The sequence below is a fragment of the Bacillus sp. TL12 genome (assembly GCF_022625245.1).
GTDB lineage: Bacteria > Bacillota > Bacilli > Bacillales > Bacillaceae_G > Bacillus_A.
Window position 1 is genome coordinate 115,343 of the sequence record NZ_JAJJBY010000007.1, and the last position, 85,241, is coordinate 200,583.

At 34.2% G+C, this 85,241-nt stretch carries 87 protein-coding genes, 11 pseudogenes and 3 other annotated features (1 of these 101 cut by a window edge); of the genes and pseudogenes, 30 read left to right on the plus strand and 68 right to left on the minus strand.

Annotated features, from left to right (window positions below; genetic code table 11):
* Positions 1-1,159 carry the 5' portion of a helix-turn-helix domain-containing protein gene (locus LOK41_RS09150; RefSeq protein ID WP_241816190.1) on the minus strand. The gene continues 110 nt to the left of window position 1, outside the view, so 1,159 of the gene's 1,269 nt are visible here — the first part of the coding sequence; it begins with the start codon at positions 1,157-1,159; its stop codon lies off the left edge, out of view.
* A 487-nt stretch (positions 1,160-1,646) separates the two neighbouring features.
* On the opposite strand from LOK41_RS09150, the gene LOK41_RS09155 reads away from it, so the two are divergent.
* The gene (locus tag LOK41_RS09155; RefSeq protein WP_241816191.1) at positions 1,647-1,850 is read left to right on the plus strand and encodes a hypothetical protein; all 204 of its coding nucleotides are present in this window, start codon (positions 1,647-1,649) and stop codon (positions 1,848-1,850) included.
* A 123-nt stretch (positions 1,851-1,973) separates the two neighbouring features.
* Here LOK41_RS09155 and LOK41_RS09160 read toward each other — a convergent pair whose 3' ends face one another.
* A complete protein-coding gene (locus LOK41_RS09160; RefSeq protein WP_241816192.1) occupies positions 1,974-2,834 on the minus strand; it encodes a DegV family protein in 861 nt (286 codons plus the stop codon).
* Between the two features lie 221 nt (positions 2,835-3,055).
* Here LOK41_RS09160 and LOK41_RS09165 point away from each other — a divergent pair.
* A pseudogene (locus LOK41_RS09165) lies at positions 3,056-3,486 on the plus strand (GNAT family N-acetyltransferase).
* A gap of 101 nt (positions 3,487-3,587) precedes the next feature.
* On the opposite strand, the gene LOK41_RS09170 reads toward LOK41_RS09165, so the two are convergent.
* A complete protein-coding gene (locus LOK41_RS09170) occupies positions 3,588-3,986 on the minus strand; it encodes a YxeA family protein (protein WP_241816193.1) in 399 nt (132 codons plus the stop codon).
* 293 nt (positions 3,987-4,279) lie between these two features.
* Between LOK41_RS09170 and LOK41_RS09175 the strand changes: the two genes are divergently transcribed.
* Entirely contained in the window at positions 4,280-4,600 is a 321-nt protein-coding gene (locus LOK41_RS09175; protein WP_001062726.1) for a hypothetical protein, read from the plus strand.
* Between the two features lie 57 nt (positions 4,601-4,657).
* Here the strand turns inward: LOK41_RS09175 and LOK41_RS09180 are convergent.
* The 5 genes and pseudogenes from LOK41_RS09180 to LOK41_RS09200 form a co-directional block, all read right to left on the minus strand.
* Positions 4,658-5,230: pseudogene (locus tag LOK41_RS09180) on the minus strand (MFS transporter); the annotation flags it as partial.
* Between the two features lie 106 nt (positions 5,231-5,336).
* Positions 5,337-6,044 carry a polymer-forming cytoskeletal protein gene (locus LOK41_RS09185; RefSeq protein WP_241816194.1) on the minus strand — a complete coding sequence of 236 codons (708 nt, stop codon included), beginning with the start codon at positions 6,042-6,044 and terminating at the stop codon, positions 5,337-5,339.
* 24 nt (positions 6,045-6,068) lie between these two features.
* A complete protein-coding gene (locus tag LOK41_RS09190; protein ID WP_241816195.1) occupies positions 6,069-6,779 on the minus strand; it encodes a bactofilin family protein in 711 nt (236 codons plus the stop codon).
* A gap of 13 nt (positions 6,780-6,792) precedes the next feature.
* Positions 6,793-7,416 carry a YhbD family protein gene (locus tag LOK41_RS09195; protein WP_241816196.1) on the minus strand — a complete coding sequence of 208 codons (624 nt, stop codon included), beginning with the start codon at positions 7,414-7,416 and terminating at the stop codon, positions 6,793-6,795.
* A gap of 158 nt (positions 7,417-7,574) precedes the next feature.
* Positions 7,575-9,365, minus strand: a complete 1,791-nt coding sequence (locus LOK41_RS09200) for an ABC transporter substrate-binding protein (RefSeq protein WP_241816197.1) — start codon at positions 9,363-9,365, stop codon at positions 7,575-7,577.
* Positions 9,366-9,413: 48 nt separating this feature from the next.
* Here LOK41_RS09200 and LOK41_RS09205 point away from each other — a divergent pair, with 48 nt between their 5' ends.
* Positions 9,414-10,619 carry an MDR family MFS transporter gene (locus LOK41_RS09205; protein WP_241816198.1) on the plus strand — a complete coding sequence of 402 codons (1,206 nt, stop codon included), beginning with the start codon at positions 9,414-9,416 and terminating at the stop codon, positions 10,617-10,619.
* A 25-nt stretch (positions 10,620-10,644) separates the two neighbouring features.
* Here the strand turns inward: LOK41_RS09205 and LOK41_RS09210 are convergent.
* A pseudogene (locus tag LOK41_RS09210) lies at positions 10,645-11,337 on the minus strand (YjgB family protein).
* 385 nt (positions 11,338-11,722) lie between these two features.
* Between LOK41_RS09210 and LOK41_RS09215 the strand changes: the two are divergent.
* Positions 11,723-11,911: pseudogene (locus LOK41_RS09215) on the plus strand (helix-turn-helix domain-containing protein); the annotation flags it as partial.
* Positions 11,912-11,956: 45 nt separating this feature from the next.
* On the opposite strand, the gene LOK41_RS09220 reads toward LOK41_RS09215, so the two are convergent.
* From LOK41_RS09220 to LOK41_RS09265, 10 genes are all read right to left on the minus strand, one after another.
* Positions 11,957-12,352 (minus strand): cytosolic protein, encoded by a 396-nt coding sequence (locus tag LOK41_RS09220; RefSeq protein WP_174100535.1) that lies wholly within the window; start codon positions 12,350-12,352, stop codon positions 11,957-11,959.
* 102 nt (positions 12,353-12,454) lie between these two features.
* The gene (locus LOK41_RS09225; RefSeq protein WP_241816199.1) at positions 12,455-12,703 is read right to left on the minus strand and encodes a GlsB/YeaQ/YmgE family stress response membrane protein; all 249 of its coding nucleotides are present in this window, start codon (positions 12,701-12,703) and stop codon (positions 12,455-12,457) included.
* Positions 12,704-12,898: 195 nt separating this feature from the next.
* Positions 12,899-13,864 (minus strand): nucleoside hydrolase, encoded by a 966-nt coding sequence (locus LOK41_RS09230; protein WP_241816200.1) that lies wholly within the window; start codon positions 13,862-13,864, stop codon positions 12,899-12,901.
* A gap of 131 nt (positions 13,865-13,995) precedes the next feature.
* On the minus strand, positions 13,996-14,721 hold the full coding sequence (locus LOK41_RS09235) for an ABC transporter permease (protein ID WP_241816201.1): 726 nt from the start codon (positions 14,719-14,721) through the stop codon (positions 13,996-13,998).
* Positions 14,718-15,446 (minus strand): ABC transporter ATP-binding protein, encoded by a 729-nt coding sequence (locus LOK41_RS09240; protein ID WP_241816202.1) that lies wholly within the window; start codon positions 15,444-15,446, stop codon positions 14,718-14,720. The genes LOK41_RS09235 and LOK41_RS09240 overlap by 4 nt, the downstream gene beginning before the upstream one ends.
* Positions 15,446-15,916 carry a DUF3021 domain-containing protein gene (locus tag LOK41_RS09245; RefSeq protein ID WP_241816203.1) on the minus strand — a complete coding sequence of 157 codons (471 nt, stop codon included), beginning with the start codon at positions 15,914-15,916 and terminating at the stop codon, positions 15,446-15,448. The genes LOK41_RS09240 and LOK41_RS09245 overlap by 1 nt, the downstream gene beginning before the upstream one ends.
* 12 nt (positions 15,917-15,928) lie before the next feature.
* Positions 15,929-16,369 carry a LytTR family DNA-binding domain-containing protein gene (locus tag LOK41_RS09250; RefSeq protein ID WP_241816204.1) on the minus strand — a complete coding sequence of 147 codons (441 nt, stop codon included), beginning with the start codon at positions 16,367-16,369 and terminating at the stop codon, positions 15,929-15,931.
* A 557-nt stretch (positions 16,370-16,926) separates the two neighbouring features.
* Positions 16,927-17,118 (minus strand): YvzF family protein, encoded by a 192-nt coding sequence (locus LOK41_RS09255; protein WP_241816205.1) that lies wholly within the window; start codon positions 17,116-17,118, stop codon positions 16,927-16,929.
* Between the two features lie 69 nt (positions 17,119-17,187).
* Positions 17,188-17,973, minus strand: coding sequence for a class I SAM-dependent methyltransferase (locus LOK41_RS09260; protein WP_241816206.1), 786 nt, complete (start codon positions 17,971-17,973; stop codon positions 17,188-17,190).
* A 124-nt stretch (positions 17,974-18,097) separates the two neighbouring features.
* Entirely contained in the window at positions 18,098-18,685 is a 588-nt protein-coding gene (locus LOK41_RS09265; protein ID WP_241816207.1) for a hypothetical protein, read from the minus strand.
* 231 nt (positions 18,686-18,916) lie between these two features.
* Here LOK41_RS09265 and LOK41_RS09270 point away from each other — a divergent pair, with 231 nt between their 5' ends.
* Positions 18,917-20,119 carry an MFS transporter gene (locus LOK41_RS09270; RefSeq protein WP_241816208.1) on the plus strand — a complete coding sequence of 401 codons (1,203 nt, stop codon included), beginning with the start codon at positions 18,917-18,919 and terminating at the stop codon, positions 20,117-20,119.
* A 32-nt stretch (positions 20,120-20,151) separates the two neighbouring features.
* Here the strand turns inward: LOK41_RS09270 and pduL are convergent, their stop codons facing one another.
* A complete protein-coding gene (gene pduL, locus LOK41_RS09275; RefSeq protein ID WP_174100542.1) occupies positions 20,152-20,721 on the minus strand; it encodes a phosphate propanoyltransferase in 570 nt (189 codons plus the stop codon).
* Between the two features lie 288 nt (positions 20,722-21,009).
* On the opposite strand from pduL, the gene LOK41_RS09280 reads away from it, so the two are divergent.
* The 4 genes from LOK41_RS09280 (at position 21,010) to LOK41_RS09295 (ending at position 24,064) form a co-directional block, all read left to right on the plus strand.
* Positions 21,010-22,209 (plus strand): LL-diaminopimelate aminotransferase, encoded by a 1,200-nt coding sequence (locus LOK41_RS09280; protein WP_241816209.1) that lies wholly within the window; start codon positions 21,010-21,012, stop codon positions 22,207-22,209.
* 67 nt (positions 22,210-22,276) lie between these two features.
* Positions 22,277-22,675, plus strand: a complete 399-nt coding sequence (locus LOK41_RS09285) for a 3-hydroxyacyl-ACP dehydratase FabZ family protein (RefSeq protein ID WP_241816269.1) — start codon at positions 22,277-22,279, stop codon at positions 22,673-22,675.
* A 56-nt stretch (positions 22,676-22,731) separates the two neighbouring features.
* The gene (gene coaW / locus LOK41_RS09290; protein ID WP_241816210.1) at positions 22,732-23,553 is read left to right on the plus strand and encodes a type II pantothenate kinase; all 822 of its coding nucleotides are present in this window, start codon (positions 22,732-22,734) and stop codon (positions 23,551-23,553) included.
* Positions 23,554-23,578: 25 nt separating this feature from the next.
* Positions 23,579-24,064, plus strand: coding sequence for a DUF6584 family protein (locus tag LOK41_RS09295; RefSeq protein ID WP_241816211.1), 486 nt, complete (start codon positions 23,579-23,581; stop codon positions 24,062-24,064).
* A 373-nt stretch (positions 24,065-24,437) separates the two neighbouring features.
* Here the strand turns inward: LOK41_RS09295 and LOK41_RS09300 are convergent.
* Both LOK41_RS09300 and LOK41_RS09305 read right to left on the minus strand, forming a co-directional pair.
* Positions 24,438-26,108 (minus strand): annotated as a pseudogene (locus LOK41_RS09300) (IS200/IS605 family accessory protein TnpB-related protein).
* Between the two features lie 284 nt (positions 26,109-26,392).
* Positions 26,393-26,794: a hypothetical protein gene (locus LOK41_RS09305; protein ID WP_241816213.1), complete on the minus strand. Its 402-nt coding sequence runs from the start codon at positions 26,792-26,794 to the stop codon at positions 26,393-26,395.
* Between the two features lie 329 nt (positions 26,795-27,123).
* Between LOK41_RS09305 and LOK41_RS09310 the strand changes: the two genes are divergently transcribed.
* A complete protein-coding gene (locus LOK41_RS09310; RefSeq protein WP_241816214.1) occupies positions 27,124-27,615 on the plus strand; it encodes a hypothetical protein in 492 nt (163 codons plus the stop codon).
* Between the two features lie 272 nt (positions 27,616-27,887).
* Here LOK41_RS09310 and helD read toward each other — a convergent pair whose 3' ends face one another.
* The 4 genes from helD to LOK41_RS09335 all read right to left on the minus strand — a co-directional run bounded on the left by helD (position 27,888) and on the right by LOK41_RS09335 (position 32,548).
* Positions 27,888-30,242, minus strand: coding sequence for an RNA polymerase recycling motor HelD (gene helD, locus LOK41_RS09315; RefSeq protein ID WP_241816215.1), 2,355 nt, complete (start codon positions 30,240-30,242; stop codon positions 27,888-27,890).
* Between the two features lie 394 nt (positions 30,243-30,636).
* Positions 30,637-31,296 (minus strand): DUF4052 family protein, encoded by a 660-nt coding sequence (locus tag LOK41_RS09325; protein ID WP_277818561.1) that lies wholly within the window; start codon positions 31,294-31,296, stop codon positions 30,637-30,639.
* Between the two features lie 2 nt (positions 31,297-31,298).
* Complete coding sequence (locus tag LOK41_RS09330; protein WP_241816217.1) at positions 31,299-32,174, minus strand: ABC transporter ATP-binding protein; 876 nt, start codon at positions 32,172-32,174, stop codon at positions 31,299-31,301.
* Entirely contained in the window at positions 32,171-32,548 is a 378-nt protein-coding gene (locus LOK41_RS09335) for a GntR family transcriptional regulator (RefSeq protein WP_241816218.1), read from the minus strand. The genes LOK41_RS09330 and LOK41_RS09335 overlap by 4 nt, the downstream gene beginning before the upstream one ends.
* Before the next feature lie 506 nt (positions 32,549-33,054).
* Between LOK41_RS09335 and LOK41_RS09340 the strand changes: the two genes are divergently transcribed.
* From LOK41_RS09340 to LOK41_RS09360, 5 genes are read left to right on the plus strand one after another with little or no spacing between them, the layout of a single operon-like run.
* Positions 33,055-33,195 carry a YrzI family small protein gene (locus tag LOK41_RS09340; protein ID WP_241816219.1) on the plus strand — a complete coding sequence of 47 codons (141 nt, stop codon included), beginning with the start codon at positions 33,055-33,057 and terminating at the stop codon, positions 33,193-33,195.
* A 27-nt stretch (positions 33,196-33,222) separates the two neighbouring features.
* Positions 33,223-33,366 (plus strand): YrzI family small protein, encoded by a 144-nt coding sequence (locus tag LOK41_RS09345; protein WP_241816220.1) that lies wholly within the window; start codon positions 33,223-33,225, stop codon positions 33,364-33,366.
* Positions 33,367-33,397: 31 nt separating this feature from the next.
* Positions 33,398-33,541, plus strand: coding sequence for a YrzI family small protein (locus LOK41_RS09350; RefSeq protein WP_241816221.1), 144 nt, complete (start codon positions 33,398-33,400; stop codon positions 33,539-33,541).
* 29 nt (positions 33,542-33,570) lie between these two features.
* A complete protein-coding gene (locus tag LOK41_RS09355) occupies positions 33,571-33,711 on the plus strand; it encodes a YrzI family small protein (protein ID WP_174100555.1) in 141 nt (46 codons plus the stop codon).
* Between the two features lie 27 nt (positions 33,712-33,738).
* Positions 33,739-33,879, plus strand: coding sequence for a YrzI family small protein (locus LOK41_RS09360; protein WP_241816222.1), 141 nt, complete (start codon positions 33,739-33,741; stop codon positions 33,877-33,879).
* Between the two features lie 265 nt (positions 33,880-34,144).
* Here LOK41_RS09360 and LOK41_RS09365 read toward each other — a convergent pair whose 3' ends face one another.
* Entirely contained in the window at positions 34,145-35,230 is a 1,086-nt protein-coding gene (locus tag LOK41_RS09365) for an AI-2E family transporter (RefSeq protein ID WP_241816223.1), read from the minus strand.
* Positions 35,231-35,380: 150 nt separating this feature from the next.
* Here LOK41_RS09365 and LOK41_RS09370 point away from each other — a divergent pair, with 150 nt between their 5' ends.
* Both LOK41_RS09370 and LOK41_RS09375 read left to right on the plus strand, forming a co-directional pair.
* Complete coding sequence (locus LOK41_RS09370; RefSeq protein ID WP_241816224.1) at positions 35,381-36,211, plus strand: HNH endonuclease; 831 nt, start codon at positions 35,381-35,383, stop codon at positions 36,209-36,211.
* Between the two features lie 21 nt (positions 36,212-36,232).
* Positions 36,233-36,589, plus strand: a complete 357-nt coding sequence (locus LOK41_RS09375) for a glyoxalase superfamily protein (RefSeq protein WP_241816225.1) — start codon at positions 36,233-36,235, stop codon at positions 36,587-36,589.
* A gap of 239 nt (positions 36,590-36,828) precedes the next feature.
* On the opposite strand, the gene LOK41_RS09380 is transcribed toward LOK41_RS09375, so the two are convergent.
* The 22 genes and pseudogenes from LOK41_RS09380 to LOK41_RS09485 all read right to left on the minus strand — a co-directional run bounded on the left by LOK41_RS09380 (position 36,829) and on the right by LOK41_RS09485 (position 52,597).
* A complete protein-coding gene (locus tag LOK41_RS09380) occupies positions 36,829-36,921 on the minus strand; it encodes a putative holin-like toxin (protein WP_001289320.1) in 93 nt (30 codons plus the stop codon).
* Between the two features lie 182 nt (positions 36,922-37,103).
* Positions 37,104-37,556: pseudogene (locus LOK41_RS09385) on the minus strand (LrgB family protein); the annotation flags it as partial.
* A gap of 23 nt (positions 37,557-37,579) precedes the next feature.
* Positions 37,580-37,936 (minus strand): CidA/LrgA family holin-like protein, encoded by a 357-nt coding sequence (locus tag LOK41_RS09390; RefSeq protein ID WP_241816226.1) that lies wholly within the window; start codon positions 37,934-37,936, stop codon positions 37,580-37,582.
* A gap of 33 nt (positions 37,937-37,969) precedes the next feature.
* A complete protein-coding gene (locus LOK41_RS09395) occupies positions 37,970-39,445 on the minus strand; it encodes an aminotransferase class I/II-fold pyridoxal phosphate-dependent enzyme (RefSeq protein WP_241816227.1) in 1,476 nt (491 codons plus the stop codon).
* 279 nt (positions 39,446-39,724) lie between these two features.
* Positions 39,725-40,774, minus strand: a complete 1,050-nt coding sequence (locus tag LOK41_RS09400) for a hypothetical protein (RefSeq protein WP_241816228.1) — start codon at positions 40,772-40,774, stop codon at positions 39,725-39,727.
* A gap of 14 nt (positions 40,775-40,788) precedes the next feature.
* A pseudogene (locus tag LOK41_RS09405) lies at positions 40,789-41,252 on the minus strand (tetratricopeptide repeat protein).
* A pseudogene (locus LOK41_RS09410) lies at positions 41,236-41,373 on the minus strand (HAD family hydrolase); the annotation flags it as partial. The pseudogenes LOK41_RS09410 and LOK41_RS09405, both read right to left, overlap by 17 nt.
* A gap of 169 nt (positions 41,374-41,542) precedes the next feature.
* Positions 41,543-42,868: an RNA-guided endonuclease InsQ/TnpB family protein gene (locus LOK41_RS09415; protein WP_241816230.1), complete on the minus strand. Its 1,326-nt coding sequence runs from the start codon at positions 42,866-42,868 to the stop codon at positions 41,543-41,545.
* Between the two features lie 91 nt (positions 42,869-42,959).
* On the minus strand, positions 42,960-43,157 hold the full coding sequence (locus LOK41_RS09420; RefSeq protein WP_347269300.1) for an HAD family hydrolase: 198 nt from the start codon (positions 43,155-43,157) through the stop codon (positions 42,960-42,962).
* Positions 43,158-43,191: 34 nt separating this feature from the next.
* Positions 43,192-43,905 (minus strand): phosphopantothenoylcysteine decarboxylase domain-containing protein, encoded by a 714-nt coding sequence (locus LOK41_RS09425; protein WP_241816232.1) that lies wholly within the window; start codon positions 43,903-43,905, stop codon positions 43,192-43,194.
* 3 nt (positions 43,906-43,908) lie between these two features.
* The gene (locus LOK41_RS09430; RefSeq protein ID WP_277818556.1) at positions 43,909-44,715 is read right to left on the minus strand and encodes an AAC(3) family N-acetyltransferase; all 807 of its coding nucleotides are present in this window, start codon (positions 44,713-44,715) and stop codon (positions 43,909-43,911) included.
* Positions 44,716-44,919: 204 nt separating this feature from the next.
* Complete coding sequence (locus tag LOK41_RS09435; protein WP_241816233.1) at positions 44,920-46,134, minus strand: GNAT family N-acetyltransferase; 1,215 nt, start codon at positions 46,132-46,134, stop codon at positions 44,920-44,922.
* 139 nt (positions 46,135-46,273) lie between these two features.
* Positions 46,274-46,690: a GNAT family N-acetyltransferase gene (locus LOK41_RS09440; protein ID WP_241816234.1), complete on the minus strand. Its 417-nt coding sequence runs from the start codon at positions 46,688-46,690 to the stop codon at positions 46,274-46,276.
* Positions 46,691-46,837: 147 nt separating this feature from the next.
* Positions 46,838-47,545: a histidine phosphatase family protein gene (locus tag LOK41_RS09445; protein ID WP_241816271.1), complete on the minus strand. Its 708-nt coding sequence runs from the start codon at positions 47,543-47,545 to the stop codon at positions 46,838-46,840.
* 307 nt (positions 47,546-47,852) lie between these two features.
* Entirely contained in the window at positions 47,853-48,086 is a 234-nt protein-coding gene (locus LOK41_RS09450; RefSeq protein WP_241816235.1) for a hypothetical protein, read from the minus strand.
* A 57-nt stretch (positions 48,087-48,143) separates the two neighbouring features.
* Positions 48,144-49,082, minus strand: a complete 939-nt coding sequence (locus tag LOK41_RS09455; protein ID WP_241816236.1) for a DMT family transporter — start codon at positions 49,080-49,082, stop codon at positions 48,144-48,146.
* A 246-nt stretch (positions 49,083-49,328) separates the two neighbouring features.
* Positions 49,329-49,844, minus strand: coding sequence for a DinB family protein (locus LOK41_RS09460; RefSeq protein ID WP_241816237.1), 516 nt, complete (start codon positions 49,842-49,844; stop codon positions 49,329-49,331).
* Positions 49,841-50,041 carry a hypothetical protein gene (locus LOK41_RS09465; RefSeq protein ID WP_241816238.1) on the minus strand — a complete coding sequence of 67 codons (201 nt, stop codon included), beginning with the start codon at positions 50,039-50,041 and terminating at the stop codon, positions 49,841-49,843. The genes LOK41_RS09460 and LOK41_RS09465 overlap by 4 nt, the downstream gene beginning before the upstream one ends.
* Positions 50,042-50,064: 23 nt before the next feature.
* On the minus strand, positions 50,065-50,565 hold the full coding sequence (locus LOK41_RS09470; RefSeq protein ID WP_241816239.1) for a GNAT family N-acetyltransferase: 501 nt from the start codon (positions 50,563-50,565) through the stop codon (positions 50,065-50,067).
* A 62-nt stretch (positions 50,566-50,627) separates the two neighbouring features.
* Positions 50,628-51,181: pseudogene (locus tag LOK41_RS09475) on the minus strand (GNAT family N-acetyltransferase).
* A 15-nt stretch (positions 51,182-51,196) separates the two neighbouring features.
* Positions 51,197-51,898, minus strand: coding sequence for a nucleotidyltransferase domain-containing protein (locus tag LOK41_RS09480; RefSeq protein ID WP_241816240.1), 702 nt, complete (start codon positions 51,896-51,898; stop codon positions 51,197-51,199).
* Between the two features lie 15 nt (positions 51,899-51,913).
* The gene (locus LOK41_RS09485) at positions 51,914-52,597 is read right to left on the minus strand and encodes a DNA alkylation repair protein (protein WP_241816241.1); all 684 of its coding nucleotides are present in this window, start codon (positions 52,595-52,597) and stop codon (positions 51,914-51,916) included.
* Positions 52,598-52,872: 275 nt separating this feature from the next.
* On the opposite strand from LOK41_RS09485, the gene LOK41_RS09490 reads away from it, so the two are divergent.
* Together LOK41_RS09490 and LOK41_RS09495 are read left to right on the plus strand one after the other, a co-directional pair.
* Positions 52,873-53,550 carry a GNAT family N-acetyltransferase gene (locus LOK41_RS09490; protein ID WP_241816242.1) on the plus strand — a complete coding sequence of 226 codons (678 nt, stop codon included), beginning with the start codon at positions 52,873-52,875 and terminating at the stop codon, positions 53,548-53,550.
* Positions 53,551-53,736: 186 nt separating this feature from the next.
* Positions 53,737-54,564, plus strand: coding sequence for a peptidoglycan-N-acetylglucosamine deacetylase (locus LOK41_RS09495; protein WP_174100576.1), 828 nt, complete (start codon positions 53,737-53,739; stop codon positions 54,562-54,564).
* A 380-nt stretch (positions 54,565-54,944) separates the two neighbouring features.
* Here the strand turns inward: LOK41_RS09495 and LOK41_RS09500 are convergent, their stop codons facing one another.
* Positions 54,945-56,624 (minus strand): DUF6044 family protein, encoded by a 1,680-nt coding sequence (locus LOK41_RS09500; RefSeq protein ID WP_241816243.1) that lies wholly within the window; start codon positions 56,622-56,624, stop codon positions 54,945-54,947.
* On the opposite strand from LOK41_RS09500, the gene LOK41_RS09505 reads away from it, so the two are divergent.
* Together LOK41_RS09505 and LOK41_RS29270 are read left to right on the plus strand one after the other, a co-directional pair.
* Positions 56,615-56,923, plus strand: a complete 309-nt coding sequence (locus LOK41_RS09505; protein WP_241816244.1) for a hypothetical protein — start codon at positions 56,615-56,617, stop codon at positions 56,921-56,923. The two genes, LOK41_RS09500 and LOK41_RS09505, sit on opposite strands and share 10 nt — an antisense overlap.
* Positions 56,899-57,048, plus strand: a complete 150-nt coding sequence (locus LOK41_RS29270) for a hypothetical protein (RefSeq protein ID WP_481748800.1) — start codon at positions 56,899-56,901, stop codon at positions 57,046-57,048. Before LOK41_RS09505 ends, LOK41_RS29270 begins: the two co-directional genes overlap by 25 nt.
* A gap of 95 nt (positions 57,049-57,143) precedes the next feature.
* Here LOK41_RS29270 and LOK41_RS09510 read toward each other — a convergent pair whose 3' ends face one another.
* Both LOK41_RS09510 and LOK41_RS09515 read right to left on the minus strand, forming a co-directional pair.
* A complete protein-coding gene (locus LOK41_RS09510) occupies positions 57,144-58,121 on the minus strand; it encodes a glycosyltransferase family 2 protein (protein ID WP_241816245.1) in 978 nt (325 codons plus the stop codon).
* A gap of 36 nt (positions 58,122-58,157) precedes the next feature.
* Positions 58,158-58,538, minus strand: coding sequence for a GtrA family protein (locus tag LOK41_RS09515; protein ID WP_241816246.1), 381 nt, complete (start codon positions 58,536-58,538; stop codon positions 58,158-58,160).
* Positions 58,539-58,718: 180 nt separating this feature from the next.
* On the opposite strand from LOK41_RS09515, the gene LOK41_RS09520 reads away from it, so the two are divergent.
* Positions 58,719-60,161, plus strand: a complete 1,443-nt coding sequence (locus LOK41_RS09520) for a hypothetical protein (protein WP_241816272.1) — start codon at positions 58,719-58,721, stop codon at positions 60,159-60,161.
* A gap of 68 nt (positions 60,162-60,229) precedes the next feature.
* On the opposite strand, the pseudogene LOK41_RS09525 reads toward LOK41_RS09520, so the two are convergent.
* The 4 genes and pseudogenes from LOK41_RS09525 to LOK41_RS09540 form a co-directional block, all read right to left on the minus strand.
* A pseudogene (locus LOK41_RS09525) lies at positions 60,230-60,409 on the minus strand (transposase domain-containing protein); the annotation flags it as partial.
* 203 nt (positions 60,410-60,612) lie between these two features.
* A complete protein-coding gene (ltaS, locus tag LOK41_RS09530) occupies positions 60,613-62,580 on the minus strand; it encodes a lipoteichoic acid synthase (protein ID WP_241816248.1) in 1,968 nt (655 codons plus the stop codon).
* Between the two features lie 500 nt (positions 62,581-63,080).
* Positions 63,081-64,706: an ABC-F family ATP-binding cassette domain-containing protein gene (locus LOK41_RS09535; protein ID WP_241816249.1), complete on the minus strand. Its 1,626-nt coding sequence runs from the start codon at positions 64,704-64,706 to the stop codon at positions 63,081-63,083.
* Positions 64,707-64,843: 137 nt separating this feature from the next.
* A complete protein-coding gene (locus tag LOK41_RS09540) occupies positions 64,844-66,016 on the minus strand; it encodes a GNAT family N-acetyltransferase (RefSeq protein WP_241816250.1) in 1,173 nt (390 codons plus the stop codon).
* Positions 66,017-66,484: 468 nt separating this feature from the next.
* Between LOK41_RS09540 and LOK41_RS09545 the strand changes: the two genes are divergently transcribed.
* A complete protein-coding gene (locus LOK41_RS09545; protein ID WP_241816251.1) occupies positions 66,485-66,892 on the plus strand; it encodes a hypothetical protein in 408 nt (135 codons plus the stop codon).
* A gap of 153 nt (positions 66,893-67,045) precedes the next feature.
* Here the strand turns inward: LOK41_RS09545 and LOK41_RS09550 are convergent.
* From LOK41_RS09550 to LOK41_RS09580, 7 genes and pseudogenes are all read right to left on the minus strand, one after another.
* Positions 67,046-67,481: pseudogene (locus LOK41_RS09550) on the minus strand (MMPL family transporter); the annotation flags it as partial.
* A 251-nt stretch (positions 67,482-67,732) separates the two neighbouring features.
* On the minus strand, positions 67,733-69,022 hold the full coding sequence (gene aroA, locus LOK41_RS09555; protein ID WP_241816252.1) for a 3-phosphoshikimate 1-carboxyvinyltransferase: 1,290 nt from the start codon (positions 69,020-69,022) through the stop codon (positions 67,733-67,735).
* A gap of 16 nt (positions 69,023-69,038) precedes the next feature.
* Positions 69,039-70,139: a prephenate dehydrogenase gene (gene tyrA / locus LOK41_RS09560; protein WP_241816253.1), complete on the minus strand. Its 1,101-nt coding sequence runs from the start codon at positions 70,137-70,139 to the stop codon at positions 69,039-69,041.
* Positions 70,132-71,232 (minus strand): histidinol-phosphate transaminase, encoded by a 1,101-nt coding sequence (gene hisC / locus LOK41_RS09565; RefSeq protein ID WP_241816254.1) that lies wholly within the window; start codon positions 71,230-71,232, stop codon positions 70,132-70,134. The genes tyrA and hisC overlap by 8 nt, the downstream gene beginning before the upstream one ends.
* A gap of 16 nt (positions 71,233-71,248) precedes the next feature.
* Complete coding sequence (aroC, locus tag LOK41_RS09570) at positions 71,249-72,421, minus strand: chorismate synthase (protein WP_241816255.1); 1,173 nt, start codon at positions 72,419-72,421, stop codon at positions 71,249-71,251.
* 53 nt (positions 72,422-72,474) lie between these two features.
* Positions 72,475-72,709, minus strand: a binding site (T-box leader).
* A gap of 9 nt (positions 72,710-72,718) precedes the next feature.
* Complete coding sequence (locus LOK41_RS09575) at positions 72,719-73,795, minus strand: bifunctional 3-deoxy-7-phosphoheptulonate synthase/chorismate mutase (RefSeq protein ID WP_241816256.1); 1,077 nt, start codon at positions 73,793-73,795, stop codon at positions 72,719-72,721.
* A gap of 139 nt (positions 73,796-73,934) precedes the next feature.
* Positions 73,935-74,169 (minus strand) — a binding site (T-box leader).
* Between the two features lie 56 nt (positions 74,170-74,225).
* Positions 74,226-74,458: a binding site (T-box leader), on the minus strand.
* A 112-nt stretch (positions 74,459-74,570) separates the two neighbouring features.
* Positions 74,571-78,068: a DUF4020 domain-containing protein gene (locus LOK41_RS09580; RefSeq protein ID WP_241816257.1), complete on the minus strand. Its 3,498-nt coding sequence runs from the start codon at positions 78,066-78,068 to the stop codon at positions 74,571-74,573.
* A gap of 178 nt (positions 78,069-78,246) precedes the next feature.
* Here LOK41_RS09580 and LOK41_RS09585 point away from each other — a divergent pair, with 178 nt between their 5' ends.
* Positions 78,247-78,684 (plus strand): YndM family protein, encoded by a 438-nt coding sequence (locus LOK41_RS09585; RefSeq protein WP_241816258.1) that lies wholly within the window; start codon positions 78,247-78,249, stop codon positions 78,682-78,684.
* A gap of 132 nt (positions 78,685-78,816) precedes the next feature.
* Here LOK41_RS09585 and LOK41_RS09590 read toward each other — a convergent pair whose 3' ends face one another.
* A complete protein-coding gene (locus LOK41_RS09590) occupies positions 78,817-79,341 on the minus strand; it encodes a cysteine hydrolase family protein (protein WP_241816259.1) in 525 nt (174 codons plus the stop codon).
* A 20-nt stretch (positions 79,342-79,361) separates the two neighbouring features.
* A complete protein-coding gene (locus tag LOK41_RS09595) occupies positions 79,362-79,898 on the minus strand; it encodes a GNAT family N-acetyltransferase (RefSeq protein WP_241816260.1) in 537 nt (178 codons plus the stop codon).
* A gap of 201 nt (positions 79,899-80,099) precedes the next feature.
* Between LOK41_RS09595 and LOK41_RS09600 the strand changes: the two genes are divergently transcribed.
* Genes LOK41_RS09600 through LOK41_RS09610 form a run of 3 tightly spaced genes read left to right on the plus strand, consistent with a single transcriptional unit; the run spans position 80,100 to position 81,491 of the window.
* Positions 80,100-80,519, plus strand: a complete 420-nt coding sequence (locus LOK41_RS09600) for an SgcJ/EcaC family oxidoreductase (RefSeq protein ID WP_241816261.1) — start codon at positions 80,100-80,102, stop codon at positions 80,517-80,519.
* Between the two features lie 39 nt (positions 80,520-80,558).
* The gene (locus LOK41_RS09605) at positions 80,559-81,038 is read left to right on the plus strand and encodes a GNAT family N-acetyltransferase (protein WP_241816262.1); all 480 of its coding nucleotides are present in this window, start codon (positions 80,559-80,561) and stop codon (positions 81,036-81,038) included.
* Entirely contained in the window at positions 81,039-81,491 is a 453-nt protein-coding gene (locus LOK41_RS09610) for a VOC family protein (RefSeq protein WP_241816263.1), read from the plus strand. It begins immediately after the preceding gene.
* A 317-nt stretch (positions 81,492-81,808) separates the two neighbouring features.
* Here LOK41_RS09610 and LOK41_RS09615 read toward each other — a convergent pair whose 3' ends face one another.
* Both LOK41_RS09615 and LOK41_RS09620 read right to left on the minus strand, forming a co-directional pair.
* On the minus strand, positions 81,809-82,375 hold the full coding sequence (locus tag LOK41_RS09615; protein WP_241816264.1) for a GNAT family N-acetyltransferase: 567 nt from the start codon (positions 82,373-82,375) through the stop codon (positions 81,809-81,811).
* A 39-nt stretch (positions 82,376-82,414) separates the two neighbouring features.
* Positions 82,415-82,906, minus strand: coding sequence for a nitroreductase (locus LOK41_RS09620; RefSeq protein ID WP_241816265.1), 492 nt, complete (start codon positions 82,904-82,906; stop codon positions 82,415-82,417).
* Between the two features lie 306 nt (positions 82,907-83,212).
* On the opposite strand from LOK41_RS09620, the gene LOK41_RS09625 reads away from it, so the two are divergent.
* Together LOK41_RS09625 and LOK41_RS09630 are read left to right on the plus strand one after the other, a co-directional pair.
* Entirely contained in the window at positions 83,213-83,605 is a 393-nt protein-coding gene (locus LOK41_RS09625; protein ID WP_241816273.1) for a VOC family protein, read from the plus strand.
* Between the two features lie 371 nt (positions 83,606-83,976).
* Positions 83,977-84,561, plus strand: a complete 585-nt coding sequence (locus LOK41_RS09630; RefSeq protein ID WP_241816266.1) for an HAD-IA family hydrolase — start codon at positions 83,977-83,979, stop codon at positions 84,559-84,561.
* Positions 84,562-84,708: 147 nt separating this feature from the next.
* Here LOK41_RS09630 and LOK41_RS09635 read toward each other — a convergent pair whose 3' ends face one another.
* Positions 84,709-85,089: a VOC family protein gene (locus LOK41_RS09635; RefSeq protein ID WP_241816274.1), complete on the minus strand. Its 381-nt coding sequence runs from the start codon at positions 85,087-85,089 to the stop codon at positions 84,709-84,711.
* Between the last annotated feature and the right edge of the window lie 152 nt (positions 85,090-85,241).

Consider the following 85,241-nt stretch of genomic DNA (forward strand, 5'->3'; position numbering starts at 1 on the left):
AGTATTGCCTTTTTTCTAGTCCCATTTCAATTGCTTTTCCCATATTTTTTTCAAAACTATCATCATTTCCCCGTAATTTAGATATTTGGGCTTTAAACCCATAGAGTTGAACATGGGCGTCTGGTACATCACAAATAGCTAGAATATCAAAAGCATCATCTATCAGTTTATTAACAGTTTGCCAGTCCTTTCGCTCCATATGAATTTCTATTAAATTCCGTAGTATATACACCTTACCAGCTGTTCGTGTGAGGTGGTCACTCAGTTCTAAACTTTTTCCATAATATGTAATCGCATTCGCATAGTCTTGCAAGCCTTGATAAATTTTCCCGTAATTATACGCAATCAAACATACATCCAAAGGATTGTTATTCGTCTTCGCTTCATTTTCTGCTTGTTTCAAAGATTCCATAGCTTGTTCTGGTAGTTTATCCCTGTTGTATTGCATCGCAAGATTGATTAGCACATGTATTTTTTCTTGTTCTTTATTAAATTTCCCATACAATTTATAGGCTTTTTTGGCATACATGCGACTAATACTTTGATCTTTATAAAGGTGCATACGTATTTGACTTATGTTGTAATATATATGAGCATGTTGCTCCGTTTCTTCAGGACCAAGCATACTTTCAATCTTCTTGTAAATTTCATATGCTGTTATATAATCTCCTTTACTATAAAAGTATCCCCCTCTAGCCATTAGATAATATATATAATCTTCCGTATCTTGTGCTTCTACTTGATTCGGAATCACATGTGAAGCTTGATCGACAAGTGGTGCTGCATATGATATGTTATTGTTTCGAGTATGATAGTATATAAGAACACCGTAAATCTTTAGTAATAAAGGTATTGAATCCGTATCACGTACATACAACTCTAACGAAGATAATTCCGTCTCACTGATACTTTTATCTTGTTTATATTTTTCACATATTTTAAGAATGCTGGATTCTATTCCCTCATTCTTCCCCTCTATTAAAAAATCCCAATCAATATTGAGCTTTTGAGAAACCTTTTTTAAAAAAGGAGTAGACGGTTTAACTTGTCCATTCTCTATTTTACTTAAGTAGGCTATAGAACATATTCCTGATACAAGTTCCCCTTGCGTCAATCCTTTATGTATACGAATTTGACGGACTCTTTCCCCGATTTGCATGTTTTCACCCCTTATTTAAATATTCCAAACAACAAAATAACTACTCAAATACTGATGTACTCTATTTTAATTGTACTGTTGTAATTCTATAATTTCTATCCACTTGTTAAAAAAATTGGTAAAAAAGCAAATTTTTTTACTATTTTTTTCGTGGAATTTTACTACTTGTTATTAACATAAACCAAGGTTTATATTTTAAGTACGATAAACTTGCTAGAAAAAATTAAAAAACAAATAGAAACAATTGTTATTTTTATCATATCCCTAGCAGCTTGCACTTATTTTTTCACACAAATATGATGAATAAATTTCATACAATAAATTGGTATTCAATTTATCACACTATCCTATTGCATATGGACAGTCTATTACCTATTCACAATAAAATTTAAAAAACGTAATAGATAAAATAACAATTGTTTTATCAACTACAGTTTATCGATTATTGAAATCAAAAATATTTATTAAATAAGAAAGAGGGATGAATATGATTTGGAGAACGAATGACAGAAAGGCACGAAAAATAGTAAGATATGCTGCAGGATTTGTTATCCTTTTAATACTAGTATCCTTTATCTATCAGTGGAATAACGGTTTAGTGATTGATACGCCTGAGAGAGTTTCTTTCGGACTAGTTCTCACTACTTTCCTTTGCAGCTTTTTACCTATTAAAAAGCAAATAAATGAATAATAAAGAAGTACTTGGGGATGGATCTCAAGTGCTTTTTTTTTTGCAAGATGACATGTTATACCATTTAAATTATCTATATTCTTACCTGCATAACAAAAAGGATTGATCAAAAAGATCAATCCTTTACCCTACTTTATTTAAGAAGAACAATGTTAGAACGCCTGGTCCTGTATGCGCACCGATTGCTGCTCCAATTGTATTTACAATAAACACGTCACAACCAAATCTTTCCGTGATTAGTGTTTTTAATGCATTCGCAGTTTCTAAATCATCACCATGTGTGATTCCGATTGTTTGCCCCTTCAGTTCTTTACCGCGTTCTTCCATAATATCAACGATTCGGCCTAAAACTTTCTTTCTACCTCTTACTTTTTCAAGCGGTACAAGTTTACCTTCTTCTACATTTAAGATCGGCTTAATATTTAATAAGCCACCGATAAACCCAGCTACTTTACTTAAGCGACCGCCCCTTACAAGATACTGCAAGTCAGCAACTGTAAAAATATGCTCCATATGTTTTGTTAGAAAAGCAATTCGGTTCAAAATTTCTTCTTTTGATGCGCCCTCTTTCGCCATTTTCGCAGCTTCTATTACTACAAGCCCTTGCCCAAGTGAAGCGCATTTTGTATCAATAATTTCTAAATCTAAATCTGCATATGTTTCTTTCACTTCTTCTTTAATAACTACTGAAGATTGATATGTACCTGAAAGTTCAGAGGAAAAAGCTAAATATATACAAGGTGTACCTAGCTTTGCATATGTAACAAATTTTTCTTGGAATGTTTCTAATGATGGCAGCGATGTTTTATACACTTCGCCTTCTCTCATCTTTTGTAACAATTGAGTTGATTCTAATGTTACTCCGTCTAAGTACTCTGTTTCTACTTCATCATATACACGGAGTGGAATTAAATCTATATCGTAAGCTTGCAGCACTTCTTTTGGTAAATCCGCCGCACTATCCGTAATGATTTTAACACTCATTTTTAAACCTCTATTCTATTATAAGTATACTAATATAAGAACAATTACCTTTAAATTATATACGTAAAACAGGAATGAAGAAAGAGAAAGTATTATTAGACTATTCTATGCATGGAATGCCAAGAAATGAACTCCTTTTCAACTTGATTTGTAATGAGATAGCAAGATCATGTTGTTCCCTATATAATGAAAATATCAGAATTTTCCAAGGAGTGTATTGTATGAAAATCAAGTTTGCCTCATTAGAAGATTTAGAATGGATTAATCATCAATATAAAAAAGCTGGATTTGTGCCCAGCGACTTAAAAAAGATAAAGTAGCAATTATAACTTACAACGATGAGAATGCAGGATTAGGACGTTTAGTATATATTGACCAGAATACGATAGAGATGGGCGGTATTTACATACTTCCCAAATACAGAGGTTATAAATTAGCTGGAGACCTCGTTTCTTTTTTAGTACAAGAAGCCAAACAATCAGATGCATCTCATGTATATTGTATCCCTTTTGAAGAACTTGCCGCTTTTTATAAAAAATATGGTTATAAAGAAGTTGATACGGTTCAAGAAACTGTTCATCCTATTATCATAGCTAAATATAAATGGTGTTTACAAGAATATGATAAAAATGTTTTGTTGTTTAAATTATAAGTACTTTTAAATCCAAACTTCATACCATTCTTTGCTTCTTCAAACAAAAAGGCAGCATGTACAATTCATGCTGCCTTTTCATCTATGAACAATCCTATATATTATTTTTTATCCATCTGCTTTAGTGCTTTTTTAGGAATTTCACTTTGTTGGACTTCTTCATATGTTGAAATCCCTTTATATCCCTCGCTATTTGGTTCATCAAATACATACACACGTAAAAAAGCATTTAGCTTTAAGTTTTTATTAGCATCGAACTTAATACTCGTCTTATTTCCATCTTTATCATATGCAATTACGTTATACTCGTAACGCTTCCAAGTCGGATCATCTTTATCTACCTGATACTCTTTTCCGTTCTCCGTAATATGAACATACATTGTATCTTTACCCAATTTTTGCTTCATTTCAGCTAAATCCCAATCAAAACCTACCAAGGCAGTCATTAAAAGACCTAATAATACGAGAAAAGCAATCAAAGTTATTAACAGTTTCTTCATGTTTTAAACCTCTTGTTTTAATAGTATGTAACAACCCGTAAACTATCAGAAAGCTTTTAATTTATTTATCTATTTTCCTTACAAAAGCCTTACACTTTTGTAATAAATTCGAATTGATTTTGAATTAGCAAAGACTTCCTTTCCCTTCACTGAATAGCACTTCTCTTACCCAAACTTTTGGATGGTAATATTATAATTGAGAATGATAACAAGGAAACAATTTCATGTTTCCACCAAAAAGCGTTATAATAAACTGTAGCCTCTACGATTACGTTATAAAGGAGAATGAAACAATGGCTAAAATTAAAGTATACCAAGCAAAAGAAGAACACATGGAAACAGTAAAAGACATTATTGATGTTCAGGAAGAAAACCCGACTGCTGAACATTTACAAACTCTATACACATGTGTATTAGATACTGAAGATATGGCATTGCCTGAATCATATATCGAAGAAGATATTTTAATCGATTCTATTGAAGTAATGGTAAATGTTTCTCAAAATAAAGTAAGAGACCTAGGTACATACGATGTAATTGAAGTTCAAAACAAAGGTAAAAAAACACAAATCTTATTATTAGCGGACGAAGAATACGAAGTAATTGAAGGCTAATTCGTAGAGTTACATACGAAAAACTCCTTTCTAATCTAGAAAGGAGTTTTTCATTCTCTATGCTTTTGATGTCTCTGCTTTTATTTTTTCTTGTTCTTTCTTATATACCATTCTTTCATTCCCCATAAAGAAGATAAATACGAATGCTAGACCGGCTGGAACTAATGCCCATATAAATGTCTGAACAATAGAACTAGAAAGGGCTTCAATAATTTCATCTAATATTTGCGGAGGAATTTGAGATTTTGCACCTTCTGAAAGGATCGCTCTTGAATATCCTAGTACGTTGCTACCCACTCCACTTCCCATGCCTTTAAATGCTTCTTCCAATTTTTCTTGAAAACCTGTTCTTTGAATCATACCAAAGATTGTAATTCCAAGAGTCATTCCTAATGAACGGATAAAGTTACTCGTTGAAGTTGCTGATCCTCGTTGCTTCATACCGAAGTTATGGATTGCAGCCATACTTAATACCGAGAATGAAAAACCTACTCCCAAACCGATAATAATCATATAAATGGTTAACCATACACGGCTTGTTTCTGGTGTTAATGTGCTTAATAAGAACAATCCACCTAACATAATCACAGCTGAAATAATCATGATATTACGGTAGCTTAACTTTGATGATGGTATTATCCATTGATGCCATTAAAGTGCCTAGCAATAAACCGGCAACTACAAAGCCAAGTTTACTATTCTTCGCAACCATGTGTCTTACTCTCCCTCTTAACACTTATATTTGTTTATGTTCTTTTACAACTGATTTTCCTTTTTGATTAAAACTCGTATGATATTCCACAACACTGATTTCACAGCCAGGTCCAATTGTAACATTATTCCCTCTTACTATTTCAGCTATTGTGTGTTCTAAATAAATATCGTCCCCTTCGATAATTGATGTTTGAAGATTGCCAGTATGACTTGTGAAAGAAATAAATCTAGCTTTTTTTCGTACGGTAATCTTTTTACCACCTATTTCTCGCACTTTGCTTCCTTCAAAACAGAGTGTGATTTGAATGTTTTCTGCATTTAATAGACCTTCATTTTCAAGTCCCCCTGTTAGTAATAACTCTTCTACTTCAATGTCCTCCTTAACATGTAAAGCCCCTTTAATATCTACAACATTTCCAGATAATCTGCCTTTGACTTCAAACATACCTCTCACTTTCATCTTCTCAACGTGGCCATTACCTTGTACTTGCGCATTCCCATACACTTTCACATATTCTGCCTGTATATTTCCTTCTACTTCACTTTCTCCATAGACGACATAATTTTTTGCCTTCATATCACCGCAAACATCACTCGTTCCATACGTCTTAAATTCATTACAACTAACATGGTTAGAAATCGTTCCTTCACCACGGATTTTCACTTTATTATAAGCTCCGCCTGCTGAACTACCTGATCCGTTCACAGTGAGACTATGCTGATTTTTCATATCTATTCCTCACTTCCCCCAAAATTAAACTTGCTGAATTTCTTTTACTTTCGCATTTTTATCCACATGAAGAACTCCTGTATATTCAATCAGTCCAATCTCGCAATTTAGTCCTACCGTAACATTGTTACCTCTTACTGTTTTGATTTGTACGTGATCAATATCAATATTGTCACCTTCTAACAATTCAGCTTCTAAATGCGAACCAAACACGGTGTTAAAAAGTCTACTAAATGCTGTTTCTCTATGCCTTACTTTAATTGTTTGACCACCTATTTCTTTTGCTCTACATGTACCGTGAATATCGATGTCAATTTCATCTGCGCTTAGTAAGCCTCCAATTGTAAACTGCCCTTCCGACGAAAAGATATCTACTTCACAATTACCGTCAATAGTCGCTTGCCCCCGGATTTTAAGCTCTTCACCTTTCAAAGTACCACCAATTGTTCCTTTACCAGCAATTTTTAAATTGTTAGCCGTTACATCTTTTGTAATCGTTGCTTTTCCATCAATTCGCATATTTTCAGCGCTTACTGTACCGTCAACTTTACCAGACCCACTAATTTTTACGCTCTTGCTTTTCAAATTACCATTTACACTACCAGAACCGTTACATTCAAAGCTGTCACATTCAACATCACCGTTCACAGTTCCTTTTCCGTTTAATTGTACTTTATGAAATTCCCCACCATTAGAAGAACCGTAACCATTTATAATTAATTTTTCTAATCGCATCATTTTTCCCCCACTACAATAGTTTTGATTTTAACGCTTCTGTATATTGCATGATTGCTAAACGTACGACTATCTTCGTTCCTTTTTCAAAAAGTAAGTCATCTACATTTGAAACTAAGAAACATGTAGAAACACCAAGCTTTCGAACCACAACTAATTCGCTATTCTTTTGTTTCATGATTTCATAATGTTCGTGAAGTACTTGCAGTATCATCTTGCCTTCTTCCAAGCTAATTTCTCCAGATTGAAGCAATTCTTCTAAAATAAATATATAAAGAATATCAGCAAACTGAAATTCTGCCTGTTTATTCGTTTGTTCTATAAAAAATTGCACAACCGGTTCTGAAGCAATTCCCTTTCGGATGACGTCTTCTTTCGTTAAAGAAATCTCAGATACACTTGGTGAAAACATATTTGCTAGTTCATCAAGTGATAAATCTTCTTTCATCGTTTGAATTTTATCAATGCGCTCTAATATCTTTTCTTTCGGAAAAAATGTTTCTTGCCCTGTAAAAGTTGATTTTCTCACAAACCAATCTTCCGGTATTAAATTCTTTCGTTTCCACCTATATAATTGCCCGTATGAAATACCAGTCAGTTCCAATAAATCTTTTTTTGAAATTAAATCTGTACTCAACTGTATAACACTCCTTCCTAATATTAATGTAACATAACACTGTTACATTGTGAGTGGACGTTTATAAAAATATGCGTAACAATGTTCAAAGTCAAACTTTTATTCCATACAAAAAGGCCCTTTCGTACTCCATTAAATACCGAAAGAGCCCTTTTATATCAAGGTTTAAACCATATATTATAAAAATCAATCCAGCCTTGAGAGTTAATTCTTATATTTTGTACTTTTTCATGTGTACTTATGTGTTGTTTATTATGATATAAAGGAATAATATGAATGTTACGTAACAATGTGTCCTCCATATCGCGTAACAATGCCATTCGATTTTCTAAATTAGGTTCAATAAAGTACGCATGTAATTGTTCATAAAAGTCTAGAGAGCTATGCTGATTTATAAAACTATTTTTCGCAAGAAACATTTGTAGAAAACTTAGTTCTATTTGTTCACTAATTGTCGCACTATCATGAATTAAATCCGCTTGTTCCATTGTTTCCACTCGTAATAATTCCAGTGCATCAAGAAAATGTATTTCAATTGTAATTCCGTACTTTGCACATTCTTTTTGAATCCACTTAGAATCTTCCACATGATCTTGTTCTTTAAACGTATACAAGTATAATACTTCGCCACTATATTCGCCCTTTTGTAGAAGAGTGTCCACATCCTCATTTATGCTCCAAGTTGCACGATTTCCTAGTAATAATTCATCTGCTCCCTCACCGCGTTCTCCCTCTAACTCGTCTATTATTTTATTACTATGAATTATTCTATATAATGCTTGCCTAAATGTACTATTTTGCAAAGGTCCTTGTTTTTTAGTATTTAACGTAACATACGTTACGTTAGATTCCATTTTAGAAAGTTCTTTATGAGGGTTCTCTATCTCTTTATGCTCAGCTTTCATTGAAACGTCATACTCATCCGTACTTTTCGGTACATTCCAAAGTTCAATTCGATCAAGAAAGGGGCGTTCACGAAAGTATGAATTATGTGCTTCTAATACAAAGATAGAATCGTTATTTTCACGTAGTTTAAATGGCCCTGTTCCACTTACATTCCCTTCTTCATCTTCCGTTACAATAGAACACTGTTCTGTACCTAAAATATGTAATAACAACTTATTTTCTGTATGTAAGTAAACCTCCACAATATGTTCATTTACGATATGGATTCTTCCAACATGTTGCAACATCCACAAGTACGGATTATCCTCCGTATTCATAAATCTATTGAATGAGTAGGCAACATCATGAGCTGTGAAACGTTTACCGTTATGAAATTGCACACCTTTACGCAAATAAAAAGTCCACATTTTTTGGTCGTCATTATACTCCCAATGAAACGCAAGTCTCGGCTCTATTACATTGGTACTCTCGTTCGCATATACAAGCGTGTCGTAAACATGTTTCACCATATGACATTCTGAACGCATTGTAGCATATATAGGATCCAAAAGAATCTTCGGACGCATTTCAACTTGTAAACGAAGTACATCTTGTCTACCTTGATTCGTCATTTCAATTTGATAACCAAATATTGAATTTATCCAAGTTTGGAATTGTTTTTGCAACATTGGAAAATACTCCATATATTGTTCAACAAATTCTTTTCCGCCCTTTACATCCCCCTGTTTCGTTATTTCTTTCCCCTTTTCTAAAATTAAGGAAGTTGGATCTTTTTGAAACGATACCTTTGATCGATTCCCTCTCCCGCGTCCTGGAGACCAACAAACCCATCCTAGCTCTTCTAATTTTTTTATAATAAATTTACTGTTTCTATCCGTACAAAACAATGTTTCAGATATATTTTGTAATGTTATTTCTATTTTTTCTCCCTCTGGTATCCCTTTTCCATACCGGATCCAAAGCTGAACGTACTGATCTAGAATAACCATATTCATCCCCCTAAAAGGTGAAAAATCCCACTCTTTCATTCTACCCTTTTTCATTCCTTGCTTCTATCTTAAGATTTCCATATAGAAAGGAGGAAATAAAGAATGAATCATCTTATAAAACGTTATAGTAAACCGATTTGGATTCGACTACTAGGTGAATTGTTAACAAGAACAACTGAGGCGATGTTAGCGATAATTTTTATTGTACATGTGAATAAAGCTTTAGAAGGAAATGTCATCTTGACGATGCTTCTCTTTGGCTTGCAACCTCTTTCTGATATTGTGTTCACAATCATTGCTGGAGGTGTAACAGATCGCTATGGCAGAAAGAAAATTATGTTACTTGGATTATTCATCCAAGCAATTGCAATAGGCGGATTTGTTTTTGCTGCATCAGTACCCTTTTTCACTTTGCTATATGTACTAAATGGTATCGGCCGCTCCTTATATATTCCTGCTCAGCGTGCTCAAATTGCAGACTTAACTGCGCCAGAGCAACAAGCAGAAATATTTGCTGTTCTTCAATCAGTGGGAGCAGTCGGAGCTGTAATTGGTCCGTTCATTAGCGCCTTTATTTATGATAGTCACCCTGAATACTTATTTATGATTCAAGCTGTGACTCTCCTGCTATATGCCATTCTCGTATGGACGCAGCTTCCCGAAACAGCACCGAACATTCAAACAGCTCAAAAATCAGCACAAGTCACAACAAGGAAAGAATTTATTTTTAAGCATTATGCTGTATTTGGACTTATGATATCTACTCTTCCGATTAGCTTTTTCTATGCGCAAACTGAAACGAATTATCGTGTATTTGCAGAGAATATATTTCCGAATTTCTTATTCGTGCTCGCATTCATTTCAACTTGTAGAGCAATTATGGAAATCCTGCTACAAGTCGGTCTCGTCAAATGGTCTGAACGATTTTCCATGCCAAAAATAATCGTTATTTCATATATTTTTTATACATTGGCAGCCATCGGTTATGGTTATTCCACAACATTATGGTCACTCTTCTTTACATTACTTTTCCTTACAATTGGGGAAAGCATTGCTTTAAATCATTTACTCCGTTTTGTTTCAGGAATCGCACCAAGTCATATGCGTGGATTGTATTTTTCTATTTACGGGATACACTGGGACATTTCTCGAACATGCGGTCCAGTTATTGGAGCAATGATATTAGGTCATGTAAACGGCAGTACCCTATTTTATATTTGTGCCTGCTTATTAATCATTGGTGGAATCATACAAACTTATTTTGTTTCTTCCGTAGAACGTAACAAAGCAAAAGAGCTGTCTTTATAAAGACAGCTCTTTCTTCTTCCCTTGGCTAACCAGCCATATTATTAATACTATCCCCTGGAGAGAATACAGAAATATGATTGACTTTTCCAGTAGAACTCGGTATAACAAACTTCAGTTCAAATTGGTCATTCACTTTATAAATATATATTTTGTCATTGCCATTTACTTTAACTGACATCGGTTTCCCTAAAACTTTTTCAATGTCCTGTAAAGTAATTGTGTGAAGGTCTGAATGGTTGGAACGAACATCAAAAATTTAAGATCCTTTATTAAACCCAATAACAACCTTTTTACTTGTATAAGTAGAATGCATCCCTTTACCTGCTGGTTCAGTTTTATCAGCTTTCCCCCATACCTTTTCAACGTCTTCAATATCACCTGTATGTGCAGCAAATGCAACATTTGGTACTTTTCCTTGTTTAGCTTGTTCTAATATATTTTTAATTTGATTACTTATTTTAGGATCTATAGATGAATTAGGTGGATTGGGCTTTGGTTTAGAATCTGTTGATGAACTCCCTGAATCCTTGGATGGATTTAAAGAAGGTTTTTCATTTTTCTTTTCAACTGAATCAGCAGAAGAATCCGGTTCCACTTCAGAATTCTTCTCAGGTGTTTGCGTAGTTGATTTCTGTTCATCAGAATCCTTGCAAGCTGTTAGCGCTAGCATACATGTTAATACAAGAAAGCGCATTATCAGTTTCATACAAGCTTTCATACTTGCATCCTCCTAAATTATAATCCATCACACTACATTTCAACGTAAATCCATATCCTTTTACATCTGAAAAATCCTTCAACTTATATCCCACTTCTCTCCTGAATCAATTTAATCCTTCATATAATGAAAAGTTAACTGAGGGAGATGGCTCTATGCACTACTGATTATTAGCTCATCCCCATCATGATTTTATTTATCTTTATATGGTATATGCATTTTTTATTCTTACTTTCTTCCTTAAAACATATCTTTTTATTTGTTATACTGAATATATGATGGGAATTTTTTACTGGGTTAGATAACTATTTTTCTCACTTTAAAGGAGGGGTATAATGAATAAAGCAATTGACATACAATATATATGTCATTTAATATATCAAACCCTTTAAGTGAGTACGTTCAAAGAGAACGGGTAGAAGAAGCTAAAAAATTATTAACTTTGACTACATATCCTTTATCCGAAATCTGTACTTGGCTTAACTTTAATGATCAAAGTTATTTCACAAGAATTTTCAAGAAATTCACTGATACCACACCTAAACAATATCGTCAAAAATATGCTGTATTGTAATAATTAAAAAAGCTGCCCTATTAAAGGGCAGCTCCAAATATGTAGTTATACTTCAATACTTTTTCCATCTTCAACGATATGGTAAAGTAAGTGTGCTAAATGATGAATCGGACCATTTTCTTCCTCTTCTTCATCTGTTTCACCTTGGAATTCAAGGTCATTTAAGTACAGCGCTAAAAATTGATAGAATAATTTCAAATCAAATCCGTAGCAAGCACTTGGCTCTTCATGATCTCCTTCATATTGCAACATTAAGTATTGCTCGTTTCCTTCTGCATCTTCTGCATCAAAGAATACAAAGAAACCGACATTTGTATCTAAATCAAATAGATGACGAGTACCATTCTCTGTTGCTTTATTAAAATCCTCTTCACTTAACTTATGTACTGTTGTTGCTTTTGCATTGTCTTCTTGATGAAAGTTTACTGTAAATGATTTCAATGCTGACACCTCCTACCTCCTGATTGTATATCAGTAGCATAACAGATTAGGACAAATAATACAAAAATGGATCGCTGACAATTTTCAGCGATCCACCTAATTTCACTTTCGCAATGCACGGAGTAATAGGCTAACAATGAAAATTAAAGCAATGGCACCAATTAACGCTGGAATAATTGCATACCCTCCAATAACCGGTCCAAACGTCCCCAATAACGATGTTCCAAGCCAAGAACCGATAATTCCAGCAATAATATTTCCAATTACACCACCAGGTATATCTTTACCAACAATTAAACTTGCTAGCCACCCTAAAATACCTCCGACAATTAAAGACCATATAAACGCCATATCATTACCTCCTTCATTTTACAAAATAGAAAAATAATAACTATAAATTATTGCTTATCATTAGTTATGTTACTTTCTTTGATAGGTTATACTTTAAATTCCACGTAGTTCCTTTTATACGATTGAACTCCTACAGTTTTTACCTATTCAAAATAAATTCCAGATTATTCATCAACGATCTGGTAGCTCTATTTTCTATGAACAATCCGGTTTCAACATTGTTTTCATAAATTCTCTTTTAAACGCTTGATAATTAAAATCAACAGCAATCCTTTGTACAGGTCTATTGTTAAATTTTTTCAGTTTAGCAATTTTTCTAAAATCAGCTACACTTTGTCCTCTAGTTTCATCATTTGTTGTACTTATCCATATAGCAGACTTCTTATATTCAAAGATACTATCATTGATTAATGAGATAAATGGTAATAAATCATGAATCGGACTTCCACCAATTCCAGGGCATTCTTTTTTATAAAAGTTCTCATAATAAAAATCAATCATTGGCTTAATTAGTTTTGCTTGCTCTGTTCCCTTTTGATGAATAATATTTACCATTTGAGGAGTAATAAGTGCTCGCTGCGTTACATTTAACGGATATACACTAACATTCTTGGCATATTTCATGACAATATTAGTCGCAATGGGATCACCATAAAAGTTAGCTTCTGAAACAGGAGTAACATTACCTGGAAATAAAAATGCACCGCCCATTATATAATAAGAACATACTTGGTCCATTACATCTGGATACAAAAGAAATAGTGTCGCAAGTGAAGTTAAACGTCCTGTCGCCACAATAATAATATCTTCTGGACATTGTTCAATAAGCTTAATGACTTCGCAAAAGTTTTCTCTTTCCGGCCCTCTCATTTTCGGTGGAATAATTGATCCCAAACCGTGATCTCCATGGATTTCTGGAAAAAACAAAGGATCTTCCGCCGTCATTGGCCGACTTGCTCCTTTTATTATTTTTACCTTCGTAGCATAGTATTTCTCTAAAAAATAAACGTTTTCAATTACACTTTCTCTTGATACATTACCATAATCTGCTACAACCCCTAGGATATCAATATTACATGTTTTATCAGCATAAATTAAAGCAACCGCATCATCGATACCAAAGTCTCCAAAAAAGATTATTTTTTTATTTACTCCTCTCACCCTCCTCGCCATATTCTACTATTATTATTATGTGGAAAAGACAAGGTGGTGAAACAGTTTAAAAGAAAAAACCACCTATTTATTAGTGGCAATATAGAGAGTATAAAATTGTTTATATTTTATTACTTTATTTAACTTTTCATTTTTCTCTTAAATCCCCACACAGCAATTACGAGAATAATAATCGTATAGCCAATTATCCATACTAAAGGTACGACAAGATTACTGTACTCACCAGTTAAAGCAAATCGCGTAGCATCAACCGCATGAACAAATGGCAATGCATAACCGATTGTTTTAAACGTACCCCCAATCATATCTAGCTTAAACCAAGTGCCACTTAACCATGTTGTAAGATTGACGAAAATTGCAAAAATCCCGCCAACTTGCTTATCTGTAAAATGCGTTCCAAGTAGTAGGCCAAATCCAATATAAAGCATTGCAATGATAATGAGTATAAAAGCGGCAACTAGCACATTCGTATTAAAAGATAAGCCTAAGAAAAATGCTGAAATAAAGCAAATAACTATTTGAAGAATTGCAACCGGTAGCAGTGGAAGAGCGTACCCATTAATATAATCAGACGCAGACATAGGGGAAGCAAAAATCCGCATTAAAAACGAACTGCTCTTATCCTTACCAATCAGCATCCCTGAAAATAACGTTATAAAAGAAAAACTAAAAACGATTACACCTGGCGTTAAGTTTTCTATATTATAAAGGTCAAAAGGCATATTTTTCTGCATGATTGAAAAAAGACACATAATAATAACCGGCAGTACAATCCCAAAAAGAAGTGTAAGAGGATCTCGTAAAATCTCCTTACGATTGCGCGAAGCAAATGCTAAGCATCTCATAGTCCGTCCCCCTCTTCAGTTAATGAAAGGAAAATACCTTCTAAAGATGATTGTCCCGTATTTTCTTTTAATTCATTAATCGTTCCAAGTGCATGCAATTTACCACCATGCATAATGCCGACGCAATCAGCAAGTGCTTCTACTTCTTCTAGATAGTGTGTGGTTAAAATAATCGTGATTTTCCCCTTTAATTCAAGTAGCGTCTTCCATAGATCATATCTAGCACGGATATCCAGACCAAGTGTTGGCTCATCTAAAAAAATGATTTTGGGAGATGAAATAAGTGCCATCGCAATGCTTAACCGGCGCTGCATCCCACCCGATAATGTTTTTGCTTTATTTTTCGCTCGATTTGAAAGTCCAAACTTTGTCATCATTTCCACCGCTTTTTGCTTAGCCTCTTGCTTATTGCTTCCATAGATACTCGCGATAAATTCTAGATTTTCTTTTACAGAAAGATTCGGAGCTACCGCAGTTTCTTGTGGTGAAATGTTTATTTTTTCTTTTACTGCCGTAGGCTTTTTGACGATACTATCTCCTAACATCAAGGCATCACCACTTGTAGGTGTAAGTAAGCAACTAAGCATTTTAATAGTTGTTGTTTTTCCGGCAGCATTTTGTCCTAAAAGTGAAAAAAACTCACCCGTCTTAATCGTCAGTGAAAGATCGTCGACAGCTGTGCGCTCTTTAAATTTTTTCGTTAGATTTTTTATATCAATGGCCATTATTCATCACTTCTTCCTTCAAATTTCCTTGATTGAATCGCAGCATTAATTTGTTTAATATCATTTTTTGAAATCATGTATTGAATAGCCCATGTGATGAGATATGTACCTAAAAAACTAATAAAAAAAATCAGTGTGCCTTTAGTTGTTTTTGGCATCCAAAGTAACGTTACAATCGGCACCCATACTAGTACTGTTATACAAAAATGAACGATGTATTGTTTTAGTAGACTCCACTTCACTATGTCAAAAACTAGCGCACTTGTAGCAAATGTGACCCCAATAATCCCTGTTAACAGTATTTGTACCATAACAGCGTACATCTCACTTGCAAATAAAGAACGAAACTGATCAACAACTGGCATATATTCTCCTTGACCTAATGTGAGCGAAATAAGGAGTTGCACAATTTGTCCAATAATCACACCGATAACAAAACCACCAACAACTCGACTAAGTAAATTTTTCATGACAATTTCACCTCATATTCCAAACAGTTTCTTAATTTTTGAAACATAGCGTCGAGAAGCATACGTTTTGATATTCCCTGTTAATGACACGCCAATTGTTCCTGTCATGCTAATATCCATATTCGTAATCATTTTAATGTTAACAATCTCTGAATTTGAAATACGAACGAAAAATTGACTATTTAGTTTCTCTTCCAGTTCATATAATCTTGAGCGAACGGTATAAATACCAGCAGCAGTTTGGAGAAATACCTTCTGTTTCTCTGTATAGATTCTCATGATATCTTTGCATTCAATAATCTCAACACCTCTTTCTGAAAACACAGCTAACGAATCCATATGAGTCTCCGACAGCCGCTTCATAATATCAGATATCTCATCTGTCATTTTATCCGTTAGAATGATAATTTTCGGTTCTTTATAAGATGGATCAATCGACACTTCAAACTTCACTTCACCACTTCCCTTTCACTCGCTCTAAATATAAAAGCTATTTAAGTTACTGTAAATGGATTTTCGATAATCGGTCATTTTCACACGATAACTGGTCGAAAGACGAATGTAACAATTAGATATTCCAGGAATGCATTCTCTCTTTACCATAAAGTGAAACTTTAATCAGTGGGGGTTTTCTTCATCCCCCATTGATTATTAGCACTCACCAATCGGGCTTTTACGGGCAGTTGATCTCTCACCTAACTTCTTTGCTTTTGCTGAATTTTGAGATGGGAGTCTTACTACCCGTTAATGCGGGATAAATAGGCACACAAAAGCAGACCCTTTGTGTGCTAATTCAACCTATGTATTTCTAAACAAAAATCAATTTATTAAATTATCTTTCTGTATAGATATATAACTTATATCAAGACGGTCTAAATATTCGAAATACGATTTTTACTAAAAAGCTCACCTCTGTTAATCAAAAAACTTTTTACATTTCTATTATACATGAATAGAAAAAACGACACTGTCTCTTGTGTCGTTTTGCCTTCTATAATGAAACAATTTTATTATTTGTGAACAGCAGCTTCCACCTTTTTATACGACAAATATGCTAATACATTCTTACTCGTATCATACTTTGGATTGTTTCCTTTTCTGGGCTCCCTAACATGTGTCTTTTCAAATCCAGGAATTTCAGGCATGTTCTCCAAAAATTCAACAATCTCTTTTTCAGTTCCCTCGATACGTACACGAATCATGATGACTACTCCTTAATTCTCGTTTTCTCTGTAATAAGTATAACGTACTCGGGAAAGACTGCAAGATAATTATCTTTTTAAAGTTGAACTTTTTTGGCAAACAAAGAGTGCCATCTCAGTATAAAACGATTCTACTTTATTTTGTTCAATATGAATTTTGAAAAACTCCTTCATTTCATTTGAAGTTTTCATCATACAGTCTGTTAACTTTGATCGCGTTTGTTGTGGCATATTCATCATATTGCACCACCACTCAAAATTAAATTGTTTCTCAAATGTGAGACATGATTGCATTTGTAAACCTTGCTTTTCTAATAATGAAATCCATTCGTTTTTTTTCAGTGCCCTTTGATGACTCGGATCACGTTTCTTTTCCATAAAATTATAAAATGTATCATATTCTTGATTTTCTGGTGAAACGTTATCAATTAAGATAAAAAGTCCCTTTTCTTCTAACGTGCGATGTACTTCAAAAATAAATTGTGAAGGATTTGAGAAATGATGCGCTGCAATACGACACACAATTGTATCAAACGATTCATTAGAAAATGGTAAATCCTCTGCATTTCCAGCTACAAATGAAACATGATCATGCCCATTAGCATGAATGAATTCTTTTGCTTTCTCCAACATTTGTTCCGTTAAATCAAGAGCGACTACACTTTTGAATAATGGCGCTAGCGTATTCGCTACATGTCCACCACCTGTAGCGATATCAAGAAGACGAGTGTTTTTATGATTTTGCACTTGCTGAACTAAATATTGTAAATCTGATCCTTTTGCATGAATTTGACTTTTAACATACTTTTCAGCATTACTACCAAACTGAGTCTTTATAAGTTCTTCATTACTCATTCTGGATCATCTTCTTTCTACATATATTTACATATTCTTTTCAGCAAGAATATATAAATATCCTCTTTTAACTACATTCTGAAGAAATCTTTCACAAAGAAATTTCCCTTTATTCCTTCGATATTCAATGGACCAAGACTTCCATTCTATTCTCACTTTTTTCTCGTTTTATATATTCACATACATTTGTACGATATACTTGCACGGTACAAGGAAGCGACAATATGAATACTTTGTTTACCATATTTTCTTCATACTCATCCATCCATTCCTTTGCCTCTACACAGTGATTCAAAATCAATGTATAGAAACTCCTAAATTCCATTTCTGTTTTATTCACTCCTATTTCTCTAAGCAATTCTTTACATAATAACGAGCGTCTATTAATAAAATGAGGAAAGTAATATGCATAAATCATTTCACGGCACTTTTCTCTAATCATTTCTTCAAATTTCATATGATATATTTCACTCCCTACATAGAACGCCCCTCTCATTCCCCCACTATACTCCCGTAAAAAATCTTCAATTGTATGATACGTATAATCTTCGTGTGTTTGATTCATATGTACCAAAACACCACTAGAATTCACAATATATTTAGGGGCTGTTATGTAATAATAGACAACCCAAAAACAAAGTTTTTCTATTATTTCCTCTTCTTGTTCCTGTAAAAACTGATCAAGCAATTTCTTGAAAAATTGTTGTATCATCAACTCGCCTCCCCTCATACATTTTAAATTTATCCCCATTTACTTTCCAATGTGTAAAATTTGTTTTTAACCCTACAAAAGCAAATTTTTATCTAAATCAAAAAGATTGAACTTTGATTATCAAACACGTAATATAGACTCTGACTCTAAAAAATAATGATTAACATTTAGGAATGACAAGGAGGATTTATATACGATTTTTCCTAATTTATAAGACGGAGAGGTTTTGTTATGTGGCGTAATAGAAATGTCTGGATTGTTCTTATCGGTGAATTTATTGCCGGACTCGGTTTGTGGCTTGGGATTCTTGGCAATCTAGAATTTATGCAGAAGTATGTACCTTCTGATTTTATGAAATCAGTCATTTTATTTATTGGATTATTAGCAGGTGTTCTAGTTGGACCTATGGCAGGACGAGTAATTGATCAATATGAAAAAAAGAAGGTTCTCCTTTACGCAGGCTTTGGCCGTGTTATCAGTGTGATTTTTATGTTCTTCGCTATTCAATATGAGAGTATCGCCTTTATGATTGCATTTATGATCGCCATTCAAATTTCGGCGGCCTTTTATTTCCCTGCTTTGCAGTCTGTGATCCCACTTATCGTTCGTGAGCATGAATTATTACAGATGAACGGTGTACATATGAATATCGGAACAATTGCTCGTATTGCTGGAACCTCCCTAGGCGGTGTTCTTCTTGTAGTGATGAGCTTACAGTATATGTACGCATTTTCAATGGCTGCCTACGCTTTATTATTCCTTTCGACTTTTTTCCTACAATTTGAGGATCGAAAATCAAATATATCAAGTAACAAAGCAGCGAAAGATAATAGTTTTATGGAAGTATTCAGGATATTAAAAGGGATCCCAGTAGCATTCCGTGCACTTATTTTAAGCATTATCCCCCTTTTATTTATCGCAGGTTTCAATTTAATGGTAATTAATATTAGCGAAATGCAACATGATCCTACAATAAAGGGATTTATTTATACAATTGAAGGGATAGCATTTATGTTAGGAGCCTTCGTTATTAAACGTTTATCCGAGCATTTCCCACCAGAAAAATTACTTTATTTCTTCGCCTTTTGTACTGCTGTTGCGCACCTCTCACTATTCTTTAGTGATGTAAAATGGATGGCACTTACATCGTTTGGTCTGTTTGGATTTAGTGTTGGCTGTTTCTTCCCGATTATGTCGACAATCTTCCAAACAAAAGTTGAAAAAAGTTACCACGGCCGGTTGTTCTCATTCCGTAATATGTTTGAAAGAGTTATGTTCCAAATTGTCTTACTTGGAACAGGTTTTTTCCTAGATACAATCGGGTTACAATATATGGTTCTTATCTTTGGTGTGATTTCGTTACTTATTATTGTTATGTCTCTATCAAAACAAAAACAAGCAAGTAAAAATGCTTCTCAAGTATCGAACATGTAAAATCCATCTCAACATTGAGATGGATTTTTCCTTTATTGTAAGAGTTGACCTAAGTCTCCGGTTGTTACATTCCCGCTATTGGCTTCATCGGTATCAATATGCATATCTAATGCGTACGTATCTTTTACACGAATTAATACTTGATTAAAAACCAATCCTCTGTCTCCTTCTACTTTAACACTTACATATTGTCCATCTTTTACTTGAAATTCCTCAGCATCTTGAGACGTCATATGGATATGACGCTCAGCGATGATTACACCTTTTTCAATTTTTAAAGATCCCTTTGGACCAATGAGAGTAATCCCTGGTGTTCCATCAATATTGCCTGATGCTCGAATCGGAGCATCTACTCCTAACTTACGTGCATCTGTTTTTGAAATTTCAACCTGTGTAAACTTCCGGATAGGACCAAGAATACGGACTTTCGAGATTTCCGCCTTTTCAGTCTGAATCGTTACTGTTTCTTTTGCTGCAAATTCTCCTGGTTGTGAAAGTTCTTTTGCAACCGTTAGCTCATACCCTTCCCCAAAAAGTTTTTCTAAATCTTCGTTTGTCACATGGATATGCCGATTTGATACACCAATTGGAATTTGTTTCATGTTTATCTCTCCTTTTTTCGATTTACAATTCATATTCTTTCCTAGTTTGTAAGTTTAGTTACACATTTTTTTACTAAAGGCAAAATCACGCGATGTACATATGAACATTTGCTATTTTAAAAATTTCTTCAGCACCTCAATTCCTACATAAAAATTAAGTAAGTGAACTTTTAATTTAAGACATGAATTTATATTTTCATGAAAAAGTGGTAAAATGGTAATACGTTTGTTTTTTTCAGAATTATAAAAACAAATATAATACTAGCAGTTTTTTATAGGGGGAGTTTCATGACTTACACATTAGCAACTAGAATGAAAGCATTTCAATCTTCTATATTTAGTGAATTAGCAGCTTATAAAAAAGAAAAAATTGCAGCAGGTCATCAAATGATCGATTTAAGTATTGGCAATCCCGATATGCCTCCTGCTGATATTGTAAAAGACGCTATGGTACATACAGCAAATAGAAAAGAAAGTTATGGTTATACATTAACAGGTATTCAAGAATTTCACGAATCAGTAACTGAATATTACGATAACAATCACGATGTTACATTAGATCCAAACAATGAAGTTTTATTATTGATGGGTTCTCAAGATGGACTTGTTCACTTACCTATGGTTTTTGCAAACCCAGGCGATCTTATTTTAGTACCTGACCCTGGTTATACAGCCTATGAAACTGGCATTCAAATGGCAGGCGCAAAACCTTATTTCATGCCTTTAAAGAAGGAAAATGACTTTTTACCTAATTTACAAGATATTCCTGAGGAAATTGCCACACAAGCAAAAATGATGATATTAAACTTCCCTGGAAATCCAGTTCCAGCAATGGCACATGAAGATTTCTTCAAAGAAGTAATTGCATTCGCAAAACAGCATCATATTATTGTTGTACACGATTTTGCCTATGCTGAATTTTATTACGATGGAAAAAAACCAATCAGTTTCTTATCTGTTCCTGGAGCAAAAGAAGTTGGCGTGGAAATTAATTCCTTATCCAAAAGCTATAGCCTAGCAGGTAGTCGCATTGGTTATATGATTGGAAATGAAGAAATTGTAGGTGCACTAGCGCAATTTAAATCAAATACAGATTACGGCGTATTCTTGCCAATTCAAAAAGCAGCATCAGTTGCTTTGCGTCAAGGCGCTGATTTCTGCGCCAAAAACCGCATCGTTTACCAAGAACGCAGAGATACTTTAGTGGACGGATTTGCTTCTTTCGGATGGCACGTCGATAAACCAGCTGGTAGTATGTTCATATGGGCTGAAATACCAAAGGGTTGGACTTCATTACAATTTGCTTATGCATTAATGGATCGTGCAAATGTCGTTGTAACTCCTGGTCACGCATTCGGGCCACATGGTGAAGGATTCGTTCGTATCGCACTTGTTCAAGATAAAAAAGCATTACAACAAGTTGTTGAAAATATTAAAAATAGCGGTATTTTCTCTCAAGAAAAAACAGAAGCTTTAGTCGAAAATTAATGATAAATCCCCTGCTTCCTGTAAGTTGGGGATTTATCATTTAAAATTGGAGGTCTTTATAAATACGATAAATATTACCGATACACTTCCTCATCGCTACCCATTTTTAATGATTGATAGAATCACAGAAATTGAAGACGGAAAATCAGTGAAAGGATATAAATTAATCACAAGTAATGAATGGTTTATAAATGAGAATCAAAACAATATGCCTCACATGCTAATTGTAGAGGCACTTGCACAGCTTGGAGCATTCGTAGGAACAAGTGAGTCGAACGGATTAGGATTTCTCTCCTCATTAGACGGTGTAACATTTAATGGCACTGCTATACCTGGTGATAAGCTAGATTTACAATATGAAGTTTTGCGGAATAAACGAGGGTTTATTCTCGGAAAAGGAATCGCCTCTGTAAATGGTGAACCAATTGTTATAGTTGAGAAGTTATTAGTTTACATCAGTAAATAAAGAGTCAATGATATATATTTATTTCTTATAATTATACAATGATAAGGGGTACAAAAATGAAGAGCGCCGTTGGTATTGATGCTGGAGGAACATTAACAAAAATCGCTTTTTTTAATGAAGACAATACACTACATTTTGAAAAATTTTACTCCCACGAACAAAATAAGATTAAAAATTGGTTACATAGCAATACATATATTCGTAAATTATCTATAACTGGTGGTAAAGCTGAGCAATTACACACATTATTTTCAGGAGAATATCAGATAGAGTCCCTCCCAGAATTCGAAGCTACGCTTGCAGGTGTTCATTATCTCATTAGCAAACAAAATCATTCTATTCATAACTTTGTTTTAACAAATATCGGCACAGGAACATCCATTAACTATGTCCATAATAAAAGTTATACTCGTGCTGGTGGAACTGGTGTTGGTGGAGGAACGATCATGGGATTAGCAAAACTATTAACAAATGTCGATCGTTTTGAAGAAGTCATCAAGCACGCAAAACTAGGATCACGGCAAAATCTCGATATAACCGTTGGAGATATTTATAGTGGAATTCTATCTCCTATTGATAATACTTTAACAGCTAGCAATTTTGGAAAAGCCGCTATCCATGAATCTGATGGTAACCACTCCGATTTACTCGCTACTCTTCAAGGTCTTGTTGGCGAAGTAGTCACTGCGCTTAGCCTTCAGTTTGCAGAAACAAAAAATCTAGATCATATCGTTTATATTGGATCTACACTATCCAATAATACACACCTACAAGAAATTATAGGTAGCTATACTGTGTACCAAAATAAAAAACCTATTTTCTTACAAGATCATGGTTTTAGCGGGGCGATTGGCGCTTTATTGAGTATAGCAAAATAAATGAATAATAAAGAAAGGAGCCTCTTTGAAAGAAAAAACATTAATCAGAATTGAAAAAGATATCGAAAATCATGACTTAGGAAAAGCTAGAGATCGACTTCATGGCTTAATTCAGGCTTACCCTGAAGACCTTTCACTTCGAAAAAAATTAGGCGATATTTATTTCCGCCTGCAATATCCAACAATGGCCGGACGCTATTGGTATCTTGAAGAAAACAAAACACCTGAAATGCTTCAAGCATGCCAACAATTTGAAAAATCGATGGGCAATAGTCCCAATGAGATTGTAAGAGCTCTGAAATTTAAAGGTGATTCTGCGATAATTAATAACCTTTCCTTACAATATAATAACCCTACTATACAAAGTCGTGTAGTCGAACAAATTGTCCAAGGACCTGAAGAAAATTGGAAGGATAACTTCGTTCACTTTGGATGTATTTCTATAATAGTGGCAATCTTTATTTCTACTTGTATTGGTCTATATACTATTTTCAATTGGTTATTTTCATAATATATGATTCAATACAAACCCCTTACTTTTATCAAAAAGCAAGGGGTTTTGTACTAAGACTTACAAAGGAAAGAAACTTATTGAACTACCCCCGCCTACCTCCACACGAGCTTGAGGTGGGAGATTCTCCTGTCTCTGTCCTCACAAAAACAGTTCCTCTCGTTCAACAAAGAGGATACAACGATATAGAGTTCGGTAGTGTCTATATGTAATGTAAGACGACCCATTCTATCTTCCGACGAAAAGCAAACAAAATAGGTACCGCTACTTTTTCTTATATCGAGGCTAGAACACTTTGTCATGCATCCAGTTCCTAGACTTATTATCTGCTCTGGTAATAAGCGTAAAAATCTGGGACAAAGTGTTCTTTTTATCATGCAAATCGTTTTCCTAGTTTTTTCTTTTCATTTTCAAACAAGTGTAACCGTTCGATTTGTAAGACTTCTTTCGGTTGATCTACATCGTATAGCTGATAAAAATGATGCGTGCGAATATCCAATTGATTGTTTAATTGATACCAATGACTCCAGTGATGTGCGTCTTTCTTTGGAATATAAGGCTAAAGCACCCGAGGTACTTTTTCTTTATACCCTAATCCCCGGCGACCAATCGTAAAAGCTGCGGATTGATGAATAGAGATACCGAATTTCCGCATGTATTTCATCTTTCCGGAGATTGAAGTGTAAGCGGGATTCACTTGAAAGACAGCCACGCCCCTTTTATTTGCACGATTCAGAATTGCACTTGTCATCTTCACATACGCAAACATACTCCTCATTCGATTCGCATGTTTATTTCCATATCGAGTCCCTGTTTTCGATTGGGTTGTATCTAACTTCTCGATGACAATCGGCTTGTTATACCGTTCCGCTAAGTCCACCAAGCAAATCGCTTCCACTTCGATGATTTTTGTGATTTGTCCTGCAGATTTACCCATGATAGAAAAACGAAGGGAACCACTTCCTTTATAATTTCCATCCTTTGTTACATGTGCCCAAGCAAAATGTTCAAGATTACAATCTACACCGATGACACCATCTGATGTACTGTAATTCGTGTGTGGATTTTCCGGTACATCGACTAAACATTTCACAATATAATAGGAACCATAGTCTTCCACAGACCATGCAATCGGTTTGCCATACTTTTTCTTATTCTTACACTGTAATTGGGTTGTGATTACTTCTTCAATCATTTCTTGCCCATACGGGAACGTAACAGCTGGAAACATAAATGTTTTCCCGGAACTTGTCGTCATCCATAATTCTTTTGTCTCGGGCACATACTGAAATACAAAATTGCCATGTTTGGCATCTTTCCGTCCAGATAGGATCAGTTGTTTATTTCGAGCACGGGAAAATAATATTTTCCATTTGTCATGGTTACGTACAAACTCGCGGATGGTAAATTGCGAGCGAAACAGTTTTTTGCTTCCAAATACTGCGCTTGGAATATACGTTTGATCGGATAAAAGTTTTTGCGTTAAACGGGATTGTCTGTGAGTGAGATGACCGATTTTCGCCTGAATTCTTTTGATTTGAACATCTAAGTATTGGTGTTCAAACAGATATTCACTCCGCCAAATTAAGGTGTCTTTTTTACGGGATAAGGAGATGAGGTTGTTGTGCTTCGCGAAGCGGGTGTTTTTCGGAAACGTCAGCGTTCCTTTCACACAACTTTGTTTGATTTTGCGAAGATTTGTTAGTTTTGTCCGTTCTTGTTTCAACTTTTTCTTAAGCTTCTTAAGCTTCTCTTGCGTTTGCTTCTCATACAGTTTTTGTAACGCCATTAAACCTGTAAACAACGCCTTTGCTTCTTGCGCCGCACTGTTTGCATAATAATCATTCAATTGATAGTTCCGCTTGAGAACGAGATGAAGACTGTCCGTATACAACTTACGGTTCCAACGTTTTTCACGAACAATCGTTTGAAACGCAAAGCGTTTTGCCTGATTAAATGTTTCGATTGTCTCTGCCAATGCATCTACCATTTCACGCGGTAAATCTATCTTGTAGATCCGTTTCGAAAAATACGCTTTCTTCACCTGTTCTCACCTCCTTTTATTTGATAAGATCATTATACACCAACACAAACGTACGTTCTACAAAAAAAGAGACGTTTTCTTTAAAAAGAAAAAACCGAGAAGAACCAATTTTTTTGCTCCTTTTGTACGTCTTCTTGAACTAGAGCATCTGTTACTTTAAGCACAATTCTTCACAATGTGTTTTGTTAATTACATCAAAAATAGACGATGCCTTATTTTAAAGCATCGTACCTGTTAGCTAAATATTTGATTGCTGTGTATTATTTGGCATACTTCTACACCAACTAATAGCAAATAAACGATTGAATTTGTCGTAAGCTTATTCCAGAATAAACCCATCTAAATCCAGTCCAAATGTACCCTGAGACAGAGTTTCGACCAACAAATATTGGATAAAACCAAAATTGCTGAAAGCCTCTCAGCCATACATACGTGTATCTGAATAAACATCTTGCAATACCGCCTGGATCAACTGCATATGCTTCTACTTGTTGTGGGGGAACAAATGATGGCGGTGGTGAAGTTGGCGGTCCAGCCACTGAACCTTGACCAGGTGGTACAAACGGAATTTGTCTTTCATCAAGGGTTACATGGTAATAATTCTCCTCTTGGAATGGAGTTGAAGATAAATAAGCTTCCTGACCATATGGATTGTTGTAATACAGAGGTATATGACTAGGATACATAAAATGCACTCCTTTTCTTTTTAATCTCACATCAGCATATTCTTTAGTCATTGACCTATAAACTTGTTCTCTCATAAATGTGTATTTATCTATAAAATAGCTATTTCTTAATAATCACTCCTGTAAACCTTACAAAATTGTTAGCTCTTACCTGGTTTTATGGAACAATTGAGCTCTTACTCTCGCTATATATCACATTTTCCTAACCTCTTATGGGCATCCACACAGTCATATAGGTTTTGACCTACATATTGTACACAAAGTAATTACTTACTGTTTTCGGGAGATTATTGGTACACCGCCTACCTTAAATCAATGGAGGTATAAAAATGATAAATTTTAATTCTTTTCATGGGACCGTCACCATGATTAATGATTTCATTGTAGGGCAAAATGCCGAAGGAGAAGGCTGCTATAAATTAATGTCTGTAGAAAACGGATTAGGGAATATAGTAAATTTCGTCGTTTCACCCACAACTTACTTTGTAGACCATGTAGTGGTATCAGTAGGAGATAAAGTGACTGGATACTATGATGGGAATGCACCTGTTCCTCTTATTTACCCACCACAATACCGAGCACTTGTAATGGTAAAAGATAGCCCTTATCAGAATGTAAAAGTAGATTATTTTGATAGTCAACTGATAAGTAGTGATGGACGATTACGATTAAATATATCTCCATATACCCAAATAGTATTAACAAATGGGCAACCCTACTCAAGAAACCCTACGAACCGAAATCTAATTGTTATCTATGGACCTGCCACAAAAAGTATCCCAGCCCAAACCACACCCTATAGAATCATAGTTTGGTGTTAAAGGTTATTATAGAAAATATCTATTTCGCAAATAGTTGTTCTAACACAAAAAACTCGTCCGTTTTTGGCGAGTTTTTTGTGCTTTGTGCTGGGCTCCAGAAACTTCATCCAAAGTATGTTCGCTATTTTGGCTTTTAAAAGAAAAGATTGAACTACTATTATAAAAGGCTTTTTCAATTAACCTGCCCGATGGCACAATAAGAAAAATGCGTCTCTACTTATTGTAGAAACGCACCCGTTAGCAAAAGAAGAAATTAATTCATCACCCTAGTCTTATTCCGCAGCAGATGAATGTGTTTTAGTTACATGAACTGACTGTAAGAATACATTCATCTCCCCTACAGAATACATATATAACTCATGCATCGAGCGCGTACATGCAGTATAAAATAATTTCCGTTCACTTTCTCTGCCATATTTTTTCTTTGATACATCATAGATGATAACCGCATCAAATTCTACCCCTTTCGATAAATATGATGGGATAATCAAAACACCTGTATCAAACGAACTGGTTTCTTTCTTAATGAGACGAACTTGTAATGATCTTTGTAGTGCAAGATAAGCTTCTTCACTTTCTTCCGCTGTTTTACAAATAACCGCAATTGTCTTGTGACCACTTTGCTTCAACTGTTCGATTTGATCTACAATCTTTTTATGATGCTCCTCTTGATTTTTCACCTCTATTACAATCGGTTGTTTCCCATCACGCTGAAACGGTTCAATTTCATCACCATTCGTAATTAACTGCTTTGCAAATTCAATGATTTGTTTTGTGGAGCGATAACTACGTGTAAGAACAATTCTTTCACTCGACTCTTCTCCGTACAACGTACTTAACTGTGAAAATTCATTCTCTGACGCGTGTTCGTAAATAGTCTGATTAAAATCACCTAGTATCGTCATTTTTGTATGCGGAAATATTCGTTTCAAAAATGCATATTGAAATGCAGAATAATCTTGCGCTTCATCAATAAATATGTGCTGCACAGATGTATTTTTTTGCAATTCTTCCAGTTGATCTTTTAAATATAAATAAGGTGTTGCATCTTCATATGACATGTAAGAATTTTGTATTTTTTCTATTGTTTCCTTACATATTTCGTTCCATCTTTGCGGTAATTTATTTTCTTCTACAAGTTGTTTAGCAAACTGCGGATCTTTAAATAACTGCATATAAAGTGCTGGTGTATGAATAAATTGTAATTTTTTTACACGTCTTTTAAGCGGTTTAAAATGCTCTTTTACAACAATCGCTGCTAGCATCTTCTGTTCCCGCTCAAAATCATCAAATGTACCATTTGAATGTTCTTCTTCTCTTTGCAATTGATGATACACTTTCGCATATGTTTCTTTATCTAATAGCTGTATTTCTTCTTCCACCCACAACTCTTTTCTCGCTATTTTTTCTTGTTTTCTTAACTCTTTTAATAACCACTCAGAAATTAATTTGATTCGATTTGGAATTCGGATTGAAGAATCAAATTCATAAAACTTTTCTTTCATTTGTTCTTTAGAGATTAATACTTCCCCTCTAAATTTTATATCTTTAAATAACATACCTTCTCGTTGTAAATAAGATACATACTGATCTACTACTTCAAGAAAATCAGTGCTTGCTTTATACTTGATTCCTTCTAATCGTGTTTCATAGCTTTTCTCTTCCATTCTTGTCAATACATATTCCATCTGTGTAAATGGATCTTCTAGTTCAAACTTCTTATCAATATGACGTGCTAAATATTCTTGGAATGTCGTTTGCTTCATATTGTCTTCACCAAGTTCTGGTAGTACCGTGGAAACATAACTATTAAACATTGAGTTTGGAGAAAAAAGAACGATTTGATCAGCATGTAAAGAATTCCGATATCGATACAATAAATAGGCGACGCGCTGAAGTGCTGCCGATGTTTTACCGCTTCCCGCAGCTCCTTGCACAACGAGCAACCGACTTTTTTCATCCCGTATAATTTGATTCTGTTCCTTCTGAATTGTTGAAACAATGCTTTTCATTTGTGTATTTGCGTTATTTCCTAATACTTCTTGCAACAATGTATCACCAATCGTTACACCTGTATCAAACATACTTATAATTTGGCCATTCCGAATTACATATTGTCTTTTTAATGTCATTTCACCCGAAATCGTATCATTCAGTGCCACGTATTTTGCTCTTCCTACCGAATAGTCATAATACAAGCTGGATATAGGAGCCCGCCAATCATAAACAAGAAACTGTTCTGTATTTTCGTCATAAAACGAATGGATTCCAAGATAAATGGCGTCCACGCTTTGTTCACCATCTTCTAAAAAGTCTATCCTTCCAAAGTATGGTGATTGCTGTAATCTCTGTAATCCTTTTCGTTGATTATAAGCATGGCGATGACTTTGCTCTCGTTCAGATAATAACTCAGCTTGTTGTTTAATACTTGCTGCCGTCTCTATTGCCTCTTCTGTATTATCAACATTCACAGTTACATCGTCCCAAAAATGTTTTCGAATTTGGACAACATCTTTTGTTACTGCACTTATAGATTGTTCTAACGTATCAATCTGTTTCCCAATCTTTCCAATGACTTTTTCCACACGATGTTGCTCCAGCTTCCACTCTTGACCTGTTTTCTCCATATCGCCACTCCTTATCAACTAATCGTTCTCATGCTCATTGTTTGATACAATAAAAATTTTCAACTAAAAGTTTGACAAACAAGCGAATCATTTGTTATAATTAAATTGGATAATTATATAGTTTTTATATCCAGAATAAACAATGAGCGTTTTTCCATTTTAACACATATATATGAAAAATCAATAAAAAGGAGATACAAATTTGTATCTCCTTTTTATTTTGGAAGTCCCACTTCAAATTCTATTATTAATTCTCCACTTTCTCCAATATGTTCCACACTTACTTTTTCAATTATACATTGCAATACATAAAAAGGCAGTTATCAGTGAAGATGTATCCCCATCTATTTCCCTTCTCCCCTAAAATATCCATTTAATAACAATATATAATGTGTTAAACGGTTTGTTCTAGAGAAATTTTACGAATAAAGATGCCACTAACTAGAAAGTAAAGCATAATTAGCCCAATGGAAATGATGATAAACGAAGGGATATTCATCAAAACTTCAGTTTTTGTAAGCGTCATTTTTAAGCCTGTGTTATAACATACACTTGTTAAGCCTATAAAAAAGATTGAACCAATTGCGCACCCCATCCAGTTAAATCTTTGCTGGAAAATAACAATACCTTGGAAAAGGCTCGCTACCGTAACATAAAGCAAAAACTGTACAAAGAACTGCTCAATTGAACCACCTAACAAACTATTACTTTCTACATGATAAAATAGGCCCGGTAAAAAAAGAATTTGAAGAAACGAAAAAAATGCTGATTGTAAAACAATATAACCAATCGATCCAATAAAAAATTGTAACCTCGTTGCGCCAAAAGAAACAGCTAAGTGAAATAGATCTAACTGGATAAAGAAAGTACTCACTACAACGAAAAATATAACCGCAATAGAGGGATTGTTAATAACATCTTGTAAAAAGCCAATTCGTATATCTCTTATATCTATGAAATTCGGTAAACTTTGAATAATGAATGCCAAAGCCCAAAATACGAAAATAGCTTTGTAATGATAATGGATTTGTAATTTCAACTGTTTCATTAACATCTTCACTTTACATCACCATCCGTTATATAAATAAATAATTTTTGAAGCGAAACCCCTTCAATTTCTAAACCTTCACTTTTGATATAATTATAGTCTTCTTCAGATAACTCTCCCCATATAACGCCAATTCCTTTGTTCCCAAAGCATTCTCGATGAACAACATGTTTATTTATCATAAATTCATCCATTTTATCTTTTCGTCCTAATATGTAATGGGCTTGCTGCAAGAAATCTTCAACCGCCGATTGAACAATTACTTGCCCATCCTTCAAAATCAACACATCTTCGACAATATGCGCTACCTCTTCTACTAAATGCGTCGATAAAATAATTGTTCGCGGGTGATCACCGTAATCTTCTAATAAAACGTTATAAAATAAGTCTCGGTGCGCTGCATCTAAACCAGTCGTCGGTTCATCAAAAATCGTAATAGGTGCCCGGCTCGCTAATCCTTTAATGATTCCGACAACAGTTTGCATACCGTGCGATAATCTATGGTACTTTTGATTCATATCCAATTGAAACTTTACCGCGAGCTCCTCTGCGAACGACCCATCCCAATTTTTATAAAATAGGTTACATAACTTAAAAATCTCTTTCACTTTATAACTCAAATAAACTTCTTCTTTCACCTTTACAAAACAAATATTTTGTAATGCATGACTATTTTCATATACATTTTCACCAAATATAGATACATTGCCTTGGCTTGCGACAATTTGTCCAGTAAGAAGGTGCAATAGCGTCGTTTTCCCTGCCCCATTTCTACCAAGCAAACCATATATTTTATTCTCTTCTAGTGAAAAAGTTAATTCATTTACGGCAATCTTTTTCTTATATTGTTTTGTTAACTTTTCAGTTTTAATTGCAATTGTCATTCTTTTCCCCCCTTTGTTGCCATTTGAATCATTTGAATGAGTTCCTCTTTCGAAATCTCAAGTACTTTTGCTTCTTCCAATACTTTAGGCAAAAATTCATTTTGAAAAGCGCTTTGCCGCTTCTTTAGTACCACTTCCTTTGCTCCCTTTGTAACAAACATTCCAATCCCCCTCTTTTTATATAAAATACCCTCATCAACTAACAAATTTACTCCTTTCGCCGCTGTAGCAGGATTAATTTGTAGCATCTTTGCAAATTGGTTTGTTGACGGAACCTTTTCTTCTTCAAGTAGGATCCCTTTTAAAATATCCGATTCAATCGTTTCTGCAATTTGTATGTATATTAATTTATTTTGTTCAAGAGATTGTTTCATGTTTTCACCTCCTCAGGTTCATAGGTTCATCACTTATGTAATTAACCATACCACAAGAATATATTTCCATTCAATATTTTCCCATGATTTCTATCAAAAAAGAGGCATCATACCCTTAAAGTGTGATACCTCTTTATAAAACTCCCTTTCAAAATATACGCATTTTAATCAAAATTAAAAATTTTCATTTTTTATGTTTACAATTATCCACTAATTGTATATAATTACTAACGTAAGAAAAAAATTCTAAAAGGAGGTCGAATGAAATGATGAAATTAAAATTAAATGTTGCATCTGTTTTACAATTAAATATGAATTCGACCACCCTAATGGAGAATTGAAAATCGTCCGGTATTTTCTTTAATTAACAAATTCGCCACAGGAGGTCGTATACTTTCCTGTGGCTTTTTCACGCCCTGCCGCAGAAGAACTGTATCTTCCTGTGGCTTTTTTGTGCGATTTTTTAATCTCTAACACTATTTCTTTTCGAAAGGAGCAAATATCCAATGACTTTTCACGTACTATTCTTCAGCATTACAATTCAGCGAAAGCAATTATCTGAAGTCGAAACTATGCAAGATCTACACATTGAAAAAACTATGAGTGATATACAGGAGCGTCAAACCCCTTATTGTAGTCACCTGTAATTCCTTTACGAAAGGAGGAATTCATTTATGACTTTTCATATTTTCTTTTTTACGATTACTCTTCAGAAAGAATCTTTATCTGAAACTGAAATCTTATGTAAACAACATTTAAAAGAGATTATAGACGAAGTAAGAGATCGTAAAAGTTCTTATTATAATCGAATGTATTAAAAAAATAATTTTCAAAAGGAGCAATCACCTAATGAAATTTCGAGTATTCTTTTTAACCATTACGATTCATAAAAGTAAATTTTCTGAGTCTGAAATGGTACATGAACAACAAATCCAAACGATTATGAACGAAACAAAAGAGCGTCAAGTTTCTTATTACAACCATATGTACTAAAAATTTATATACAAAGGAGCAATCACCTAATGAAATTTCGAGTATTCTTTTTAACCATTACGATTCATAAAAATAAATTTTCTGAGTTCGAAATGTTACACGATCAACACATTCAAAACGCTATGGATGAAGTGAAAGAACGTCAACTCCCTTATTGTAGTCACCAATAATTCCTTTACGAAAGGAGGAATTTATTTGTGAAATTTCACGCTTTCTTTTTAACGATTACAATTCAAAAGAAGCGATTATCCGAAGCTGAAATTGCGCAAGAACAGCAATATAAAAAGATTATGGATGACATCCGAGATCGTAGAAGCAAATACTATACGCATCTATAATGATCTAACTTAAAATAATGAAAGGAGAAGATTAAAATGTTAATGGTACGCTGCAGGGAAATGATTTGGATTATTGAGAGGGATTCCACATAGTCTAATGTGCATTTAAAAGGCTAATTCTTTCAAAAAAATGAGTAAAAATTACACAATAAAAATGCCTAATTCCCATTTTAAAACTAGGCATTTTTATTGTATTTAAAATCATCATAAAAAAGATACATCACTTAAAAAGCAATGTACCTTTTATGATTCCTATGAATACTTTTTATTTCCGATTATTTCTTTTCATCTTAAATAATCTCACCAAGTTTGAAACAATTGTTTTCGTCACAGCGTAAACTGGTACTGCTAAAATCATTCCAATAATACCAGCGAAATTACCTACACCAAGAATTAACACAATAATTGTTAAAGGATGGATATTCAATTTCGAACTCATTATACGCGGTGAAATGATGTTGCTCTCAAATTGTTGCACGATGGTTACGATAACGATTACCCAAGCTGCTTGCACTGGGGAAACAAACAAAGCAACAATAACAGCTGGCGCCGCCCCAATAAAAGGTCCTAAATTCGGGATAATATTTGTAAATGCCGCTATAATACCTAAAACAAAAGCATAGGGCAAATCAATAATAACATATCCAATAAATGTAAATGCACCGACGAATATACAAACGAGTGCTTGTCCCTGAATATAGGCAGACAATGTTTCTCCTGTTTCTTTTATAATATGAAGTCCTTCTTCACGATACGATTCCGGTAAGAAACTAACAGCCTTCCCTGGAAATGCATGTCCATCTTTAAACATGTAAAACAAAATGAATGGTACTGTAAATACAACTAATGCAACGTTTGTAATAATACCAAATAAAGCCGTTGCACTCGACGTTATCGTGTTTGGTATTTCCTTTAAATACTCAATTGCGTTTTGTTCAATCGTTTCAATCGATACATAATTTTGTGTAGCTAACCATTCAAATAGCCTATGATGAGATAATTCTTGTATGTATACTTTCCCCTCTTTAATATATATTGGCATATTTTTCACTAAATCCATCAGCTGCTGTGAAACCGTCGGAACGACTACACCAATTGCAATTGCTGTCAATGTAATGATAAACATATATAACAACAATATCGCTAAACTTCTAGGAACTTTTTTCGCCTCTAAAAACACTAACACTGGATTAAAGATGAAGTATAAAAACAAGGCGATTAAAATTGGGAAAAATAAAGTTGAAATGAATATGCCAATCGGTTGAAATAAAAATGATATTTTTGTGCAAATAAATATAATTCCTACAACCATTAGCACTTCTAATGTCCAAAAGTGCACTTTCGATTTCAAAAATACGTCCTCCTTTAAACTAGCACTTCTCTATATTGTATCAAAACACCCGGGAATTTTACACGCTATTTTCATCTTCAATGTTCCAAAATACGAATAAATACACTACAATGAGATTACATACAAATTTGCAGGGTAAAGGTGATAAATATGACGCAATGTATCATTTGCAGAAATGAAACGAAAGAACTTAGTGAACAACATGTTATCCCAGAGATTTTATGTGGATATTATATTACAAATTCAATTTGTGACACTTGTTATGAACATCTCACAACAAACGTGGATCGACCATTAATTCGGCATAAACTGATTCAATACAAAATTGAACAAATGAAGCAACAAATTGATTCTCCTCTTTATACGAATGAGTATGGTCAAGAATTAGCTGCAGCAGAAACTGAAGAAGTGGAAACGAATGACGAAATATACTATTCTAATGAGTTAATTATGAAACTATGTAAAAAACATGATATTTCATTACATAATGAAATTTGGAAAGAAGAGCGTGTAACGAAAGTAGCTAGTTCAATTCAACGTGAACTACTTTTAGATAACCGTAAATATAAAATGAGTATCTTAAAAATGGCTTATACATTCGCAGTACAGACAATTGACGGTTATTTTAATGATCCAGATGCAATTGATATTTCTACTATTATATCTTATGTTGACTTTATCGAATTAAAAGAACGAAGCATTGTTCGTGATTTAAGTAAAAGTTCATTGTGGAATACTCTCAATACAACTAGCGATAATCACTATTTTATTTTATTAAGTGATAAAGACGGCTTATTCTGTTTCATCCGTCTATTTGATATTTTTGATGTTGTTGTCCATCTTTCTAGAAAAAAATATCAACTTTCCTCTCCAATTGTTGGGGTGAATGATGTAGAAAAACAGGAATTCTATATTGAGAGTTTAAAACAATACATGGATGAGTTATTTAAACAAAAGAGTACACAAGCTACTCGTGTTTAAAAATAATGAAAGGAAATAACAATGATTATTCCTATTTTACGAAGTTTTAATGAGGAAAAGGCAAAAGAATTTTATATACATTTTCTAGACTTTAAATTAGATTGGGAACACCGTTTTAGTACTGATGCTCCTTTGTATATGCAAGTTTCCTATCTGGATAACATTCTTCACTTATCTGAACATCATGGAGACTGTTGTCCAGGTGCTGCAGTTAGAATTGAAATCTCACAGATCGAACAGTTTCACGAAAAATTATTATCCAAACAATATAACTATTCCTGTCCTGGCCTTGAAGTTACCCCTTGGGACACGAAAGAAATGGAACTATTAGACCCATTTGGTAACAAAGTTATTTTTTACGAATTGAATCATAGTTAAATCACAATTATTCAAAATAAGAACATACGGTCTCCTTTCTTGATGAAAAGACACTATGTTATAATGAATATGAAAAGAACAATACAATCACATAAAACAATTATAAATTGTATATAAATAAAAAAGACTAGTGTGCGGCTACACACCAGTCCATGTAACTTAGCAGATTGGATTGTTCATTTATCCTATTTGTTTCTTACAAACGAGACAACCCACATTCTATTGGCATAGGTGGGTTGTTATTTTTTGAGCTTATCGATTAAAACGACAACAAACGTTAACAGTGCAACGAGAAATAATCCGCCTTGCAATAATAACGCAATTTCACTCATTCATTATCACCTCCCTTCTAACTGGAGAAGTGATAATTGAACAACCAACCATACCATAAGTTACCTCTTAATCTTACCATATTTTTTAATAGTTTACGATGAAAACCAGCAAGCGAGGAGCTTGCTGGTTTAATTTGTTGCCTTACTAGGCTACATAAATAACTCTATTCCGTATGGTACTAACCAGCAATTACTACAAAACTAGCTGTCATAGTAGGAATACCGCCTATTTGGTGAGATAATGAAATCGCGATTGGCATCGTTGTCAATTGTGGTATAGCAGTTAATATAAGCTCCTTATCCATTTGGAATACCTTTCCGAAAAACACATTTAAATTTACTAGAACAATTATGCCGACTACTACCCCTATAAGTATCGAGAAAAAATTTTCAGCTAGTATACTTCGTTCTTTAAACAACGGGATAGCTAAAGCAACGATTGCTGGATTAAGAAATTCAGAAAGCCACTTCCCACCATTTTCCTCATAATAATTATGGGAGATTTCAAAAGTAAGAAGTAAACAAATCATTATTGTTGTAACTGTTAGCACCGGTAAAGTAAAAGGAGATGCAAATCTGTTATATATTTTGGTTGCGAATAAGTATAAAATAACAGTAATAATAACCCAACCCATATTAAAAACTCATCCTGTCGTTTCTATTTTTTTGAACTCACCAAAAATTGACTGATATACCCTGAAATGAGCAATGTTACTAAAGTACTTAAAATTACAATAAAGAACATTATACTTCCCTTACTAACAAAAAAGGAACCATACTCCATTAATCCTGTAGTAGAAGGAATTAAAAATAAAGGCAAAAATGCTATTAATTTTTCTGCACCTAGCTCAAACCACCTAACCTTCACAATACCAGAATAAAGAAGAATAAAAAGCATTAGCATCCCTAGTAAGCTCCCTGGTATCGCCAGACTAAACGTCTTCTGTAGACATTCTCCGGCTAAGCTAAACATGAATAACATTCCTATCTGAAGTGAAAATACTATGAACTTCAACTAAATACCTCCAGACATTGACCTTCTTACCGATTAAGTTAAAATACAATCTTCTTTTATTACGCGCAATGATTTCAACTCAAAATCTTCAGTACCTTGAACTGGAAGACCGGCTTCCTTATTCTTTTTCGTGTATATTAGATTTTCTTCCGTAATAATCTCGCCAGGAATGAAAATAGGAATACCGGGTGGATAAATCATAACAAATTCAGCCATAACTCTCCCTACCGCTTCTTCAAATGGAACCATTTCAGTTTCAGCGTAGAATGCTTCACGTGGTGTTAAAGTAAGTACTGGAATATCTGGCAATAATACAGACGTACTTATATTTACATTTGTCTGATTTTCAAAAGTAACCGACAGTTCTTTCAACGCATGAACAAGCTTTAATAAGTCTTGTTCAATATCACCGGGTGTGATAATACAAAGAATATTATACAAATCTGATAGCTCAACCTCAATATTAAACTTTTCTCGGAGCCATTTTTCTGCATCATAGCCAGTAATACCAAGATCTTTTACCGAAATTAAGAGTTTAGTTGGATCCATAGCAATCGCAGCATTTGTACCCAAAATTTCACGACCAACACAGTACAAGTAGTCAATTTTATTAATTTGCGCACGAGTTTGTTCAGCCAAACGAATCGTAGTTTCTATTAAAGCTTGTCCCTCAGTCGCTAGTCGTCTTCTCGCTACATCCAAAGAGGCTAATAAAATGTAAGAAGTGGATGTAGTTGTTAACATACTTAATACCGCTTGTACACGCTTCGGCGAAATACGACTTCCTTGCAAATTTAAAATAGAACTTTGTGTCAGTGATCCCCCCAATTTATGCACACTTGTCGATGCTATATCCGCACCTACTTGCATCGCTGAAAAAGGAAGTTCATCGTGGAAATGTATATGAGCACCATGTGCTTCATCTACCAAAACTGGAATATCACGTTTATGAGCGATGTCTACAATTTTTTTCAAATCTCTAGAGATTCCAAAATAAGTAGGGTTAATTACAAGGACAGCTTTAACATCTGGATGCTGCTCCAAAGCTTTTTCTACAGACTCAGGTGTAATACCGTGTGAAATACCAAGATTTCTGTCGATCTCAGGATGAATGAAGATAGGCGTTGCACCTGAAAAAATAATACCGCTCATGATAGATTTGTGTACGTTGCGTGGTACTAAAATCTTCTCTCCTGGTCCGCATACACTCATTACCATCGTCATAATTACACTACTTGTTCCTTGAACAGAAAAGAACGTATAATCAGCCCCAAATGCTTCAGCAGCCAGATCCTGCGCCTGTTTAATGATTTTTTTTGGATGATGTAAATCATCCAATGGAGCGATATTAATCAAATCTATGGAAAGAACATTTTCACCAATAAATTCTTTAAATTCAGGATCCATTCCTCTTCCTTTTTTATGACCCGGAATATGGAATTGGATTGGTTGTTTTTGCGCATGTTCTACAAGTGCAGTAAACAATGGCGTTTTAAATTGAGAACACATTTTTAGTATTCACCCCTAAAAAATAGTATTAATATATCTTTCTCTTCTTATAATAAAGAATAGTTCTAAGAAACAAACATCCAATTTAATAATATTTTCACCATCCACTTACTTAAAAAGTTCCATATTTAGTGATACTTTAATCAGACTTCAAGATATAATAATATTTTAAAATAAAAAACCGCGTCTTCGGCCCTTTTTACAAGCTCCTCGAATGCGGTTTCAATTCTTTTTAATAACAAATGTAATTGTATCTCCTTGTTATTCATTTTGTTCACTTTATTCTAATTTTTCAACAATCGCCTCATAAAATTTCCGTTCATCATCCACATTTACATGTACGCGATTCACTTTTTTCGTAAACCCATACAATAACTGTGCTGTTAACGGTTCTTTTAATTTTATTTCGAAAGTAGCTGGTTCCTTTATAAATTCCATTACCGTTGCTTCGAATACCTCTTTTTCTTCTTCCTTCGTTAATGCTTCACCATTATAAAAGGTAATTTCTTCTATTTGAGAAAATGGTACAACAATCTTCCTACCAAATCCGACTTGAATAATCATTTCTGTTTCCGTCATAATATAGGGATTCGTACGAATTGCTTGGATCTCAGCTAAAAAATATAGAATTCCATATATATTTAAAATGAGTAAAATCCAAGCTAAGACCGGATTCCATTGATGAAGTAAATAATGAAATCCAATACTTTCAATTAATGTTGCATGAATAAGCATAATATAAAATGGGATTGCCCCAGTCTTTTTATGATACGAAAAAACATACTCGCTTTCTGGCATCTTTGTACGCCAAGAGAATAAAGCGTAGTAAAATAATTTACATTCCGAAACAATTACATCTACTATAGTATTTCTTTTCAATGTAGTTTCAAACGCTTTATCAATTGCAAAGGAGAATGATGGATATTCATTCTTATATTGTTTATAACATCGTATAATCTTCGGTAATGCTTTAGCAATCTTATATAGAATAAATAACTCTAAAGCTAAAAAAGCAATTTCTCCTGCGACTAAAATATAAGAGACAAATGAAAATAACTGTAAGTAATCGCTCGGAATAACAAATCTAGCCGCGATATAACCTGCTATTACAACTGGAAATATATACGTTAAGGAATAGCGTTTACGTAAAATAAAGAAATACGTAATGACTGGAATGACAATGAGAAAGTCTAATAAAGATCCTAGTACCATTTCTTTTGGCACAGCAGGCACAATTGGAAGTGCATACGCGAGATAATTTGATAGTACAATTAAAGCGATAACAGCAATCCATATACTTTTTCTTGTACGTGAAATAGATTCACTCATACAATCCCACCTTTTTATTTAAAAATCCTATGAAGATGATCCTTATAAAATAGAATAGCTCCTTCGTATTCTTTTACACTTTCTAGTTTTACAACAGTTTCAATCAATAATTTCATTGCTTCTTCATAAGCTTTTACGTTATATTTCGCTATAGAAAGAAAGACTTTCATCACATCATTGTCTGGAAACCGTTTGAGTCCAGCTTCTATCGTCACAATCGCTTTATCATGCAACGATATGTACTTCCAAGTCCAATGTATGCCCCGCATCATGACTCCCCAGCAAGTCCGTTAGCAATTGCTTGTTCATAGTATGAAGCAGCTTCTGTTTCAAGACCCATCGCATCATGTGTCCATGCGCATTGGTAGAGGACTTCTGGATCTTCAGTAAGCTTAGCTAATCCAACTAGTATGTCTCTTGACTCTTCGTATTTCTGTTCATTTCGAAGTTGAATCGCTTGCTCAAGTAACTGTTTCACCTGTATCATTCCTTATCTGTTCTAGAATAGATGCTACACCATCATCTTCATTGCTATCCGTTATATAATATGCTAATTCTTTTAACTCTGAAATTGCATTTCCCATCGTAATTGGATAACCACATTCTGTGAACTACCCACCCACTTAACGACCTTACAGTCTGTTTGAAGTGGGGGCTTCAAAAGCCAAAAGACTTTCTCTTTTATTGCTCATTCATCCACAAGCCTATTAGCTCATGTCCAAAGCCTTATATTCGCGGCGTCCCTACCGCTACTAAAATCGATACAAATTATGCGAGTACACCTTGTTCTTGTAGAACGCGAATGCCATAATATTTTAGATTCCGACACGCATTGTAATCTCTATCGATTTTCGTGCCACAATTGTCACACGTATAGATTCTTTCTGATAACTTCAACGTCTCTTTTTTATGATGACACGCACTACATAATTTACTGGATGCAAAATACTGATCCGCAACGATGTAGTGTTTGCCTTTTTTCTTAGATTTGTATTGTAACATCATGCGAAACATACCAAATCCATTGTCATGTAGTTTTTTTCCTAAACGCAAACATTGCGCTAGATTATTTAAGTTCAAATCTTCTACGACAATAGCGTGGTAATCATTGGTTATCTGATTACTTTTCTTGTGTAGAAAATCTTTTCTTTGGTTTTTTACTTTTGTTGTTACTTTTTGATATTCTCCCACTTGTTTTTCATAATTCTGACTATATAGGATGTGCCCTGTTTCATCTTTTTTCGCATGATTCTTCTTGCGCGCCAAAGATTTGTTCATTCTTCTTTGTCGTTTTTCGATAAGTTTGTTGTATCGGCTATACTGCGCGGTTCGTCCTTCGCTGTCCACATACAATTCACTTTGACTGTAATCTAATCCAATTACTTCTTCAGAAGTAATTGATTCTACCTGTTTTTCATGTGGACAAAATGAATCAACAGAAAGAGAAACAATATAATTTGTGCCTTCTCGCTTAATTGTTGCTTTTTTTATGATCCCTTCCATCGGTAATTCTCGGTGAAGATGAATCGAAATCCCCTCTTGGAACTTCGGAATACATAACACATAAGAACCATTTACTTGCGCGATTTTAATATTTCCATTTGTTTGATTTGTCGTATAGCTGAATTTCCCTTGTTTTTTACTGTGAAACTTGGGCATACCTTTGATGTCTTTTAATACGGGAACATATCCAATTGTTTTCATCTTTTTCCGCACTGCTTTTTTGTATTGTACGGGGCGTTTTGCATACGTCTCATTATATTTTTTAATGGCTGCTTGGAATCTCATTTTCGCGTCATTATACACAAAAGAATCGTTACTTTTATCTAAGTAATCATGTTTGGCGGTAATCGTTGTGTAATTCGGCACCTTATAACGAATAATCCCACCTTCAAAGGAGATTGATTCCAGATATTCATACAAACCAGAAACATATTCGTTATACACTTTGCGTTCACATCCGAACGCTCTTTCTAATCTTGTGGCTTGTTCCGATGTAGGGAAAATCGCGTATCGGAAGGCATAGGTAGACCATCCATCCGGCAGGGACTTTTTTGTTCCTTTTATATGTACACCCTCTTTTGTGGTTGCCATACACACTCTCCTTTCCCTTATATTTCCACATCCATTATATCGTATAGAATCAAAATCGTGTACGAAAAACATGTAAGCGCCTACCGAAAATTCATCCCCCACCTACTCGCTGAGCCACGCCCTTCTCGCTCCTTGAGGAAGGGGACTTCTTTCCAGAAAACATGTTAAATAAACCGATATCATTCCAATCATCACCAAATGCCATTACTTGTTCTGCACTTATCTCATGCTTTTGACACCAATTTAACACAGCATTCTCTTTCGAAACGTTACGCCCCATAATTTGGATGAGCTGATTTTAATCAGTACAAATTACGTTTGCGTTATAAACGACTCAACCTCCCCTCTTCTACACGATTACATAACTGTTCTAACCTGTTTACAACCTCTTTCGCCGTTTCGACTTTCCCTTCACATAAAGCAACATTTCCATCTTCTCCAATCACATGATGAATGGCTGCATGTGAATATAACGAATGCGGAGAATTTGCTATCATAAGATTTGCTTTCGCCTGCCTCATTCTTTCACTTGCACGTTGAATTAGCTCTACCTCATTGACATCGCTTTCAAGTTTGAATCCAACTAAAACCGTTTCCGGATCCCATTGTTTAATTTGTTTTAATATTTTAGGCGCTTTTTGAAAATGAATAATTGGTGCTATATCACTTGAAATCTTCCCATTCATATCAAGTACATTTCCATCTTGATCACAAATTTTATCAACGATCCAATCCGATCCAGCAGCTGCCATAATAACTGCATCGATCTTCTCATGTGTAATAATACTCTTCATTTTATCTTGTAAATCAATAATTCCCTCAAATGGATGTAATTCTAATTGGTTATTTATAGCATTCGGCTTTTCAGCAAAATAACCATGTAAGTATATAACATGCGCTCCTTTTGACATCGCTTCTTCAGCAAGCATTCTCCCAATTGTACCTTTTGCTAAATTTGTATGACCGCGTACTTGGTCCCATTTCTCTAAACAGCCACCACTTGTAATTAAAATCTTTTTCCCTTTCATCATAACCATCCCTTACTTGTTTTTCGAACGAAACCATTGTACACCAAAGTCAACAATTTCTCGTTGTTTCATTAATCTACACGTTGCATTTCCAACTTTACCAATTGTTACAGCGTTTATTTGCTCAAACTCTTTTCCAATCTTAACAAATATATCAGAATCATAGTCCATTTCATCGAACTCTTTCCATACCCTTGTACCATTTTCTATAATTGGCGCTCCAACTTTTACTAATTCACGTGCTCCTGTACGTATTTCAGATAAATGTACGGATGTGTTAGAATCATAGCCTACACCTAACAACATTACATATCCATCTAAATCATATATTTTCTTTAATGGTGAGTGCTCTCCAAGACTAATGGAAAGGGAATGATTAGCTATAATATCCTCTGCATGTTTCCCCCATACTGCAAAACTATTTAATGGGTGATTACTACGCTTTACATTTGGATATGTTCGAAAACATTCCACCACTTTCCCCATTGCACGTGTAGGAGTTACATCTGGGTTAAATGCTGGAACATTGTCTCGAATAATTTGCCACCAATTTTCTGGAACAGGAGGCCTTGCCCAATTTTTTGGATCTGATAAATCTGAGGTTTGCGTTGGCATAACAATTGTACCTTCTTCCGTAATTACGTTCATCAACGCTTCAACTACTGAGACTGCTCCACCAGCTACCCAACCAATTGAACTAAGAGAAGAATGGACGATCACTGGCATTCCTTTTTTTAGTCCTAATGTAAGTAAGTCATTTGATATCGTTTCAACTGTATTTGGTAATTGAGTTCCCGCCACTATGTCATGTATCTTCATGATTACTCCCCCGTCTGCTTTATCTCAACTCTTATAAACTTAAATTTTGAACTCACACCTAATATTTTATCATATTTTTCTTAATTTTTAATCTAAACAAATCTATGTCTAACTCTATTTAAAAGAATATAAACAACAATAAATACAAGAAGAAAAAACCTCTCTAAAGTAAATCATACATTACTTTGGAGAGATTCCTTTGTTTTAAAAGTAATCAAAGAAACAGGGTGGTGAATCTGGAATCGCATCCTCCAGCACTTCTACCATTTCGTAAGGTCCTTTTATTCTTCCGATATCATACAAAAATGCAGGGCTTTTATAGCTTAGCAACATAGTTGCTAATGTTTGAATCGTTAATGACATACCCTTCATATCATTTGTTTCTTTCTCATACGTTATATGTAATTGTTTGTCAGAATCCCACTCTAAAGAAAAAGTACCTTTATTCCACTCCAACATAGGATCATCCAGATGCAAAATTAGTTTTTCATTTTTCAGACGTTTAAATGGATATTGTTCCAGAAAACCAATGACGTCCACAATTCTTCCCATATAGTAAGGCGCAATCGTCTGCTTGATTTCACTATCTTCAAGTAAGAAGGCAACCGGTTCATGAACACATGTTTTTCCTTTCACATAATACACCATCGAAAAATGAGCACTAATAAAATTCCATAACCCTCTTCTCGCCTCTTCATTTAAGTAAATCATTTCTTCTATATAAAATTTTTCTTCAAGGACTCGATAAAATAAATATCCATGGGGAATATCTTCATCCGTGTAAAAAATCGCTAATTGCAAATCAATTGTTTCCTCGCGAAACCGTTCTTCCCATGCGAGTGTATTTCGAACCATCGCCCCATTTGTTTTTCTCGCAAAATCATCATAAATTTTTTCTTTTTCTTTACTTTTTAATCCAACTCTCCTTACACGTCCACTAATGTTTCCACGGTACTTAGGAAGCTGTGTATCTTTGATTTGGTATTCAATGATATCAGAGATAATTTCCCATCCTTTTTTCCGGTAATAAGGGATTGAGTAAGGAAATAAATAAGAAATAAACTGGCCATTTTCTCTCATTGTTTTTAAGCTTTCTTTCATTAATGAGTTCATTAATCCATGCCCAGCATACTCTGGATATGTCCCAACTCCAGTAACTCCCCCCATTTCATAAATCACACCATGAATATTGACTTGGAATGGCAAAACAACAATTTGAGAAATTAATTTATCATGATCAAACCAGCCTAAAGCGGTCCCTGGCTTTAACTGATGACTTTTTTTTTGCACCATTTTCTCTTCATCATTAATCATTTTTTTAGAAACTTGGAACACGTATTTCATCAAATTTGAAAACTGTTCCACTTCACTTTCTTTAATCGGTCTCATAACCAAACCTTTATAGTACTTCTCATTCATTTTCATATGCTCCTTTGTAACATAAACTAAAATATTATATTCTTTTTTTCATTTAGTTAGTATATACAAAAGATAATGAAAACAAGCATGGATATACATAGATACGGCCATAGCTGTTCAGTCTAATTAGCAATATTTATCAGCTATTTTCATTTTGAATGAATAAGTTACAGTGAAACCTTTCTATACCTGGATATTTCTCTCCCAAGCTTGTAACAGTAAAGCCACATTTTTTATAAAATCCTACCGCTTCATCATCTGTTTCTGCTTCCACATAAATTAATCCATGCATATGAATCACTTTCTTTATCATTTCGAAAGCAATTCCTTTATAACGACTATTTGGAGAAACTGCTATATGGCATATTGTCGCTTGTTTTTCAGCATAAAATTCCATGCCAATACAAGCTATCGCTTTATAATGATATAGTACAGTATTTCTATTTTCTTCATAGAACTTCATAGCTTTTTGTAAACTTTTTTCCTGGGGTCCTACTGCATACTTTAATATCGGAACCATTTTATCCTCACTTAGATTCCGCTCAATAGTAACCATACTCTTCCTCCTTTACAATACAAAATTATTCCGCTAGTCATGAACAGTAAAACACTCAGCTCCAAATTCGCTAAAATTAAAGAAAAAGGCACCCTTACCTCTGTAAGAAATTTGCCTTTTTCGCATTCTAACACTCTATAGCACTTTTTATAATTCCACAATTTCGCTTCCTTTTTCAGCATAACTCATATCACCGACAGACTCTATTGTATATTCTCCATCTTTATAGAGAATTTTAGTTACACTTGCATTTTTTACCCCCATTTTTGTTTTACTACTATCAAGCATTTCTACTAATGCAGTGATCATCAATCCATGAGCTACGACTAAAACGTTACCTCCTCCATTTTGGGCCGTGTCTTCACTAATTGTATCGATTTCTTTTTTTATACGAGTTGAAAATACTTCCCAATTTTCCGCTTGTTTCGTAGTATCTGCTTCTGCAATAAAATTCGTAAATTCTTTAATAGAAAGCTCCATTGATTCAGTTATACCTTTAACACCGGCAATATTTTGAATAGCCTGCCTCATATTTTCAACCTTATCGCCTTCAAAAATCCCAAAATTCAATTCACGCAAATCTTTCCGTTGTTCAAGTTTTAATTTTGACTGTCCACTATACTTTAATACTAAGTTAGCAGTTTCAATTGCACGGCCACTATCACTACTATAAGCATCAACAAAAGGTATATCTTGCAATCCATTTCCTAAACCTTTCACTACTTCAATTCCCTTCTCTACTAATGGGGAATCCGCCCAGCCTTGTATACGTTTATTCGTGTTTAATATTGTTTTTCCATGTCTCGTAACATATAACGTAACGATGTTCTCTTTATTTTTATGTGTTTTATTCATATCTTTTTCCATATTTCTCTCCCTTTAGACTACTTCATTTATTTTAATCTTCATTCCTTTCCAAACCCAAAAACATCTCAGTAAACATAAAAATCTGCTTCATTTACTAATATATTATAAATTTAGTTTATAACGATTCATATTATATACTATGAAAACGTAACAAAAAAGGAACCGACTCACAATCATAAATCGATTCCTTTTCACCCTTTTTATACTGTTATCTTTTCTCCCGTCTTCATAACACCTGCAACATGAAAGGTCAGTCCTATTGTTATCTATCTTGAAATCTTGCTAATTTCTTTACTTAATCACTAAAATCTGCAAACAGGAAATCAATCTCTTTCTCATCATAAAAATCACCATCAGCAATAAACTTTTCGATTTCAACTGTACCATCTTCCATAAATTCAATCTCCCATCGTTGGCCTGGCACAGCTACTTCGACCATAATACTTTCCCTTCTCGCTTTACTTAGTTTATAGACTATATGATTGTCTTCTAATCTATTTAGAAAATGAATGAATTCTTTTAATTTCATGTAATTTCCTCCATATAAAAAATATTAGCTCTTTATTTTCAAAGAGCTAATATTTTTTCACGCTGTTATCTTTTCTTCTTTTTTCACAACCACTGCAACATAACTATGCAGAATCATACCTACAACGACAAGACTCATTCCAATCCATGATAATGATGATGGGAATGGAGCTGATAACCATATTAACTCCCCGAGTAATGCAAATAAAACTTCACCAGATTGTGTTGCTTCTACAGTCGCTAATTTCTGCGGATCATCTTTCACAAGATCAGTTGCAAAGAAAAATAATACAGTGGCAATTAAACCAGAACTAATCGCTACGATAAAGCATTGAAAGACTTGATCACTTGATGGTAATCCACTTGTTGCAACCTCATATCCAGATAGCAGAAACCAGAACGGTAAACTTGCTAATGTCATTCCAAGAACGCGTTGAAAGACATCTAATTCTCCTTTACACACTTGCATCATTTTTCGATTTCCAAGTGGATAAGCAAACGCTGCTACTATTACTGGAACTACACATAACATGGTTTCACGAATCCCTAAAGAAGAAGCATGTTCTACTTGCATAAGAAGAACACCAAGTAATATAACCGCAGACATCATCAATTCTTTCATTGGAACTTTTTTATGTAGTGAATTTGTTGCGAATAATGGCGTTAATAAAATTCCTGCTATAATTGTAATTTGCCATGTGGAAGCAACTAGCCACCCTGGTCCAAATGCACCAGCAAAACTAAGTGGCGCGTAAAAAAGACCGAAACCGACAATGCTCCATAATAGCCACTCTTTCGGATTACTTTTCATATATTGAAAGAGTTGCTTTAAGTTTCCTCTATACATGACAATTATGACAAGTAGCGGAACCATAAAGTAATACCGCAGTGATGCACTCCAAATCCAGCTTCCCCCTTGTAAGTCCATCGCACGGTTTAAAATAAACGTAAAGGCAAAGAAAAACGATGCCAATACTCCCGCTGCAATTGCTTTCATCCTAAAACCCCTTATATAATTTTCTTCTACTATATAACAGAATACGATTCATTCAAAATAAAATTCGAAAATTTCATACTAAAAATGGTGCTTTTATACGTTTTTCCCGCATTAACGGACAGTAAGACTCCCACCTCAAAATTTGGCAAAAGCAAAGAAGTTAGGTGGGAAATCGACTGTCCGTAAAAACCCGATTAGTGAGGGCTGATAATCAGCGGAGGATGAAGCTCTCGACTGATTAAAGTCTCACTTTATTTCTTGTCGATACGATTTTCGCAATCGGCTTATGTGAGCTTGATGATAGCGGTTATGATCAGCTATATGCCAAATCCCCCACCTAATCGTAGCCGTTTGACCATTTTCATAATAGACTTCGCGGGTTAAATCTGCTTCTGTTAGTTTCATACATTCATCATAAAACATATTTTGAACATTTTGATAATCTTGCATGAGTTCTTGTAAAGAACCTTTTTTGATATTAGGTAATTCTCCTTTGTCATCAAGCATAGGACCATATTTCCTTTGCAAGAAAGCGGGAATTTGTTCACCTTTCAAACGATACACCCAATGTAAATCTACGACTGCTAAATGCTGAAGAAGCTGTCCGATGCTATTTTCATCATTAAAAGGGCCTTTGTAATGCAATTCGTCTTTTCCTACCCCTTCAACTAGATTTCTTAATCTTTTGAATGTATCACTTACAGTAGCATATAATACTGCAACGTTAGGATTCATGTCTCTTTCTAAAGGTAAATCTTTCACTGCAATTCTCCCATCCAACTCTTTATCTTTTCATTGATCTCATTTGCCTGTTCATGATGAATATAATGATTGTTAACTTCAATTATCTTACCAGGTACTTTCATATCATTATTTACACAAACAGCTTGATACAGTGTGCTAGTAATAAAAACAATTAACGCGATAATCAATACTATACGCTTCTTGCTTTTAAACATCAGCTACTCCTTTTTTGTAACTTTTAGATAAATAAAGCCATTAATTCGTCATCACGATATATACTATTCATTTTTAACGCCTTGCTTTCTATCCCATACGTTGTAAAACCCATTGATTGATACAGTTTTTTTGCTACTTCATTATGTGAAACAACCCCTAAATTAATTTTCTCTATTTCTAGTTCTCTTGCTTTTTCAATTAACGCTCGAATTAAATCTTTTGCTAAACCTTTCCCTCTACTTTGATGATCTACATACATCGCAACAAGATGTCCTTTATGTTTATAAGCTGCTTTTTGCTCCGTAAGCAACGTGACTACACCTAGCAGTTGATTCTCTTCATTAAAAGCACCGAATGTGTAACTCGTTTTTGAACTTAAATTTTGAGTAACTTCCTCCACGGGATTTTCTTTTTGCATCGCTTCCTCATAAGTTTTTACAAATGCGTCTGGATTTATTTGCAATGCTTGTAAACGTAAATCCCAATATTGTACTGCATCTAAGTCTGATAAAACTCGAATCATTTGTATACATCCTCTCATCATTAAGTTTCTAAATTCAATCCACTTTTGTTTACATAATAATATTATACATTATAATCCTTCTTGTTAATCATTTCATATTCTTCTTTCAACATACTAAAGCGATAACGATTAATAATTACACCTTCTCGCAATCTATCATTTCTCATGATTCCTTCACAAACAAATCCAGCTTTTCATAGCTTTTAATTGCTTTTATGTTATCGGCATCAACGCGTAGCCACACTTTCTCTAAATCAAACTCATAAAATCCGATTTGTAACATGCTGTATAGCGCCGCAATACCATATCCGTGTCCCCAATATTTTTTATTCCCAATCGCAATTCCTAATTCAGCATTTTTATTCGTTTTATCAAAATTTTTCAGATCAACCCAGCCGATATGCACACCATCTTCAGAAACGATGGCCCTTTGTTCATACCCATTTTCACGATTCATACACATCTCAATCCATCTTCTTGTCTCATCACGTGTAAAAGGTGGATATTGATCGGGCACAACTAAATGTTTTGTTACTTCTGTATCTAATGACCATTGATATCGATCTTCTACATCATCTAATGAAAGTTCTCTTAGTCGAATAACTGGTACATTCATCTGTCCATCTCCTTTTTATTTCCCTACAGAAAACCCTTCAAATAACCTGCCACCATATGTTTCTAGTGTTCTTTCTATAAATCCGATCAGTTTCACCTTTTCACCAGTTCTATAAAAATGATCAAAAGCTTCAACAAACTCTTCCGCAAATGATTCATCATATTTTCTTAACACTCGAATAAACCATTTAGAATTTCCAACCCATTGTCCGTTTACTCTAAGAACATATTCATGAACTAAATCAGCCAAAAGATTAGCAATAAACAATTCTTCTTCCCTCTTTGTCGCACCAATAAAATCCTCTAGCGCATCTGTAATAAAGTAACGCTTCTGTCTGATAAGCTCTTCTGTCCACTTTTCAGGACCTTCATTTAATAATTGCTGTGCTTCCTGTTTTAAACTCGTTACAACTGCTTCCTTCCCTTTTAAAATAATCCCTTCCGAAACCATTTGCGGTAAACAAGGTCTACCCCTTTCACAATCACTTTTAAAATATTTTTTATACGTTTCAAAATTATGTACAAACACTTCAACTGGCCAACCGTTACTAACAAAAGATTCGCGATAACAATTTGGTAGCTTACTATCAATGATGACAATATCAAGATCAGATGTTTTTGTTGCTTCCCCCCTTGCAACGCTTCCTCCTAATAAAGCAACATCACAATTTGGAAATTGAGATTCAATAATTTTTTGTGCGGCATCAATTGCTTTCATGCTGTTTTCCTTCTTTCATTTTCTTTCTTTGTTTCTTTCTCTCTCTCGTGCTTTTTTAATATATGGCTCTGCTTCAGGCGTCTTACATGACGTTTTACCATGATCAACGTCTACCTTTCCAATTTCACGTGCAATTGCGATTGCTTTTTGCTCAAGTTCCTCATTTCGAATTCCAATCGCAATCAGTGCACTATTCATTGCTTCCTTTTTTCGATTTTTTTCTATATGTATATGAGTTTTAATTTCATTTAAAAATGGTAGAAAAAATTCATCTTCTAAATCTTTATCTTTTATCGCAATATTGGCTAGCAAAGACCAGCCTGCTCTACCAATCCATTCATCTTGAGATGCTGTCCATTCCTTCATTTTATCTATTGCAATTGGAGATGAACTGACAGCTGACATAAGCACATCCATTAAACCATAATAATCAACCTCCTGTACCCACTCATCCAACTGCTCTGATGTGAACTTTTTTGGCTCAGCAATCATTGTAGCTAATGTCATTGCGTCCATATTTTTTGTTTTCCATAATAACATTGCTAACTCATGGTCCTTTTTGATGTTCTTCTTTAATTGTTTTAAGTTTGCAAAACTAACACCAAATAGCGGCTCTGTTGCTCCGTGATTCATATATATTTTACGATTTTGTTCTGTTCCACACTCCCCAAGCTGATGCATGACTTCTTCTAAATTCATGTTGTCACCTCTTTTTCATATTTCACTTTACTTTATACATGTATTTACGATATATTCGACACTATTTCTTATTTTCCTAGTTTTTTCTTTTAATACGGTATGTGAAATTTAAAATACTTAAAAACAGAATTACGTTATAAAGTGACTCCTCCATCTTTTACTGAAATTCTTTTATAAAAAGATGTACATAAATACCTCCCCTAACTAAAGAAGGGATTTTGATTTTTATGTTATAAACTATTATACATATACAATACGTGAGGACTGGTGATAAAATGCTTTCACATTTGGAATTAATGTCTATTCAGACTGAAGTTTTGTTCTCTCATAATCAATCTAGAAAAATAACAAGTATTAACGAGCCTGACAGCACAATTGCACCTCGTTTTTTCCTTGGTCATACAAAAGATGGCACGATTAGACGATACCGCTTTGACCTACCCAGCGTTCTAATACATGAGATTGACGAATTATTCACCAATCATCCTAATCACATAGATTTAGCAAAAATTATGAGTATGTTAAGTAAAGAACAATCGATACATAAAATCTGGATAGGTCCTGCTTTTGCATTTCTAAATGACCTCGATGATCCTATTAATGTAATACAGGTTACAGAGGAAAATAAAGAACTTCTCCAACAAAACTATCCAAATTTATTACATCAGTTAAAATGGCGACAACCTTGTTTTGCGATTCTTGAAAACGAAAGAATTGTTTCTGTGTGCTGTAGTGCAAGAAGTACATCTCTAGCCACTGAAGCAAGTGTAGAAACATTAGTGACTTTCCAGGGAAAAGGATATGGCTATCATGTTGTAACAGCGTGGGCGAAAGCGGTACAAGAGGAAAATCGTATCCCTCTTTATAGCACTTCTTGGGACAATTTCGCTTCGCAAGCAGTAGCAAAAAAATTAAAACTGATTCAATATGGAACTGACATTCATTTTTCGTAAAATTGCATAATGAACAAACTCCTTTTTATCATTATTTCTTATTGGTTACATTTCCATCAAAAGCCTTCATTATAAAAACTACTAAACAACAAAATCTTGCACACCTTTTTTGCAATTTGTTTTGCATTTACCTCCCTAAAATTGCTAATATAATAGAGTAGAACTATTATAGAGAGAAGGAAAATTATGCACAATAGAATTCGAATGACAACTTTAGTAAAGAGGGCATTGTTGATTTGCGTCGGAGTATTATTTTTATATGAAGCGGTTTATGGATCAACTCATATTGCTTTAGCAAGTACGGAAGATGAAACGAAATCCGTTCAACTTGTAAGTGAAATTCAAACGGCTCTAACTCCAAAAGAAGCACCAAAGCAATATAACGGGCAAGTTAGAAAGGTTGCTTACTTAACATTTGATGATGGTCCTGGAAAATATACTGCTGAACTGTTAGACATGTTGAAAAAAGAAGATGCGAAAGCTACATTTTTCCTAATTGGAGCAAATGTTAAAGCATTCCCTGATCTTGTAAAGCGTGAAGACGCTGAAGGGCATTATGTTGGTATGCATAGTATGACACATAACTACAAAAAGCTTTATACAGAAGGTCTTTATGCAGATGAAATGAAAGAGGACCAAGGATTAATCGCTGGAGTTATCGGAAAATCACCAGTATTAACTCGTCCATGTTACGGATCCATGCCAGGATTAAATGAAGCACTTCGCAATAAAGTTGTTGAAAATGGTTTGAAAGTTTGGGACTGGACAATCGATTCATTAGACTGGAAATATAATAAAATGCCAGTAGATGCTGCTGCTGCACAAATTGCACAAAATGTTCTTGCTGGTGCAACAAATCCAACAGAGGTCATTTTAATGCACGATATTCATCCACAATCTGTGAAAGCTGTACCTGCTATTATTAAAGGTCTAAAAGAAAAAGGTTATGAACTGGAAAGTTATCAAGAAGATGAACATTTCCCATTAAACTTTTGGCACGATAATCGTATGTAATAGAAAAGACTTGATTTCTTTTATTGGAAAATCAAGTCTTTTTTCTTTTTATTTATTTAGAATATAGAAGTTATTATTTTTGCAATTTCACTTATTAAAATACCAACTACTGCGAAATCAGAATCACCAAATGTTGTATTTTCAAAGTAAACGTCAAGTATCATAATGGCACATAATACAGACTACAAATTCTATATTAAATTGAATCAAAAAGATTAGAGTTTTATGAAATTTCTTTCGTTACTTTCTGAATGAAAGGCTTATATAGAAATTCATCATTTATTTTAATACGAAATAGTAAAAACCAAACTAGTATTGCATCTAAATATTAGTTTGGTTTTTATAAATTCACATCGAGAGAGGCAATCTATTTCACTCATCTATATCGCTTTATACAAATAAATTTTCCAAGCGGATGTCTTTGATGTAAACACTTTCTCAAGGAATAAATTGTTTTCTACTGCATTTTCAATAGGGACAGCAGAAAACATGTATCGACCACCCATTTTCTTAAAATGCTCTATATTTAATTGTAAATTTTCCAAGCGTTTTTTCGAGTTTTTCTTAAACATATAGTGTTTTCCAAGTTCATCGGTGAAAATATAACAGCGGCCACCCCACTCGTCAAAATACGTACGAATCGTTTTATTTTTCGCTAGCTCCTTCTCGATTATTTTTCGAAATTCATATTTATATGATAGTGGATAAAAATTGTTATATGTATCAAGTGTATAGAATCCGTTGTACTGAGCGATAGCAGGATGTAAACCAAGACTAGCGACACGGTACTGCTCCAAAGGTAAACCGATATACTCTTTTATCTCCTGAAATTGTTTTTCTGCAAAAAATTCCTTTACTGAAGGTTTACTTTGAAAAATAATTTCCTCATTAAAAAAGCTTAACAAAATAATTTGAGCTATTACAAAACCTGTCACAGCGTGTCTCCATATTTTCCCTTGTAACCATAAAACTTTTAATCCAAGAGCAAATAAAACATAAATAACTAACGGGCGCAAAAAATGATAACGTGCAAAATTAAACGTATCCAAAATGTGAAAACGTTTTGTTAATGGAAGCCAACCTTTATAAAACCAAAAAGCATACCAAATTGACAATCCTATGTTAAACCAGAACAAAAAAACAAAGACTTTTTCTTGCTTCCATTGCCTCTTGGAAATGATAAAGTACAACGCAATAAGTATGACAGGTAAAATAACAAATGTATGGACTGTCATGACATGGTTATGTCCTAAAAGAAAATTTTTCACTGTAAGACGGAGAGACCGCCATAACGATAATCTTGCATGAAAATATTCATCTCTGCTGTTAGGTGCAGTGGATAAAAAGAAGGAAGATACTAAGCGATATTCTACAATCATGTAAATGAGCGTCATATAAACAATTGAAAAAAGAAAACGAAAGTTCCATTCTTTCTTTATTACTACGTCCACTAACCAAAGAATTCCCATCCCGCTTAAAAAGAAGAAAAAACCTAAAACAATACTCGAATATAGGGGAATAAGAGTGAGTACGAAATAGTTCTTCCACGATCTTTCCCCTTTTCGAATATTTAAAACTGCCCAAAGTGCAAGAGGCATTCCGAGAGTACTAAGCATTCCTGACGGCCAAAAAGGAGTAAGAGCAAAAGCCAATGAAACTCCAACCGAAATGACCATCCATTCCTCTCTAGGTAAAAAATGATGTTTTAAAAGAAGATACATCCCTATAAAAGCAACCACTCTTGTAATCGTCTGACTTAATGCATACGCAACCATATTTGGAAAAAAAGCATACAACCAAACAATACCACTAAATTCCGTGCTAAATGCATTTCTTGATAATTGATTGTTTATCACCTGTGGAATTGTAGCATCAATCGGACCTATTATCTCCCCGCTCCTTGCCAAAACCTTATACCAGGATAAATTGGAATCAAGATTATCATGAACGCGAATATGCGCATTTTCTCCAAGAATAAATAAAGGAGACAAATATAGAATGAGTATAATTGCTGCAAAAACAAGGAACTTTTTTTCTTGGTTGTTCTGGATTGAAAACATTCACTACACCTCAAGAAATTCTTAAAAAGTTTACTTATAAAATTTCCAAAACGAAAGAAATTATCCCCTCGGTAATCAAGTTGTTATCAATTTTTTATAAACAAGAAAAATCTATTCTTATTGTTAACGTAAGGAATGATATATTTCGGAGAGGAATTTTATCGTATAAAAAAAGAATACTATCAATTTGCGTAGCTGCTAGTTTATTAGTGCCAGCTTCTTTTTATGGGGAAAGAAATGTACAAGCTGAGAATAGCAATACTGTACAACAGCTATACAAAGTAAAAATGGCTGGTTAAAAGAAGGAAGTTCATGGTACTACTTAAATCCTCATTGTTATTACATGTATACAGGTTGGGATATAATTGATGGGAAATTCCATTATTTTGCTCAAAATGAGGCTTGGCAGTACTCTGAATCGTAAGTGGCTCAAATGCTAGATAGAATTCTTCATTTAATCTAAATGATAAAAAGGCTTGTGGCAGTGAGATACACATGCTACAAGCCTTTTTATTATATTTAAGATATATTTGTTTTTTCCTTATTGTATAAAGTTACATCATCTTCTTCTATATTCACAGTCTCTTTTACAACATAAATTGGTCGGTTCTTACTTTCGTCATAAATACGAGCGATATATTGACCAACAATACCAAGACCGAGCAGTTGCATACCGCTGAAGAATGTAATGGCAACCATAAGAGAAGCCCATCCAGTTTGGATGTCTTGTCCAATAATTTTAACGATAACTGAGTATATTAAAACTGCAATAGAAATTAATACAGAGATTAAACCTAAAGTCATAACCATTCTTAATGGCTTTGTAGAAAATGCGATAACACCGTCTGAAGCAAATTTAATCATTTTCTTTAATGGATACTTCGTTTCACCCGCAAAACGTTCATCTCTTTCGTATTCAATATATGTTTGGCGGAATCCAATCCAAGACATCATTCCACGTACGAAACGATTTCGTTCTGTCATTTGTTTGAATACATCTGCTACTTTACGATCGATAAGGCGGAAGTCACCTGTGTCTTTAGGAATATCGATATCAGACATGCAATTTAAGAAGCGGTAGAAATATTTAGCTGTAACAAGTTTAAACCAAGTTTCACCGTTACGCTGTTTTCTTTTCGCACAAACAACCTCATAACCTTCTTCCCATTTTGCAATAAGTTCTGGGATAACTTCAGGTGGATCCTGTAAATCAGCATCAATGATTATGATAGCATCACCTTTGGCAACATCAATTCCTGCTGTTACAGCTATTTGATGTCCAAAATTACGAGCAAAGTTTACGATTTTAGCACGAGGATCTTCGGCTGAAATACCTTTTAAAATTTCCATTGTCCGATCGGTACTACCATCATTTACAAAGACAAATTCATAATTAATATTATTTTGTAGCGTAACAGACTTTAAGCAATTATAACACTCTTGTGCTACTTCTTCTTCAAAATACATAGGAACGATGATTGAGATAAGTTTCTCCAAGTTTTTACCCTCCTTGTAGCAGCATTATATATTAATTTATTGGAAATGGTTTTGTTTGTTGAATGTCCAAAGTTTATTAAGGAAAAAGTTTATAATCATACCAACACCGATAGAAAAAATTTGTGAGATAAACTTATTTATGAAAAGTTTATCAACTAATATGAACAGGCTAATTGTATTAACAGTTAATACAATTAAATTTACAGTTAGGAATTTAAAAAATAATGATACATCTTTATTTTTCGATTCAAAAACCCAATTTTTGTTCCAATAATAGCTGTTAGCAACACCAATTAAATAAGCGAAGCAGTTAGCAATAAGGTAATTCATACCAATTTTAATGAGAAATATGTAGCTAATAATTGTGATAAGCGTATTTAATACTCCTATTAAGCTAAACTTTAAAAATTTCTTCATAATGTAGTATCCTCATTTTTATAAAAAATAAAAAAAATATAGTAAATATATGTATAATAACCATCTTAAGTTTTTTGTATAAATCGATGATTACTTTAACGATTTTATTAGTTAAGCCAAGTATATGCAGTGGCTAATTGTATGACATTGGAACTGAAGACAAATAAAGGAGTGGCAAGGTTGTTTACACTTTTAAAAGGATTTTCTAATTTTTCAACACGTTTTATATATGCTCTCTATGGGATTTTTGCTGCAGTATTAATATTTACTTATTTTACAGATATAAAAAAAGATAATTATATGATTTTATTATTGGCTTTTCTAATTTTAAGTACGTTAGGAATCTTTATGTTAAGAAAAGGTTCTTTATATATTGAAAAGTTAAATGAAAAGAAATGTTTCATTATATTACTACTTACTTGTTTTGTAGTGAAAGTAACATGGATTTGTTTGTACAAAATTGAACCACTTGTCGATTATGCAACTTTCTATAATACAGCGGAAGCTTTAAGTGCAAATTTCCAAATTGAGAGTCGGTATGTAGCATTATTTCCACATATTTTCGGATACTCATTATTTTTAAGTGTTTTCTTCAAAATATTTGGAACAAGTTATATGATTCCACCTATTGTGAATGTTATTCTAACTACGATATCAATGACATTAATATATTTCATAGGTAGAAAAATTGATGGAGTAAGAACGGCAACCATAGCGAGTATATTTTGGATTCTGTTACCTTCACAAACAATTTATAATATGTTTGCAATGTCGGAACCCCTTTATTGTACTGAGCTATTGTTAATTTGGGTTATTATGATTATTATTGATGAAAAGTTATCTAAAATAGGTATGATAAAGCTCATTTTTTACTCTCTTTTATTGTCCCTATTGCTTGCATTAATGAATATGGTACGCCCAATTGCAGCGGTACCTATTATTGCATTAATTGTTTGGGTATTTGTTATTGATATAAAACATCTTGGTCATAAAAATATCCTTTTTAAAAAAATTGTATATATAACAACGGTGTTAGCTGGCTATTTTGTGTTTTCTGCAGTTGTACACAACTATACAACTGCACGATTAGGCGAAGAAATAGCAAAAGCACCTGGGTATAACATGTATGTAGGGTTTAACAAAGAAAGCTTAGGAACGTGGAATGAAGAAGACTCAAAGTTACTTATGTATTATAGTGAGAAAGAAGGCTGGACTGCTAACGATACTCAAGTACAGATGTTAGAGGATACAAAGGATAGATTGAAAAATGATAATATTGATTTTGCTAAATTGTTTTTTGATAAATTTATTATTTTCTTAGGCCATGATAGGGCAGCAGTTTTATACGCGAGCCCGGTATTAGACCATCAGCTCCGATATATGATTATATGTGATATTTTTTATTGTTTCTTAATTGTTATTTCGCTGTTAGGTGTATTTATTGCATTTAAAGATAAGAATAAATCAGCAGCGCTCTTTATTTGTCTTTATGCTATTGGTTTAACAATGGCGCAAATGCTGGTAGAAGTTGCAGGAAGATATCATTATTCTGTTACTATATCTATGGTTATTTTAGCTGCTTTGGGTATGAATCGTCTATACAAACATAGTAATGCCCGTTAGTATGACAGAATTAAATATATGTAAACGTCAAGTAACTCCAAAATATACAATAAAAGTTGTTTTTGGAGTTATTTTTTGTTTACTTCACTTTTTTTCGGCACTCTGCATCTAGTTGGAAAATCTGTTGACCAGGGCAAGACTTTATCAATTTCTTCTTTATAGTTTAAATTGATATTGAGGAGTGTTTCAAACAAATAAAGAAGATAATGATAGGGACTTATATTGTTCTCTTTTGCGGTTTCAATCACTTTCTACTAATATAGTATCCCGTATCTCCTATAAAATTAAGTCCAAATTTTTGTTTCTACATTGTGCAATAATTGTACTCTTTTCATATAGTTATTATACTCTACCCATACGGTATGTGAAATTACATCGCGCTCCAAAATAAAAAAGCCCCCTCACAAGGATATTTATCCTTATAAAGGAGACTACCGTTACTTTATTACGTTTAACCTTCTTGCTGCATAGTTTCTACTTTCTTATTATTTTTATCACGATGATTATAGTTATACTTCGAACGATCTACTGGCGTAAATCCTTCTGGTGTATAGAACCTTAATAAGTCTCCGTTTACTACTTGATCAGAAAATTTAAGTGTTTGTTGAACCATTTGTTCATTTTGTTTAATCTCATCCGTTACCTCTACTGAGTTCCCGGTATTTGTATCATAGTATTTTCCGTTCAGTGCAGTAACAGACGGACTTACATAGTTGCCATTACGGAATGCCACAACTTGCTTATGCTCTGGTGATAATAAATCGGTACCGAATTGGATATAATTCTTTGTATCCGTACCTAGTAAATGTAATAGCGTTGGAAGCACATCAATTTCTCCGCCATATTGATGTTGAACTCCCCCTTTCATACCTGGTACACGGATAATTAATGGTACACGTTGCAACTGTGCATTTTCAAATGAATTCATTTCTTTACCCATTATTTGCGACATTGCTGCATTATGGTTATCTGAAATACCATAATGATCTCCATACATTACAATAATGGAATTATCATATAAACCAGATTGCTTCAAATAATCCATAAAGCTTTTTACAGCTTCATCTAAATAACGTGCTGTTTGGAAATACGTATCTACAGATGAATCACCTGTTTGGGCTGGTTTAATTGTCGCCTCTTCCTTATTTATTGGATAAGGAAAATGATTTGATAGTGTAATAAATTTCGTATAGAACGGTTGTTTTAACGTTTGTAACAACGGAATAGATTCATTAAAGAATGGCTTATCTTTCAAACCATAGTTTACAACATTTTTCTCATTCATATCGTAATAGGTTGCGTCAAAGAATTTATTGAAACCAAATGATTTGTAAATATCATCACGGTTCCAGAATGTTTTATAGTTACCATGGAACACTGCAGATGTGTACCCTTGTTGCCCTAAAATAGCGGGTGCGGATTGATACGTATTATTAGATTTTGTTGTAAATACAGACCCTTGTGGCAATCCAAACATTGAATTCTCTAACATGAACTCCGCATCAGATGTTTTACCTTGTCCTGTTTGATGGAAGAAATTATCAAAATACAAGGTGTTCGCATCTTTCGTAAATGAATTTAAAAATGGTGTTACCTCTTGACCGTTCAATTTGTAATCAATTAAGAAATTTTGGAACGATTCTAAATGAATATAGATAACGTTCATACCTTTTCCCTTACCAAAATAATCTGGATTTGGGCTTGCATAGTTAGATGCGATGAAGTTACGCACACCTGTCATACTATCTCCATCAGCTAATGCTCGTTCCGTTGATGCTTTCATACTTTGAATCCCATCATAAATCGTATAGTTGTATGCCCCTAAATATTTTACAATATAGTTTCTGTCAAATGTTCTTGTTAATAATTCAGGGCGATCCTTTTCTGCTAATCCTAAATTAACACTAAAAATTAAAATTGCTGAGATAAATACAAGCGAAAGTTTATGCTTTGCAACACGAATAGGTTTTGGATTTGCAACTTTCGTTACTACTAACACAAGTAAAATAATTGTATCTAAGAAATACAATGGATCATACGGTTGTAATAATGCAAGAATACTTCCGCCTAATTCTCCGAAGTTATTTGTTTGTGTTAACGTTGGGAACGTAATAAAATCGCTGAAAAAGCGATAATATACAACGTTCGCATATAAAAGACTTGTCATGAGTAAGTTAATGATAATTAACCATACATATGATTTTCTTCCTTTTGCAAATAATGACAATCCTAGAAATAGTACAGCTGAACTTAACGGGTTGAAAAATAGTAAAAACTTTTGGATTGTATTTGATATTCCTAAGTTAAATTCTGTCACATATGCTGCATATGTTTTCAACCAAAACAACACAACTGCAAATACGAAAAAACCGAAGTGATTACTTAAAACACGTCTGCTCTTTAACAATAATTGTTTCATCTCTCCACCTCTTTACTCATCCAAGGCTTATTTTTTATAAGTCTATCTCTCTTTTTTGTGTCTTCTCCAAATAGTCCTCTAAATTATTTAGCCATGTGAAGAATATTAGTAATTATAAGTTTGAACTTTTATTTATTCAACTATTTCTTATGAAATATGTTGACCTAGGTATATATTTAATGAAATACATTTGTAACATTTTTCTTCACTAATATCTAATGAGCATCCGTATAACAAGACACAATTACTATAAACCTTTATAATCTACTTCGCAAACATTCTTATTTCCAAAATTACCAATTGGATTTGTTACTGTTAAATCATTTATATATTAGATATTTTTAGTTGTTGCCCACTTCTTATCCCCTATAATTATTCATATTTATTAAGAAATAACATCATTTATCTCCATAACTTTTCATTATTATTCTTTATGAAATACATACTAAAAAATAAAAACCCTTGATCTTATAATAAGATCAAGGGTTTCAGACTGCAGATTATTTTTGGTTATACATTGCATCCACTTGTTTTTGAAGTTCTCCATTTTCTAAGAACTCATCGTATGTTGCTTCTTTATCGATTACACCGTTTGGCGTCACTTCGATAATACGGTTTGCAATTGTTTGTACGAACTGATGGTCATGAGATGTAAATAGTAATGTTCCTTTAAATGCGATTAAACCGTTGTTTAACGCTGTAATAGACTCAAGGTCTAAGTGGTTCGTTGGATCATCGAGTGTTAATACGTTTGCTCCGCTTAACATCATTTTAGAAAGCATACAACGAACTTTTTCTCCACCTGACAATACAGAAACATTTTTCTTAACTTCTTCACCAGAGAATAGCATACGGCCTAAGAAACCACGTAAGAAACTTTCTGTTTCATCTTGTGGAGAGAACTGACGTAACCATTCAACTAAGTTATATTCACTGTTCTCGAAGTATTTAGAGTTATCTCTTGGGAAGTAAGCTTGTGATGTTGTAACGCCCCATTTAAACGAACCGCTATCTGGCTCCATTTCGCCCATAAGAATTTTAAATAATGTTGTCATTGCAATATCATTACGTCCGATAAATGCAACTTTATCACCTTTATTTAATGTGAAGTACACATTATCTAACACTTTTTCTCCATCAATTGTTTTTGAAAGACCTTCTACAGTTAATAAGTCATTCCCTACTTCACGCTCTGGTGTGAAGCCAACGAATGGGTAACGGCGTGATGATGGTTTAATATCATCTAATGTAATTTTATCTAATAATTTTTTACGAGAAGTCGCTTGCTTCGCTTTAGATGCGTTTGAACTAAAGCGTGCGATGAAGTTTTGTAACTCTTTTACTTTCTCTTCTTTTTTCTTATTTGCATCTTGTGTTAGTTTTAATGCTAATTGGCTTGATTCATACCAGAAGTCATAGTTACCAACATATAATTGAATTTTACCGAAATCAAGATCCGCCATGTGCGTACATACTTTATTTAAGAAGTGACGGTCATGGGATACAACGATAACTGTATTTTCAAAGTTCATTAAGAAGTTCTCTAACCATTGAATTGCTTTTAAGTCTAAATGGTTGGTAGGCTCATCTAATAATAGAATGTCAGGTTGACCAAATAAAGCTTGAGCAAGTAATACTTTTACTTTTTCTGCCCCTGTTAACTCAGACATCTTTTTATCATGAAGATCTTCCCCAATGCCTAGCCCTTTTAAAAGGATAGCAGCTTCTGATTCTGCTTCCCAACCGTTTAGCTCAGCAAACTCACCTTCAAGTTCTGCCGCGCGCATACCGTCTTCATCGCTGAAATCTTCTTTCATATAGATTGCATTCTTTTCTTGCATAACTTGATAAAGACGTGTATGTCCCATAATAACTGTTTCTAACACTGGAAACTCTTCATATTCGAAGTGGTTCTGTTTTAATACTGCTAAACGCTCACCTGGCGTAATATTTACATCGCCTGTTGATGGGTCAATTTCTCCAGATAAGATCTTTAGAAATGTTGATTTACCAGCACCGTTTGCTCCGATTAAACCGTAGCAGTTACCTGGTGTGAATTTTATGTTAACATCTTCAAATAATTTTCTGTCCGCAAAGCGTAATCCTACGTTACTAACTGTAATCATGTGGTTCCTCCAATTTTGATACTTTTATATACATACTTCATTTACTATAACATATTTAGCCATCTAAAGGTATATCTAATCATCTTTCTATTTCAGCAATCGAAATTTTCTATTTTAAGCCAAAAATAAAAAAACACTTAAAAGAAATCATAAAGAAACGGCCTATGTAATGGAATCAAATGTTCAAGCTCTTTTACTTCTTTCTCAGTTCCTGAAAGAGTACCAATTTCGTATAGTTCTAATGGACGCTTATATCCAAATAACATTGCTGATAAATCATTTATGTTTAAATGGATTCCTCCTATGTTTCGCTTTTCTGTTTCTCCTTTATTAATCATTACTATTTCTTTGTTCTGTAATTGAACCGTTACATTATTCCATGGTGCAAATGAGTCTGAAATATGTAAAATGACTTCATTTTGTTGATTACTCCAAACAAATGAATATTGATTTAAAAACTGCTCCACGTCTACAATTCGAACCATAAAATAAGGAGTAAGTTCAGCCTTAACTCGAGGCTCTTGTAAAGTATACAGTAACGGCTCTGTTTCACTTAGTATCATCTTAAGTTCTTTTATCATCGAATCGTGTTGACAAATAAAATTCCAAAGGCCATTTCTAGCTTCATTGTTCAGCGGAACAAATTCTTCTACTGTCATTTTTGAATCATTTATTTTGTACAACATATAGCCAGTAGGTTCATTTCCTTCATTGTAATAGACCGCTGCCGTCAAATCATGATAAACTGCCTGCTTCCACCATTCACGGCTACGAATTAACATACCTGCAAACCGTTGCGCAAACGTTTCATATATTGCCTCAATTTCATTTGGATGATTATCTTTATTAAAACGTCTTATATTCCCTTTTACATGCTTTTGCATCACTAAATCACTCTTCGTCATTGAGCATATGAAACGACTGACAAATAGTTCCCATCCATACTTTCTGTAAAATGAAACCGCAAATGGATGTAACATAGATACGCTAAATCCGTCTTGTTTCATTTTTTCCAGCGCATGCTTCAATAGTTCTTTTACATGTCCGCTCCGTCTATACTCTGGGTATGTCGCTACTCCTGCAATCCCACCCATTTTAAAAATTGCATCGCCAATATTTATTTCTAGCGGAAGAAGATGCAGTTTTGCTGCAAGTTGACTTCCTTCCAAAACCCCAAACAGTTGATGGTGTTTTTTCATTAATGTAAGACGCTGTTCAATCTGATCTTCCGGTACTTTATATTGAAAAGCATATTCAGATAAGGCAATCGCTTCTTTATATTGGTGCTCTGCTAATTCAACTACTTTCATAAATATCTCCTCCTATCCCCTTTATTACATTCGTACTCATACAAATAAAATCCTATCAAAAAAATTAGAAAGGTCGATGGAATATATATAAATATTTTGATGCAAAACAAAAAGCTGTACCTACTAATCACTTTTATCATGTCTCCTGTATACCATATAAAAATAAAACTTTAATCAGTGGGAATTTCGTCATCCTCCATTGATTATTAACCCTCATCAATCAGACTTTTATGGACATTTGATTTCCCCACCTCTCTTCCTTGTTTCTCTCTGAATCTAGAGGTGGGCGTCTTACTGCCCGCAAATCAGGATAAATAAAGAAGGAGAGAAGAAATACTTATGAGCTCTTATTACGATAAATTAAATAGATTGAATGCAACTAGAGATTTCCTTTCTCAAAGAAGAAATAGAAGTCTTAGAGGAGAAAATTCCGAGTCTACAAGGCCATCAGCATTTAGAGCCGTCAACATGTCTACACTTCAACAAATACCTGCCAATACTACAGTTAAAGTCTTATATCCTAACATACAATTTGATTTAGCAAATGAATTTAACTCAGCTGCATCCATGTTCATTCCTGAAACAAAAGGTGTGTACTCATTGACTGCAAGTGTTCTTTTCTCACCTAGTAATTTCAATGAGGCCTACAGAGGAAGAATAAATATTCAAGTAAATGGCCATGAGGTGGCTGCTGATAATGACTTCTTTGGAGCAAATATAGAGATTAAAAATATTATTTCCGTTTCTACCATTACACAGTTAAAATGTGAGGATATTGTTGAGGTGTTTTTTATATCTAATGTAGCTGGTACAATCAATTTACTTAATAGCATTACACGTTTTGAAGGAGCTAGATTTCCATCTCCAACGAATTAATCAAAAACGTCTATAACAAATGATTGTTATAGACGTTTTTACGTTGTTGAAAAAAGATTTTGTCAATGAAAATGTTACCTAAAAGGTGACATTTCCACTTCCTATTTCATCTGCAATTCAGGTGTCACGGGATAAAAAGACATCCTTTTGAATTTACTTCGTATCAATTATTTTCTTTTTATAACTCTGTATTTTACTCGTTAACCCCATTAATGCCGGTAACAAAATCGGCATAACAATTAAGGCTAATAGTAAAAGGGCAATGCCAATAACTGCTGCAACTTGTATAAGCGTTAATACACCGGAAGGAATTAAAGCTGCAAATGTCCCTCCTAAAATAAGCGCCGCTGATAATACGCCCCCTCCTATATGACGAGATGCTGTTACAATTTTTGTTCTTGAATCTCCTTCCAATTCGTTATAGCATATCATCAAGAAGATGCTATAATCCACTCCTAAGGCAATAATCATGATGAAGCTAAAGAATGGAACATTCCAGCTTAGTGACTCTACATAAGTGTGAACTAATTTGTTCACTTATACCAAGTGATGTAAAGTACACTAAAATTAATGAACCGCGCTTAAAAATCAAGTGTTTAACAAACATCGTGCATTTCCTAACTTACCTTCTTTTAATTGTGCTATAAATTCTGGGGGTTACGGATTAGTAAATAAAATTATATCGGTCGCAACTTGAAATATATCGGCGATTTTCATAATAAATCGACCGTAACTTAAAATATATCAGCGATTCGACAAGAGATATCGATTTACAAACAAATAACGACATGCGTTCACATAAAAAAAAGCAGATACATTACGCATCTGCCTCTCATCATATTATTTCGCTAACTTTTGAAGTTCTTCGAAAAACGTAGGATACGATACACCTACTGCTTCTGCATCTTGAATCGTTGTTTTCCCTTCAGCTATACAGCCGGCGATCGCAAGCATCATTCCGATGCGGTGATCACCGTAACTATGTACTGTATTGCCTGTTAAAGTTGATTTACCGTAAATAATCATTCCGTCATCAGTTGCCTCAATGCGAGCTCCTAGTTTCGTTAGTTCAGCAACAACTGTATCGATACGATTCGTTTCTTTTACTTTTAGCTCATGTGCATCTTTAATAACCGTAATTCCCTCAGCTTGCGTTGCTGCTAATGCGATAATTGGAATTTCATCGATTAACCTCGGAATAATATCCCCACCAATTTCGATTCCTTTTAGTGAAGATGTTTCAATCGTAATATTTGCAGCTGCTTCTGATGCTCCTTTGTTAATTGGTTCTACAGTGAACGTAGCACCCATTCTCTCTAAAACATCTATAATACCTGCACGAGTCGGATTCATTCCTACATTTTGTAATTGTATTTTACTATTTGGAATAATCGCTCCTGCTACTAAGAAAAATGCCGCTGATGATACGTCACCTGGAACTAGAACGTCTGTTCCGGTTAATTTTTGGCCACCTGCTAGTTTTACAGTTTTCCCTTCACGAGTTACTGTAACACCAAATGCCTCTAGCATTCTTTCTGTATGGTCTCTTGAAATGTGCGGTTCTGTAACAGCTGTTACACCCTCTGCGCGTAGACCTGCAAGTAAAATAGCTGACTTTACTTGGGCGCTTGCAACTGGGGAAATGTATTGAATTGCTTTTAAATCTCCACCTCTTATTGTTAGTGGTGTGTACGTCCCGTCTTCTCGGCCATCAATGTTGGCGCCCATTTGCTTTAATGGATCTGTTACACGTTTCATCGGTCTTTTTGCGATAGAAGCATCACCTTGTACGCAAGAAAAGAACGGCGTGTTTGCCAATATTCCCGACATTAATCGTATCGTAGTTCCAGAATTACCAACATCTAATACGGCTTTTGGTTCTTGTAAACCTTCAATTCCTTTTCCAATTACAATAACTTTATCACCGTTTTGCGCAATGTCTACTCCCATTTCTTTAAAACAAGAAATCGTACTTAAACAGTCTGCACCAGGTAGGAAGCCTTTAATTGTTGTTTTTCCCTCTGCAATTGAGCCGAACATAACAGCGCGGTGTGAAATGGATTTATCACCAGGAATTGTAATGGTTCCATTCAATCCGTTATTAACAGGTTGTATTGTTCTTTCTTTCACGTTTTCACCTTCTCATTTAAATTGTTTCATATGTTTGGTATTCTTCTTTTCCAAGCGCTAGTTTTGCTTTCATACGATCTTCTTCTCTTTGGAAGCTAATACGTAATACCCCAAGCAATCCTTCACGCGCTTCTAATATTTGCAAGTTCTTAATACTAATTTCTTCGCGCGCCAGAATACTCGTAATATGAGCTAATGCCCCTACTTTATCTAAAACATCGACGTATAAGTCGTGATAGGCAGGAATAGCTCCTCTTTTTCTCACTGGTAAAGAATCACGATATTCTTTCGCATCTGCAAAGTAGTTTTGCATTTCATCTGCATCTCCTTTAGAAACCGTCTTATATAACTCTTCCATTTCAGAGATCCACTCTTTTAATAATACCATTAAATGCTCACGATTTTGCTTTACAATGTCACTCCACATTTTCGGGCTGCTAGATGCGATACGTGTAATATCTTTAAATCCACCGGCAGCTAGTTGATGAATGAGCGGATTATCTCCTGCATGTTTCTCGACTTGTTTTACTAAACCTGCCGCAATAAGATGTGGAAAATGACTAACGATTCCTGTTACATAATCGTGTTCTTCTGTATTTAAGACGAGAAAATGTGATCCTGTTCCTTTTAACCATACTTTTAGCTCTTCCACTTGATCATTTGGCACATGATTCATCGGTGTTAAAATGTAAAATGCATTTTCAAATAAATGCGCCTTTGCACTTTCGACACCCGTTTTATGAGACCCTGCCATCGGATGTCCTCCAATAAAAGAAACTTTCTTTGAAAATAAAGCTTCCGCTTCATTCATAATTGTTCCTTTTGTACTTCCAACATCGGTCACTATTACATCATCTCGTAAACGAAATGACGCTAGTTTGTGTAATAACTTCTTTGTTTCTTCAACTGGAGAGGCAAACACAATTAAATTTGCCTCTTCACATGCACGCTGTAAATCTATTGCCACTTCATCTACTACATGCAATTCTTTCGCACGCTCTACCTGCTCTTTAAATATATCATAGCCTGTTATCGTTACATCGTGCTCTTTCTTAATTGCTAATGCGAGAGAGCCTCCTATTAATCCTGTTCCAATTAATACTACCTTTTTACACATTGGCCTCATCTCGAGACTTATGTTTTTTATTTTCAAAGTGTTGTTTTAACACTGAAATCACTCCTTCATTTTGTTCCCTTGTTCCGATTGTAATACGAACGCCGTTTGAGAACGGACGAATAATATACCCTGCGTGTGCGCAAGCTTCATAAATTTCTCCAGCATCATCTACCGGCAAAAAGATGAAGTTTGTTTGCGACGGATAGAATGGAATTTCATTTTCCTTACAAAAACTTTCGTATTGCTCTAATCCTTCTCGATTTACACGAACGACTTCTGTAATGAATTCTTCATCATTACAAGCGATTGTTGCTGCTTTTTGTGCAAGTGAAGAAACATTAAAAGGCAAACGTACAACATTTAGTTTCTCGATTAATTCTTCATGTCCAATCGCATATCCAACGCGGAATGATGCTAATCCGTATGCTTTAGAAAACGTTCGTAATATAAGAAGATTTTTATGTTTTTTCAATAGCGGTATGCTCTCTGGAAAGTCTTTCGCTGTGACATATTCATAGTACGCTTCATCGATTACAATTAGTGCACTGTCATCCACGCTATTTATAAATTCATTTAATTTTCGCTCATCAATATATGTGCCCGTTGGATTATTCGGGTTACAAATCCAAACGATTTTTGTGTTGTTATCGATTGCTTTAGCGATTGCATCTAAGTCATATGCCCCTTGCTTTAGCGGAACTTCTTTCACTTCGCACCCTTCAATAATTGCATGATGACGATATTGCGGAAACGTTTCTCCCGCTGTTACAATATTTTCGCCTGCGCAAAGTACGGCGCGGCTGATGATTTGAATCACTTCGTCAAGTCCACTTCCGCACATGATTTGTTCCTTTTGAACTTGCAGTTTTTCTGCGATTGTTTCGCGGAGTTCTACAGCTCCTCCATCAGGATATAAGGCATGTTCATGCCACGCTTTTTGTAATTTTTCCATAACACGTGGCGAACAACCAAATGGATTTTCATTTGACGCTAATTTTACAAATGAATGATCCCCATATACTTCTTTCATTTGCTCCGGTGATTTACCTGGTTTATATGGCTGTAATGATGATAATTGCTCTTTTACCTTCATTTATAACTCATCCTTTTTAAAATTCTTTCGCATATTTGTTATGCTGCGTAATATTTTGCTGGATTAATTCCATGCGATCTTTTCCGAATTGTTCAACTAATGCATCTGCAAGCTCCCATGCAACAACAGCTTCTGCGACAACACTTGCCGCCGGAACTGCGCAACTATCTGAGCGTTCAATACTTGCTTGAAATACTTCTTTCGTATCAATATCTACACTTGCAAGTGGTTTATATAATGTAGGAATCGGCTTCATAACACCTCTTACAACAATCGGCATTCCCGTTGTCATACCGCCTTCTAATCCACCTGCATGATTTGTTTTTCTTGTATAACCTTTTTCTTCATCCCATAGGATTTCATCATGTACTAAACTTCCTGGCTTTCTTGCCGCTTCAAATCCAACTCCAATTTCAGCGCCTTTAAAAGCATTAATGCTCATGATTGCGCCTGCAAGTTTTGCATCTAATTTTCGGTCATAATGTACATAACTCCCAACTCCAATTGGCATCCCTTCTGCAATGACTTCTACAATTCCACCAATTGAATCCCCGCTGCTTTTCGCAGTATCAATCGCATCCATCATTTGTCGCTCTACCTCTGTATCTAGGCAACGCACAGGTGAATTTTCTGTAATGTTTTGGATGTCTTCTATCGGTAGTTGACCTACACGATTTGCTTGTACTCCACCAATTTCAAGAACATGTCCAGCAATCTGTACACCTAATTCTTTTAAAATTTGTTTCGCAACCGCGCCAGCAGCTACTCTTACAGTTGTTTCTCTTGCAGAAGAACGTTCTAAAACATTTCGTATATCACGGTGACCGTACTTAATTGCACCGTTTAAATCTGCATGTCCAGGGCGTGGTTTGGTAATTGTACGTTTCATTTCTTTACTTTCTTGCTCCGAAATCGGTTCTGCTCCCATTACTTTCGTCCAATGTTTGAAATCATCATTTTTTACGATTAATGTAATTGGTGAACCAAGTGTCACCCCATGGCGCACGCCACTTACGATCTCTACTGTATCTGTTTCAATTTGCATCCGTCTTCCGCGACCATGCCCTTTTTGTCTTCTTAATAATTCCTTATTAATATGTTCTGCTTGTAGCGATAATCCTGCAGGTACACCTTCTAAAATAACGGTTAACTGCGGACCATGTGATTCTCCAGCTGTAATGTATCTCATTTCTCTTACCCCTTTATTATTTTTTTGTACAAAAAAATCCCTACTGAGCGCTCAGTAGGGACGATGATTATCGCGGTACCACCCTAATTGTAGACTACATTTGTCTACCTCTTATCATTTTTAACGATCTATGAGACCGTCTTTCCCTTCATAAAGATTATTATCTTTACTACGAAAAAGATGCTCTAGGGCTGTAATTCATGCTTATCTTTGTACTGATTCTCAGCATCCATCAGCTCTCTATAAACAGGGAGATAAGCACTACTGTTTCCCTTTCAATGCATATTTAATATGAAATTAAGATAATTTATTTTTGAATCCTTTTAACTCTTCCATGAATTTATGGAACTCTGGAATATCCATTTGCTGCGCTGAATCAGATAATGCAACTGCTGGGTCTGGATGAACTTCTGCCATTACTGCATCTGCACCAATTGCTAGCGCTGCTTTTGCAGTAGGTAATAATAAATCTCTACGTCCTGTAGAATGCGTTACGTCCACAACAACAGGTAAATGTGTTTCTTTCTTTAAGATTGGTACAGCTGAAATATCTAACGTATTACGCGTTGCTCTTTCGTATGTGCGGATACCGCGCTCACATAATATAATTTGATCATTTCCTTGTGCGATGATGTATTCAGCTGCATTAATGAACTCATCAATTGTCGCTGCTAAACCACGTTTTAATAACACAGGTTTATTTACTTTACCCACAGCTCTTAATAAATCAAAGTTTTGCATATTTCGTGCCCCGACTTGAATGACATCAACGTAATCAAGAGCCATTTCTACATCGTTTGGATTTAAGATTTCACTAATAATCGCTAAATCAAATTCATCAGCTACTTGTCGTAAAATTTGTAGTCCTTCTACCCCTAATCCTTGGAAATCGTATGGTGATGTTCTCGGTTTGAAAGCACCGCCGCGCATTAATTTTAATCCTTGTTTTTGCATCGCTTGCCCTACTAGGCGAACTTGCTCTAAGCTTTCTACAGCACAAGGTCCCATGATGAATGTTTGCGTTCCATTTCCTAATAACTCACCTTTTACATCAACGATTGTATTCTCTTTTTTCTTTTTACGTGAAACAAGTAATGCTTTACGGTTGTCATCTTCTTGCAGTTCTAAGCTCGCTTTGAAAATTGTTTTGAAAATGTGTTGAACTGTTGAAGTTTCGAAAGGACCTTCATTGTGTTCTGCGATCATATCAAGTACTTCACGCTCACGGACAGGATCAAAACGTTTCGTACCTTGTACTTGCTTTTGCTCCCCAATCTTTTGAACGATTTTACCTCGTTCATTTAAAAGCTCTAATAACTGTAAATTGATTTTATCCACCTGTTTACGTAATTGTTCTAATTCATGATTTGCCATTTTAAAATCCTCCTTTTAATGTTTAAAACTATTGTAAGAGAATAAAGATTCCCTATTTTCTGAATTGAATACTTACAAAAACTTATTATGAGATCGATACCGCCTTTTCTGTGTACAAAAAATCCCTACTGATCTACTCAGTAGGGACGATATTTATCGCGGTACCACCCTAATTGTAGACTGATTTCGTCTACCTCTCTTCACTGTTAACGATCGTTCGACCGTCTTTCCCTTCATAAAGAAAATAAATCTTTACTACGAAAAAGATGCTCCAGGACTGTAATTCGCACTTGTCTTTGTACTGGTTCACACCAACCACCAGCTCTCTGTTACAGGGAAACAACTACTACTCCTTTTCCTTTCACCACATGTCATATTCCATTGTCAAGCCATACCACAAAAAATACAAAAAGTCCCTACTGATCCAATCAGTAGGGACGATATTTATCGCGGTACCACCCTAATTGTAGACTAATTTCGTCTACCTCTCTTCACTGTTAACGATCATTTGACCGCCTTTTCTTCATAAAGAATATATGTCTTTAATCCGAAAAAGATGCTCCAGGACTGTAATTCATGATTATCCCTGTACTGATTCACACCAACCATCAGCTCTCTGTTACAGTAAGATCCTCACTACTGTGATCCCTTCATTGCACTTTGTTTATCCAAATGTTTTTTGAAATTGAATAAGTTATGATTCGTATTATAGAATGCTTTTTCAAAGACTGTCAATAACTTTTTATATATTTTTTAAAAATCCACTCTTTACCCATTATCCATCTTGTAAATTTGCTATTATAATCCCGATCCGAATCATTTCGTTTTGAATAGATATTAGTAATTTATTCTCCACTTGGTACTCTGTTAATAACTGCTTAATTTCGGTGATTTCATTTTCAAAATCGTTTGCTTCATGAAGGTTTTGTAATAGCGAAAAAAACAACTCGCCATAGGCTTCTACATGGTCTTTTATATTCTTTTTCTTTTCCAAAACAGACAAAAATAGTTGCCTTATTTCTGCTTGATTGTAACGTTCTGATGGTGGCGAAAAATGGGTAAGAATTGTTTGCAATCCCTTTTCTGCAACTTCATCCATACATAAAACAAAGCGTAAAAACATGACATACTCCCTGCCTGTTATAGAACTCATTTTTGGACGTTCCATTAAAAATCCAGCTAACCAAGTTTCCCAAAATTTTTGTTGTTCTCTCGCGCTTAATGTTTTCACATAATAACATAAATGTTCCATAAACTTAATTTTGTCATTTTCCGTTTCCTGTATAAAAAGTGGATATAACCAATCTGCTCGCTGCTCCCAATATAATACACATTTAATAAAAACAAAGCTAAGCCACTTTAAGAACACTTCTTTTGTATGTGGATGTAACAAATATAAATGCTGGGCCGCATATGTAATGTATCTCTTTATCTCTTTAAATAACGGTAAATTTATTTGTGTATAACAGAGTCCTGCCCATGCATATTTGATTGCTTTTTCTTGTTTTTTTAAATCGAGATACGGCAGCAGATTTTTTCTACACCATTGTTTCTCAATATGATATAAAAATGTTATATCTGCTGTTAATCGTGCAAACATATAATTTGTACTCTGTGAACATGTTCGCATTTGTTCTTCAAATAAAAACAAGTACTCGTAAATATTCCGGTCGTATAAGTGGTCATATGCGAGTAACTTTAACAATACTGACGTCATCTTTCCTATAGGATGCTGGATAGACTCATTATAAAAATCATGCTCTTCTAATTTAAAATTCAAATCACTTTTCATTACTTGAGGAAATACAGAGACGGAAAATCGTTTCACAACACGTATACTATCCTCTTGAAATTCTTCTAATCGATTGCTAATTTCATAAAGAAAACTGCTAATTAACCAATGAAAAGATGTATTTCTTACAAATTGTTGCAAGAGTGGAATGATTTTTTGTATTTGTTCATTTGTCAGCTTGCGATTATTCCTCCATGCTCTAATGCAAACAAACCATACTTCATTACTTACTTTACTTTCTCCTGCAAGTTGATATGCAAGTGAAATACTCCACTCTGTATTTAATTTACATGCTTTTGATAACATCTCTAAAAAATGACGTTGTTCAAAAATACCGTCATGAGAAAAGAGCCTAACTTGTTTCATCATCTCATGGTCTTTCAGCTGCAATAACGCATCGGCTGTTACATTACATGTAATACTTTGGGTAGCATCCTCTACTTGCTTTTCACCGTAACGTTCTGGAGAAAAATGAGGGTGTTTTTGTTTCATTTTTCTATATGCCTCTGCTGTACAATTACTATTTGAATCACATGTATAAAGTAAATCCATAACAAGACAAGCATCAAAAGCCCTATCATTAACAAGATGTTTCATAACCTTTTGTAACACTTCTTGCTTACTTTGTTCCGAAACAAGTGAATAGTGGTTCTTTAAAAACTTAAATACTTCATGCCTATATGTAACATGTAAAAGTAACTTTCGCTCTAATAACCATTTGATTTTTTCATCGTCAGTCGCAAATATATTTTTACTCATCGCAGCTATGGCAATTCGTTTTTGTAATATACTATCAGTTTCAATCATTCGGGTGATATAGTAGTTAGCCTTCCACTTATTATTCTCACATAAATAGGTGAGACACTCTTTTACAATACGAATTAAAAATGTAAAATCTTTTGGCTGTAAATCATGCTCTGAAAATTCGACTGTATTATATGTCACACCGTCCTTTTTCTCCAGTGCAGCCTGTCTTAAAAATAACATTTGCATTTTTTCTAATCCCATAACCATAATGGGATCGGCAAAATACGCGATATGCGGTTTCATTCTTTCATCCCAAATCTGTTGTACAAATGAAAATACCGGGACTGGTAAGCGACTTGTCTCCTCTAATTCAATCGAATCTTGCATATCGTGTTCCCATTTCCTAACACGTTTTAATTTAATTTTTCCGTCCAAAATAAATGCCAATAATAAGATGAAAATCTCTTTATGTTCAGGAAAGGAACATTTATGTAACAAGTATGAAACTAATTCTATAGAGTTGCTATTTTTTTCTGCTGTTTCTAGTAACAGTAATGTCCATTTTGCGAATAGTAGCGGTTCAATTGGCTCTTTTGTCTCGTTTAAATACGTACAAATCGTTCGCCATAACAAAGGAGAAATTTTCGAGTGATTTCTATAAATAAGCTGAAATAATTCCTTTTGATGGCTAAAAAGAAATTGTTTGACGAGCCAATCAGCCAGCAATTCATCCTCTTCGTTATGAATAGCAGACAGCAAAAATAAATTTTGAAGTTTACCTTCTGCCTCTAACCATTCTACCCACTCATAATCGCGAGCAAATTCTATAAAATACCGAAGTGTTTCAATTTTTTTTACTGATTGTTTTATATATGATAATTGCTCTTGTTCAACTGAAGGCGGAACTGTCACAATATCGCGAATCCGCATTCTTTTTGTAATATAATTATCTCCCATTAATTCAGCCCAGCGCTTCACCGCTTGCACCAGGGCCTGGTGATTGTTTGCTTTATTTGGATAGACAATAGGCCTTACTCCTAAATGCTCCCAATGATATGTATTATCTCCTTGTGCAACAAATGCATAACGTCTTGTACTCGGTGGTAAACCGGTTGCTAAATATTTCATAACAGGATCATTATGACTATATCCGATAAATAACACCGTGTAATTTGAAAATAGATCCACTAAAAATCTTCTTGCCCATCCTTCCGTCAAGTAAGCCCTTCCAAAGTCGCCATCTGTTAATATTAAATTTTCTTTTTCCTGTTCTACATTACCATGTATATATGCTAATCCTTTAAACGCTCTACCTGTTGGAAGTGCAGGTGCATAATATATATTGATATCTCGATTCATTTCTCGGATTACACTTGTAAAATGTTGATCGAAATTTGTTGTTACAATGCGAACATCGATATCATCTGAAAAAAGCCGCGGAATTGCATAATGTAATGGATTCGGTTTTGAATTTTTCACATCAACAAGATTTTGTGCCACTTGATGTACATCTTTTGTCTTCGCAACTTTCCCAAGATAATAATCATGTGGTTCTGTTATTTCACGCTTGTCGACATATAAAGCGTTCGCAATTTCATCCACTAAATCATCAAAGTTTGGTAAGTTTGATTTTCCTTTCATAGAAACCCCTGCTCCGACAAATAATACAAGTCTACCTTGCTCAAGATTATCAAATAGTTCATCTGGAATTTCTACTTCTGAAGTAATCCACATCTGGATTCCCCCTTACCTAAAAATGTCATACGCTCTCATTTTACTATAACATTTTTTATTTGTTTTTTTAATATTTAGACAAGTTGTTTCGCATGAAAAAATTTTATTCACGATCATGTGGAAATGTATGAACTTCTCGTTTTATACCAAAACTATGGAAAAACAGGAGGTGTGCACCTTGAGCAATTTTACTATTGTGCTTATTAAATTCGTATCGTGTATCATTGCTTTTGCTATCGGGCTTGATTTGTTTTTCGATGCAACAATCGTTGACGTTATTTCCTTTAGCTTATTCGTAACCATTGTTTCTTACATGTTTGTTGATAAAATCCTTTTGGACCGTGTTGGCAATTCCGCTGCTATTATGGCTGACTTTTTGTTAACCTATTTAAGCGTGTGGATTTTCGGTAACATTTTATTGGACAATTACATGCAAATCGCATGGGGGAGTATTTTGTCTGCTCTTGTCTTTACATTATCTGAAGTATTTGTGCATCGTTTTTCTCATACGCATGAAAGACATAAAGGTGAACGAATTAATATGAATGGCCGATTCGCATATGGAACTGAATTTGCTGAAGAACAAAATATTTTAGATAAAGATAAGAAAAAATAAACAAAGAAGGATGTCACAAACTATATCATGACATCCTTCTTTTACATTAACTTTTCTTTTGGTTATATTGCTCCATAATAGATTACGGAAGCATTCCGCTATCTGTTGTCACTATTTCCTTTCAATTCGATTTTATACCTCAATCTTTATATTTTTGAAATCCACAACATCAGCAAATGCACCCAGTACTGTATTATGATGCTTAACAATTTCTTCCGCACTTAATTGCTCCGAGTCAAATGTACTATGTGCATCGCGAACCAAAGTTATTTTATGTCCTTCACTAAATGCTCTACGAGTCGTCGTATCCACACAGTATTCAGTTTGCATCCCTGACATGATGACATGTTCAATTTCATTATCTTGTAATACTTTACGTAGATTCGTTTTATGGAATGAATCTGGTGTTTCTTTTTCGATTATGATGTCACCATCTTTCGGTGCAATGGCAGAATGAATATTCCATTCCGGTTTTCCTTTTGCTAAAGGGTGACCTTTGGGGCCATTATGCTGGACATAAATAACAGGAATTTCATGTAAACGACATTTTTGAATTAACTCTTGCAACGTTTCTAATAACTCCTGCCCTTTGTATACTGGTCCACCTGCTGTATACATACCTTCTTGCACATCTATTACTAAAAGTGCCTTCTTCATTCCACACAACTCCTCGCCGCTTATTTTTTATACTCCATCATCCAGCAATCCTCTAAATTCCCTTCATGCAGCTCATGTTCTTTTAAAATTTTCACCTTTTGGAATCCACACTTTTCATAACAATGAATCGCACGTTCATTACTTACTCTTGGATCCATTGCAATTGCTTCCGCCCCTAATTCATCGGTTATATATATGATCGCAGCTTGTACAAGCTCTGTACCGATTCCTCTATTCCAGTATGTTGGTTCTCCAATAAATTGGTCCATGCCCCATATATTCTGATTTTCTCTATACCCATATAACTTTTTCCATTCTGCATCTATCGGGTAAATTTGTATGTAACCAATTGGTTCTCCAGCATATTCCACTAGACACCTTTTCTCATCACTCTTTGGATTATGGATAAAATACATACATACTTTTTCTGGAGATTGTGGATTATCTCTGCCTTCGTAATACTGTAAAACTTCTGGATTTGTTAACCATTTTGAGATTGTATTTACATCATCTTCTGCAACATATCTAATCGACAATTTACCTTTTTGCAATAACATACTTTTCCCCCTTATTCATAACATTATAATATTCTAGACTTATTGGGTTTACTCCTTTTATTAGACAGTGAATATGATACACCGCCTTGCCATCATACCTTCGTATCAGTTTTTATTCAAAAAAATACTACTCTTGCTGGATGTTACAGAAACTTTAATTTAGTAATCTATAGATATCAAACCAACATAGGAGGAATAAATATGTCTAAAGCTTTTAATTCAAAAGAACAACAACAAGGAGAAATATATGCAATTCAGCATACAATTACTGAAGTTGAAAATGCATTTAATGCACATAATGCGGATGAATTAGATCGCCACTTCACCTTGAATGCCACATGGGTTAACGTATTTGGCAAGAAGCTATCTGGTTGGAAACAAATCAATGAGACGCACAAAGTTCTTTTAGCGGGACCTCTTCGTGATTCATATGCTTGTTATACAGTTGAAAGTATTACATTTATACATTCCGACGTAGCTATCGCACATATTAGACAATATCCAACAACCTCTGAAGGAAAAATAATAGAAAATGAGCAAGGCAGTCTTGCTGTTTATGTAATGGTCAAAGAAAAGGAAACGTGGAAAATTGCTGCTGGGCAGAATACACTAGTTCAATAGCTTTTTCCATATCCCTATTTAGACTGGAGGTTACGACTTATGTCTCAAGTAACTTTGAAGAAAATAACTTCTGACAATTGGCGAGAGGCTCTCACGCTTTCTGTAAACATTGAGCAGCAAAAGTTCGTTTCTGAAATTACACCACCTGTTGCTATTGCACTTGCTAAAGCATATATTAGGCCGGATGATAGGATGATTGAACCTTTTGGAATTTATCATAATGAAAAAATGATTGGTTTCTTTAATTTGCACTACGAACCGGATTGTCAAAAGGACTTTTGGCTGTTTCATTTTTTTATCGACAAAGGATATCAAAGAAAGGGGTTTGGAGTCGCAGCAATAAACGAATTAATTAACCATTTAAAAGTCGTTCATCCATCTTGCCATCGTCTTCGCTTAACTGTACATCCTGAAAATGATTCGGGCCAAAAATTCTATAAAAAACTTGGTTTTACTGATGATAACATTTACACATACGGTGAAATGACATATTCCTTAATTTTAAGGAAGTATATATAGATGATAATAGGATTATATGAAGCACATTTACCAGTTAGCGATTTAAAGCGTTCGATTGAATTTTACAAAGGACTTGGTTTGGAATTTTCCCATTGTCATGAAGATAAATTGGCATTCTTATGGATTAAAAAAGATAAAAGTTGGTTGGGATTATGGGAAACAGAAAAAGTAGAACTTGAATATCACCCTTCAATAAGACACATAGCTTTTCAAGTTTCTTTAGAAGGGTTAAAAAATTCAGTTGCTTGGTTGAATGAAAAAGGATTTGAATCTAGAGAAACATTTGGATTTAAACCAATTGAACCATTTGTTATAGCACATAGTAGCATAGCTCATGCCAAAATCCATTTTAATGACCCTGATGGGAACAGTTTAGAATTTATATGTAAACTTGAAAACCCTAAAAATATTACAAAGCGTATGTACTTAAGTGAATGGACACAATTAAATTAGCATCCTATTCAACTAAAGAGGTATTAGTTTAACCAAGAATAGGGAAACCTATATAAAGTGAAACTTTAATCAGCGGGGGTTTCCCTCATCCCCCACTGATTATTAGTTGAACCAATCGGGCCTTTACGGGCAGTAATACTCCCACCTAACTTCTTTGCTCCCGCTGAATTTTAAGGTGGGAGTATTACTGCCCGTTAGTGCGGGATAAATTGGGTTTCCTTTAAATTTTTATTAAAAATCATTAATATATTTTAACAGCGCCTTAATAAAAGAAGAGCACCATTACATTTTTAAAGTTACTCTTCTTTTACTTGTTTCTATTCAAATATAAAATACCAGTAAATTGCAACTTCATCATTTTGCTCATTTATCCCTTTATATACAAGAAAATCAAAGCCACCTATTACGAATCCACAACTCTCATAAAACTTACATGCTCTAACGTTATTATTTTGTGTCTCTAGCATGATTCCTGGCATTTTACCAGTTTGCGCCCAATACTTTGCCCGCTCAATTAATTTTCTACCAACTCCAAACTGTCTAAACTGCTTATCTACTTTTATATCTTCCACGTAAGCAAAACCATTCCAATTCTTCTTCACTATAATCATTCCAATTATTTGGCAATTTATAAACGCCAAATAAATGATTTTATCTGGATTATTAACATATTCGCTATAATCTAAATCATTCTCTTGCTCCTCCTTATATATATCTTCTGAATAATTTTTCTCAAAATCTGGTATGTCTTGCACAGTGTATTCTATTTGATGACCCATCGCCTCTAATGAAAGAACTAGCTTAGAATCAACCGTAAAACTATCATCAATTTCAGGAAATTCATTCAAATCTTCTAATTCTAGTTTCCTAATAAAAATGTCCACCTTTATCTCCTCTAAGTAAAATATTATATATTCCTCATACTAAATATTCATAGCAATTCCAGCAATAAATAAACTAGCAATTATGAGGAAAGGCGTACCAATCATTGCTCCTCTTAGATGCATCCTATAATTTTTATAACCCTTCATTCCTTCTGTACTAGGAATAACAACAAATCTCGGAGTAATCCAGCAAAATATAAGCCAATCTATAATGAGTAAATCCACCAAATTAAAAATCATTAATATTCCAAAAGAATGCAAAAAAGCATTTATAAACAATAATTTCTCATGTTGATTTAGTAAAAAAGTTGAAATCAACGGTGTTCCGAAAAGAATTACATTATATACAATTCCAAAATATAAAGTTTGTCTTTTTTCATCAATTGTTTTTGGCAGAACAGCTTTTTGAATATCCTTAGGATAGTCATTTAGCCATAAACGAGGATTATAATATAATAACCCTAAAATCATAATTGATAGTATAATAGACATAATTGCTCCCACTAGTAACATTTGTTCATATTGACCCATAAATCCTCTCCCTCCTTACTTGTAATTACCAGAAACCTTTTATTACTATGTAAAAGACTCATTTTATTACAAATTCTATGTATTCCCGTGTCAAAAAATCAGCATAAATCTTTGCTAACTAACTTTTTCATTTCTATATTTATAATTGATTTCTTCCAGCATCCATCCTTATTTTTTGACATATTAATTCAAACTTCATAAAGTGAAACTCTAATCGGTGTTTTTCATCTCCGCTAATTATTATTAGCCAATCAATATTAGGCTAAATTTATTTAAATTTACATAAGAATAGGACTGGTGAAACAAATGAAAATTGAACATATAGCGATTTGGGTAAATGATTTAGAGGCAATGCGCACTTTCTATACACAATATTTTAATGGAGAAGCAAATTCTTTATATCACAATAAAGCCAAACACTTCGAATCTTATTTTATTACATTTGAATCTGGAGCACGCCTCGAAATTATGCGAAAAAAAGGAATAGAAAACAAGCCTACTCCTGATTTAATTGGATATGCCCATATCGCTTTCTCCGTTGGCAGTGAAGAAAATGTGAATCAGCTAACAAAAACATTACAAGAAGCTGGATACTCCGTATTAAATGGACCACGTTTCACTGGAGATGGCTATTATGAGAGTGTAATTAGTGATCCAGAAGGAAATCAAATCGAAATAACTACTAGCATGACTTTTTAATAAGTAAGTTAAAAAAATAAAATAACAACAAAAAACCGTTCAAAAAATTTGAACGGCTTTTTTATCTAGTACTGTCACATTAAAAAGCTTGATTATTACAAAAATGCTAGTTATATCATTAAGATAAATTACAATAATGCCTTACACTTCATCTAATAAATTCGATGTAATTATAGTGAAGACCTTGCATTACTAAACTATCTCTTTCTTTACTAAAAGACTCTGTTCACAATATTGGCGCAAAGGATGCATTATTAAATCTCGTATTTAGGATTATACCCTGTTCGTCCATTCGGGTAGGTCTATAAAAGAAGGAGTTTACATTAGCTTAACGAATTTATATTGATATAATTATAAAAAGGGTAGTTTAATTGAACATTTTATGGGATTTTGATGGCACATTATTTGATACTTATCCTGCGTATACAAACATACTCTCTCAGGCTTTAGGAAATGCGGTGGATAAACAGGAAATCTATGAAAAGTTAAAAATTTCGTATTCTCATGCAATCGATTACTATAACATTTCCAGCAATCAAGAAAAAGAAATAAAAACTCTACAGAAGAAACTGTCTCCAAAAGAAATGAAACCGTTTGATAATGTAGAAAAAGTCTTGAAATTTGCAAATAAAAATGTAATTATGACCCATAAGCATAGGGACGGGGTTTTAGCTATCTTAAATTACTATGGATGGGATAAATACTTTGCTGATATGGTTACGATTGACGATGGTTTCCCTCGAAAACCCAATCCATTAGCATATGTTCATTTACACACAAAACACAGAATCGATTTAGTTATTGGAGACAGAGAATTAGATTTATTACCCGCTAAAGAATTAGGAATTTCAACATGCATATTTCAAAGTCAAAGTGATTTAGCTGATTATCATTTACAGGACTACTCAGAGTTTTTTAATATTGATATTTCGTTAACGAAACAAGTGGTCGATTAACAATATATACAGTAAAAGGACTAAAGTTTAGTTCTTTTACTGTATTATTATCAACATAATTCATTAACAGAGCCTAATAAAATAAGACCCTGTAAAGCAGGATCTTAACATTCTTTAAAACGACATAATATCATTTCCAATCGACAATTACTTTTTCTCCATAATTGCAAAATAATTCCCCTCATGATCAGCAAAATTAAAAGCTCTACCAGACGGCATATTTACAATTTCCCCGACTGTAATTTCCTTCCCTACAAAGTCTTTATATAACTTATCGATGTCTTGGGTGAAAAACAACATGGATGGTGTATTCAAGTTTAATTCAGGCTGCATTTTTGCAATTAACTCTTTATTATGTAGCACAATGCTCGTTTCAGCTTTCTCTGTTGGCGCAATTTCAATCCACCTAAACCCTTGACCGTTATTTTCATCGGAAACTAAGTGGAATCCTACTTTTTCTGTCCAAAATTGTATAGCCTCATCTTGATTGTTTACATATAACATAATTTGACCGACTTTATGAATCATCATCTTTTCTTCCCTTCTTCTATTTCAATTGTATTCAGTATATACGAACTAGCATTCTCTTCAAAGTGTTTTTATGATTAAAAATTTTTTAGATTTCTATCATTTTTTAATGTTTCTAGAGGCTTTATATATTTCTTATCTCTTATTTTTTA

Excerpts from the sequence above, each read along its gene's own strand:
- LOK41_RS09260 (WP_241816206.1), bottom strand. The coding sequence starts at position 17,973 with ATGAGTAATGAAGAACTTATAAAGACTCAGTTTGGTAGTAATGCTGAA.
- LOK41_RS09265 (WP_241816207.1), bottom strand. The coding sequence starts at position 18,685 with ATGATACAACAATTTTTCAAGAAATTGCTTGATCAGTTTTTACAGGAA.
- LOK41_RS09340 (WP_241816219.1), top strand. The coding sequence starts at position 33,055 with ATGACTTTTCACGTACTATTCTTCAGCATTACAATTCAGCGAAAGCAA.
- LOK41_RS09175 (WP_001062726.1), top strand. The coding sequence starts at position 4,280 with ATGGCTAAAATTAAAGTATACCAAGCAAAAGAAGAACACATGGAAACA.
- LOK41_RS09310 (WP_241816214.1), top strand. The coding sequence starts at position 27,124 with ATGATAAATTTTAATTCTTTTCATGGGACCGTCACCATGATTAATGAT.
- tyrA (WP_241816253.1), bottom strand. The coding sequence starts at position 70,139 with ATGTGTAAAAAGGTAGTATTAATTGGAACAGGATTAATAGGAGGCTCT.
- LOK41_RS09395 (WP_241816227.1), bottom strand. The coding sequence starts at position 39,445 with ATGTGTTCTCAATTTAAAACGCCATTGTTTACTGCACTTGTAGAACAT.
- LOK41_RS09635 (WP_241816274.1), bottom strand. The coding sequence starts at position 85,089 with ATGATTCATAAAGTCGGTCAAATTATGTTATATGTAAACAATCAAGAT.
- LOK41_RS09445 (WP_241816271.1), bottom strand. The coding sequence starts at position 47,545 with ATGAATAAAACACATAAAAATAAAGAGAACATCGTTACGTTATATGTT.
- LOK41_RS09255 (WP_241816205.1), bottom strand. The coding sequence starts at position 17,118 with ATGATTCGTGTACGTATCGAGGGAACTGAAAAAGAGATTGTTGAATTT.
- LOK41_RS09575 (WP_241816256.1), bottom strand. The coding sequence starts at position 73,795 with ATGGCAAATCATGAATTAGAACAATTACGTAAACAGGTGGATAAAATC.
- LOK41_RS09160 (WP_241816192.1), bottom strand. The coding sequence starts at position 2,834 with ATGAGTGTTAAAATCATTACGGATAGTGCGGCGGATTTACCAAAAGAA.
- LOK41_RS09335 (WP_241816218.1), bottom strand. The coding sequence starts at position 32,548 with ATGAAACAATCTCTTGAACAAAATAAATTAATATACATACAAATTGCA.
- LOK41_RS09330 (WP_241816217.1), bottom strand. The coding sequence starts at position 32,174 with ATGACAATTGCAATTAAAACTGAAAAGTTAACAAAACAATATAAGAAA.
- LOK41_RS09190 (WP_241816195.1), bottom strand. The coding sequence starts at position 6,779 with ATGCGATTAGAAAAATTAATTATAAATGGTTACGGTTCTTCTAATGGT.
- LOK41_RS09600 (WP_241816261.1), top strand. The coding sequence starts at position 80,100 with ATGTCTAAAGCTTTTAATTCAAAAGAACAACAACAAGGAGAAATATAT.
- LOK41_RS09490 (WP_241816242.1), top strand. The coding sequence starts at position 52,873 with ATGCTTTCACATTTGGAATTAATGTCTATTCAGACTGAAGTTTTGTTC.
- LOK41_RS09415 (WP_241816230.1), bottom strand. The coding sequence starts at position 42,868 with ATGGCAACCACAAAAGAGGGTGTACATATAAAAGGAACAAAAAAGTCC.
- LOK41_RS09535 (WP_241816249.1), bottom strand. The coding sequence starts at position 64,706 with ATGATTACAGTTAGTAACGTAGGATTACGCTTTGCGGACAGAAAATTA.
- LOK41_RS09545 (WP_241816251.1), top strand. The coding sequence starts at position 66,485 with ATGTCTACACTTCAACAAATACCTGCCAATACTACAGTTAAAGTCTTA.
- LOK41_RS09235 (WP_241816201.1), bottom strand. The coding sequence starts at position 14,721 with ATGAGATGCTTAGCATTTGCTTCGCGCAATCGTAAGGAGATTTTACGA.
- LOK41_RS09515 (WP_241816246.1), bottom strand. The coding sequence starts at position 58,538 with ATGAAGAAATTTTTAAAGTTTAGCTTAATAGGAGTATTAAATACGCTT.
- LOK41_RS09485 (WP_241816241.1), bottom strand. The coding sequence starts at position 52,597 with ATGAATTTAGAAGAAGTCATGCATCAGCTTGGGGAGTGTGGAACAGAA.
- ltaS (WP_241816248.1), bottom strand. The coding sequence starts at position 62,580 with ATGAAACAATTATTGTTAAAGAGCAGACGTGTTTTAAGTAATCACTTC.
- LOK41_RS09370 (WP_241816224.1), top strand. The coding sequence starts at position 35,381 with ATGACGCAATGTATCATTTGCAGAAATGAAACGAAAGAACTTAGTGAA.
- LOK41_RS09280 (WP_241816209.1), top strand. The coding sequence starts at position 21,010 with ATGACTTACACATTAGCAACTAGAATGAAAGCATTTCAATCTTCTATA.
- LOK41_RS09270 (WP_241816208.1), top strand. The coding sequence starts at position 18,917 with ATGTGGCGTAATAGAAATGTCTGGATTGTTCTTATCGGTGAATTTATT.
- LOK41_RS09240 (WP_241816202.1), bottom strand. The coding sequence starts at position 15,446 with ATGGCCATTGATATAAAAAATCTAACGAAAAAATTTAAAGAGCGCACA.
- LOK41_RS09400 (WP_241816228.1), bottom strand. The coding sequence starts at position 40,774 with ATGAGTGAATCTATTTCACGTACAAGAAAAAGTATATGGATTGCTGTT.
- LOK41_RS09495 (WP_174100576.1), top strand. The coding sequence starts at position 53,737 with ATGCACAATAGAATTCGAATGACAACTTTAGTAAAGAGGGCATTGTTG.
- LOK41_RS09590 (WP_241816259.1), bottom strand. The coding sequence starts at position 79,341 with ATGAAGAAGGCACTTTTAGTAATAGATGTGCAAGAAGGTATGTATACA.
- LOK41_RS09465 (WP_241816238.1), bottom strand. The coding sequence starts at position 50,041 with ATGTTTAAAAGCAAGAAGCGTATAGTATTGATTATCGCGTTAATTGTT.
- LOK41_RS09500 (WP_241816243.1), bottom strand. The coding sequence starts at position 56,624 with ATGTTTTCAATCCAGAACAACCAAGAAAAAAAGTTCCTTGTTTTTGCA.
- LOK41_RS09355 (WP_174100555.1), top strand. The coding sequence starts at position 33,571 with ATGAAATTTCGAGTATTCTTTTTAACCATTACGATTCATAAAAATAAA.
- LOK41_RS09425 (WP_241816232.1), bottom strand. The coding sequence starts at position 43,905 with ATGGTTATGATGAAAGGGAAAAAGATTTTAATTACAAGTGGTGGCTGT.
- LOK41_RS09480 (WP_241816240.1), bottom strand. The coding sequence starts at position 51,898 with ATGAAAGCAATTGATGCCGCACAAAAAATTATTGAATCTCAATTTCCA.
- LOK41_RS09435 (WP_241816233.1), bottom strand. The coding sequence starts at position 46,134 with ATGAATGAGAAGTACTATAAAGGTTTGGTTATGAGACCGATTAAAGAA.
- LOK41_RS09440 (WP_241816234.1), bottom strand. The coding sequence starts at position 46,690 with ATGGTTACTATTGAGCGGAATCTAAGTGAGGATAAAATGGTTCCGATA.
- hisC (WP_241816254.1), bottom strand. The coding sequence starts at position 71,232 with ATGAAGGTAAAAGAGCAATTATCATCATTACAGCCATATAAACCAGGT.
- LOK41_RS09155 (WP_241816191.1), top strand. The coding sequence starts at position 1,647 with ATGATTTGGAGAACGAATGACAGAAAGGCACGAAAAATAGTAAGATAT.
- LOK41_RS09375 (WP_241816225.1), top strand. The coding sequence starts at position 36,233 with ATGATTATTCCTATTTTACGAAGTTTTAATGAGGAAAAGGCAAAAGAA.
- LOK41_RS09450 (WP_241816235.1), bottom strand. The coding sequence starts at position 48,086 with ATGAAATTAAAAGAATTCATTCATTTTCTAAATAGATTAGAAGACAAT.
- helD (WP_241816215.1), bottom strand. The coding sequence starts at position 30,242 with ATGGAGAAAACAGGTCAAGAGTGGAAGCTGGAGCAACATCGTGTGGAA.
- LOK41_RS09225 (WP_241816199.1), bottom strand. The coding sequence starts at position 12,703 with ATGGCGTTTATATGGTCTTTAATTGTCGGAGGTATTTTAGGGTGGCTA.
- LOK41_RS09595 (WP_241816260.1), bottom strand. The coding sequence starts at position 79,898 with ATGTTATTGCAAAAAGGTAAATTGTCGATTAGATATGTTGCAGAAGAT.
- LOK41_RS09620 (WP_241816265.1), bottom strand. The coding sequence starts at position 82,906 with ATGGGTCAATATGAACAAATGTTACTAGTGGGAGCAATTATGTCTATT.
- LOK41_RS09350 (WP_241816221.1), top strand. The coding sequence starts at position 33,398 with ATGAAATTTCGAGTATTCTTTTTAACCATTACGATTCATAAAAGTAAA.
- LOK41_RS09625 (WP_241816273.1), top strand. The coding sequence starts at position 83,213 with ATGAAAATTGAACATATAGCGATTTGGGTAAATGATTTAGAGGCAATG.
- LOK41_RS09540 (WP_241816250.1), bottom strand. The coding sequence starts at position 66,016 with ATGAAAGTAGTTGAATTAGCAGAGCACCAATATAAAGAAGCGATTGCC.
- aroC (WP_241816255.1), bottom strand. The coding sequence starts at position 72,421 with ATGAGATACATTACAGCTGGAGAATCACATGGTCCGCAGTTAACCGTT.
- LOK41_RS09605 (WP_241816262.1), top strand. The coding sequence starts at position 80,559 with ATGTCTCAAGTAACTTTGAAGAAAATAACTTCTGACAATTGGCGAGAG.
- LOK41_RS09185 (WP_241816194.1), bottom strand. The coding sequence starts at position 6,044 with ATGAAAAATCAGCATAGTCTCACTGTGAACGGATCAGGTAGTTCAGCA.
- LOK41_RS09205 (WP_241816198.1), top strand. The coding sequence starts at position 9,414 with ATGAATCATCTTATAAAACGTTATAGTAAACCGATTTGGATTCGACTA.
- coaW (WP_241816210.1), top strand. The coding sequence starts at position 22,732 with ATGAAGAGCGCCGTTGGTATTGATGCTGGAGGAACATTAACAAAAATC.
- LOK41_RS09380 (WP_001289320.1), bottom strand. The coding sequence starts at position 36,921 with ATGAGTGAAATTGCGTTATTATTGCAAGGCGGATTATTTCTCGTTGCA.
- LOK41_RS09430 (WP_277818556.1), bottom strand. The coding sequence starts at position 44,715 with ATGAAGATACATGACATAGTGGCGGGAACTCAATTACCAAATACAGTT.
- LOK41_RS09170 (WP_241816193.1), bottom strand. The coding sequence starts at position 3,986 with ATGAAGAAACTGTTAATAACTTTGATTGCTTTTCTCGTATTATTAGGT.
- LOK41_RS09325 (WP_277818561.1), bottom strand. The coding sequence starts at position 31,296 with ATGTTAATGAAACAGTTGAAATTACAAATCCATTATCATTACAAAGCT.
- LOK41_RS09580 (WP_241816257.1), bottom strand. The coding sequence starts at position 78,068 with ATGTGGATTACTTCAGAAGTAGAAATTCCAGATGAACTATTTGATAAT.
- LOK41_RS09305 (WP_241816213.1), bottom strand. The coding sequence starts at position 26,794 with ATGTATCCTAGTCATATACCTCTGTATTACAACAATCCATATGGTCAG.
- LOK41_RS09455 (WP_241816236.1), bottom strand. The coding sequence starts at position 49,082 with ATGAAAGCAATTGCAGCGGGAGTATTGGCATCGTTTTTCTTTGCCTTT.
- LOK41_RS09200 (WP_241816197.1), bottom strand. The coding sequence starts at position 9,365 with ATGAAAAAGGGTAGAATGAAAGAGTGGGATTTTTCACCTTTTAGGGGG.
- LOK41_RS09610 (WP_241816263.1), top strand. The coding sequence starts at position 81,039 with ATGATAATAGGATTATATGAAGCACATTTACCAGTTAGCGATTTAAAG.
- pduL (WP_174100542.1), bottom strand. The coding sequence starts at position 20,721 with ATGAAACAAATTCCAATTGGTGTATCAAATCGGCATATCCATGTGACA.
- LOK41_RS09470 (WP_241816239.1), bottom strand. The coding sequence starts at position 50,565 with ATGATTCGAGTTTTATCAGACTTAGATGCAGTACAATATTGGGATTTA.
- LOK41_RS09345 (WP_241816220.1), top strand. The coding sequence starts at position 33,223 with ATGACTTTTCATATTTTCTTTTTTACGATTACTCTTCAGAAAGAATCT.
- LOK41_RS09245 (WP_241816203.1), bottom strand. The coding sequence starts at position 15,916 with ATGAAAAATTTACTTAGTCGAGTTGTTGGTGGTTTTGTTATCGGTGTG.